Annotated in this window: 107 protein-coding genes, 3 tRNA genes and 1 pseudogene (1 of these 111 running past the window's edge); 41 read left to right on the forward strand and 70 right to left on the reverse strand. The window is 58.8% G+C overall.

Annotated features, from left to right (window positions below; translation table 11 throughout):
- The 5 genes and pseudogenes from ABRP93_RS02080 to ABRP93_RS02100 form a co-directional block, all read left to right on the forward strand.
- Window positions 1-295: pseudogene (locus ABRP93_RS02080) on the forward strand (integrase core domain-containing protein); the annotation flags it as partial.
- Between the two features lie 492 nt (window positions 296-787).
- Entirely contained in the window at window positions 788-1624 is an 837-nt protein-coding gene (locus ABRP93_RS02085; RefSeq protein WP_349886706.1) for a DUF368 domain-containing protein, read from the forward strand.
- Window positions 1624-2511: an ABC transporter substrate-binding protein gene (locus tag ABRP93_RS02090; protein WP_349886707.1), complete on the forward strand. Its 888-nt coding sequence runs from the start codon at window positions 1624-1626 to the stop codon at window positions 2509-2511. The genes ABRP93_RS02085 and ABRP93_RS02090 overlap by 1 nt, the downstream gene beginning before the upstream one ends.
- A complete protein-coding gene (locus ABRP93_RS02095) occupies window positions 2504-3457 on the forward strand; it encodes an amino acid ABC transporter permease (RefSeq protein WP_023026500.1) in 954 nt (317 codons plus the stop codon). Before ABRP93_RS02090 ends, ABRP93_RS02095 begins: the two co-directional genes overlap by 8 nt.
- Window positions 3457-4221 carry an amino acid ABC transporter ATP-binding protein gene (locus ABRP93_RS02100; protein WP_349886708.1) on the forward strand — a complete coding sequence of 255 codons (765 nt, stop codon included), beginning with the start codon at window positions 3457-3459 and terminating at the stop codon, window positions 4219-4221. The genes ABRP93_RS02095 and ABRP93_RS02100 overlap by 1 nt, the downstream gene beginning before the upstream one ends.
- 28 nt (window positions 4222-4249) lie before the next feature.
- Here ABRP93_RS02100 and ABRP93_RS02105 read toward each other — a convergent pair whose 3' ends face one another.
- Genes ABRP93_RS02105 through ABRP93_RS02140 form a run of 8 tightly spaced genes read right to left on the reverse strand, consistent with a single transcriptional unit; the run spans window position 4250 to window position 11478 of the window.
- Window positions 4250-4996: a TSUP family transporter gene (locus tag ABRP93_RS02105; protein WP_349863064.1), complete on the reverse strand. Its 747-nt coding sequence runs from the start codon at window positions 4994-4996 to the stop codon at window positions 4250-4252.
- On the reverse strand, window positions 4993-5466 hold the full coding sequence (coaD, locus tag ABRP93_RS02110; RefSeq protein WP_005280301.1) for a pantetheine-phosphate adenylyltransferase: 474 nt from the start codon (window positions 5464-5466) through the stop codon (window positions 4993-4995). Before coaD ends, ABRP93_RS02105 begins: the two co-directional genes overlap by 4 nt.
- A 15-nt stretch (window positions 5467-5481) precedes the next feature.
- Window positions 5482-6075 (reverse strand): 16S rRNA (guanine(966)-N(2))-methyltransferase RsmD, encoded by a 594-nt coding sequence (rsmD, locus tag ABRP93_RS02115; protein ID WP_023026493.1) that lies wholly within the window; start codon window positions 6073-6075, stop codon window positions 5482-5484.
- A complete protein-coding gene (locus ABRP93_RS02120) occupies window positions 6076-6288 on the reverse strand; it encodes an acyl-CoA carboxylase biotin carboxyl carrier protein subunit (protein WP_023026491.1) in 213 nt (70 codons plus the stop codon).
- Between the two features lie 19 nt (window positions 6289-6307).
- Window positions 6308-8434, reverse strand: a complete 2127-nt coding sequence (locus tag ABRP93_RS02125; protein ID WP_349886709.1) for an ATP-dependent DNA helicase RecG — start codon at window positions 8432-8434, stop codon at window positions 6308-6310.
- Window positions 8435-8436: 2 nt separating this feature from the next.
- Window positions 8437-9789: a DAK2 domain-containing protein gene (locus ABRP93_RS02130; RefSeq protein ID WP_349886711.1), complete on the reverse strand. Its 1353-nt coding sequence runs from the start codon at window positions 9787-9789 to the stop codon at window positions 8437-8439.
- Window positions 9790-9799: 10 nt separating this feature from the next.
- A complete protein-coding gene (locus ABRP93_RS02135; protein WP_349886712.1) occupies window positions 9800-10438 on the reverse strand; it encodes a uracil-DNA glycosylase in 639 nt (212 codons plus the stop codon).
- Window positions 10439-10440: 2 nt separating this feature from the next.
- Window positions 10441-11478, reverse strand: coding sequence for a thiamine-phosphate kinase (locus ABRP93_RS02140; protein ID WP_349886713.1), 1038 nt, complete (start codon window positions 11476-11478; stop codon window positions 10441-10443).
- Between ABRP93_RS02140 and ABRP93_RS02145 the strand changes: the two genes are divergently transcribed.
- The gene (locus tag ABRP93_RS02145; protein WP_349886714.1) at window positions 11426-12325 is read left to right on the forward strand and encodes a DUF3515 domain-containing protein; all 900 of its coding nucleotides are present in this window, start codon (window positions 11426-11428) and stop codon (window positions 12323-12325) included. The two genes, ABRP93_RS02140 and ABRP93_RS02145, sit on opposite strands and share 53 nt — an antisense overlap.
- A gap of 14 nt (window positions 12326-12339) precedes the next feature.
- Here ABRP93_RS02145 and ABRP93_RS02150 read toward each other — a convergent pair whose 3' ends face one another.
- Window positions 12340-13407: a D-alanine--D-alanine ligase family protein gene (locus tag ABRP93_RS02150; RefSeq protein WP_349886715.1), complete on the reverse strand. Its 1068-nt coding sequence runs from the start codon at window positions 13405-13407 to the stop codon at window positions 12340-12342.
- Window positions 13408-13429: 22 nt separating this feature from the next.
- Complete coding sequence (locus ABRP93_RS02155) at window positions 13430-14428, reverse strand: NAD(P)H-dependent glycerol-3-phosphate dehydrogenase (protein WP_023026477.1); 999 nt, start codon at window positions 14426-14428, stop codon at window positions 13430-13432.
- A 149-nt stretch (window positions 14429-14577) separates the two neighbouring features.
- On the opposite strand from ABRP93_RS02155, the gene ABRP93_RS02160 reads away from it, so the two are divergent.
- Window positions 14578-15576, forward strand: coding sequence for an NUDIX hydrolase (locus ABRP93_RS02160; RefSeq protein WP_349886716.1), 999 nt, complete (start codon window positions 14578-14580; stop codon window positions 15574-15576).
- Window positions 15577-15604: 28 nt separating this feature from the next.
- Here the strand turns inward: ABRP93_RS02160 and ABRP93_RS02165 are convergent, their stop codons facing one another.
- The 3 genes from ABRP93_RS02165 to leuC form a co-directional block, all read right to left on the reverse strand.
- Window positions 15605-16393 carry a hypothetical protein gene (locus ABRP93_RS02165; protein ID WP_349886717.1) on the reverse strand — a complete coding sequence of 263 codons (789 nt, stop codon included), beginning with the start codon at window positions 16391-16393 and terminating at the stop codon, window positions 15605-15607.
- Between the two features lie 136 nt (window positions 16394-16529).
- Window positions 16530-17120 carry a 3-isopropylmalate dehydratase small subunit gene (gene leuD / locus ABRP93_RS02170; protein WP_349886718.1) on the reverse strand — a complete coding sequence of 197 codons (591 nt, stop codon included), beginning with the start codon at window positions 17118-17120 and terminating at the stop codon, window positions 16530-16532.
- A 22-nt stretch (window positions 17121-17142) separates the two neighbouring features.
- Window positions 17143-18564 (reverse strand): 3-isopropylmalate dehydratase large subunit, encoded by a 1422-nt coding sequence (gene leuC / locus ABRP93_RS02175; RefSeq protein WP_023031099.1) that lies wholly within the window; start codon window positions 18562-18564, stop codon window positions 17143-17145.
- Window positions 18565-18616: 52 nt separating this feature from the next.
- Between leuC and ABRP93_RS02180 the strand changes: the two genes are divergently transcribed.
- The 4 genes from ABRP93_RS02180 to ABRP93_RS02195 all read left to right on the forward strand — a co-directional run bounded on the left by ABRP93_RS02180 (window position 18617) and on the right by ABRP93_RS02195 (window position 24900).
- Entirely contained in the window at window positions 18617-19300 is a 684-nt protein-coding gene (locus tag ABRP93_RS02180; protein ID WP_349886720.1) for an IclR family transcriptional regulator, read from the forward strand.
- 214 nt (window positions 19301-19514) lie between these two features.
- Window positions 19515-19808 carry a hypothetical protein gene (locus ABRP93_RS02185; RefSeq protein WP_349886721.1) on the forward strand — a complete coding sequence of 98 codons (294 nt, stop codon included), beginning with the start codon at window positions 19515-19517 and terminating at the stop codon, window positions 19806-19808.
- A gap of 233 nt (window positions 19809-20041) precedes the next feature.
- A complete protein-coding gene (locus ABRP93_RS02190) occupies window positions 20042-22714 on the forward strand; it encodes a YhgE/Pip family protein (protein WP_349886722.1) in 2673 nt (890 codons plus the stop codon).
- Window positions 22711-24900, forward strand: a complete 2190-nt coding sequence (locus ABRP93_RS02195) for a YhgE/Pip domain-containing protein (RefSeq protein WP_023026461.1) — start codon at window positions 22711-22713, stop codon at window positions 24898-24900. Before ABRP93_RS02190 ends, ABRP93_RS02195 begins: the two co-directional genes overlap by 4 nt.
- A gap of 335 nt (window positions 24901-25235) precedes the next feature.
- Here the strand turns inward: ABRP93_RS02195 and ABRP93_RS02200 are convergent.
- The 4 genes from ABRP93_RS02200 to gltX form a co-directional block, all read right to left on the reverse strand.
- Window positions 25236-25308, reverse strand: a tRNA-Glu gene (locus ABRP93_RS02200).
- Between the two features lie 225 nt (window positions 25309-25533).
- A tRNA-Glu gene (locus ABRP93_RS02205) sits at window positions 25534-25606 on the reverse strand.
- 38 nt (window positions 25607-25644) lie between these two features.
- A tRNA-Gln gene (locus tag ABRP93_RS02210) sits at window positions 25645-25716 on the reverse strand.
- 227 nt (window positions 25717-25943) lie between these two features.
- On the reverse strand, window positions 25944-27437 hold the full coding sequence (gene gltX / locus ABRP93_RS02215) for a glutamate--tRNA ligase (protein WP_349886790.1): 1494 nt from the start codon (window positions 27435-27437) through the stop codon (window positions 25944-25946).
- Between the two features lie 233 nt (window positions 27438-27670).
- On the opposite strand from gltX, the gene ABRP93_RS02220 reads away from it, so the two are divergent.
- From ABRP93_RS02220 to ABRP93_RS02250, 7 genes are read left to right on the forward strand one after another with little or no spacing between them, the layout of a single operon-like run.
- Window positions 27671-30133, forward strand: a complete 2463-nt coding sequence (locus tag ABRP93_RS02220; RefSeq protein WP_349886723.1) for a choice-of-anchor M domain-containing protein — start codon at window positions 27671-27673, stop codon at window positions 30131-30133.
- Between the two features lie 56 nt (window positions 30134-30189).
- Window positions 30190-31782, forward strand: a complete 1593-nt coding sequence (locus tag ABRP93_RS02225) for a choice-of-anchor M domain-containing protein (RefSeq protein ID WP_349886724.1) — start codon at window positions 30190-30192, stop codon at window positions 31780-31782.
- A complete protein-coding gene (locus tag ABRP93_RS02230; protein ID WP_349886725.1) occupies window positions 31782-33287 on the forward strand; it encodes an anchored repeat ABC transporter, substrate-binding protein in 1506 nt (501 codons plus the stop codon). Before ABRP93_RS02225 ends, ABRP93_RS02230 begins: the two co-directional genes overlap by 1 nt.
- Window positions 33280-34170, forward strand: a complete 891-nt coding sequence (locus tag ABRP93_RS02235; RefSeq protein WP_349886726.1) for a choice-of-anchor M domain-containing protein — start codon at window positions 33280-33282, stop codon at window positions 34168-34170. Before ABRP93_RS02230 ends, ABRP93_RS02235 begins: the two co-directional genes overlap by 8 nt.
- Window positions 34157-34891 carry an anchored repeat-type ABC transporter ATP-binding subunit gene (locus tag ABRP93_RS02240; protein ID WP_349886728.1) on the forward strand — a complete coding sequence of 245 codons (735 nt, stop codon included), beginning with the start codon at window positions 34157-34159 and terminating at the stop codon, window positions 34889-34891. Before ABRP93_RS02235 ends, ABRP93_RS02240 begins: the two co-directional genes overlap by 14 nt.
- Window positions 34888-35808, forward strand: a complete 921-nt coding sequence (locus tag ABRP93_RS02245; RefSeq protein WP_349886729.1) for an anchored repeat-type ABC transporter permease subunit — start codon at window positions 34888-34890, stop codon at window positions 35806-35808. Before ABRP93_RS02240 ends, ABRP93_RS02245 begins: the two co-directional genes overlap by 4 nt.
- On the forward strand, window positions 35805-37352 hold the full coding sequence (locus ABRP93_RS02250) for a choice-of-anchor M domain-containing protein (RefSeq protein ID WP_349886730.1): 1548 nt from the start codon (window positions 35805-35807) through the stop codon (window positions 37350-37352). Before ABRP93_RS02245 ends, ABRP93_RS02250 begins: the two co-directional genes overlap by 4 nt.
- A gap of 24 nt (window positions 37353-37376) precedes the next feature.
- On the opposite strand, the gene ABRP93_RS02255 is transcribed toward ABRP93_RS02250, so the two are convergent.
- Window positions 37377-38483, reverse strand: coding sequence for a CE1 family esterase (locus ABRP93_RS02255; protein WP_349886731.1), 1107 nt, complete (start codon window positions 38481-38483; stop codon window positions 37377-37379).
- A 109-nt stretch (window positions 38484-38592) separates the two neighbouring features.
- On the opposite strand from ABRP93_RS02255, the gene ABRP93_RS02260 reads away from it, so the two are divergent.
- The gene (locus tag ABRP93_RS02260; RefSeq protein WP_349886733.1) at window positions 38593-39696 is read left to right on the forward strand and encodes an isochorismate synthase; all 1104 of its coding nucleotides are present in this window, start codon (window positions 38593-38595) and stop codon (window positions 39694-39696) included.
- A 10-nt stretch (window positions 39697-39706) separates the two neighbouring features.
- Here ABRP93_RS02260 and ABRP93_RS02265 read toward each other — a convergent pair whose 3' ends face one another.
- From ABRP93_RS02265 to ABRP93_RS02305, 9 genes are all read right to left on the reverse strand, one after another.
- Complete coding sequence (locus ABRP93_RS02265) at window positions 39707-40279, reverse strand: class I SAM-dependent methyltransferase (protein WP_502879269.1); 573 nt, start codon at window positions 40277-40279, stop codon at window positions 39707-39709.
- A gap of 52 nt (window positions 40280-40331) precedes the next feature.
- On the reverse strand, window positions 40332-41144 hold the full coding sequence (locus tag ABRP93_RS02270) for a fumarylacetoacetate hydrolase family protein (RefSeq protein ID WP_284782948.1): 813 nt from the start codon (window positions 41142-41144) through the stop codon (window positions 40332-40334).
- A 115-nt stretch (window positions 41145-41259) separates the two neighbouring features.
- Complete coding sequence (locus ABRP93_RS02275) at window positions 41260-42279, reverse strand: 3-isopropylmalate dehydrogenase (RefSeq protein ID WP_349886735.1); 1020 nt, start codon at window positions 42277-42279, stop codon at window positions 41260-41262.
- Window positions 42280-42411: 132 nt separating this feature from the next.
- Window positions 42412-43998, reverse strand: a complete 1587-nt coding sequence (serA, locus tag ABRP93_RS02280) for a phosphoglycerate dehydrogenase (protein WP_349886736.1) — start codon at window positions 43996-43998, stop codon at window positions 42412-42414.
- 64 nt (window positions 43999-44062) lie between these two features.
- Window positions 44063-44974, reverse strand: coding sequence for a hypothetical protein (locus tag ABRP93_RS02285; protein WP_023026406.1), 912 nt, complete (start codon window positions 44972-44974; stop codon window positions 44063-44065).
- The gene (locus tag ABRP93_RS02290; RefSeq protein ID WP_349886737.1) at window positions 44958-46748 is read right to left on the reverse strand and encodes a GmrSD restriction endonuclease domain-containing protein; all 1791 of its coding nucleotides are present in this window, start codon (window positions 46746-46748) and stop codon (window positions 44958-44960) included. The genes ABRP93_RS02285 and ABRP93_RS02290 overlap by 17 nt, the downstream gene beginning before the upstream one ends.
- Window positions 46749-46875: 127 nt before the next feature.
- A complete protein-coding gene (gene ilvC / locus ABRP93_RS02295) occupies window positions 46876-47889 on the reverse strand; it encodes a ketol-acid reductoisomerase (RefSeq protein ID WP_349886739.1) in 1014 nt (337 codons plus the stop codon).
- 102 nt (window positions 47890-47991) lie between these two features.
- Window positions 47992-48507, reverse strand: coding sequence for an acetolactate synthase small subunit (gene ilvN / locus ABRP93_RS02300; RefSeq protein ID WP_023026400.1), 516 nt, complete (start codon window positions 48505-48507; stop codon window positions 47992-47994).
- A 3-nt stretch (window positions 48508-48510) separates the two neighbouring features.
- Window positions 48511-50361 carry an acetolactate synthase large subunit gene (locus ABRP93_RS02305; RefSeq protein ID WP_349886740.1) on the reverse strand — a complete coding sequence of 617 codons (1851 nt, stop codon included), beginning with the start codon at window positions 50359-50361 and terminating at the stop codon, window positions 48511-48513.
- Between the two features lie 302 nt (window positions 50362-50663).
- Here ABRP93_RS02305 and ABRP93_RS02310 point away from each other — a divergent pair, with 302 nt between their 5' ends.
- The 3 genes from ABRP93_RS02310 to ABRP93_RS02320 all read left to right on the forward strand — a co-directional run bounded on the left by ABRP93_RS02310 (window position 50664) and on the right by ABRP93_RS02320 (window position 54460).
- Complete coding sequence (locus ABRP93_RS02310) at window positions 50664-51206, forward strand: PH domain-containing protein (protein WP_284782927.1); 543 nt, start codon at window positions 50664-50666, stop codon at window positions 51204-51206.
- A gap of 51 nt (window positions 51207-51257) precedes the next feature.
- Window positions 51258-53111 (forward strand): dihydroxy-acid dehydratase, encoded by a 1854-nt coding sequence (ilvD, locus tag ABRP93_RS02315; RefSeq protein ID WP_349886741.1) that lies wholly within the window; start codon window positions 51258-51260, stop codon window positions 53109-53111.
- Between the two features lie 77 nt (window positions 53112-53188).
- Window positions 53189-54460: a glycosyltransferase 87 family protein gene (locus ABRP93_RS02320; RefSeq protein ID WP_349886742.1), complete on the forward strand. Its 1272-nt coding sequence runs from the start codon at window positions 53189-53191 to the stop codon at window positions 54458-54460.
- On the opposite strand, the gene ABRP93_RS02325 is transcribed toward ABRP93_RS02320, so the two are convergent.
- From ABRP93_RS02325 to ABRP93_RS02335, 3 genes are all read right to left on the reverse strand, one after another.
- Window positions 54435-54752: a transcriptional regulator gene (locus ABRP93_RS02325; RefSeq protein ID WP_023026394.1), complete on the reverse strand. Its 318-nt coding sequence runs from the start codon at window positions 54750-54752 to the stop codon at window positions 54435-54437. The genes ABRP93_RS02320 and ABRP93_RS02325 overlap by 26 nt on opposite strands.
- Window positions 54742-55197: a cb-type cytochrome C oxidase subunit IV gene (locus tag ABRP93_RS02330; protein WP_349863135.1), complete on the reverse strand. Its 456-nt coding sequence runs from the start codon at window positions 55195-55197 to the stop codon at window positions 54742-54744. Before ABRP93_RS02330 ends, ABRP93_RS02325 begins: the two co-directional genes overlap by 11 nt.
- Window positions 55198-55343: 146 nt before the next feature.
- Complete coding sequence (locus ABRP93_RS02335; protein ID WP_349886743.1) at window positions 55344-56234, reverse strand: DoxX family protein; 891 nt, start codon at window positions 56232-56234, stop codon at window positions 55344-55346.
- Window positions 56235-56428: 194 nt separating this feature from the next.
- Here ABRP93_RS02335 and ABRP93_RS02340 point away from each other — a divergent pair, with 194 nt between their 5' ends.
- Window positions 56429-57526 carry a glutathione S-transferase family protein gene (locus tag ABRP93_RS02340; protein WP_349863138.1) on the forward strand — a complete coding sequence of 366 codons (1098 nt, stop codon included), beginning with the start codon at window positions 56429-56431 and terminating at the stop codon, window positions 57524-57526.
- Here ABRP93_RS02340 and ABRP93_RS02345 read toward each other — a convergent pair.
- Window positions 57495-58367 carry an ArgP/LysG family DNA-binding transcriptional regulator gene (locus ABRP93_RS02345; protein WP_349886745.1) on the reverse strand — a complete coding sequence of 291 codons (873 nt, stop codon included), beginning with the start codon at window positions 58365-58367 and terminating at the stop codon, window positions 57495-57497. The two genes, ABRP93_RS02340 and ABRP93_RS02345, sit on opposite strands and share 32 nt — an antisense overlap.
- A 69-nt stretch (window positions 58368-58436) precedes the next feature.
- On the opposite strand from ABRP93_RS02345, the gene ABRP93_RS02350 reads away from it, so the two are divergent.
- Window positions 58437-59162, forward strand: a complete 726-nt coding sequence (locus ABRP93_RS02350; RefSeq protein ID WP_349867211.1) for a LysE/ArgO family amino acid transporter — start codon at window positions 58437-58439, stop codon at window positions 59160-59162.
- 100 nt (window positions 59163-59262) lie between these two features.
- Here the strand turns inward: ABRP93_RS02350 and ABRP93_RS02355 are convergent, their stop codons facing one another.
- The 3 genes from ABRP93_RS02355 to gatB form a co-directional block, all read right to left on the reverse strand.
- Window positions 59263-60693, reverse strand: coding sequence for a YkvI family membrane protein (locus tag ABRP93_RS02355; RefSeq protein ID WP_349867208.1), 1431 nt, complete (start codon window positions 60691-60693; stop codon window positions 59263-59265).
- A gap of 203 nt (window positions 60694-60896) precedes the next feature.
- Window positions 60897-61949: an NAD(P)-dependent alcohol dehydrogenase gene (locus tag ABRP93_RS02360; RefSeq protein ID WP_349886747.1), complete on the reverse strand. Its 1053-nt coding sequence runs from the start codon at window positions 61947-61949 to the stop codon at window positions 60897-60899.
- A 126-nt stretch (window positions 61950-62075) separates the two neighbouring features.
- The gene (gene gatB, locus ABRP93_RS02365) at window positions 62076-63581 is read right to left on the reverse strand and encodes an Asp-tRNA(Asn)/Glu-tRNA(Gln) amidotransferase subunit GatB (RefSeq protein WP_349886748.1); all 1506 of its coding nucleotides are present in this window, start codon (window positions 63579-63581) and stop codon (window positions 62076-62078) included.
- A 57-nt stretch (window positions 63582-63638) separates the two neighbouring features.
- On the opposite strand from gatB, the gene ABRP93_RS02370 reads away from it, so the two are divergent.
- Window positions 63639-64424, forward strand: coding sequence for a DUF4261 domain-containing protein (locus tag ABRP93_RS02370; protein WP_239267707.1), 786 nt, complete (start codon window positions 63639-63641; stop codon window positions 64422-64424).
- Here ABRP93_RS02370 and ABRP93_RS02375 read toward each other — a convergent pair.
- From ABRP93_RS02375 to ABRP93_RS02385, 3 genes are all read right to left on the reverse strand, one after another.
- Window positions 64421-65386, reverse strand: coding sequence for a bile acid:sodium symporter family protein (locus tag ABRP93_RS02375; RefSeq protein WP_239267709.1), 966 nt, complete (start codon window positions 65384-65386; stop codon window positions 64421-64423). The two genes, ABRP93_RS02370 and ABRP93_RS02375, sit on opposite strands and share 4 nt — an antisense overlap.
- Before the next feature lie 73 nt (window positions 65387-65459).
- Window positions 65460-66491, reverse strand: a complete 1032-nt coding sequence (locus ABRP93_RS02380) for an ATP-dependent 6-phosphofructokinase (protein WP_239267711.1) — start codon at window positions 66489-66491, stop codon at window positions 65460-65462.
- Between the two features lie 24 nt (window positions 66492-66515).
- Entirely contained in the window at window positions 66516-67892 is a 1377-nt protein-coding gene (locus ABRP93_RS02385) for a DHA2 family efflux MFS transporter permease subunit (protein ID WP_349886750.1), read from the reverse strand.
- A 47-nt stretch (window positions 67893-67939) separates the two neighbouring features.
- On the opposite strand from ABRP93_RS02385, the gene ABRP93_RS02390 reads away from it, so the two are divergent.
- Window positions 67940-68263 (forward strand): membrane protein, encoded by a 324-nt coding sequence (locus tag ABRP93_RS02390; RefSeq protein WP_005282483.1) that lies wholly within the window; start codon window positions 67940-67942, stop codon window positions 68261-68263.
- A gap of 77 nt (window positions 68264-68340) precedes the next feature.
- Here ABRP93_RS02390 and ABRP93_RS02395 read toward each other — a convergent pair whose 3' ends face one another.
- From ABRP93_RS02395 to gatC, 3 genes are all read right to left on the reverse strand, one after another.
- Window positions 68341-68856, reverse strand: coding sequence for an META domain-containing protein (locus tag ABRP93_RS02395; RefSeq protein ID WP_349886752.1), 516 nt, complete (start codon window positions 68854-68856; stop codon window positions 68341-68343).
- Window positions 68857-68960: 104 nt separating this feature from the next.
- Entirely contained in the window at window positions 68961-70448 is a 1488-nt protein-coding gene (gene gatA, locus ABRP93_RS02400; protein WP_349886753.1) for an Asp-tRNA(Asn)/Glu-tRNA(Gln) amidotransferase subunit GatA, read from the reverse strand.
- Window positions 70449-70745 carry an Asp-tRNA(Asn)/Glu-tRNA(Gln) amidotransferase subunit GatC gene (gene gatC, locus ABRP93_RS02405; protein ID WP_005280231.1) on the reverse strand — a complete coding sequence of 99 codons (297 nt, stop codon included), beginning with the start codon at window positions 70743-70745 and terminating at the stop codon, window positions 70449-70451.
- Window positions 70746-70952: 207 nt separating this feature from the next.
- Here gatC and ABRP93_RS02410 point away from each other — a divergent pair, with 207 nt between their 5' ends.
- Window positions 70953-71615: an ACT domain-containing protein gene (locus ABRP93_RS02410; RefSeq protein WP_349867191.1), complete on the forward strand. Its 663-nt coding sequence runs from the start codon at window positions 70953-70955 to the stop codon at window positions 71613-71615.
- A gap of 16 nt (window positions 71616-71631) precedes the next feature.
- On the opposite strand, the gene ligA is transcribed toward ABRP93_RS02410, so the two are convergent.
- The gene (gene ligA, locus ABRP93_RS02415) at window positions 71632-73701 is read right to left on the reverse strand and encodes an NAD-dependent DNA ligase LigA (RefSeq protein WP_502879644.1); all 2070 of its coding nucleotides are present in this window, start codon (window positions 73699-73701) and stop codon (window positions 71632-71634) included.
- A 45-nt stretch (window positions 73702-73746) separates the two neighbouring features.
- Here ligA and ABRP93_RS02420 point away from each other — a divergent pair, with 45 nt between their 5' ends.
- The 5 genes from ABRP93_RS02420 (at window position 73747) to ABRP93_RS02440 (ending at window position 77456) form a co-directional block, all read left to right on the forward strand.
- Window positions 73747-74418: a 3'-5' exonuclease gene (locus tag ABRP93_RS02420; RefSeq protein WP_349886756.1), complete on the forward strand. Its 672-nt coding sequence runs from the start codon at window positions 73747-73749 to the stop codon at window positions 74416-74418.
- 46 nt (window positions 74419-74464) lie between these two features.
- On the forward strand, window positions 74465-74962 hold the full coding sequence (locus ABRP93_RS02425; RefSeq protein WP_023031063.1) for an ArsR/SmtB family transcription factor: 498 nt from the start codon (window positions 74465-74467) through the stop codon (window positions 74960-74962).
- Window positions 74962-75951 (forward strand): serine hydrolase domain-containing protein, encoded by a 990-nt coding sequence (locus tag ABRP93_RS02430; protein WP_023031062.1) that lies wholly within the window; start codon window positions 74962-74964, stop codon window positions 75949-75951. The genes ABRP93_RS02425 and ABRP93_RS02430 overlap by 1 nt, the downstream gene beginning before the upstream one ends.
- Window positions 75952-75960: 9 nt before the next feature.
- On the forward strand, window positions 75961-76221 hold the full coding sequence (locus ABRP93_RS02435; RefSeq protein ID WP_023031061.1) for a hypothetical protein: 261 nt from the start codon (window positions 75961-75963) through the stop codon (window positions 76219-76221).
- Window positions 76222-76325: 104 nt separating this feature from the next.
- On the forward strand, window positions 76326-77456 hold the full coding sequence (locus ABRP93_RS02440; protein WP_349886759.1) for a DUF8462 domain-containing protein: 1131 nt from the start codon (window positions 76326-76328) through the stop codon (window positions 77454-77456).
- Here ABRP93_RS02440 and ABRP93_RS02445 read toward each other — a convergent pair.
- Both ABRP93_RS02445 and mnmA read right to left on the reverse strand, forming a co-directional pair.
- Window positions 77453-78373: a uroporphyrinogen decarboxylase/cobalamine-independent methonine synthase family protein gene (locus tag ABRP93_RS02445; RefSeq protein ID WP_349886761.1), complete on the reverse strand. Its 921-nt coding sequence runs from the start codon at window positions 78371-78373 to the stop codon at window positions 77453-77455. The genes ABRP93_RS02440 and ABRP93_RS02445 overlap by 4 nt on opposite strands.
- Window positions 78374-79459: a tRNA 2-thiouridine(34) synthase MnmA gene (gene mnmA, locus ABRP93_RS02450; RefSeq protein WP_349886762.1), complete on the reverse strand. Its 1086-nt coding sequence runs from the start codon at window positions 79457-79459 to the stop codon at window positions 78374-78376.
- 96 nt (window positions 79460-79555) lie between these two features.
- Between mnmA and ABRP93_RS02455 the strand changes: the two genes are divergently transcribed.
- Window positions 79556-80392: a spermidine synthase gene (locus ABRP93_RS02455; RefSeq protein ID WP_023026374.1), complete on the forward strand. Its 837-nt coding sequence runs from the start codon at window positions 79556-79558 to the stop codon at window positions 80390-80392.
- Here ABRP93_RS02455 and ABRP93_RS02460 read toward each other — a convergent pair.
- Complete coding sequence (locus ABRP93_RS02460; protein ID WP_349886764.1) at window positions 80373-81536, reverse strand: glycoside hydrolase family 25 protein; 1164 nt, start codon at window positions 81534-81536, stop codon at window positions 80373-80375. The two genes, ABRP93_RS02455 and ABRP93_RS02460, sit on opposite strands and share 20 nt — an antisense overlap.
- Window positions 81537-81742: 206 nt before the next feature.
- Between ABRP93_RS02460 and ABRP93_RS02465 the strand changes: the two genes are divergently transcribed.
- Complete coding sequence (locus ABRP93_RS02465) at window positions 81743-82921, forward strand: HNH endonuclease signature motif containing protein (protein WP_023026372.1); 1179 nt, start codon at window positions 81743-81745, stop codon at window positions 82919-82921.
- Here ABRP93_RS02465 and ABRP93_RS02470 read toward each other — a convergent pair.
- From ABRP93_RS02470 to rho, 25 genes are all read right to left on the reverse strand, one after another.
- A complete protein-coding gene (locus ABRP93_RS02470; protein WP_349886765.1) occupies window positions 82918-84033 on the reverse strand; it encodes a cysteine desulfurase family protein in 1116 nt (371 codons plus the stop codon). The genes ABRP93_RS02465 and ABRP93_RS02470 overlap by 4 nt on opposite strands.
- Window positions 84033-84974, reverse strand: a complete 942-nt coding sequence (locus ABRP93_RS02475) for an electron transfer flavoprotein subunit alpha/FixB family protein (protein WP_349886766.1) — start codon at window positions 84972-84974, stop codon at window positions 84033-84035. Before ABRP93_RS02475 ends, ABRP93_RS02470 begins: the two co-directional genes overlap by 1 nt.
- Before the next feature lie 8 nt (window positions 84975-84982).
- Window positions 84983-85765 (reverse strand): electron transfer flavoprotein subunit beta/FixA family protein, encoded by a 783-nt coding sequence (locus ABRP93_RS02480; protein WP_023026369.1) that lies wholly within the window; start codon window positions 85763-85765, stop codon window positions 84983-84985.
- Window positions 85766-85791: 26 nt separating this feature from the next.
- Window positions 85792-86925, reverse strand: a complete 1134-nt coding sequence (locus tag ABRP93_RS02485; protein WP_349886768.1) for a THUMP-like domain-containing protein — start codon at window positions 86923-86925, stop codon at window positions 85792-85794.
- On the reverse strand, window positions 86922-87749 hold the full coding sequence (locus ABRP93_RS02490) for an NUDIX hydrolase (RefSeq protein ID WP_349886769.1): 828 nt from the start codon (window positions 87747-87749) through the stop codon (window positions 86922-86924). The genes ABRP93_RS02485 and ABRP93_RS02490 overlap by 4 nt, the downstream gene beginning before the upstream one ends.
- On the reverse strand, window positions 87749-88567 hold the full coding sequence (locus ABRP93_RS02495; RefSeq protein WP_349886770.1) for an ABC transporter ATP-binding protein: 819 nt from the start codon (window positions 88565-88567) through the stop codon (window positions 87749-87751). Before ABRP93_RS02495 ends, ABRP93_RS02490 begins: the two co-directional genes overlap by 1 nt.
- Before the next feature lie 50 nt (window positions 88568-88617).
- On the reverse strand, window positions 88618-89535 hold the full coding sequence (locus ABRP93_RS02500; protein WP_349886772.1) for a tetratricopeptide repeat protein: 918 nt from the start codon (window positions 89533-89535) through the stop codon (window positions 88618-88620).
- Window positions 89535-89843, reverse strand: a complete 309-nt coding sequence (locus ABRP93_RS02505) for a thiamine-binding protein (RefSeq protein WP_349886773.1) — start codon at window positions 89841-89843, stop codon at window positions 89535-89537. The genes ABRP93_RS02500 and ABRP93_RS02505 overlap by 1 nt, the downstream gene beginning before the upstream one ends.
- Before the next feature lie 10 nt (window positions 89844-89853).
- Window positions 89854-90138, reverse strand: coding sequence for an Rv1322 family protein (locus ABRP93_RS02510; RefSeq protein ID WP_237791990.1), 285 nt, complete (start codon window positions 90136-90138; stop codon window positions 89854-89856).
- A complete protein-coding gene (nucS, locus tag ABRP93_RS02515) occupies window positions 90138-90830 on the reverse strand; it encodes an endonuclease NucS (protein ID WP_349886775.1) in 693 nt (230 codons plus the stop codon). The genes ABRP93_RS02510 and nucS overlap by 1 nt, the downstream gene beginning before the upstream one ends.
- Window positions 90831-90851: 21 nt before the next feature.
- Window positions 90852-91331, reverse strand: coding sequence for a DUF2550 domain-containing protein (locus ABRP93_RS02520; RefSeq protein ID WP_349886776.1), 480 nt, complete (start codon window positions 91329-91331; stop codon window positions 90852-90854).
- Between the two features lie 183 nt (window positions 91332-91514).
- Complete coding sequence (locus ABRP93_RS02525) at window positions 91515-91889, reverse strand: F0F1 ATP synthase subunit epsilon (RefSeq protein ID WP_023026361.1); 375 nt, start codon at window positions 91887-91889, stop codon at window positions 91515-91517.
- 10 nt (window positions 91890-91899) lie between these two features.
- Window positions 91900-93345 carry a F0F1 ATP synthase subunit beta gene (gene atpD, locus ABRP93_RS02530; RefSeq protein WP_005280201.1) on the reverse strand — a complete coding sequence of 482 codons (1446 nt, stop codon included), beginning with the start codon at window positions 93343-93345 and terminating at the stop codon, window positions 91900-91902.
- A 3-nt stretch (window positions 93346-93348) separates the two neighbouring features.
- Window positions 93349-94338, reverse strand: coding sequence for a F0F1 ATP synthase subunit gamma (locus tag ABRP93_RS02535; protein WP_023026360.1), 990 nt, complete (start codon window positions 94336-94338; stop codon window positions 93349-93351).
- Window positions 94339-94388: 50 nt separating this feature from the next.
- Window positions 94389-96029 (reverse strand): F0F1 ATP synthase subunit alpha, encoded by a 1641-nt coding sequence (atpA, locus tag ABRP93_RS02540; protein WP_023026359.1) that lies wholly within the window; start codon window positions 96027-96029, stop codon window positions 94389-94391.
- A 60-nt stretch (window positions 96030-96089) separates the two neighbouring features.
- Window positions 96090-96905: a F0F1 ATP synthase subunit delta gene (locus tag ABRP93_RS02545; RefSeq protein ID WP_023026358.1), complete on the reverse strand. Its 816-nt coding sequence runs from the start codon at window positions 96903-96905 to the stop codon at window positions 96090-96092.
- 6 nt (window positions 96906-96911) lie between these two features.
- On the reverse strand, window positions 96912-97481 hold the full coding sequence (locus ABRP93_RS02550) for a F0F1 ATP synthase subunit B (RefSeq protein WP_349867160.1): 570 nt from the start codon (window positions 97479-97481) through the stop codon (window positions 96912-96914).
- A 43-nt stretch (window positions 97482-97524) separates the two neighbouring features.
- Entirely contained in the window at window positions 97525-97764 is a 240-nt protein-coding gene (locus ABRP93_RS02555; RefSeq protein WP_005280196.1) for an ATP synthase F0 subunit C, read from the reverse strand.
- A 104-nt stretch (window positions 97765-97868) separates the two neighbouring features.
- Window positions 97869-98669 (reverse strand): F0F1 ATP synthase subunit A, encoded by an 801-nt coding sequence (gene atpB, locus ABRP93_RS02560; RefSeq protein WP_349867157.1) that lies wholly within the window; start codon window positions 98667-98669, stop codon window positions 97869-97871.
- 441 nt (window positions 98670-99110) lie between these two features.
- Complete coding sequence (locus ABRP93_RS02565; protein WP_023026355.1) at window positions 99111-99542, reverse strand: Cg1360 family ATP-synthase-associated protein; 432 nt, start codon at window positions 99540-99542, stop codon at window positions 99111-99113.
- A 10-nt stretch (window positions 99543-99552) separates the two neighbouring features.
- Entirely contained in the window at window positions 99553-100728 is a 1176-nt protein-coding gene (locus ABRP93_RS02570) for an MraY family glycosyltransferase (RefSeq protein WP_023026354.1), read from the reverse strand.
- A gap of 14 nt (window positions 100729-100742) precedes the next feature.
- Window positions 100743-101411: an L-threonylcarbamoyladenylate synthase gene (locus tag ABRP93_RS02575; protein ID WP_349867153.1), complete on the reverse strand. Its 669-nt coding sequence runs from the start codon at window positions 101409-101411 to the stop codon at window positions 100743-100745.
- 32 nt (window positions 101412-101443) lie between these two features.
- Window positions 101444-102277, reverse strand: a complete 834-nt coding sequence (prmC, locus tag ABRP93_RS02580) for a peptide chain release factor N(5)-glutamine methyltransferase (RefSeq protein ID WP_349867151.1) — start codon at window positions 102275-102277, stop codon at window positions 101444-101446.
- A 9-nt stretch (window positions 102278-102286) separates the two neighbouring features.
- Window positions 102287-103363 (reverse strand): peptide chain release factor 1, encoded by a 1077-nt coding sequence (gene prfA, locus ABRP93_RS02585; RefSeq protein WP_349886778.1) that lies wholly within the window; start codon window positions 103361-103363, stop codon window positions 102287-102289.
- The gene (gene rho, locus ABRP93_RS02590) at window positions 103356-105224 is read right to left on the reverse strand and encodes a transcription termination factor Rho (RefSeq protein WP_349867145.1); all 1869 of its coding nucleotides are present in this window, start codon (window positions 105222-105224) and stop codon (window positions 103356-103358) included. Before rho ends, prfA begins: the two co-directional genes overlap by 8 nt.
- Before the next feature lie 375 nt (window positions 105225-105599).
- On the opposite strand from rho, the gene ABRP93_RS02595 reads away from it, so the two are divergent.
- The 5 genes from ABRP93_RS02595 (at window position 105600) to mobA (ending at window position 110845) form a co-directional block, all read left to right on the forward strand.
- Window positions 105600-107387 carry a long-chain fatty-acid--CoA ligase gene (locus tag ABRP93_RS02595; protein ID WP_349886780.1) on the forward strand — a complete coding sequence of 596 codons (1788 nt, stop codon included), beginning with the start codon at window positions 105600-105602 and terminating at the stop codon, window positions 107385-107387.
- 61 nt (window positions 107388-107448) lie between these two features.
- On the forward strand, window positions 107449-108564 hold the full coding sequence (moaA, locus tag ABRP93_RS02600; RefSeq protein ID WP_349867875.1) for a GTP 3',8-cyclase MoaA: 1116 nt from the start codon (window positions 107449-107451) through the stop codon (window positions 108562-108564).
- An 11-nt stretch (window positions 108565-108575) separates the two neighbouring features.
- A complete protein-coding gene (locus tag ABRP93_RS02605) occupies window positions 108576-109775 on the forward strand; it encodes a molybdopterin molybdotransferase MoeA (RefSeq protein WP_349886782.1) in 1200 nt (399 codons plus the stop codon).
- Between the two features lie 15 nt (window positions 109776-109790).
- A complete protein-coding gene (gene moaC / locus ABRP93_RS02610) occupies window positions 109791-110270 on the forward strand; it encodes a cyclic pyranopterin monophosphate synthase MoaC (protein WP_023026346.1) in 480 nt (159 codons plus the stop codon).
- On the forward strand, window positions 110270-110845 hold the full coding sequence (gene mobA / locus ABRP93_RS02615; RefSeq protein ID WP_349886783.1) for a molybdenum cofactor guanylyltransferase: 576 nt from the start codon (window positions 110270-110272) through the stop codon (window positions 110843-110845). Before moaC ends, mobA begins: the two co-directional genes overlap by 1 nt.
- Window positions 110846-110897: 52 nt before the next feature.
- Here mobA and ABRP93_RS02620 read toward each other — a convergent pair whose 3' ends face one another.
- Window positions 110898-111377: a molybdopterin-binding protein gene (locus ABRP93_RS02620; protein ID WP_023026344.1), complete on the reverse strand. Its 480-nt coding sequence runs from the start codon at window positions 111375-111377 to the stop codon at window positions 110898-110900.
- A gap of 228 nt (window positions 111378-111605) precedes the next feature.
- Here ABRP93_RS02620 and ABRP93_RS02625 point away from each other — a divergent pair, with 228 nt between their 5' ends.
- The gene (locus ABRP93_RS02625; protein ID WP_349886785.1) at window positions 111606-112931 is read left to right on the forward strand and encodes a nitrate/nitrite transporter; all 1326 of its coding nucleotides are present in this window, start codon (window positions 111606-111608) and stop codon (window positions 112929-112931) included.
- Between the two features lie 19 nt (window positions 112932-112950).
- Window positions 112951-115343 carry the 5' portion of a nitrate reductase subunit alpha gene (locus tag ABRP93_RS02630; protein WP_349886786.1) on the forward strand. It continues 1345 nt past the right edge of the window, so only the first 2393 of its 3738 coding nucleotides appear in the window; it begins with the start codon at window positions 112951-112953; its stop codon lies beyond the right edge, outside the window.

Raw genomic sequence — 115343 nt, forward strand, 5'->3', positions numbered from 1 at the left:
GCTCCTGACGGGCTGGTGTTTCACGCCGACCGGGGAACCCAATTCACCAGTGAGAAGCTCTGGGAGGTGTGCCGCAATCTAGGTGTTGCTCAGTCTGTGGGGCGTACTGGGGTGTGTTTCGATAATGCGATGGCTGAGTCGTTCTGGTCGACGCTTAAGACTTAAGTTCTACGACCGGAAGCGCTGGCCAACCCGCGATGCTGCGCGTCAGGCCGTTGCCTACTGGATTGAAGCCGTCTACAACCGTCGGCGCCGGCATTCCGCTCTCGGGATGGTCAGCCCCGTCGATTTCGAGAACCACACCAGCCTAACCACCAGCAGAAAAGAAATCGCTGCCTAACCACTAGGTAGCTCCACTACGTGTCCACGATTTGCGGGCAACCCCACTTACATTACGTTAGTTGGTGTGAGTTCGAGTCTCACCAGGGGCACATTTCAACCCCGCTTCCTTCCGGATAAATATCCACGGAGGAAGCGGGGTTTCGTCATGCCACCTTGTTTATCTTGCTGCTGCCTCGATTGTGCGTATATCCTTCCACGAATTGCATATTTACACAACGCTCGAGAAGCATAGCCGTTGCAAAATAACACGTTCTTACCTCGAGACTTTAAGCACAAGCCCATCTCATATAAGGTAGATAACCGTTAAAGTAATGAAAGATATGCAGACTTAAACCACCGCGGGCGATGGTACACCACGCCGTTCGGTCTTGAGCCACGAGTTTTTGGCACCCCGAGTGGCCCGTCAACCGCAGTCATGTCTTATACCCAGGTAGATTTTTAATTTATGCACTATATTTTGAACGCCATTCGTGGCGCCCTCATCGGTATGGCCGAGCTGGTTCCCGGCATTTCCGGCGGAACCGTCGCCCTCATCGTGGGGATTTATGAGCGCGCCGTCCGCAATGCCAATGACCTCATCTCCGGCAACTTCAAAAAGGTCGAGTGGTCCTTTCTGGCCTCCGTCGCCGTCGGCATGCTGATCGCCGTCTTCGGTTTTTCTACGCTCCTGTCTAACTTCGTCGACAACAACGTCTCTGCCTCCAGCGCCCTCTTTTTAGGCATGGTGGTCATTTCCATCATCGTTCCGCTATCCATGTTGTCTAAGGCGGAGCGCACCGCCCCCTCCTCCATCATCGCGTTTATCGCTGCTGCCGTCCTGATTTTCATCGTCACGGGCTTTACCTCCGAGCCGCAAGATGACCCGAGCCTCATCATGGTCTTCTTTGCCGCGGCGATTGCTGTATGCGCGCTAATCCTGCCGGGCATTTCCGGCTCGCTCATCTTGCTGACCATGGGGCTATACCAGCCGATCATCGGCGCGGTATCGGACCGCGAGTTAGGCACCATGGGCGTTTTTGCGCTGGGTGCCCTGTGTGGTCTCGCCGCCTTCATCAAATTGCTCAACTATTTGCTGAGCACCCACCGCGCGCCCACCCTGGCCGCCATGGCGGGCTTCATGCTGGGATCCCTGCGCGCCCTATGGCCGTGGGGTGCAGACCAGGACGCCTCTTCGGGCGCCATCATTGGGTACTTCATCCTCGGTGCCATTATCGTGTCCATCTTCATCTACGTCGACCGCAGAAACGCGCAAGCCATCGAGGAAAGGACGGCGGAGTATTAATGCCCTGGGCGATTAATCATCGACCACTAACGGCCGCCGTGGTGGCGTGCGTACTCCCCTTGAGCGCGTGCGTGGTCAACGAGGAGGATTCGACTCCAGAGGGGTGGGAGGAGCCAGAAACCAGCGAGGTTCCAGAGATCGCCGCGATGTACCACGACGATGACGGTGTGCTCACGGCAGGTACAAACCCGCCCTATGCCCCATTTCAGCTCAAGGACTCCCATGGCAATCTGCAAGGCGTAGAGCTCGACCTCGCCCGCGCCGTAGCCGGGGTGCTGGGCCTGAAATTCCAGGCCCAGGAGCAAGACTTCTCCATGATCTTGCCGGCTGTGCAATCCGGTCAGATAGACATGGGCGCCTCCGGGTTTACGGATACGGCCGACCGCCGCGATGAGTTCGACTTCGTGGACCACCTCTATGCGGGCATCCAGTGGGCAGAGCTTGTCGATGGCCCCAATAAGGTCGACCCCCAAAACCCTTGCGGTCTGACCGTCGCCGTGCAGCGCACCACCGTGTCCGAGACCGACGATGTGCGCCCCAAGCAAGAAGCCTGCGATGGCGATCTCACCGTCTTGTCCTATGACACCGGGGATAATGCCGCGCTCGCCGTCCTTATGGGCCGCGCCGATGCCCTGTCCGCGGATTCGCCGGTGACCGCTTGGGCGGTCAATCGCTCCGAGGGAAAGATGCGAGCTGTAGGCGATATGTTCCAGGCCTCCCCTTACGGGTTCGCGGTTCCAAAGGACTCGGACTTGGCCAAAGCCTCAGCCGCTGCCCTCCAGCACCTCATCGATACCGGTGAGTACGCGGAGATCTTGGCCCGCTGGGGAATTGAAGATGGATTAATAGACCAGGCGATGATTAATGAAAGGCCCATCAATGGTTAACGAGCACAAAGAGGCAGCCGGCCCCACGGCACAGCAAGAGGCACCCGCCAAGATCGAAGCCCGGCCCCTGCGCCACCCTTGGCGGTGGCTCTGCGCGGCCGTGCTACTTATTCTTGGTCTGTGGTTTGTCATTGCCTCCGCGCGCAATGAGGCCTTCGGGTGGGACACGTACTTCCAGTATCTCTTTGATCAGCGCATCGCCATCGCCTCCCTGCACACGATTGCGATCACCATCTTGTCCATGATCATTGGTGTGGTAGGCGGCGCCATCCTCGCAGTGATGCGCATGTCGCCCAACCCTATCCTGCGCGCCATTTCCTGGATCTTTCTGTGGATCTTTCGCGGCACCCCGATTTATGTCCAGCTGGTCTTCTGGGGCTTGCTTTCTGCGATTTACCAGTCCATCAACTTGGGCTTTACAGAGATCTCCCTGCAAAGCGTGTTGACCAATGCCTTCTTCTTGGCTGTCATGGGCTTGGGCCTCAATGAGGCCGCCTATATGGCAGAAATCGTGCGATCGGGCATTTCCTCGGTGCCAGAAGGCCAAAAAGAAGCATCAAAGGCCCTCGGCATGTCTTGGTGGATGACCATGCGGCGCACCGTGTTGCCGCAGGCGATGCGCATTATCATCCCGCCGACAGGCAATGAGTTCATTTCCTTGCTCAAGACCTCGTCACTGGTGGTTGCCATTCCCTATACCCACGAGATCTTCGGCCGCGCTACGGACATTTCCGCAGCCCTCTTCCAGCCCATTCCGCTCTTGATGGTCGCTGCCTCGTGGTACTTGGTCATTACTTCCCTGCTCATGGTGGGCCAGTACTTCCTCGAGCGCCACTTTGAGCGCGGCGCCACCCGCGAGCTCACCGGGCGCCAACTTGCCGCGCTTGCCGATGCCGAAGGTACTATCCCCCGCAACGTCTCCGTAATCCAGGAGGGTAAAAACTAATGACTATTCCCATGATCTCCGCGCAAAATGTGCACAAATCCTTCGGTCAATTCGAGGTGCTCAAGGGCATCGACTTAGAGGTCCAGCCCGGCGAGGTTGCCTGCCTATTGGGCCCATCTGGTTCCGGTAAGTCAACCTTCCTGCGCTGCGTTAACCACCTGGATAAGGCCACGGCAGGCCGCCTTTATGTCGATGGTGAACTCATTGGCTACCGCGAAAAGAACGGAATTCTGTACGAAATTAGCGAGAAGCAAGCTGCGCAGCAGCGCTCCGATATCGGCATGGTTTTCCAATCTTTCAACCTCTTTCCCCACCGCACGGTGATTGAAAACATCATTGAAGCACCGATGCAGGTCAAGAAGGTGCCGGAGGATAAGGCGCGGAAGCGTGCCATGGAGCTGTTGGACGAGGTGGGACTTGCTTCCAAGGCCGATAACTTCCCGGTTCAGCTGTCCGGGGGCCAGCAGCAGCGCGTTGCCATCGCCCGCGCCGTGGCGATGGAGCCCAAGCTCATGCTTTTCGATGAACCCACCTCCGCCCTCGATCCCGAGCTCGTTGGCGAGGTTCTCCGCGTCATGAAGGATCTCGCCGCCCAGGGTATGACCATGCTCGTGGTCACCCACGAGATGGGCTTTGCGCGCGAGGTCGCCGATAGAATCTTCTTCATGGACGGCGGAGTAGTCCTTGAATCCGGTACCCCGGCTGAAGTGCTCGACAATCCACAGCAGCCGCGCACCAAAGAGTTCTTGTCCTCGCTTCTTTAGGTAAACCTCGTGCGGTGCCAGCCGCGCCCTAGGCACCGTAGGTGACGATGCCGCGAATCAGTGCGCTGAGAGCGCCGAGGCTAGCGACCGATAGCGACAGTGCGCGCGCGATATCCCTGGACACCACGTGCGCGATGCGCGATCCCAGCCAGATGCCGATGAACATGCCTGCAACGCCTGCGGGCCAAATGATCCAGGGCAAGCCATCAAATGTCGCGGCGCCGAGTGCGGTCTTGGTGATAACGGAAAAGATTCCGCCCACCACAAAAATCGGTTGCAAGGTCGCCGTGTACATGGCTTGCGGCCATTTGGCCGCCTGGGCGTAGACGGTAATGACCGGGCCGGCCACTCCCGCCAGAGTATTGGTAAATCCGCCAAGAATGCCCGCGGAGATGGCGGGTCCCTTGCCTTCCATCGGCGGGATGAATCTGCCGCCGTAGGTCACCACTGCCAAGGCGATAAGAAGCGCTGCACCCACCACTATCAATAGTCCTGCGGTATCGATCTTGCTAATCAACGCTGCCGCTGCGAGAGAACCGATAATCATCACTGGCGCGATGAGTCCAAACATTCTCCAGCTCACATTGCGGCGGACAGTAACCGTGGTGAGCAGCGCATTGACCGCCGCCAAGACATTGATCACGAGGATGCCTTCTACCGGGCCCATGACCAGCATGAGAATGGGGCCGCCAATAAGGCCAAGCCCCATGCCGGAGACGCGTTGCAGGGTGGATCCCGCGACAACGACGGCAAAAATAATCAGCGCCAATATCATCGGCGGTATTTTTCCTTCACCGCTTGTACTACCGGATCAGGAAGCATGCCGGTGACCTCGCCGCCAAATTGCGCGACCTGCTTGCACAGGGAAGAGCTGATGTAGCCGTACTTTTCATCGGTTAGCAAAAAGACCGTATCGATGCCAGACAAGCGCCGGTTCATCTGCGCCATCGGCAGCTCGTATTCATAGTCCAGGGAAGAACGCAGTCCCTTGACCAAAACGTCTACGCCGTGCTGCGAGGTATAGTCCACGAGCAGGCCGGACCAATAGTCCACGTTAATGCGCGAATCCACGCTTTGGCGGATGAGATCCATGCGCTCGTGCACGCTAAATAACCCGGAAGGCTTTTCTGGGTTGCCAGTAACAAGCACCGTAACCTCATCAAACATCTGGCTGGCGCGCTCAAAAATATTGACGTGGCCAAGAGTGATGGGGTCAAAAGACCCAGGACATACGGCTGTGGTCATAAAATATCGCTTTCTCTAGTTATCTAAGGTGTCATCGGCATCGTCGGTGCCGGGACGGGTATAGACTGCCATATCCATGCGCGCGATGCCGAAGGTACGCTTCTTTAATTTCTGCCCCGTCGGCACAAACCCTTCTGGCCATTCGGTCTCGGGCGATTCGACGTGGCGTTCAATGACCACCATCGCGCTATCTGTAAGCACTGGCTCTATTGCGGCGATGAGCCCGGCGACATCGTCAAACGCATAAGGCGGATCCGCTAAAACAAGATCGAAGTAGCCGCGCGGGGCACTGGCCAGGTACGTAGATACCTTCCTTTCCTCCACGCGGGCACCAGGATGTTTCACCACGCCAATGTTGTGCTTGATGATGGACACCGCCGCAGGGTTCGATTCCACCAGCACCGCCTCTTCTGCCCCACGGCTTAATGCTTCCAACCCCAAGGCACCGGAACCAGCGAATAGGTCAAGCACCTTGGACCCCTGGAACCCCCAGCGGGCATTCAACGAAGAAAACAGGCCTTCCCTCGCGCGATCGGCGGTCGGGCGCGTACCCTCCGCCGGAACCTTGATGGTCCGCCCCCGCGCTTCGCCTGCAATAATCCGCGTCATTTACGCTTCTCCAATCTCCATAATTAAGTCTCCGCCAATAACATCGCTAAAATCTGCCACCGCTATGCGAGTAATCGTCCCCGGGCCTGGGGACACGACGGGCGATTCCAGCTTCGTCGCCTCAACGGTAGCTAGCTCTTGACCAGTGCTGATCTTCTCGCCTACATCGACATGGCAGCGAACGATGCCCGCGAAGGGGGCGTAGATTTTCATACCTATAGCCTATCCCCTCTTAATTTTTCTCCAAGTATTCCTGCTCGCTTTGACTCAAATTCCGCGTCAACTCTTCGGCCAACTGGGGATTGCGCTGGACCATGGCATACGCATCCGCGTGAGTGCGCTCAACGATATCTTGGTCATCGGCAAGGTTGAGCAACCGCAGCGTCCGGTGCGTACCAGATTGCACCGCACCCAGGATATCGCCCTCGTGGCGTTGCCGAAGGTCTAATTCCGCAAGGTCAAACCCAGACGAGGTCTGGGCAATCTGGGTAATGCGCCGATACGAGGCCGAGTTATCCTCCGCTTTCGTATGCATCAGGCAAATGGACGCGTTGCCACCGCGGCCTACGCGCCCGCGCAATTGGTGTAGCTGGGAGACGCCGAAATTCTCCGCCTCGCGGATGAGCATGACCGTGGCGTTGGGAACATCGACGCCCACCTCGATGACCGTGGTGGATACCAAGATATCGATCTCGCCCCGGGCAAATGAGGTCATGACCTCATCCTTATTCGGCATCTTGCCGTGCAAGATATCTACCCTCAGCCCCTTAAACGGGCCAGCAGCAAGCTGTTCCGCCAGTTCAAGCACGCCGCCCTCGCCTTCGATGCGCGGGCAGACGATATAAGCCTGGTGGCCATGCGCCACTTCCTCGCGGATGCGCTCGAGCGCCCGCGCCACCCATATGGGCCGCCACTCCGCCACCACTGCGGATTGAATCGGCTTTCTCCCGCCGGGCAGCTCAGCGAGCGTCGATACCGCGAGATCACCGAAAATCGTCATGGCGATGGTGCGTGGGATGGGGGTTGCCGTCATGACCAAAACGTGGGGGCTTATCCCCTCGCGCGTCTTAGAGCGCAGGCTATCGCGTTGCTCTACGCCAAAGCGGTGCTGCTCATCCACGATCACCAACCCCAAATCGAAGAACTCGACCGATTCTTGAATGATGGCATGCGTGCCGATGACGATATTAGCCTCACCCGAGACGATATCCAGGAGGGCTTGGCGCTTCTCGGCGGTCCGCATGGAGCCGGTTAAGAGCACAACCTTGACGCCTTCTGGCACCGACGTGCCAATAGAGGCCGCGTGCTGGGAAGCCAAAACCTCGGTGGGAGCAAGCAGCGCCGCCTGGCTCCCAGCATCGACGGTCTGCAGCATGGCGCAGGTGGCGATCATCGTTTTCCCCGAGCCCACCTCGCCCTGCAACAAGCGCATCATGGGTAAGGAACCAGACAGGTCATCATCGATCTCAGTGATGACCCGTCGCTGGCCTCGTGTGAGCTCAAAAGGCAGGTGGGTCAATAACTCTTCGCGGAAGCCGCCCAAAATGGCGGGCATCGTCGGCGCCGTGTGCGCGTGCGCATCGCGCTGGCGCAGCGCCATGACCAGGCCAATAGAAAGCGCCTCGTTGTACTTGAGGCGCTGGATCGCGCGCTGCGGGCCAGCCGCGCCGGGCTCATGGATTTCGCGCACCGCTTGGTCCAGGCTGATAATCATCTGCTGGTCTAATGGTTCCCTAATGGTTGGGGTATGCGCGAGCACGTAGTGGATGGCCCCCATGAGGTACCACGAGGTGATCTTTGCTGTAGCGGGATATACCGGTATCCATTCCCGTTCGAGCAATAATTTATCGAGTCGGCCGAATTGGGATAGGTTGCGCAGGGACCCAGTTGCCTTTTGGGGCTTCTTCTTTCCCGCCGCTGGCGCCTGGTAGGCGGCGAGTTCCCCGTCTGGGCGTCCGAAGGCATCGATTTCTACGAAATCCGGTTGTTGTAGCTGGGGCTGCTGGCGAAAATATTTCAATTTTCCACTCATCATCACCCGCTGCCCGCGATGGAGCATGCGCAAGACGTACATGGCATTAAAAAACGTGGCGATGATATGGCCATCGAGTTGGACGTTGATGATGGTCGTCTTGCCCGTATCGCGGGTCGTTATTCCCGTTACGGTTCCGGTGACGGTGACGATATCGCCCTCGGCGGCATCGCCAAGCCCCACGTCTTGATTGTGGCGAATGTAATCGCGCGGATAGTGCGCTAAGAGTTCCCCGCAGGTCTTATATCCCAGCGCTTTGGTGATCTTCGTGGCGTCTTTTTTATCCAGTACATCAGTCAAAGGTCGGTCATCCTGCCAGCCAAGCATCGCTATTCCACCCCAATCTCAGTGGGAATATCCGGCACCTGCAGGGCCACAACGTCGATGCCAAGCTCTGCCGCCAATTCTTCCTGCGAGATAGTAAGCTGGCTAATGACCGTGACCTGCTCCCCGCCTGCGGCGAGCAGCTGGCGGCACATCTTAGCGATGGCTTCTTCAGATTCTTCCGCTGGGTGCGCCACCCGCATCGACTGCGCCGCATCGCGCATGGATTCTACTACCGCGGCGGTATCCGCATTATCCGGCTCATAGACGGAGATGGCGGCAAGCCCCGCCGCAAGCGAAGAAATGTCCACGGTATGCGCTGCAGTTGCGTGTTCTTCTAGCCCGCTGGATAAGACGATGTCCTCGCCAGCCGCGTGGATGGTTTCTCCTGGTTCGACCACCGTAACTCCAGCGGACTGCACCAGCTCGGCCACGGGGCCGGCGGGCACTGCGGCATAGACGGTGCGCGTATGACCGGCGCCAGTGTCTCCGCGCGGGGCCGAGGTTTCCGGAAGTGCCTCAAGCCGCAAGTTACTGACCGATCCTGCGGCAAAGGCGGTTTCGATGACCTCACCGGCCTGGGTGGAATGGATATGGATGGAGGCGCTATCCTCTCCTGCCTGCGCGATGACCAGGCTCGTGCCCAAGGGGGCAATCTTCTCCTTCAGTACCGCGCTATCGCCTTCGAAAAAGAAGACCACCTCGAGTTCAGTGACGGTCTCTTCCATGGATTCGGCTGCGTGGCTGGTAGTGCCCTCGATTTCTGCAAGGAGGGCTTCTAAAAGGATGACTAAACCGGCACCGCCTGCATCCACGACCCCGGCTGCACGCAGTTCTGGCAGCTGCGAGGGTGTTTCCGCAAGGGCTTTCTGGGCTGCCGAAATCGTCTCCGCTACGACGCCGTGAAAACTAGATTCGGGTTGCCGCGCGGTGTGCTCCGCCTTTTCTGCCGCACACCGCAATACGGTAATGACCGTTCCTTCCACCGGCTCCGCAATGGCTCGGTCCACGAGCTCTACCGCATGCATAAGCGAAGCTGCAAAGATGGCGCCATCGATGGTGGAATCCACGGTGGCCTCCGCGACCCCGCGCAAGACCTGCGAGAGGACCATTCCGGAATTTCCCCGCGCCCCGCGCACGGCCCCCATGGCTAGCGCGGCCGCAACGTCGCCGTCGCCTTTTTCCACCTCGGCGACGGCGGCTTCCATGGTGTGCGCCATATTCGAGCCGGTATCTGAATCCGGCACCGGAAACACGTTGAGCGCATTGATTGCGGCGCGCCGATGGGAAAGCTCGCCTACGGCGCGGTGCGCCCAATTGCGCAATCCGTGAGCGTCCAGCGTGCTGGGGTATGACATGCGCAATAGTTTACAAGTTCCACGCTATCTCTCGCGCACCTTGGTCGCGCAAATGGGCGTTTGCCCGGGAAAATGGGCGGGAACCAAAGAACCCGCGGCTGGCCGAAAGCGGCGACGGGTGCGGGGAGGTAATGCAGGGCACATCGGGGAGGAAGCGCTCGCAGGTTTGGGCATCGCGACCCCATAAAATGGCCACCATCGGGGTGCGGTTAAGGGCGCGGATGGCGGCCTCGGTCACCTCTTCCCAGCCAATGCGCCGGTGGGAGCCCGCCTGCCCCGGCGCCACAGTCAGCACCCTGTTGAGGAGCAATACTCCCTGGTCAGCCCAGGCGCTCAGATCGCCGTCTTCGCGCCCGCGAACGCCCACATCGTCATACAGCTCGCGGTAAATATTGACCAAGGAGCGCGGGGGTTTGACCCCAGGCTTGGTGGAAAAGGCCATCCCCATTGCGTGGCCTGGGGTAGGATAGGGGTCTTGGCCAACGATGAGCACGCGGACATCGTCAAGCGGCATCTGCAATGCCCTACATACGTCTTCAGCCGGCGGCAGGTAGTCCTGGTTGTCCAGCGCCTGAGAAATCCGTGGCCACTGGCGCTCCAGCACCGGCGCGAGAACCGGTTCCCACGAGGGGTGATAGGTCGGGTGCATATCTAAAATCCTGCCCACCCTTCTGCATAACGGGGACGTGTGCCATCTACTGTAACGCCGCTTCCGCGCGAGACGGTGCCGATTTCCCGGAAACCTGAAGGCGCCTGCTTTGTGGTGGTTCCGATCAGCGTATGGTCCTCGCCGCCGGCAAGGACCCACTGCCACGGATCGTAATCGAGGACGGCAGCAGCGGCGTGCAGGAGTGGATCGGGCTGGATGGCATCGGCGTCCAAATCGATGTGTACCCCGGAGCGCTGCGCCATGGTTCCACAGTCTTGGATGAGGCCATCGGAATTATCGGTCATGGCCGTGACCTCAGCGGCGCGGGCTATAACGCCGCGGCCGGGGCTGAGCCACGGGGCACATTGGGCATCAATAAGCGGGTATAAATCCGCATGCTCTGCCGGCAGATCGCGGCCAAAGCACTGCAGTAGGGACAAGCCCGCCGCGGCGTGGCCAATCTCGCCGTGGGCCACGACCTTCTGTCCCGCACGCGCCGCATCAAGGGTCAAAGCTGCCCGGCTGCCGCCCAAAAAGCCAATGGCGGTGATGTTGATGACCAGCAGGTCTGATTTCGTAATATCCCCGCCCACCAGCTCAGCGTTGTAAAAAGAGCAATGCTCGGCGATGCCCTTGGCCACGCCCCTGACAAAACTCACCGGCGTGTCGCTCGGTGCAGCGATAGCTAAAAGGGCCGCCACTGGGCGCGCACCCATGGCTTCGATATCGGCGAAGTTGCGCAGGATGGCCTTTTTGCCAATTTCGCGCGGAGTGGACCATTCCCGCAGGAAGTGCCGGCCATCTACCATCAGATCAGTAGAGGCCACCGTGCGTGAATTAGGTGGTGCCGCGAAAAGCACAGCAGCGTCATCGCCATTCAAACTACTGGGAGCGGCCGCGGTGATTTCTCGAATCACCGCCTGCTCCCCCACGTCCGCGAGAGTCTGACTTAAGTTCACCGGCATCCTTTCGATAAAATGAGCCCCTATGACATCCCAATTTAACCGCACCGCGATCTTCATTTCACTTGGGTTGTCCATAGTGATGGTTCTAGCGGTCCTTTTCGGCGCGAAATACGTATTCACAAACACGGCCAAGGCCCCCGTGGCGGTCTCCCCGGTGGATTCCCCCGAGGCCAACTCGCAGGCGTGCACGGACTTTGTGCATGCGCTTCCCGATGAAGCCATGGGTCAACCGCGCGCCGATGTTGCGGAACCCGTTCCCGCCGGCGTTGCCGCCTGGGCCGCCAATTCCCAGGAAAAGGTAACGGCGCGCTGTGGTGTTGCCATGCCCTTCCAGTACACCGATTACTCCACCACGCAAGATATCAATGGTGAGCAGTGGTTCAAGGTCAAGGACGCAACATCTGGCTCTAACCTTTCTACCTGGTATTCGACCCAGCGCTTTCCCGTCGTGGCGGTAACGACCTTTAATGACGAAGAGCCGAAGGACCTCAACGAAGCCGTTTCTACCCTGGAGAATAAGCCAGCGGAGACCCACCCTGCCCCATTGCGCGATCTGAAACCGGCCAAAAATGACCGCTGCGCCGCGGTGGAGAAGGCGCTACCGGATGAGATTGCGGATGGCTACCACCGCCGCGATGTAGACGACAAGGACACCTACGTGTGGAGCTCTGAGGGGCACGAGGACATCGTCGCGCGCTGTGGCATCGCCCAGCCGGAAAATTACGAGGCAGGCGTGCAGCTCCAACAGGTCAACGATATCGCCTGGTTTGAGGACACTACCTTGGCGCAAGGCACGACTGCGGGAACTTGGTTTGCGCTAGGCCGCGAGAATTACCTGGCGTTACATGCCCCGCAGGATTCCGCGCAGGCAGCATTGGTGGCCCTAAGCGATATCACCGCGAAGCACATTCCAGAAAGGTAATGCCAGCCCCTGACTTACGCGGTGCGTGCTTGGGCGCGGGCGATGAGCACCTCAAGCAGCGTGGGATAATCCACGCTAGAGGCCGCCAGCACCTGCGGGTACATGGAAATCGGGGTAAATCCCGGCAGGGTATTGACCTCATTGATATACAGGCCTTCTTCGGTGACAAAGAAATCCACCCGGGAAAGGCCGGCGCAGTTGAGCGCCTTAAAGGCCTGAATCGCCATATCGCGCAATTGCGCCGTGAGCTCTTCCGGGAAAGGCGCGGGAATCTGGGCCGTGACCACGTTATCTAGGTACTTAGTCTCGAATCCGTAGAAGCCCTCATCGGAGTCATCGATGCCCTTGAGCAGGGCCGGCACCGAAGCAATAAGCTCGCCATCCGGGTATTGCAGCACGCCGACCTCTACCTCACGGCCGACGATTTCTGGCTCTACCAAAATCTTGTCATCGTCTTCCAAGGCAATGCGCACGGCTTCTGGGAAATCTGCCCAGTCGCTCACCTTGGATACCCCAATCGAAGAGCCCCCGCGGGCAGGTTTGACGAAAACCGGTAGACCGAGGCTGTCTTTTTCCTCCGCGGTTAATTCCGTGCGTCCTTGGACGATAACCTCGGGTGCCACCGGCAGGCCCGCTGCAGAAAGAATCTTCTTGGTAAATTCCTTATCCATTCCTACCGAGGAGGCCAATACGCCAGGGCCCACATAGGGGATGCCGGAAAGCTCAAAAAGCCCCTGCATGGTGCCGTCTTCACCATAGGGACCGTGAAGAATGGGGAAAATAACGTCGACCTGGGCATACAACGATCCATCATTAATCGCGCGGATTTCACCCTTGCGCGAAGGATCGGCAGACAGCGCCAATTCCGTGCCGCGCTTGACCTCTGGCATGACGCCATCGACGATTTCTAGCCCCTCGGTATCACCGGGTGTCCACGTACCCTCGCGCGTAATGCCAATGGGCACTACCTCGAATTTTTCCGGATCGAGGTGCTTCATGATCGCGCCTGCGGATACGCAGGACACGGAGTGCTCAGTACTGCGGCCACCGTAAAGGACGGCCACGCGGGTCTTTTCAGTCATAGGCGATGATTTTACCTTTCTGCTACTCCGACTTCTTGGAGCGACCCATAAGGGCGATAATCATATCGTCTACCGCCATGCCTTGATGGCACACTCCGTAGACGGCTTCCGTAATGGGCATCTCTACACCAGCCTGCTGGGCCAGGCGGAAGATGGAATCCGAAGAAAACACACCTTCTGCCACCTGGCCATTGGTGGCCGCCTTCGCTTCTTCTAGGCTGCCGCCTTGACCGAGGCGATAACCGAAGGTTCTGTTGCGCGAGAGCGTAGAGTTACACGTAGCCACCAAATCGCCCAAACCTGCCAAGCCGGAAAAGGTGAAAGGCTCCGCGCCCAATGCCATGCCAAGGCGCGTAATTTCCGCCAGGCCGCGGGTAATCATCGTAGCCATGGTGTTATTGCCCAGCCCCTTGCCTGAGGCCATGCCGCAGGCCAAGGCGATGACGTTTTTGCAAGCACCACCGATTTCGGCGCCGATGACATCGGTATTTGTGTAGGGCCGCAAGTAGGGCGCTGCGATGGCCGCCTGCACCGCCTTGGCACGCTCTTCGTCGGTGCAGGCGATGACCGTGGCCGCAACCTGCCCCTGCGCCACTTCTTTAGCCAAGTTGGGCCCAGAAAGTACCGCCACGCGCTGGGGATCCACGCCCGCCGCATCCACGATGACTTCGCTCATGCGCTTTAGCGTGCTGGTCTCTACGCCCTTGGAAATGGAGACCAGGGTGGAATCTTCAGGCAGTGCGGGCGCCCACCGCTCCACGTTGGCGCGCAAGGACTGCGATGGCACGCCGAAGACCACGATATCCGCGCCGGAGAGCGCCTCTGCCTCGTCGTGTGTGGCGCGCAGTGCCGCAGGTAGGTGAATATCCGGCAAATAATCCGGGTTGATGTGCGTTCTATTAATCGCGTCCGCCAATTCGGTCCGTCGCGCCCACAGGGTGACATCATTTCCTGCATCCGCAAATACTTTGGCCAGGGTGGTACCCCAGGAACCAGCACCCATCACCGCTACATTTACCATGGCTTCCTCCAAACGTTTTCCTATTATTTCCACCTTAAGGCATTTATCATTCTGGGCGTGGCAAGGATGCGGCAGGGATCTCCCCCGTGGAACAATGACCATGAGGTTAACGCCAATTTTTCACTTACCGAAGGAAGGCACAAAGAGCTATGCCGAGTGCGAAGAAGATGCACGAGACCGATAAAGATAAAAAGTCCGAAAAATTCATTTCCGGCCGGCACCAAGAAATTCCGGTGGAGCCCGCTAAGGAATTTCCCCGCACTACCCTTGCCGCCGGCGCCGTCGTCTGGCGCAGCGACCCTGCGAACCCAGAAATCGCACTCATCCATCGCCCGCATTATGACGATTGGTCCCTGCCCAAGGGAAAGGTGGACCCAGGCGAATCGCTGCCTACTACCGCGGCGCGGGAAATCGAGGAAGAAACCGGCTTTCACGTGCGCCTTGGCAAGTTGATTGGCAAGGTTACCTACCCTGTACAGGGGCGCACCAAGGTGGTCTATTACTGGGCGGCGTTCTACCTCAACGGCACATATACGCCCAACGATGAGACCGACGAGCTGCGTTGGGTGCCCATTGACCAAGCACAGCAGCTTTTGTCTTATGACGTTGACACCGACGTCGTCGCCAAGGCGCAAAAGCGGCTGCAGCTCGCCCCCACAACGCGCGTATTGTACGTTCGCCACGCCCACGCCCATGACCGTAAGAAGTGGGAGGGCGATGACAACCTGCGACCTTTGGATAAGAAGGGCCGCCGCCAAGCGGAAATGCTCGTGCCTATGCTGGCCGCATACCACCCCACCGCGATCTATTCCGCTCGCCCTCACCGGTGCCAGCAAACCGCCGCGCCGCTTGCCGATGAGCTGGGTAAAGACATTGCCATTAATAAGGACTTTGGCGACGAGGTGTGGGAAAAGAACCCGGCGGCCGCCAAAAAGGCTTTCCGTCGTGTTGTAAACGACGGCGGGGTGCCTGTCATTATCAGCCAGGGACAAACCATCCCCGGCATCATTGAGGACTTAGCGCCGCAATTCCTCAAGAAGCCGCAGGAGGAATTGAAGTTTAAAAAGGCCTCGGTGTGGGTTTTGTCCTTCAATAACGGTGAATTAACTGGCGCCGATTATCTTCCCAGCCCCCTGCCGGTGCGCTAGTCAGACCGGGACGCACGAGCCCCTGCCCCTAGCCGTGCATGCCGAGGTTGCGGCGCACAAAGAGGGTGGGGGTCAAGGCCATGAGTCCCGGCAACACGACGACGCCCACCACGGTTGAGCCCAGCGCCATGTAGAGGATGATGAGCGCGATTCCGACCAGCAAGGTGGTACCGACGTCCCTCTTTGCGATCTCCGCGGAAAACTTAAAGCAGTCCCCTAGGCCTAGGTCAGGGCGTACTGCCTTGACGGCGGGGACCCACCACCAGAAGAACAGGGCGAAAAGTCCGGGAATTACCAGCAGGACTAAGCCGATGCCGATGACCACGCTGGTAACGAGGTAGGCCAGCATGATGCCACCCATGCCCTTGAACGTGAAGAAATCCCTGAATGTTAAATCCTGGCCATTGACCTGCTTATTAGCGGCTTGGTACCAGATTGCATTTGCCCACAGATAGACAATTAACAGGGCTATTACCGCGAGGGCGAGTAACACCACGCCCAGGACGCCGAGGGAACCGTCCAAGGCTGCTCCCTCGGTCGCCGCCTCGATGGAAAGGGAACCGCCACCGGCGGCAAAGACGATGGCAATGATGAGGTATGCGACGAAAAGAACGACCATTTGCACCAGCGGGGCAAAAAGCCACGGTACCCAATTGCGGCCGAAATAGCGGAAACTATCGCCAATAATGCTGACGGTATCAGTATCGCCTGGGCCGGGCGACTCACGAAAATATCCCGGTTGCCCACCTGAGTAGGGCTGTTGGGAGTGGTGGTTGTAGCCATCATGGTCGCGTGATCCGGAATAAGGCGAAGTCATACCGCAGAGAATAATAGATAAACCCAGCTGCACGCTTGCAAAGTTAGTATTGTTATTTGACCGTTACCCCACCACTGCCCCGGATCATGGCGACGGTGGTGTGCGCCCCGCCAAAGCGTGAGGCGCACCTGCTGGATTAGTCCGCGTGAACCGCAGGTTTGAAGCTGGCGCGGGAGTGCTCGAAGCTCGTGATCGCTTCTTCATTGCGCAGGGTGATGCCGATGTCATCGAGGCCTTCCATCAGGCGCCAGCGCGTATAGTCATCAATATCGAATGAGTAGGTGTTTTCACCAACCTGAACGGTGCGCGCCTCCAGATCGACCGTGACTTGGGTTTCCCCTGCCTCCAACTGCTTCCAAATAAGCTCGATGTCCTCTTGTTCCATCAGCCCTGTTAGCAGACCAGACTTTCCCGAGTTGCCACGGAAGATATCCGCAAAACGCGAGGAGAACACTGCTTTGAAGCCGTATTCGCGCAGGGCCCATACTGCGTGCTCGCGAGAGGAACCGGTGCCAAAGTCGCGCCCTGCAAAGAGAACAGAGCCGTCCTTGAACTGCTCTTTGTTAAGTACGAAGGTGGAATCAGAGCGCCAGTTGGAAAACAGGCCCTCCGCAAAGCCCGTACGCTTGACCGATTTGAGATAGCGCGCGGGAATGATTTGGTCCGTATCCACGTTGGATGCCCGAAGCGGGACTCCGGTGCCGGTATGAGTGATAAATTTCTCCATTATTTCAACCTTTCTCGCGTGCTTATTTCAGGTCAGCCGGGCTGGACAGGTATCCGGTGACGGCGGTAGCGGCAGCAACCTGTGGGGAAACGAGGTGGGTTCTCCCGCCAGGGCCCTGCCGGCCTTCAAAGTTACGATTGGACGTGGATGCAGACCGCTCCCCTGGTTTCAGTTGATCAGGGTTCATGCCCAGACACATGGAGCATCCCGCCGTGCGCCACTCTGCACCGAACTCCTGGAAGATTTGGTCTAGGCCTTCCTTTTCCGCATCGGCTTTAACCACCGCGGAGGAAGGAACCACGATCATGCGCGTATTGGCATCGATGGTGCGGCCCTTGACCACCTCGGCGGCGGCGCGCAGATCCTCGATGCGGGCATTGGTGCACGATCCCACGAAGACGGTATCGATCTTGATATCGCGCAGTGGGGTTCCTGGTTGCAGGTCCATGTACTCCAAGGCCTTTTTCACGGTGGCCTTGGAATTGTCATCGCCGCAATCTTCTGGATCCGGCACGGTTTCGCCCAGCGGCAGGCCTTGGCCCGGGTTCGTTCCCCACGTCACAAATGGTGTCAACGCTGATCCGTCGATTTCTACGACGCGATCGAATTCGGCGCCATCGTCAGTAGGCAGCGTCTTCCAGTACTCCACCGCGGCATCCCAGTCGGCGCCCTTAGGAGCGAACTCGCGACCCTTGACGTACTCAAACGTCGTTTCATCGGGCGCAACCATACCGGCACGAGCGCCGGCCTCAATGGACATATTGCAGATGGTCATGCGGGCTTCCATGGACATCTTTCGGATGGCTTCACCGCGGTATTCGATGATGTAGCCTTGGCCGCCACCGGTGCCGATCTTGGCGATGATCGCCAGGATGAGGTCCTTTGCGGAGACGCCTTCCTGCAATTCGCCGGTGACTTCGACGGCCATCGTCTTAAATGGCTTCAAAGATAGCGTCTGGGTAGCCATGACGTGCTCTACCTCTGAGGTGCCGATGCCCATGGCGATGGAGCCGAACGCACCGTGGGTCGAGGTATGCGAATCGCCGCACACAATAGTCATGCCGGGCTGAGTAATGCCCAGTTGTGGGCCAACGGTGTGCACGATTCCTTGCTGCTCATCACCCATCGAGTGCAACCGCACGCCAAATTCTTCGCAGTTCTTGCGCAAGGTAGAAACTTGGGTGCGCGATATCTCATCTTTAATCTCTAAGAGGTTGCCGGATTTAATGCCTTCCGTTGGCACGTTGTGATCCTCGGTTGCCAGGTGCAATTCCGGGTGCCGCATTGTGCGGCCTTGCAGGCGCAGCCCATCGAAGGCCTGCGGACTGGTAACTTCGTGCAAAAGTTGAAAGTCAATATAGATAAGGTCTGGTGCGCCCGCGTCGCCCTGCTGGACAACGTGGTCACGCCATACTTTTTCTGCCAAGGTCAGCTGCTGGTTCATAAACATCACTCCACACTTGAAATCTCATAATTTGGGACGTAGATTTCATTATATGGGAGAGTATAGCGCAGTTTCCGGCATTAAGGTACTAGATCGTGCAATGGCCATCATGATGGCCGCCGCAAACCATCCATCGACCCTTAATGAGTTATGTGAAACCACGGGACTACCTCGGGCAACGACGCACCGACTAGCCACCGCGTTAGAAGCACACCGTATCCTCGTGCGCACCCCTGAAGGAAAGTGGAAGGCAGGTCCAGCACTCCCCGGCAACCGCGATCACATCTTAGAAGTCGCAGGCCCCATCATGGATCAGCTCCTCAACCGCACCGGTGAGTCCATTCAGCTCTATGAGTTCACGGGAATCACCCGCACCTGCATTGCCACTCGCGAACCCAAATCCGGCCTACACAACGTGGTTCCGGTGGGGCGACAGCTACCACTAACCTCTGGTTCTGCAGCACGCATCATCGCCGGCTACGTGGATTTCCCCCTTGACGCCGCGCAATTCAGCACCGCCGAGGTGGAAGCTGCCCGCCGCCAAGGCTACGCAGAATCCATCGAGGAACGCGAAGCTGGCCTAGCTTCCATTTCCGCCCCCGTCTTTGATTCTTCTGGCGTTTTTCGCGCAGCGCTGTCTATCTCAGGCTCCGCTGAGCGCTTCCGCCCCTCGCCCGCCAAGAAATACGCCCACCTTCTTACCTCCGCCGCCCAAGAACTTTCAGAGCTGCTCTAGCTTCCCCAACGCCTAACCAATGCCCTGGACCTCCCACCGGCCCAGGGCATTGTCACGTCTCACCCCTGCATACCCCACCCCATCGTGGCCTATTGAAGAAATATCGAAAATCTCCCGCACGCTATTGAAACCGAACTGAAAACATGATTTAATGACAACAGAGTGAAAACGAGAAGGTCACTCCCCGACCAAGACACGGAAAGGATTCATGATTATGACTCACGCAACCCACACTGAACACGAGCACGCCCACGGCGAAGGCTGCGGCCACGTTGCTTTCCCACACAAGGACCACACCGACTTCGTCCACGATGGCCACATCCACCGCGAGCACGAAGGCCACTGGGACGAATGCGAGACCAACGAGCACATTGAGGCTGAACCCCACGGCGACCACACCCACGGTGAGGGCTGCGGCCACGTTGCTGTCCCGCACGGCGACCACGTTGACTACATCCACGACGGTCACCGCCACGCCGCTCACGGTGACCACTACGACGAGCACTAAGCCTCGCCGGCAAGCGCCCTGCAGCGCCCGAGCGTCGCGATAATCCACCGCTTTGGTGCATGGATTATGGCGGCGCTTTTCTACGTATTAGCCCAGCGTGAATTAACCTTTTATTAACCTTAGCCGCAGTCGTTCGCGGAGCACGGTGGCTAAGAGGTAACCAAGCTGTCAATTTCGCGGAATCTGCCCGCTTGACTATTAGTTAACACCGTTTCGGTGCTACGGTCTTTCGAGTGATTACTAGTTGGAAGCTTTTTCTCCAAGACTTCGTCCGCCTGTGGCGGACGCCGCAAGTCTGGGTGATTCTCATTGGTTTGATGATTACCCCTGCCTTATATTCTTGGGTCAATGTCTCCGGTTTTTGGGATCCCTATGGCAATACCGAACACCTCAAGGTAGCCGTGGTGAACGAGGACAAGGGTGCCTCGTTAGATCTCACCGGCGATATTGACGTCGGCGGGCAAATGATGGAAAAGCTGCACAACAATGACAGGCTCGGCTGGCAGTTTATGGACCGCGGCGAAGCTGAACACGCCGTAAAATCTGGCGACGTTTTTGCCTCCATCATCGTGCCGGAAGATTTTTCTTCTGACTTTGTCAGCCTGTTCCAAGGCACTTATTCTCAGCCCACCTTGGAGTACCAGGTAAATGAGAAAATCAATGCCATTGCGCCAAAGGTCACCGACTCTGGTTCTTCTACCCTCGAAACCACGATTAGCGCGACCTTTAATGAAAACGTCGCGAAATCGGTTTCCACCGAGCTGAGAAACTCTGGCGGCGACCTCAGCGATAGGATCAATAGCACCGCGGGCAATACCGCGAATTCGTTCTCAGAGACCGCCGATACCGTGGCCAATTCGCGCAATTCCCTGGCGGATGTCAACGCCACTATCGACGATGCGCGCCCCACTATCGCACAGGCGCGCACGTCGCTAGGCTCCGTGCAGACCACGATTGATGACGCGCAGCAGGCCTTAAACCAGGTCACCTCCTTGACCGACGAGGTGCAAAAGGAAGTAACTTCCTTCGCCGACGATGCAACAGCTGCTTATATCCAAGGCACGACTGCGGTTGCCGATGGCACCGCGAACGCCAATGCCAATATCGGTTCTGTCACCGGTCGGTTAACCGGCGCTCTCAACCGCGTCGATGCCGCCACCGACGGCGCCCAAGGCATCCTCGGCCAGGCGGATAAAGCCATCGACCAATTAGCCGGTGTCGCTTCCTTGCCAGCACTTCCGCCAGAGGTCTCCCAGCAGATCAACCAGTCGGTCTCTGATCTGCGCGACCGCAACAATCAAAACCGGGCGGTGTTAGGAGAGCTGGATTCCCTTAACAGCGATACCAATGCCACCCTTGATTCGCTGAATAAAACCTCGGAATTGCTCAATTCCATGGCGTCCCAGGCCCGCGATGATTCCCACGGACTGCGCGATGACGTGGCCAACGGCCTGCCTAAGCTCAATTCTGCGCTGTCTGATGTCTCAGCTACCGCCGGACGCCTATCTGCCTCGCTCAACAGCCAAAAGGCTCTGGTTGGGCAAACGGACGGGCTTCTCGGGGGCGTCGACGAGCAGCTAACCCACGCCCAAGAAGTGGTAAAGCGCTTCTCGGTTGATCTGGATCGCGTCGAAGAAGGCCTTCGCTCCGCGCGCACCGATGTTATTGCCTTAAGCAACACGGCCAATAACAACACCGTGCTGAAGTCCGTCAACGGTCTTGATACGGACCACGTGTCTTCCTTCCTCTCCTCGCCTGCAGAGATGGAAAGCCATGCGGTCTTCCCCGTCACGCACTACGGCTCCGGCATGTCCTCGCTGTTTATCAACCTCACGCTGTGGATCGGCGCGTTTATGCTCCTAATCATTTTCCGCGCCGAGGTTGACCCACAGGGCCGCCGGGATCTGACCATCACTAAGGCGTACTTCTCGCGCTTCTTGCTGCTCGGCTTTTTCGCCATTGCCCAGGCGCTGATCGTTTCCATCGGTAACTTGGTCATCGGCGTTGAGCACGTCAGCGCCACCGCTTATGTCCTTACCTCCGTATTCATCAGCCTGTGCTACCTCAGCATTACCTATGGCCTAGTCTCGACATTCGGTCACGTGGGCCGCGGCATAGCGGTGGTCTTTGCCTTCATTCAGATTCCCGGCGCATCGGGCTTGTACCCCATCGAGATGACGCCGGACTTCTTCCGCGCCGTCCACCCCTTCTTGCCCTTTACCTACGGCATCGACGCGATGCGCGAGACGGTGGGCGGGTTCTACGGCACCCATTACATCCGCGATATCGCCGCGCTGACCGGAATGGCGGTTGTTGCCTACCTCATGGGCACACTCTTAAGGCGCAGCCTGTCCAACGTCACCATGCTGGTCAATGACGAGCTGGCCAAGGGCGGGCTCGTTATCAACGAGCAGGTCCACCTGATTGGCAGCCGCTACCGCTTCACCGATCTTCTGTATGCCTCCGCAGACCGCGAGGGATACCAAAAGAGCTTGGATACCAAGTGGATGACCGCGCGGAAGAATTATTCGCAGCTGATGAAGCTGACCATTGCCATCGGGGTGGCCTTGGTGCTCGCGCTCGTGATTTGCTCCCGGTTCATGCCGGACCAGAAAGCGATCCTTTTCGGCATTGCATGCCTCGTGGCGCTGATTGCGGTCGCGGTCATTTGTTCGCTGGAATACGTTAAACAAAGCATCGCGCACGATAACCGCTTGGCGGATCTCAGCGATGAAGAAATTCAGCAGCACCTAGAGCATCAACGCCAAAACCCCAATCAGTATCGGCTAGAAGATGTCCAGTCAGATAAACACCCCGAAATATCTTCCACCCCACAATCGCAGGGCGATACTACAGATAAGCCCGCCGACGACGGCGAAGAATCCGGAAAGGGAGATAAGTCATGAACAATATCCTGACCATTCTCCGCGATGACCTTAAGGCCATCCGTGGCAACGTAATGACCGCCGTCATCATTTTCGGCCTCGCCATTATCCCGCTGCTTTTTACCACTTTTAACGTGCTCGCCAGCTGGGATCCATTTGCCAACACCAAACAGCTCAAAATCGCCGTCGCCAGTGAGGATGAGGGCCACCAAAGCGACCTCGCTTCGCTTAAGCTCAACTTAGGCGATGAGGTTTTATCCCAGCTCAGTCGCAACGACGAAATCAACTGGGTCCTCACCAACAGCGATGATGCCGTAGAAGGCACCAAATCCGGTGAGTACTACGCCGGCATCGTCTTGCCCAAGGATTTTAGCTCCAACCTCCTCACCTTCTATGTGGAAGGAACCGAGCCGAGCAAGCTCAACCTCTACACCAACGAGAAGAAGAACGCGCTGTCGACCACGATTACCCAACGCAGTGCTACCGGTGTGATCCAGAAGATCGATGAGTCATTTACCCGCGTCGTATCCAATGTGGGCCTAGGCGTCATTTCCTCGCTAGACCAGTACCTTGATGAGGGTGATACCCAGGCTGCGCTCAATAACGTGCACAACCGAGTCAATACCGTACAGTCGCGCCTCGATGCGGCCTCTGGCACGGTCATGGCGCTGAGCAACCTGGTAGATTCCACCATTCCGCTCACCCAGGCGGCCAATAACATCCTGAATGAGGCGGGAAACCAAGCCTCCAGCACGACCAATGACAACGGCGATTCCCCCATCGATATCCTAAAGTCCACGCTGGATGAATCCACTGGTTCATTGGATGCTTCCCTTGCCGCAACGACGCAGAGCTACGAGGTACTATCCTCACAAATCGAGGAATTGCTGAACAACGCCAGCGCCACCTCCGCGCAAACCGCCCAGACCTTCCGCACTGCCGCAGACCGCGTGGGACAGCAAACCGCCGCGTTCCAAGGCGTCAAAGACAGCATCCAGAAGGAAGCCGATAAGGTCGACCTTCCAGGCCCTGTAGCGGCAGGATATAAGGCTATGATGGGGCAGCTGGATGCCAGCATTGCCCAGAGCAATGCGCTGCACGATTCTTTGACTTCTACAGCCGATAACATCGAAAGTGGCGGGGATTCCCAGGACTCCAAGCAGCAAACGCAAGATGCGATCGCCAGCGCCAAGCAGGCCGTCGAAAACGCCCGCAACTCCTATAACTCTAATCTGAAGCCACAGCTAGCGGCTCTGGGAGATAGTGTAGGTACGGTTGCTAGCGATGTTGATGCGGTCAAGCGCGATATCGCGGGCATCCGCAATACCGTCTCTGACGACAACGATGCACTCGTGCGGGTGCGCGATCTAACCGCAAGTCTATCCGGCACATTGCAGCAGCAGGCAGGCCGCTTTGGCGAACTCAGCCAAAAGATCGATGAAATCCGCGACGGCGGTGACCTCAGCCAGCTCGCCGGTCTCATTGGCGATGACCCCGAGCTTCTGGCCTCCCGCATCGCCTCGCCGGTCAATGTGGACCGCCAGCCCATCTACGATGTTGCTGCTTTCGGTGTTGGAATGACGCCGTTCTATCTCACGCTTTCGCTGTGGGTGGGCGCCCTGCTCGCCTGTGTGCTGGTGCACACCAACGCTGAGCGCAAGTACCTGAAGAAGAACGAAGGCCTCGACAAGAAGGACCACTTCACTAGGAACCAAGCCTTCTTGGGCCGCTTCCTTACGTTCGGGCTCATCGGTATCGCCCAAGCAACCCTTGTCGTCCTCAGCCTGATCTTCTTTGTGGAGATCAAGCCCGAGCACCCATTCATGATGCTCTTTGCCTCGTGGATAATCTCACTGGTGTTTATGTTGATAATATATTCACTGGTTATCACATTCGATAGCGCGGGTAAGGCCCTCGCAGTCCTGCTTTTGGTTATCCAAGTCTCCGGTTCCGGCGGCGCCTATCCCCTGCCGCTGCTTCCGGAATGGTTCCAAAATGTCAGCCCGTGGCTGCCGGCTACCTACGGCATCGACGCGTTCCGCAGCGCCATCGCCGGCATTTACGAAGCCGATATCCTCCACGAGCTCGGCATGCTCCTCCTCTTCGCCATCCCAGCGCTCATCCTCGGCCTGTTCTTGCGCCCGGCCATGGATAACTACCACAAGCGCCTCCAGAAGGCGATTAAGAAGACGAAGGTCATGGCTTAGCTTCCACCTTCGAACAACGCCCAGTGCAGCCTGAGAGGCTCGCTGGGCGTTCTTTCTTGCAGTGGTCGAGCCACCACCCTCCCTTGGCGCTCACGGAGGCCCACAACCCACCCCAGCTCTCGCATAGCCAGTGAGCGCGAAGGGCGGGCTCTGGGGCCATAGCAGGCGCTTTCCGATGCCTCCCTCGCTCACCGCACCCCCACAACGCGATGCTCCATGTGGTGCAGAGAGAGCCGTTTAAACGCCACTTAATCTACTTCTCTAGCCCCCTGGAGACGCGAGAAAAAATGGCAAAAGAAAAGGCTGCGAGCGGTGAACCTCGCAGCCAAAATATGTACCCCGTACGGGATTTGAACCCGTGTTACCGGCGTGAGAGGCCGGCGTCCTAGGCCGCTAGACGAACGGGGCTCGTTCGCACGTAGCATGCAAATCAAAAGCAGTGCTGCTTTCTCACTTGCTTGCTGCGGACTCGTTAAACAGTAAACGATGGGTAAACACAATACAAATCAGCAGATAGTAAGGGACTTCGCGCCGGTAAATCCCCCAGTTCAGACCCACTTTGGTCCCGATTGAGCCGCGGGCGCATATGAAAAATTCCTCCAACCGTGGTGGCTGGAGGAATCATTTTACTTGTACCCCGTACGGGATTTGAACCCGTGTTACCGGCGTGAGAGGCCGGCGTCCTAGGCCTCTAGACGAACGGGGCATAGAACTAGTGAGCCTGCTTTAAAAGCATTTTCACTGCTGGCCTACCAGGACTCGAACCTAGAATGGCGGTACCAGAAACCGCTGTGTTGCCAATTACACCATAGGCCATTTGCTCACTCGCTTGGAACCGCATCCTTATCGGCTGCACTCCCTTGCTCGCTGCAACGTGTTATAACTATAATGATCGTTATCCAATGCGCCAAATCGCCAGCGCAACCGGCATTTTTAGGCGTTTTTCTTGAGCTAAACTAAAGCGGCAGATGACATCTGTGTAGTTCGATGTTCATCCGCCGCTTTAGCGGGCTGCGCCCACCATGCTTCTGGTGGTGCCAGCCTTACTCGGCCGCAGGAACGTACGGAGTTACCTCGCGGGCAGCACGCAGGCGCGCCAAGGTGGACTCCTTGCCCAAAAGCTCCATGGACTCAAACAGCGGTGGCGAAACCTGGGCACCAGAAATGGCTACGCGCAGCGCACCGTAGGCCTTGCGCGGCTTTAGCTCTAGGTCCTCAATGAGCGCCTTGGATAGCGCGGCTTCAATAGCATCGGTCTTCCACTCCTCTACCGCTTCAAGGGTGTCAATGCCCACCTCGAGGGGTTGGACGGCATCTTCCTTCAGGTTCTTCTTGGCCGCCTTTTCGTCCAAGGTGAGCTCTGCATCGGGCGTGATAAGGAAGCTGAGTAGCCCATAGGAATCGGCAAGCGTCTTAATGCGCGTTTGCACCAGGTCCGCAGCGAAGGCGAATTTCTCGCCATCATAATCGGCCGGGAAGTCGGTGTACTCCGTCAGGTAATTGCGCAGGCGGAAGGCAAATTCCTCAGGATCGAGAAGTCGAATGTGGTCGGCGTTGATGGCCTCGAGCTTCTTCTGGTCAAAGCGGGCCGGGTTACCCAGAACGTCGTTTACATCGAAGCTTTCAATCAGCTCATCCATGCTGAAGATGTCCTGATCCGCGGACAGGGACCAACCCAACAGCGACAGGTAGTTGAGCATGCCCTCGGGGATGATGCCGTTATCGCGGTGATTGAAGAGGTTGGACTGCGGGTCGCGCTTGGACAACTTCTTCTTCCCCTCGCCCATCACGAAGGGAAGGTGACCAAACTCCGGAGTAAATTCCGCGATGCCGATTTCCTTCAGCACGTCATACATTGCCAGCTGGCGCGGGGTGGATGAGAGAAGATCCTCGCCGCGCAGTACGTGGGTAATGCGCATCAGCGCGTCATCTACCGGGTTTACCAGGGTGTAGAGCGGAGCTCCGTTGGAGCGCGCCACCACGTAATCAGGCTGAGTTTCAGACTTGAAGGACATCTCGCCGCGCACGAGGTCGGTCCAGGCCCAATCCTTGTCCGGCATGCGCAGGCGCCAGACAGGTTTGCGGCCTTCAGCCTCAAAGGCCTCGATCTGTTCCTGCGTCAGGTCACGGTCGTAGTTGTCATAGCCCAATTTAGGATCGCGCCCGACTGCCTTGTGCCGCTCTTCTACTTCCTCCGCGGTGGAGTAGGCGGGGTAGACGTGCCCGGCATCGATAAGCTTATTGAGCACGTCTTTATAAATGTCCATGCGCTGGGACTGCCGGTACGGTTCATGCGGGCCGCCCACATTGACGCCCTCATCCCAGCCCAATCCGAGCCAGGTCAAGGAATCAATGATGGCCTGGTAGGACTCTTCCGAGTCGCGGGCAGCATCAGTATCTTCGATTCGGAAAATCAACTTTCCGCCGGTGTGGCGGGCGTAGGCCCAGTTAAATAGGGCGGTGCGCACCATGCCGACGTGCGGGGTACCAGTGGGAGAAGGGCAAAATCTAACGCGAACTTCAGTCATGGCCACCATCGTAGTGGAGCCGCGGGACACAGTCCGCACCAGCCCAAACCAGCGCCTCAATCTACTACCCAAAAGTGCGTCTTCATTTACTTTCTTACACACAAAAAGGGGTAGATGATAACGAGTTTCATTATAAACCCACAGGTAAACGGGAACGGTTTTCAATCGATTATTCAGTATTGGGAATCATTTTCTATAGTTTCGAGGTGAACTACTGACAACTGCAGAAAGGTAACGCGCTGGTGGCATCTCCTCGTATCCGCTTCATAGCCACGCTCAGCACGATCGCGCTGATCACCCCGGCTACCGCCTACGCCGGCCCAGACGATGGCAAACACATCGCAACCCAAACCCACGTCGACTCCCCCAAGAGCTTTTGGGAAGAAGACAACTTCCTGCTGAAATCCGAATTTTCCGGCCAAACTCCGCTTATCGATGACACCGTTGCTTGGATAGGCAAAGGCTATACCCGCGAAGACGAGGACGGTAAGCGCCACCAGAACTTTATGTATTCCCTGCCTGAAAACGGCACGCAGGACTACATCGGTGACCCAGGCACCACCTACTACACGGCTCCCTACCAGGCCTCCGCCAACCAAGAACCCATCTGGATCGGTTTCGGCGCAGACACTGGGCTTCCCGTGAAAGATTTCCGCGATAACATCGCCTTCCTCGACCTTTTAAGCGTGGATGGCCCGGGCGACGTGGAGCTTTTTACCAACAAGGACGATGAAGACGGCGCCGAGCTCCATCGCATGCTGGGCTCCTTCCAAGACTCACCGCACTCCACATACCTCAATGCCGGTACCCACACTCATAACGCCACTCTCTTTACCAAGCCCGGCCGTTATCGCTTGACCTATCGCACCACCGCGCGCACGGCGGATGGGCAGCTCGTGGCCAGTAAGCCGCAGACCACCAGCTATCAAGTGGGCGGGCAAAAGCCAAAGGATGAAAAGACCCCCAGTCTCAAGGAGCGCTTCGATAGCGCCTCCTCCGGCGATGCCGCCGCCGCCGGATACAGCCTGAGCATGGACAAAAAGCAGAATCCGGAAAAAGACGGTGACGATAAGCTCACCACCATTTCCTTTGATGCGGAAAATAAAGCATCCGGCACGCTTACGCTGCTTATCGATGGCTACTTCCTCACCGATCTGCCCGTCGCCGACGGCCACGCCGAGTGGGATGAGTACATGGGCCCAACATCGTCCAATATCCAGGCCGTCTTTACTCCAGAAGGCGATGCGCCGCGCTGGATTTCGGAGCAGGTGGAGTTTACCCCAGGCTCTCCCGCCCACACCGATTCTTCCGCTGAAGCGGAGGCTTGGGAAGAAAGCTCCAATCCGCGTGAACTGGCCCCCACCGAAGAGGTAACGCTGCAAGAAACCGGCTACACGGTGCGGATGCGCCAGCACGGTAAAGGCGGGACCAAAATCATCATCGACATGGATGATAATAACTTCAGCGGCGTGATGACCGGTGGTCTCTATGACGACAAGAACGACGCGGAACCCACGGCGCCAGTGGAAGCCCCAATTACCAACGGGCACGGAGAGGCTACTTTTACCAATGGCGAGTACTTTGAGAACAAGATTGCCAAAGTAAACGTCTTCCCGCACTCCACGGTCAAGGCCGGCCACGGTAGCACGGTGCTAGCCGAGCCCTTCGAATTCGGTGAAAACTACGAAGCAGAAGGCGAGCTTTCTACCAGCGCGGACGGGAACGCCGCTACTCCAGGCGAAAATCCTGGGGCTGGCGATTCACTTGCGCCCGGCGATACGCCGGCACCAGATCAACCGCCACAGGACGAGGAGGCTCAACGCTGCAGCGAAAAGCAGGTACTTGACCGCGGGCACGTCGATATCAAGGCGCTGCCTACTGACGACGGTTTCCGCACTGTCCTGCGCGATGACACAGGCCAAGTAGATAAGGAGTCGGTAGACCGCTCGCTGGATGACGTGGTGCTCGGCGTGCACAAAAACGCGCTTACTCCCCGCGGCCAGCAGCTGGGTGATAAAAAGTTCGATTTCCTTGGCAATATCGGAGACCGCTTCTACCACCTGCCGCAGACGCAGAACCAAGCCATCATCTGGCCGGGGTATAACACCGAAAAATTGGATTATTCCAAGATGAAAGATGGCACGGTCAATTTGAACCTCAAGCCCACGCACACGCCAGAGGGCGCTGAGTGGGGCGCATACATCGATAAGGCCAGGGGTGTCGGCTATGACGTCCTTGCCAATTCCGCCGAAAACGATCACACGATCGAGACCACTTTCGCATCGCACAAGCATACCCATTGGGCTTTTACCAAGCCGGGCATCTACACGTTTGAGGCAACCTATACGGCAACTACCACCGATGGCAAAGAACTTGCATCCAAACCACAGACGTTGACCTTTGCCATTGGTGATGAGGCGGTGAAGTCCTGTTCTACGCCAGCGCCATCCGATGCCCCATCGGAAAAGCCTTCCGAGAAGCCATCCGAGAAACCTTCGGACTCGGCAAAGCCGTCCAAGCCATCGAAACCGTCTAAGCCTTCCAAGCCATCCGAGCCATCTAAGCCGTCGGCTCCAGCAGGGTCCTCGTTTAATCCTTGGGCCCTGGTCTTGCCCGCGGTCCTTGGCATCACTTTCAAGGCCTTCTACAACTTCTTCCGCGACAACCAAGACCTCATTCGTGAGCGCTTTGGCTGGCGCATCTAACTACTAATCCGCAGCAAATGGGAACCCACCCCAGGCGCTTTAAAGGAAGCTCAACCATGGATACCAACACCATTTCGCGCACCAGAGCCCACCGGCCTGGCAGCCGCATCATCGCGGCGGTGATTACCGCCCTTATCGCGTTTTTCGTTCCGGCCTCACCGGCCTTTGCCTTCGAGGATGTCTTTGATTCCGGCCATATCGATGCGTTCTACGTCACTGCGCCGGACGGCCAGCTGCACCTATCCATGCAGGAAGATGTCACAGGTTCACACGTCGAGCGCCCTGGCGATGACGTACTGCTCCAAGTCGTAGAATCGGCATGGTCCGATGCCACCGAGGGCGTTCCCGAGATTGGCGAATCGACCTACTTCCTGCCCCAAACCCAGGACCCGAATATCATCTGGCCAGGCTGGGATACTCAGCCGGCGCGCGATGGTGGCTTTACTAGTGTTGACTTCGAGTTCACCAACATCTCTGGGCCGGGCTCGGTCTATGTCTTTGAAACCTCAGGGTTCGGCAACGTCGGCGCCGTGACCAATTCCGGTTCGATGGAGCTCACCAGCGGCGAGGTGATTAACCAGCCACAGCCTGCACACCGCCACGTCAACTGGGCTTTCAGCGAGGCCGGTACGTATGAGATGACCGTCCAAGCCTCCTCCAACGGCCAAACCAGTAACGCGGTGACCTATACCTGGCAGGTGGGCGAAGGCGGCGATGCCACCTCCACTCACCGCTCCGCGGGCGGCAACGGCGCTGCAGACAACTCCGGTAATGAAGCCGGACATGGCAATTCCGAGAGTGGACAGGGCGGCAGCGCCGCAAGCGATGGTCAGTCCTCGGATCCAGAGTGCCGGCCGGGTATTATCCCGCAGATTAAAGACGATACGGTTTCGCCGCCGCAGTGGCGCGATGCCGATGGCGCGACTTTTTACCTCTCCGATAATTCCAGCGTCGAACTGCCAGAAGATGTTGGTCCCGTATCGGCCGGCCAAGCGTGGATGATCGGTTCTACGCAGGTCGATGGCGTGCCATGGCTCGGTGCAAATACCCAGAGCCCTTCCATGCGCGAGCACATTCCGGGTGACGTCACCTGGGAGCTCGTTGATATGAAGGGCCCTGGCGCCATGATGGTCTACAGCCAGGGTGGCCTGGGCAAGATCGTCGGTGATGAATGGTTCCGCGGCGCAAACGGCGCCGTTGAAGGCAGCTACAATATCGCGCCCAATACCCACGTGCACCCTAACTGGGTCTTCGAAAAGCAGGGCACCTACGACGTCACCATCCGCCAAGTGGCCCAAACCTCCGCCGACAAGCAGGTAGCCGGCCAGGCAACGCTGCACTTCGTCGTGGGCGGCGGCAAGCCAGATGGTGCCTTCGATAATGGCCACTTTGACCTGGGCGCGGAAGTAAACCCGGAGGGCGGCGACTGCGGTGTTGGCGCCGCAGCCGGCGCGGGCTCTAATGGCTCCGGCGCTGGCCAGGATGCCGCTAGCGGTTCCGGTGCGAACGCATCCGGAAAGGGCGGCAACGCGGCTCTCGCCAATACTGGGACCCCCACCATGCCGCTCAGTATCGGCGTGCTCGGTCTGGGCATGCTGTTCCTTGGCCTGGGCATCGCACGGCTCGCTGTCGCGAGGGCAAAGAATTAATGCCAGTGCCCCACTACCGTTTCGTACCGCGCGGGCTGCAGGCCGTCGGGGCGCTCTTGAGCGTCTCCCTCCTTGCGACAGGATGCACGACCTCGGCAGCGGTGGATACCTCGGATCGCTTCAGCGTGGTGGCGACGACGCCGATTTTGGCGGATATGGCGCGCCACGTCGCTGGCGAGGATGCCTCGGTCACCGGACTCATCCCCAGTGGAAAGGACCCGCACACCTTTGAGCCGACGCTGCGCACGGTGCGCAATGTGGCCAATGCGGATCTTGCCTTGAGCAATGGGTACCTCCTGGAACCGCAGTCCCTGATAGATACCTTGCACGAGTCCACGAATGCACCCGTGGTGGAAGTCGCTGACTCGGCCTCCACCCGGGGAGCGACCCTCGTGCCGCTGGTAGAAGATGTCTCCCTGGACGCCATCTGGTTGGGCCTGCGCATCAGCGGCGCCGAACAGCGCAACTCCGGCGTCGACTTCCGCATGGTCTCTGCCGAGGGCCCTGGCGATGTCGCTGCCTACGTGGTCTCCACCTTCGGTACGCCGGAAGTGCTATTTAATAGCGCCGATGGCATCGAAGCTGGCGATGACGCGGTCACCCTCCCTGCTAATGCGCACACGCACGTCTCGTGGGGCTTTTCGGAACCGGGCATCTATAAGCTCGGCTTTCAGGCAGATGGCACGGAGGTAGAGCACCTAACTGTCGCGGTTGGCGTGAACCCGCCGGAAGATATGGATGTCATTGATTCCGGCCACGTGGATATCGCCGCTGATGTAGCAGAGAGATCTATTGATCTGCGCGATCAAGACCAGCATTTTGACCCCGCGCATACCGCGGTGGCGGTCCCCTCCTCGGTCCTGCAGCCCATTCCACCGGATCCTGCTTATCGCTTTTTGGGCACGCCCGGCGCGGATACGTACCTGCTCCCCCAGGCGGTCTTGGGCAAACATATCCACGGCGAGGTGGACCCACACTTATGGCACAACGTGGACAATGCCATTGCCTATGTCGATGTCATCGCTGAAGAAATGGCGAATGCGGATCCGTCGCACGGCGCCGATTACCGCGCCCGCGCCGAGTCTTATATCGCGGAATTGCGCGAGCTGGACGAGTATGTGGACCGCGCGATTTCGTCAATCCCGCAGAGTAATCGGCACTTGGTCACCACCCACCACGGCTATGCCTACTTAGAGCAAGGCTACGGCCTTTCCGTGGCCGGGTTCGTAACCCCCAATCCCGCCATTGAGCCCTCGCCCCGCGAGGTCATTGCCCTGCGCCGGACGCTGGAGAACCTGCACCTTCCTGCTGTCTTTGTGGAACCGGTGGAGCAAGCCAGCGCTAGCACGCTGAAGGAGGCCGCCGCGCAGCAAAACGTGGAGCTGTGCCCCATTTATGGCGACACGCTTGATGATGCCGTGCCTACTTATATCGACCTCATGAAATTCAATGCTGACTCGTTGCAGCGTTGCCTACATCCTTCGAATGGAGATAACCATGCTTAACCTTGCCTCTCGTACCGTTACCCGCGCGGCCACTCGCACGGCGGCCTGCATCGTCACTGCGGGCCTCGCCGTATCCGCAACGCCTGCCTGGGCCGGCGACCTCGCGCAGGTGGTCGGCGCGAATGAGACCGTTGCGCCAGAGGGCGAAGAAAAGGTCATCGATGCCGGCCACGTTGATATCGGCACTCTGCTCAACGGGTCTGATGCCGAGCTATTGGCCCGGGATGATGCGGGCGAATCCCCGGTGTGGCGTCACCTCGATGACCTGGTATTTTCGGTAGGCGATGCGGCCCAGCAAACGCTGCCGGATACCGAGGACTTCAGCTTCGTCGGAGCCCAATCCGGCGAGGATGTTTGGGTTGTCCCGCAGACTGAGCAGGTCGGCGTTCCGTGGCTGGGGTGGAATACCCAGGCGCCTTCGCTTGTCGATAACGCCGATCGCGGCGTCACCATGGAATTCCTCGGCCACTCCGGCCCAGGAGATTTTTCCCTCTTTTTGCAAAACGGCGGCTTTGAGGCACCCCAGCTGCTGTGGTCTACGGCAGAAAAAAGCGAGTCTGAGTTCTGGGTAGATCTCAATACGCACACCCACGCCAACTGGACTTTTACTGAGCCGGGCACCCACCAGGTGGGCATCCGGATTAAGGGTGAAACCACAAACGGCGAGGAGTTTAGTACCGACGGCGTGCTGACCTTCGCTGTGGGCGACGGCGCAGATACCCAGGCCGCCCAGGATACGGAGTGGAACCCAGCAGAGGCCACGACCGAGGATTCTTCCCTTCCGGTCTGGGTTTATGTTTTGGTCGGCGGCGGAATCATCGTGCTGGTCGCTGGTGTTACCGTGCTCGTGAAATCCCGCAAGCGGGGCGATGGCCATGCCTAAGCCGTGCATTCAGGTGCGCGGATTGCAGGTAGCACTATCTGGCCGCACCGTTATTGAAGATGCCAATCTCGAAGTAGGCACCGGTGAATTCATTGGGCTCTTAGGCCCCAATGGTGCCGGCAAAACCACGCTGATGCGCGCCATTTTGGGTCTTATACCCTCCTCTGGCACATGCACCGTCACCGGATCTGTGGGCTATGTTCCGCAACGCCACGAGGTGGAATGGGGCTTTCCCATCAACGTGTACCGCACCGTACTCAGCGGGCGCACCGGGCTCATCGGATGGTTTAAGCGCCCTGGGAAAAAGGATCACGCAGCCGCCGCGGAGGCGCTGCGCTTGGTACATATGGAGGAATTTGCCTCCCGTCCCATCGAGGAGCTTTCCGGGGGCCAGCGCCAGCGCGTATTGATTGCCCGCGCCCTGGCTATTCAGCCGGAGGTCTTACTACTCGATGAACCTTTTACCGGGCTCGATGCCCCAAATACCGAGGCCTTATTAGAGCTTTTCGCCGTGCTTGCGGCGCAAGGAAAATCCATCGTGATGTCTACCCATAACCTGTCGGAGGCGGCGCACACGTGCAAGCGCCTGGTGCTTTTTAATCGGACGGTTATTGCAGATGGTCCCGCCGATGAGCTTTTGGCCAAGAAGGATCCGTGGACCCGCGCGTTTGGCGTCAGTGCCTCTTCCCCGTTGCTCGCTGCGATTGGAGTAGCTGCATGATTGATATCTCATTTATCGATTTCTTGCGGGATTTGACCAATCCCCACCTCGATTTCCTCGCTCGGGCGGTGGGCATTTCGCTCATCGCCGCCATCGTGTGCGGGGTCATCGGCTGTTATGTGGTGCTGCGTGGCATGGCCTTTATTGGCGATGCCGTCTCGCACGCCGTGTTCCCTGGCCTGGCCATCGCCTTTGCGCTGCAGACTTCGGTGTTGCTGGGCGGGGCGGTTGCCGGCGCGGTCGTCGCGGTGCTCATCGCTGCGTTTTCGCAACGCAACCACGTGCGCGCGGATTCCATCATCGGCATATTTTTTGCCGCCGCCTTTGCTTTGGGCATGGTGATTATTTCGCGCACGGATGGCTATAGCGCATCGCTGACCAGCTTCCTCTTCGGATCGCTCACCGGCGTTTCGCGTTCAGATATCACCGTCGCCGCAAGCGTCTGCCTGGTGGTCCTGGCAGTGGTCGTGGCCTTTGGTCCGCAGCTGAACGCCACCTGCTTGGACCGGGAGACCGCCCGCGCCATGGGCCTGCCGGTCTTCGCCCTGGATATCATCCTCTACCTGTGCGTGACCGCCGCGGTGGTCATTTCCGTGAGCACCATCGGCAATATCTTGGTCCTCGCCCTGCTGATTACCCCGGCCGCCACGGCGCGCCTGCTCACGGCCAACCTGACCACGATGATGTTCCTCTCCGCCATCATCGGCGCAGTGTGCAGCTTCTTTGGCATCTATTTGGCGTGGGCCATCGATCTTCCCGCGGGCGCAACCATCGTGCTCACCCTCACGTTCCTCTTCCTCATTGTCTGGGCCCTGCATCCCTTCCTACGCTCTCGCCGCAAGCCAGGCCACTCTTCTCTTCGCGTGCCAGCGAACGCTTCCGAGAACACCCCACGAAAGGAAACCATCGAATCATGAAACCCTTGTGCCGTACCGCTCTTGCCCTAGGCACCGCCGGATTCCTCAGCGTGGGAACCCTCACCGGTGTGGGCCTGCCCTCTTCCGCTCTAACCACCGCGCATGCCGCAGAGACCTGCAGCGCTGAGGACTTTATCCGCATTACCGAAGGCCACCAAGACATGGCGTTGAAAGATGATGGCGGGGATATCGACTTTGTGGTCAAAGATGACCACGCACGCAAGGAATACCAGTCGGAAGAATTCGCGGTCGAGGTAGCGGATAAGAACAAGCAGCGTATTTCTGCTCTCGATATCCCATCCTTGCCCGAGGAAGGATGGGTGCTGCCGCAAACCCAGATTGAGGATGTTCCGTGGTTGGGCTTTAATACCCAAGAACTCTCCGAGGAATACCTTGGCTCGAAGCAGACCGCGACTCTCAGCATGGCCATCGCGTCCGGGCCCGAAGATGGGCGCATTGTGGCCTTCCAAAATGAGGGCATCGGCGAGCTTAAGGTGCGGATGGATACCGAGGACGGGACCGCCTGGGATTATCCCGGCAGATCCCACGCTCACCCCGCCTTCGCTTTTACCAAGCCGGGCACCTACGCCGTCAGCTTTACCTTTGAGCTTCCCGATGGCTCCCGCCACCACCTGCACGCGGGATTCCTCGTCGGCGATGATGCGGATGCAGCAGAGCTGTGCGGTGTCGACTACGAAGAATCCGACGATGCCGAGGCCAGTGCCCCTTCGGGCGGAACCTCCCGCCCAGAACAGCTGGCCAAGGATATTAAAGGCGTAGATAAGGCCATCGCGGGCCTGGATAAGGAGCTGGAAAATACCCTGAAGGAAGGCCAAAAATTCCTCGAGGGCGATAACAAGAAGGACAAAGACGCCAAGGATAAATCCGGCGATAAGCCGTCTAAGCAGGGCCAGTCCGGAGGCTCGAAAGAAGCCAAGAAATCTGGTTCGAAGCAGGGATCTAACCAAGGCTCCAAGTCTGGGTCGAAGTCCGGATCCACCAAGGGCACTGCTCGCGGTTCTGGCCAGAGCAAGACCAACCAAGCCCACGGTTCTGGGGCCGGCTCTGGTGCTGCGTCGCGCAATTCGGGTGGGGGTTCGTCGAAGGGATCATCGGCAAGCAGCGGCTCTCGCTCCGGTTCTAAGGCCGCGCAATCCAAATCCGGCGGAAGTTCTGGCCAGAAATCTGCGGGCAAGGCTACCCCACAGTCAAAGAGCAGCAAGTCTAAGGACAGCAAATCTAAGGGCGCTAAGTCTGAGAACCGCAGCTCGGCGCCGGCACCCAACGCGTCTGCGGGTGGCAAGGACCACAACAATGAGGCGCTTTCCGGTGCCGCTTACACCGCCTCACTGACCAAGAGCAGCTTTTGGGCGGGCATTTTGGCGGGCCTCGGTGCATTCGCACTGGTGCTAGGGATTGGCCTTTTGGTCTATGTCCAATTCTTCCGCAAGAAGAAGCTAGCCGGCGAACAACCTGAGGAGCCAGAACAGCCAGTGCCGCCGCAGGCCGATGATGCCACGACGCAGATCCCGCGCATCGACTAGAAGCCCAAAAAGTACCGCCTAGGGCTACACGCGTGTCTTGGTAGATAGGAAGTCCCACACAACATTCGGGGTATCCGGCTGCCAAAACCACGTGTGTTCGGCAGGCACCTTGACCAATTCCACGTCCTTTTGGCAACCGTTGAAGTTCAGGCGCTCGGCTCCTCCAATATCCGCCTGGGATTGGAAGGTCATATCGCAGCGATTGCGGTTGAGATACCCTCCCAAGACGGTGCGCACAGGTAGATAACCAGCTTCGTGCCGGTCACCGCCTTCATAGGTCATCATCTGGTCGCGGGTGCCGTGCATGATAAGTGTATGCATTGGCGCATCCCCGCAATTGGTTTCAACGGGGTTATAAAAAGCTCCGGAGACCATGGCAACCGCAGCAAACGTATCTTGCGCGTGACAGCCCAATACGGAGGTAAAGCCCCCGCCATTGGACATTCCCATGGCGTAGACGCGATTGCGATCCACGTGATAGTCCGCATCTACAGCATCCAAGATGCGCTTGATAAAGCGGATATCTTCACCGTCATGAGTTTTGGCATATGGCGCTGCTTCCCAAGCGCGTTCGTAGCCCTCCGGGTAAATGATGATGGCCTCATCGGTGGCTGACGTATTTCCCATTCGGGCGTAACTGGAGAAGTTTTCCGGGGAATCTCCCCAACCGCCAAATCCAAAAAGCACCGGGGATGGTTTCTCGGGCGAATAATTATCGGGGATACGCACCAGGTAGCGGCGCTGTTTTCCTTCGTGTTCCATCTCGAGCGATTCCATAGTTCCCGGTGCAATAGCCGGATCAGGATTAATACTGTGATCAGCAGAAGGTGCAGGTGGAGCCGGCTCCGAATTACCCGGAAGCGGAGGCTCACCGTCAGTAGACGGGTGCGCCTCAGCATCACGAGGCGTCGATTCAGTGACACCTTCAGGGAGCAGATGCGAGCCGTCTGGTTCTGGAATCACGGGCTCGCCGGAGTGGTGGTCTTGTTCTGGCACAGGCGCCGGGTGCGTCGGTTCTACCGGTGATCCGGCACCTTCTTGTTCCTGCGCCATTGCCGGCACGCTTAAGGCTGCGCCTGCCACTAGGAGCGCGGACAAGAGATAGGTAAATCGAAGAAAAACTTTAGTCACATTAGCCACTTAAGTAACAATAGTTACATCGGTTGTGCCCGCGGGTGCCCACACGCTTGGCGGAGGGCAATTTCTACCAACTTTTAATGAGGCACTAAGCTAGATCCCCATGCACGAAGACAGACCAAGCACCGCCCCCGATTTTTTGCTCTCCCGGGCAACGGGGTCTGTCCGTACCCAAGGTGCGCGGGACACCTTTACCAATGCCGAGGCTGCGGTTGACGCCCTGCACCGAGGCGAGGCCGAGATGGTCGTTGGCGCCATCCCCTTTGATTCCGATACCCCCGCCGCCCTGACCGTGCCAGAATCAATCATCCGGGAAGACGGCCCGCTAGAGCCACATGCGTTCTACCGCAATCAAACGCTCAAGTCCCGCGTCGTGGGCTTTGATCCAGAACCCGAAGAGCACCTACGCCGCGTGGAGGCGGCCATCGGCACCATCGAAACCTCGAAGCTAGAAAAGGTGGTTTTAGCCCGCGCGGTCGATATCGAATTTACCTCCCCCATCGATCCGCGGCTGGTGGCCGCGCGCCTTATCGATCTCTCCGTCAACCGCGATGGCTTCATTGCGGATCTCTCCCCTGCGGGCCGCCCAGGGGCCATGCTGGTCGGTTCTTCGCCAGAGGTGCTGATCAAGCGCCAAGGCTCGACCGTGTCTGCATTCCCGCTCGCCGGCTCTACCCCGCGCCGGGCCAATAAAGCGGCGGACCACATTGCCAGCCAAGACCTCTTGCACTCAGCCAAGGATCTGCTCGAGCATTCCTTTGTGGTAGATCACCTGCGCAAGGTGCTAGAACCACTGTGCAGCAGCCTCGATATCCCCGATACCCCGCAGCTCATACACACCAATGAAATGTGGCACTTGGGCACGCCGGTTACCGGTACCTTGCGGGATAAAGACCTCACCGCCCTGGAATTGGCAGAAGTTGTCCACCCCACCCCCGCAATCTGTGGCACGCCGACGGAAGCGGCGCAGGCGCTTATTGAGACCGCAGAGACCGACCGCGGCTTCTATGCCGGCACCGTCGGCTGGTGCGATAGCTCCGGCGACGGTGAATACATGGTAGCTATCCGTTGCGCGGAAGTTGCCGGCGATGGCCTCTCCGCCCGCGCCTGGGCCGGCGGCGGCGTAGTGGGTGCCTCCAATGCCCAAGCGGAGCTGGAAGAAACCACCGCCAAGCTCCAGACGATCTTACGGGCGCTGAGCCTTTAAGCGGTGCGACTTAGAGCCGCTTCGCCACGAGGATTACATCGCTGGTGTGGTGGGCTCCCGCGCCGCCAGAAACACGGCGCGGCGATCGCCGAAAGGTCTGCACCGTCAATTCGGTCAGGTTTTCCGCCAGCCATTCCGGCATGGCAATCTCTTCTGACTGCATGTCATGGTGAACATAGAGTAAGGTTCCGCCCTTGGCGACGAGCTTTTCCAGCAGTGCTACTTCCCGTGCGGTGGCACGGACACTGCCGTAATGCACGGTGACTAAATCAAATGGGGCGTGGCTGAATTCATCAAAGGTGGCAACCTCGGCGGGCACTCCCCGCGCCTTGGTCCGAGCCACGGCCGTCGGGGCAAAGTCGATGCCGAGCACCTGCCAGCCACGCTCGTGCAGCCACTGGGCATCGGCGCCTTCCCCGCAGCCGATATCGAGCGCGGTACCGACTGGAAGGTCGCTGGCATAGTCCACCAGCGTGGCATTCGGACTCCCCGACCACACCTGCGCAGCAGACCGATAGCGCTCCTCCATTTCCTGTGCGCTGGGCGCAGACCCGTGGTGGCCTTGATGCGAATGCTCCGGCACGCCGTTCTCCTTCTACCAGTACCTCGCCAGCGGCAGCTGCTTTTGGGTGAACCTACTGCGCCCTAGAGATGGTATTGCGCAAAGTGCCAACCCCTGGAATCTCAATTTCAATGGTATCGCCTGGCACCATCGGGGCGGTTCCGGCGGGCGAGCCGGTAGTGATGACATCGCCAGGCAGCAAAGTATATGCGGCAGAAATCTCTTCCAAGATGCCGCCCATCTTGACGATCATCTGATCCGTATTGGAATCCTGCTTCTGCTCACGGGAACCATCGTGGGTCAGGTACGCATTGATCTTCTGATCATCAAGATCCAAGCTATCCAGGTCCGTTTCAATCCACGGACCCAAGGGGCAGAAGGTATCAATGCCCTTGGCGCGCGCCCACTGACCATCCTTGAACTGCAGGTCACGGGAGGAGACGTCGTTGCAGATGGTATAGCCGAGCACGTGGTCTTTCCAGTTCTCAGCCTTGATATTCTTCGATGGCTTGGAAATAACCACGGCCAGCTCGCCCTCAAATTCCACGTTGGTGGCATAATCCGGAATCTTGATGGCCTCATTAGGGCCGATGACCGCAGTCGAGGGCTTCAAGAAGATGGTTGGCGGCAGTTTATCGGAGGACTTCTTAAATACCTCCGCCACGTGGTCGGCATAGTTGCGGCCGAGCGCCACTACCTTGGTGGGCAGGGTCGGCGCCAAGAGCCGCACCTCGCCCAGCTTCCATTCCCGGCCGGTGGGCTCCGGCGGGGTAAACGGGGTGCCGGAGATCTCTTTAGCTACAAGCTCCTCCATCGGGGCGTCTTGTGGCCCGTCAATGATGGCAAAGCAAATTCCTTCTGGGTGTGCAATTCGTCCTAAACGCATAACGGCCATCCTACTAAAAGGTAGCCTTTACATGTGTGCAAAGTTTGCGGTGTTAATTTGCAAAGATTATTCAGTTCGCTGCCAACACCGCATTCACACAAAGGACTCCTCGCGCTTAAGCTTGCAGGCTCGCCGCGATGCGGTCTCCTACCTCGACGGTCTTGATTGGGGCATCGCCGCGCTTGGCGATGTCCTCCGCCACCGCCTTTTCCACCTTCTGTGCATTGGCTTCATCACCCAACTGCCGCAAAAGCATCGCCGCCGACAAGATAGCCGCAGTCGGATCCGCGATGCCTTGTCCAGCAATATCGGGTGCCGAACCGTGCACTGGCTCAAACATGGAGGGGTTCTCGCCCGAGGCATCAATATTGCCCGAAGCAGCCAACCCAATTCCGCCGGTAATAGCGCCTGCTAAGTCCGTTAAGATGTCCCCAAAGAGGTTATCGGTCACGATGACATCGTAACGGGCAGGATCCGTCACCATGTAGATGGTCGCGGCATCGATGTGGTTGTAGTCCACCTCCACCTCCGGATATTCCCTCGCAACTTCTTCTACCGTGCGGTGCCACAAATCGCCGGCGTTAACGAGCACATTGGTCTTGTGCACTAGGGTCAGGTGCTTGCGGCGCTGCGATGCCCGCTCGAAAGCATCGCGCACCACGCGCTCTACCCCGAAGCGGGTATTTTGCGAAACCTCGCTGGCTACCTCGTGCGGCGTTCCTTCCCGCAGCGTGCCACCATTGCCGCAGTACAGGCCCTCGGTGCCTTCACGCACCACGACGAAGTCAATCTCGCCAGGGTTAGCCAACGGCGAGTGGGCCGTGGGATACAAAATGGAAGGGCGCAGGTTCACGTGGTGATCGAGCGCAAAACGCATCTTCAATAGCAGGCCGCGCTCCAAAACGCCTGGAGGAACCTCGCCTGGCGCGCCGATGGCACCCAGCAAAATGGCATCGTGCTCGCGCAAGCTGGCTAAGTCTGCGTCCGTTAAAAGCTCGCCATTGCGCAGGTATCGCCGCGCGCCCAAGTCATAGTCGGTAGTTTCAATATCGCTGCGCACCGCGCGCAACACCTTCAGGGCTTCCGCCGTTACTTCCGGCCCAATACCGTCGCCGCCAATAACCGCTAATTTCATTGGATAGGATTCCTTTCTCACATAGTGGATTAGGCATTAGCCTACCAAAGAAAACCCGCCCATCGCAGTAAGTCTGCGCGATGGGCGGGCATGAGTACGCGGTTAGGCTAATCGTCCTAGCCTGCGGTGAGGTTATTCATCCATATCGAATTGCTGGCACGTAGCGCCAAGGGCGGAGTTGATCTCCTCGATGAGAGAATCTGGCACCTCGGACTCCACGCGCAAAATGAGCACGGCATCGGATTCCTGCTTTCCCTGCGTCAGGGCTGCAGCGATGATGTTGATACCCGCCGCACCCAGCTTGGTACCCACGGTACCCAGCGCGCCTGGGGCATCGGCATAACGGAAGAACAGGTTGCGGCCCTCGGCCCGCATATCCACGCCGCGGCCATTGATGCGCACAAACTTTTCGGTGCCATCGATGCCAATGAGAGCACCGGTGAGCGAGGAGGTCACGCCTTCCGCGCTAATGACCTTGACCTGCAAGGAAGAACGGTGCCCCCTGGATTCTGGGTTGGTGGATACCGAAACTTCGACCCCACGGCTCTCAGCAATCTGCATCGCGTTGACGAAGGTAACCGGCTCCGAGGTCACACCGCTAAACAGGCCGCGGACGGCGGAAAGGCCCAGCACGTCCACATCCTCAGTGGACAGCTCGCCGCAGGCTTCGATCTCCACGGCGACGGGAGCCTGATCAAGCAGGCGCCCGGCGGTAAGGCCCAGCTTGCGGGCGAGGTCGAGCCAACCGGCAACCTCTTCGCCCACCGTGCCGCCGGAGACGTTGACCGCATCGGGAACAAACTCGCCGGCCAGAGCCTTGAGCACAGATGCGGCGACATCGGTACCCGCGCGATCCTGTGCCTCCACGGTGGACGCGCCCAGGTGCGGCGACACCGTGACCTGCGGCAGCTTAAACAACGGGGAATCCGTGCACGGCTCCGTGGAGTAGACGTCAAAGCCCGCACCGCGGTGGTGGCCGGAAGTAATAGAATCCGCCAAGGCCTGCTCATCTACGAGGCCGCCGCGGGCGGCGTTGATCAGAATCTGGCCTTCCTTTGCCTTGGCCAAAAGCTCCGCATCGAACATTCCGGCAGTCTCGGGCGTCTTGGGCAGGTGAATGGTGACAAAGTCTGCCTGCGCCATCAGCTCTTCAAGCTCGACCAATTCCACGCCAAGCGCTGCCGCACGCGCCGGATTGGCATAAGGATCGTAGGCAATAATCTTCGTTTCAAAGGCGCTCAACCGCTGTGCAAAAAGCTGACCGATGTGGCCGAAGCCGACGATACCAATAGTCTTGCCGTAGACCTCCACGCCCTTGAAGGAAGAGCGCTTCCACTCGCCCTCGCGCAAGGACTGATCCGCCGCTGGAATCTGGCGGGCAGTGGCCAAAAGCAAGGCAATCGCCTGCTCGCACGCAGAGTGGATATTGGAGGTAGGAGCGTTGACCACCATGACGCCTTTGTTGGTGGCGGTGTCAATATCCACGTTATCGAGTCCCACGCCCGCGCGACCCACAATCTTAAGCTTGGGCGCGGCTTCTAGAACTTCAGCGTCGACTGTGGTGGCAGAGCGCACGAGCAGCGCATCTGCTTCTGGAACCGCAGCAAGCAATTCCTCGCGGTTCGGGCCATCTACCCAGCGCACCTCGACAGAATCCCCCAAAGCCGTCACTGTGGATTGGGCCAATTTATCGGCGATAAGAACTACCGGCTTCGACATATCATCCTTCGTTTCAATTCGTTGTGCATTACGCGAAAATCACCGCGTGTGAAGGAAGTGTAGTTCAGTTTGGGGTGCCCTGCCTTATTTTTTCCTTAAATTCTTTCACTTGACCGAATTCCGGGCCCAAAGCAATCAGTGAACCCTCGTCCAGCCCCGCCACCATGGCCATACTCCGCTTATCTTCCAGCGGATCTGCCGTCGGCATCACCAATACCGAGCCACCATAGGCCGCGGCCGTAATGACATTGGCTACCGGACTATCCGCCGTGGCCACAATATTGGGTGCCATCTGGCCATCGCGCCGCGACTGTGCCGGAACGGGCGATAACTTTTTACCATCGTCGTCGGGCTCACCCTCATAAGGAATCCAGGCAGGGCGCAACTCAACGTAAGGTGTTTTATCCAGCCGCGCGATGTCCTTGACCATTTGTTTCGGCGAGGCGACCACCTTGGACTCATATTGGAATGCCGTGAAATCTCCCAACGCTTCGTGCGTTCCCGGGTCCTTGATGACAGTGAAATCACCGCTGGATTGTGTCCATGGAATATCGCCAATGATGACGAGTCGTTTTACTTCCAAGTCACCTACCAGGTTGAGGATGTCACCGCGGCGCGAGCGATCGTATTCCACGGCCGGCAGGTGCTGGTTAATAGCCAACGTCGCCGCGCGCAGTTCGGATTTAGCATCGGGTGCAAAGAGCACCATCGAGTCAGAATCCTCGAAAAAAGTCCGCGCAGCGTCAATGCCGCTAGGATCATCGATGATTTCAAACTTGCCAGCGAATTTGGGATCGATAAGGCGGTTTTGATTCTCTGACTTGGCGCGCTCAAGCTCAACGTCGGACTCGGAGAGATCCGACAGCCCACGCTTTACCAGTTTGGGCTCCTGCAAGGCATCGCCGCAGCCGACAAGTACAAGGGAGGCTGCGATAACCGCTGCAGCCGCCCGGAATCTCTTAGCGGCCAAATGCATGTGGCCCCTCTTCACCGCCGGCCAGGTTTGCTTCATCGACATCTCGAATGACGGGAATGCCCAAGGTTTCTTCCACCAGGTTCACAAAACGATGGCGCCGATCCGCCAAGAATTCCTGAATCTTCGATTCCCTTAAGTTAGCGACATCGAGGTCGTGCGACGCCAAGACGGCATCAAATTCCTCGTCTTCCATGATGGACTTGGATTGCACGCGTGGCAGGTAGCGATTCGGTGCGAATCCATCGAGGACGACCTCTGTGCGTTTGCCCATCGGAGTAAAGTTCATGACCGACTGCGCCAAGACCGAATCCACCCCGTGGCGCTGGCACCAATTCAGTGGGAATACTGGGAAAAATCCAGGCTTGAGCTCTTCAAAGGTATGGCGAGTAAACTCGCTGCCCGTCCGCCAGTCCTTCGCGCCACGAGCCATGAGTAAGGCGTAGATTCCGTGCCAAACGCCATCGTTTTCATCGACCGAGAGCAGGCGGGATTCCCGGAATCCTGCATCTGCGACCGTTTTGGGAACGTCATCGGTGGCCCCGGCCACCCACTCGGTCACTTCATCCACGTCGCGGGCGGCGCGCAGCGGCACCGCGGAAGAGCCATAGAGCTCACCAAAGACGCCACACCAGAACCACTGGTCGATGCGATCCCATGCCTGCTGGCTAGAAAGCGCCCCGGACCGCTTTGCTAGGCGCGCGATGATGACCGCCAGCGGCACGATCTGTTCCGTATAAGGAACCTGATCCAGGCTTAAAATGCGGCGCTGCGCCAAGAATTCGGCGACCTCGTGGAAGGTGATGCGCAGGTCGTGCGCGGCCGCCTTGTACTCGGATAGGGACAGCTTCAAAATATCTTCGCGCTGGCCGCCGGCATTGCCTTTCTCCCCTGTGACCAAGAGGGATACTGCGGAGAGGAATTCATTGCGCCCGATGCCATCGAGCGCGGGTGAATCCCGCAGGTCCTTTTCCACCTGCTGCCAATCGTTAGCAAGGTGGAAGGTCGGGTCTTCGGAAGCAAAGACGGCCGTTAAGAGATCGAAGACATCCATCTGCAGGCCGGCGGAGTTCGCCTGGGCAAAGATAGAACCGATTCCCGAGCGCTCCGTTTCACGGGATAGCCGGATCATCGGGATGTCGTAGCCGGCCAAAGGTCGCACGATGCGGTTATTAAACGCTGCAAGCTCGGCGCTATACTGCTCGTGAGTGGCGGCAAGCTCGAAAAGCATGCTGATGCCTTCCTCACTCAATAGCGAGGCCACAGGAATGCACATATTATCCAGCCCATCCTGGCGGCAGGTAATAGCCCCATCAATATCGGGGCCGAAGTGCGAGCAGATCTCGCCGTTCTGGTCGACGGCGAAAATGGCGTCATCGGCAAGCAAGTCCCCACTGACCGCGGCACGAACGTCAATGAAAAAGCGGCGGTGGACCTTCTTTTTCCGGAAATCGGTGGTCTTGACAAAACCCTCGCCGTTAAAGCAGTGGTACAGGGAGGTAAGGCGCTGTTGACCGTCCAGAAGGAGCAATCCGGGCTCGACGCCAACCTCGGGCGCGCCCGCCAAAACCCGCGGGCGGAAACGCATTTTTTCATTTCGGGTATCCAGGGCCATCAGCGCTCCGATGGGGTAACCACGCAGGACCGTAACGATAAGTGAGCGGATGCGGTCATCATCCCAGGCGTAGCTGCGCTGGAAATCCGGAAGCTGGATATCGCCCCGGTCGATCCGCGAAAAAAGATCCTTGAGATCATAGCTTGGCGTCGTAAAACCCATAGGGCCAATACTACCCGCAACACCTCTGCGGTACCTCACGGACTTAAGTGCTGGGATAGCACGTAGCCAAACCGCAAAAGCGGCCCGCCGGGAACTTCCCGCGGGCCGCACTGGCTTCAGCTATTGCCTAGGAAGTAGCGTCCAAAGGATTCTTTACCCAGCTCATGAGATCGCGCAGCTTGGTGCCGGTCTTTTCGATCTCGTGCTGTGCAAATTCCTCGCGCAGGTCTTCCAGTTCCTTGTTGCCGCCTTCGACGTTGGCGAGCAGCCGCTTGGTGAAGGTGCCGTCCTGGATATCGGACAGGACATCCTTCATGCGCTGCTTGGTATCAGCGTTGATGATGCGCGGGCCGGAGATGTAGCCACCGAACTCGGCGGTATCAGAAACCGAGTAGTTCATGTTGGCAATGCCGCCCTCGAACATCAGGTCCACGATGAGCTTCATCTCGTGCAGGACCTCGAAATAAGCCATCTCTGGCTCGTAGCCGGCCTCGGTGAGGACCTCAAAGCCATTGCGGATGAGGAACTCGACGCCACCACACAGGACGGCCTGCTCACCAAAGAGGTCGGTGACCGTCTCTGCCTCGAAGGTGGTGGGGATAACGCCGGCGCGGGCGCCACCGATCGCAGCGGCATAGGACAAGGTCAGGTCATGGCCCTCGTTCTTCGGGTCCTGCTCGGTGGCAATCAAGCAAGGAACGCCCTTGCCGTCAACGAACTGGCGGCGGACCAAGTGGCCCGGACCCTTTGGCGCGACCATACCGACGGTGACGGACGCAGCCGGCTCAATCAGCTTGAAGTGGATATTCAGTCCGTGACCGAATAGCAGTGCATTGCCGTCTTCCAGGTTCGGGGCAATGTGCTCTTCAAAGATCTCCTTCTGGGAGGTATCCGGCGCCAAGAGCATAACGACGTCGGCCCACTTGGATGCCTCCGCGACGGACTTGACTTCGAAGCCAGCCTCTTCCGCCTTGGCTGCGGACTTAGAGCCCTCGCGCAGACCGATAACAACCTCAACGCCGGAATCGCGCAGGTTCTGGGAGTGGGCGTGACCCTGGGAGCCGTAGCCGATAACAGCTACCTTGCGGCCCTGGATGATCGACAGGTCAGCATCGTCGTCGTAGTAGGTATCAATAGCCATTTCAAATCCTCAATTCTTTGGTAGGAGAAGCTGTAATGAAGCGTCCTAACGCAGAGTATATACCACTGCGCGGGACAATGTGTTCACATCGTGAGATTTTATTTACTTTTTGGGAGCTGTCGCCTTCGGGCCGCGCCCCAAGGCTACGTGGCCCGATTGCACGAGTTCACGAATCCCGAAAGGCTCGAGAACTTCAAGCAGCGCCGCGAGCTTGCCCGGCGTACCGGTAGCCTCCACGACGACCGATTCCTTTGCCACGTCCACCACGCGGGCGCGGAAGATATTTACCGCATCCACCACCTGCGCGCGGTTGGAATTATCGGCCGATACCTTCACCAGCATGATGGCGCGAGCAACGGTGGAATCTTCTTTAAGTTCCACGACCTTGATAACCGGAATGAGCTTATTGAGCTGTTTTGTTACCTGCTCAATGATCACCTCAGAGGCATCCACAACGATGGTCAGCCGGTTAATTCCGGGGGTTTCCGTGTGCGCGGAGACCAAGGACACCAGGCTGTAGCCACGGCGGCTAAACATTCCCACCACGCGGGCGATGATGCTTTCTACATCCTCAACTAATACCGATAAGGTATGCCGAGTTACCTCGTTTTGCGTCATGGTTTATGCCTCCTGGATGGTTTCGTCAATCTCAGCCGGGGTTTCCGCGGCGGATTCAGCTTCATCAAAAAGCGGGCGCAGGCCGCGGGCGTATTGGATTTCCTCATTGGAGGCACCTCCACCGATCATCGGCCACACCTGCGCATCTTGGCCGACGATGAAGTCAATGACAACTGGCTTATCGTTAATTGCCTGCGCGCGCTTAATGGCCGGAACGACTTCTTCTTCGCTCGTGACCCGGATGGCTTCACAACCGAGTGCCTCGGCCAAACGGACGAAGTCCGGGGTGAAGGCGTTTTCTTCGCGCAGCTTGGTGTGCGAATAGTGCTGGTCATAAAACAGCGTCTGCCATTGCCGGACCATTCCAAGGTTTCCGTTATTAATGACGGCAACCTTAAACGGGAAGCCTTCCACGGCGGCGGTGGTAAGTTCCTGGTTGGTCATTTGGAAGCAGCCATCACCATCGATGGCCCAGACTTCCTTTTCTGGACGCGCTGCCTTTGCACCCAAGGCAGCGGGAACGGCATAGCCCATGGTTCCAGCACCACCGGAGTTGATCCACGAACGCGGGTGTTCAAAATCCAAGAACTGCGCGGACCACATCTGGTGCTGGCCCACGCCCGCACAGTAGATAGCTTCCGGCCCCACGGTCTCACTGAGCTTTTCCAAGACGAATTGCGGGTTCAGCAGGCCATCATCGGTGGGCTCATAACCGCGCGGGAAACGCTGCTGCATGCCGCGCAGGTAATCATGCCACTGTTTCACCTCGGCGGCCGGCTGTACATCCTTCTTGCGGTACTCCTTACTCAACGCGGTCAAGCACTTTTTGGCATCGCCGACGATGGGGACCGTAACTTCCCGGATCTTGCCAATCTCAGCTGGGTCAATATCGGCGTGGACGACCTTCGCCTTGGGTGCGAATGTTGAGGTATCGCCGGTCACGCGATCATCGAAGCGGGCACCGATGGCAATGATGAGATCGGCGCGCTGCATCGCCGCGACGGCCGGGACCGTGCCGTGCATGCCCGGCATTCCCAGGTGCAGCGGGTGGGAGTCCGGAAAGGTCCCCAGCGCCATCAAGGTGGTAACCACAGGGATATTCGTGAGTTCCGCAAACTCCAGCAACTCTTGGGAGGCATTAGCTTTAACGACTCCGCCGCCGACGTAGAGCACGGGCTTTTCCGCTTGCGACATCAATTCCACGGCCTGGGCCACCTGCCGGTGGTGTGGCTTGGTGACTGGCTTGTATCCCTGCAGGTCAAGCGTTTCCGGGAAGCGATAATCTACAAAGCCGTTTTGCACGTCCTTCGGGATATCCACGAGCACCGGACCGGGGCGGCCGGTGGAAGCCAAGTGGAAGGCAGCCGAAATTGCAGAAGGGATCTCGGCGGGATCCGTCACGATGTAGTTGTGCTTGGTAATGGGCATGGTGACACCGCGGATATCGGCCTCTTGGAAGGCATCGGTGCCCAAAAGGTTGCTGCCCACCTGGCCGGTGATGGCGACGATGGGAACGGAGTCCAGGTTGGCATCGGCAAGCGCGGTAACCAGGTTGGTCGCACCAGGACCGGAGGTAGCGATGCACACGCCCACCTTTCCGGAAGCCTGCGCATAGCCCTCGGCGGCGTGGCCGGCGCCTTGTTCATGGCGGGTTAGCACATGGCGAAGCTTCGTTGAACCATGCAGTGCATCGTAGAGCGGAAGCACGGCACCGCCGGGAATACCGAATACGAGATCGGTGCCCAGATCTTCCAGCGTGCGGACAATAGCATGAGCCCCACTCATTCGCTCCGCAGACGCAGCAGAAGTTGCAGCGGCCGCGGAAGCAGGCGTGGGCGAGGATGTCGTTACCACGGTGTATGTGCTCCTTGGGTTGGTCTGTCATGGAAACTGATCATCGAAAACGCCCTAGTTACAACTAAAGCCCCCGCGGGCCGGTGGTCTGCGGGGGCGAAAGCGTCGACGTTCAGGAAACGCCGCGGTCACCGCCGCGCTCGCACCACCTGAAGTCGAATAATGATCATATTTCCAACTATATACCGATAGAATTATATCTGGAAGCAGTTACCCCCTTTTGGGAAAACTTTCTCATACGTTGAAACACGGCGAAAAAATGGTTCGCTTCCCCACCGCATGGTCAATTAGGCTGGCACACTATGACCCCACCAGCACAGGACAAACAACCTCGTCAGTCCACCACCCAGGCAGAGGTCTTCACCCCTTCCCGCGACCACATCTTGGGCATTTTAATTTTGTCCACGATCGCCTTATTGAGCATTGGATGGGCGCCCAAATACCTAGGGTGGTTGCTCATTATCCCCGTTATCGGCCTCTGGTGGGTCATCAAGGCCCGCACGCGGGTCTCTGAGAAAGGCATCTCCATTTCTTATGCATTCCGGAAAAACGTTTCCATCGCATGGGATGATTTCGCCGGAATTGGCTTCCAGCGCGCCCGGGCCTTCGCGCAGACTAAAAATGGTGCGAAACATAACCTGCCTGGCGTAACCTTCAACTCACTGCCCCGCTTGGCACAAGCATCCCGCGGGCGCATTCCCGATGCCCTCACCCAGGGCCGCGAGGCAGCCGACGACAAGGTCGTCATCGTGCACCGCGACGGGCAGCAGATCCTCTTAAGTAAAGAGGAATACGCTGCATACCTAGAAAAGCACCCCGAGCTTAAGGATTCGGCAGAAAACTAAATCTACTTTCTCCCCTATTTGACCAATCTATAAGGAATAGTGACTTAATCCATGTTCCCACTGCGCTCTAAAGTAACTACCGCCGGACGCCAAGCCTCCGGGGCGCGTGCCTTGTGGCGCGCTACCGGCACCAAGGAAAACGACTTTGGCAAGCCCATCGTCGCCATCGCCAACTCTTATACGCAATTCGTCCCCGGCCACGTGCACCTGAAAAACGTCGGGGATATCGTCGCCGACGCCGTTCGCGAAGCCGGTGGCGTACCCAAGGAGTTCAATACCATTGCCGTGGATGACGGCATTGCCATGGGCCACAGCGACATGCTGTACTCTTTGCCCTCGCGCGAAATCATCTCCGATTCCATCGAATACATGGCCAATGCGCATACTGCCGATGCCCTCGTATGCATCTCCAACTGCGATAAGATCACTCCGGGCATGCTCAATGCCGCAATGCGGTTGAACATCCCCACAATCTTTGTCTCGGGCGGACCTATGGAAGCCGGCAAGGCCGTCGTGGTCGATGGCGTTGCCCATGCACCGACTGACCTGATTACCGCTATCACCGCGTCCGCGAATGATAGCGTTTCCGATTCTGGCCTGGCCCAGGTGGAAGAATCAGCCTGCCCCACCTGCGGTTCCTGTTCCGGCATGTTTACCGCCAACTCCATGAACTGCTTGACTGAGGCGCTCGGTTTGGCGCTTCCGGGCAACGGCACCACGCTGGCCACCCACAGCGCGCGACGTGACCTCTTTGAAAAGGCCGGCTCCACCATCGTGGATATGTGCCGGCGCTACTACGGCGAAGAAGACGAGTCCGTCCTGCCGCGCAATATCGCCACCAAGGAAGCCTTCACCAATGCCATGGCCCTCGATATGGCCATGGGCGGATCCACCAACACCATCCTGCACACCCTTGCCGCAGCGCAGGAGGGCGAAGTGGACTTCACGCTGGATGATATTAATGACATTTCCTACCGCGTCCCCTGCCTGTCCAAGGTCGCGCCCAACGGCACCTACCACATCGAGGATGTGCACCGCGCCGGCGGCATTCCGGCTATCTTGGGCGAGCTGCGCCGCGCGGGCCACCTCAATCTCAAGGTGCACACCGCCCTCTATGACAATGCGGAGCAGTGGCTCGATGATTGGGATATCCGCAACCCTCGCGTGACGGATCAGGCCCGCGAGCTCTACTACGCCGCTCCAGGCGGCGTGCGCACCACGGAGCCTTTCTCCCAGTCCAACCGGTGGGATGAACTGGATACCGACGCAGTCAATGGCTGCATTCACGATGCTGACCACGCCTTTTCTTCCGACGGCGGACTGGTGGTCCTGCGCGGCAACTTGGCGCCGGACGGGGCCATCGTCAAGGCCGCCGGCGTTGAAGAAGAACTGTGGACCTTCTCTGGCCCAGCCCGCGTGGTGGAATCCCAAGAGCAAGCCGTGTCCATCATCTTGAATAAAGAAGTCCAACCTGGCGATGTGGTCGTCATTCGCTACGAGGGCCCGTCCGGTGGCCCCGGCATGCAGGAAATGCTCCACCCGACGTCCTTCCTCAAGGGCGCCGGACTGGGCAAGGCCTGCGCCTTGATTACCGACGGCCGCTTCTCCGGCGGCACCTCCGGCCTCTCCATTGGCCACATTTCTCCTGAGGCCGCCCACCAGGGACTCATCGGGCTCATCGAGAACGGCGATACCATTTCCATCAATATCCACGAACGCGAGCTCACACTCGACGTGGACGAAGATGTTCTGGAGCGCCGCCGCGCCGCGCAAGAACAACGCGAAAAGCCGTGGACGCCGGTGGACCGCAACCGCCCGATTACCAAGGCTCTGCGCGCCTATGCCGCGATGGCGACCTCCGCGGATCGCGGCGCGGTGCGCGTGGTAGACGGCTTTGTGAACTAGCACAATTGACTGCTAAATCGCTGTGACTCCGGTGGGGTGCGACCTCCGTATCAGAAAATCCTATAACTTGTACTGCGATGAAACTCGCTCGTATCCCGTTATTCCGATATATCGTGGCCCTGCTGGGGTTCCTTTTCGGCGCCTGGAAGGTCGTTGAAGACACCCGCATCACAGACTTCCCCATCGATATGGTGGTCTACCGCGAGGGAGTCAAGGCCTTTCTCGAGCACCGCTCCGTCTATAGCGCGCCGATGCCCGCCGGCGATATTCAGCTGCCCTTCATTTATCCGCCCTTTGGCGCCTTAGCGATGGTGCCGTTGACGGCCTTTGACGCCATCGACCACACCCTGGCCGACAATATCATGGTTATCCTTTCGGATCTATTTGTGCTCGTGTGCCTCTACTTCGTTTTCAGGGCGGTGCTCAAAAAGCCAGAATTCCTCTTGCCCGTAACCGCCGTTACCTGGGCCATTGTCTTGCACTTTGAGCCGGTCGACCTCAATAACAACTATGCCCAAATCAATATAGTGGTCATGGCGCTTGTTATCTTCGACCTCGTTCCGCGCAAGCGATTCCTGCCGCAGGGAATCCTCGTCGGCGTGGCGGCCGCCATCAAGATAACCCCTCTGGCGATGCTGCTCTACTTCCTTGTGCGCAAGGAATGGAAGCAGATTGCCACCGCGCTGCTCTCCGCCGTAGTGGCCACGCTTCTTGCTGCAGCCTTCCGCTGGGACCCGTTCGTTGAGTTTTTTAGCTTCAAACTCCTCGAAATGGGCTCCGGCAGCGACTTCGGCGTGGGAACCGAGTATCAGTCAAATAGCTCCATCAAAGGCGCCATTCAGCGCGTGTACCCATCCGCTGAATCCATGGAAGCGAATGGCCTGACGATCGGCCTCGCGTGGCTCGCGGCCTCCGTTATCGTCGTCGTCCTTGCGGCCTGGCTCATTAAGCGCTTGTGCAGGGAGCATTTGCTTGTCGATGCCCAATTGGTCACCGCCCTCACCGTCCTGCTCATCTCCCCTGTATCTTGGTCCCATCACTGGGTCTGGCTCACGCTCGTTATTCCGGTGTTCATCTACCGCGCGTGGAGCTGGCTTTCTACCGGATGGGCTGCCCGCAGCCTCTTGGCCGTCCTCATCGCCTGGTCAGTCCTGCTATTGACCGTTCCGCCGAAGTGGTGGTGGGGCGATCAAGTCGATGTCCATGCCATGAATCACGTCCAAAAGTTCTGGGTGGATGACTTTGTCTGGCTTACCGTGCTTACCGTCGCGCTGTACGCGGCCGCGTTCTGTGCGGCCCAGCGTGCTCACGCCACAAGCAACGCTACTCCTGCTCCGCTAGCGACTTAAGCGCGGCGAGGTGGGCATCGAATGCGGACTTGCCGGTAGCAGTGAGCATCACCCACACGGTGTCCTTATCGCGGGAAGATCCGTACTCGCGGAATCGGCTGACATAGCCTTCCTTTTCCAAGGCGGTTAATTGTTTGGATAAGGTGGCGGCCGATTGCCCCACCTCTTCCCGCAGCGCCGCGAAGCGCATTTCGCGGCGCACCGTCCCTTCAACCGCACCCCGCGCGTTCAAAACTGCGCAGATTTTGAAGCGATTGAGCGGATAGATAACGGGATCAATATCACTGAGCACTACGGCCCTCTCCTTGCCGCGCTGCAAGGTCCAAGGCACGAGATTGCAGCACCCACACCATTGCCACTGCCCACAAGACCACGAAGATAACCATTGCCCACGTGTGCTCACGCAGCATGTTCGTAATAAACATCGGGATAAGGATTATTGCCATCCCCGCATAGTATTTCTTATCGGCCTTGGGCTGGGTATACGGATCCTGGCGATAGCTGGTCCGCACCTTATTTTGGTAATGAAGCAGCGCCCACACAATGAATCCTATAAGGACAAAGTAGAAAATGAGAAACGCGACGGGGTGCATGACCTCCGCGAATACGGTCATTCCCACGTAGAACGCTGCCAAAGCGATCACTAGGAGGATATTTTGCACAAGCCGCTTACGCTCAGCGCCTTGATCCTGCAGGCTGTCATTAAATTCAAGCGACTTCTTTAGCTCATCTTCCATCTTCTACCACCATCTCCAAAATCCAGATTCCATACTTTCCTTTATGGCAATTCTTTCACTTTCCAAAGTGAAAAGCAAGGGTGGAAAGAAAATCCCCACCGCATTGACTGCGGCGGGGATCCACTCAAGCGGTAGCGAATAACAGGCTAAGCGATGGGGTTTACGGCCGCGCCAAAGAACCACACGGCAACCAAGATGGCGATACCAACCACCACAAAGACCCACGACGTACCCAGTGGGCGCCGCGCCCAAGAGCGGCCAAAGTCCAAGGAAATGAAACCAGGACCGGTAAATTGCAGGCCAATCGCGATAACGAAAAGCACCAGGGATAGCCATACCGAGTCCGGCCAATCAAAGACCTGCAGACCAGCACCCGATTCCGCCAGCTCGTGCAAGGCGGTGAAACCGGTAACGACCAAGCCGAGCATGGCCGCAAGCGGGCTAATCAGGCCCAAAAGGAGGAACGCGCCCGCGATGAGCTGAACGGTTGGTACAGCAAGGGCAAACGAATCGGCCCAAGCGTACTGGGAGTAATCGCTTTCCAAGCCGGAGACACCTGTGTCATCGCCCAGCGAGAAGAACGTGGCCACGCCAGCGATGATGAGGTAGGCGCTCATAGCCAAGCGGACGAAGAAGAGGCCAAAATCAATGGTGCCGCGGCGGCCATAGCGCTTGTAGCCTTCCCTGTCCTCTTGCTCCTGCTGCAGCTGACGCTCTTGTTCCGCCTGCTCCTCTGGGGTCAGGGCAGCATCTTCATCCGCGAAGCCTTCGGTCTGCGCCGGTGCTGCGGGATCCAATACCGCGGTATCCTCACCCGTGGATTGTTGGCTCCCCTGCTGTGCAGCCCCATTGGCATCAGGATTGGGCATAACTTCCGTTTCCGCTGCCTCTTTCTTGCGCGGCCGAATTTCTTGCGGTTCGGCGCGCCCTGCGCGCGCAAAGACATCGGGGTTATCCCGTTGCACAGAATCGTAGGCAGGGACGTTGAGATCCTCGTCTAAGGGATTAGCTTTATCCGGTTGCTGCTTATCGCTCATAAGACCAATTTAAGACACTTGCCTGCAGTTTTGCGGTACCGTTAACGGCGCGCCGCAATTGTTCCCCGCACCTCCCTTCCCCTGACTTGCAACTTGTTGTAACATCAACATTGTCATGTAGTTGACATATAAACATTAATTGCCAGCGGGACACTTCCCCGCCTTATTAATCCACCAAAATTGGGAGTGAATCGATGACTTCACACGACTCCGATTGGGCAGGAGATGCCCGCAATGCTTCACCAGACGGCGAGTTTATTCGCGATACCACCTATATCGAAGACCGCATTTCACCTGCGGTATCCGAGGTAACCTCACAAGACGATGGCACTTTTTATTGGCCGATGGAGGCTGGCCGCTACCGCTTAGTCGCCGCCCGCGCGTGCCCGTGGGCGCACCGCGCGGTCATCGCCCGCCGCTTATTAGGTTTAGAAGATTCCATTTCCCTAGCCCTCGCCGGGCCCGTGCACGATGCGCGGTCCTGGACATTCGATTTAGATGAGGGCGAGGTAGATCCGGTTTTGGGCTACAAGCGCCTGCAGGAAGCCTACTTCGAGCGCTTTCCGGACTATCCCCGCGGGATTACCGTGCCAGCCTTGGTAGAAGAATCTACGGGCCGGGTGGTGACCAATGATTATCCCTCTATGGTGCGCGATTTTATTGAGCAGTGGACGGACTTCCAGGCAGGAGGCGCCCCCGATCTCTTCCCAGAGCAGCACCGCGAGGAAATGGAAGAACTCAATGAGTACATCTTCCACGGCATTAATAATGGCGTGTACCGCTGCGGTTTTGCCGGTTCGCAAGAAGCCTACGAAGAGGCCTATGACCAGCTGTGGGAGGCGCTCGATTGGGCCGAGGAGCGCCTGGGCACCCAGCGCTATATGGTCGGCGATCACATTACCGAGACCGATATCCGCCTATTTGCCACCCTCATACGCTTCGACCCGGTGTATTACTCGCACTTCAAGTGCTCGCGCCACAAGATTCAGGAACTGCCCAACCTGCGCGGCTACCTGCAAGAACTATTCCAGCTACCGGGTTTTGGTGATACCACCGATTTCACTGAGATAAAGCAGCACTACTTTGCCACGCACACCGAGATCAACCCCACCCGCATCGTCCCGGTAGGACCGGATATGTCCTGGTTAGCAGAGCCGCACGACCGCGATCGCTTTGGCGGCCAGCCCTTTGCCCCTGGCGTGCAACTGCCAGGTCCCATTCCCTCCGGCGAGGAAGTAAAGAATCCAGAAGACTTCCAGCTTAAGCTCTTCCCAGCGCCGCAGCCGCGTTAATCACAGACCGTGTCAGATCGCTTAAGACCTCGGATTCTAGGCGCCAGCGCTGCCAGTAGAGGTCAATGTCGAGCTGGTGGTCATCGAGAAGCAGCAGCTCTTGCGATTCTACCAGCGGCTGGGCCTGGGCCTGCGGCAAAAGTCCCCATCCCAGGCCCACGCGCACGGCCTCCAGGTAGCCTTCCGAAGAGGGAATCTGCGAAACCCGCGCGCGCACGACGTGGGAGTCAATAAAGCGCTCCCGCATAGCATCATCGAGCACCTGGTCATTAGGACCATAGCCCACCAGCGGCATCGTCTCCCAGGTAAACCGCCCTGAATGAAAGCCCTCCGCGATATGCCGGGCGGCAACGGCGAAATAGCGCATGGTCCCCAAGAACGTGGAATCGCACCCGGATACCGGCGAATGCTCCCTCGTTACCGCACCCAAGACATCGCCGCGCCGCAGCATAGCTAGGGTGCGCGCCTCATCCTCGATGCGGATGCGCAGCGCAACGTCGCCCCGCTGCGCGGTATCGCTTAACACTTGCGTAAACCATGTAGCCAGCGAATCGGAGTTGATGGCCACCGACAGGGGCACGCGCGCTAGGCGCTGGCCCAACCGGGCATCGGTTTCCGCCTGCACCAACGCCATACGCCGGGCTGCTTGCACCAAGATCTCCCCGGCCTCCGTCGCCCCCACCGGATTCGCTCTCCGTACTAAAACGCGACCGGTGCTCGCCTCCAATGCCTTGATGCGCTGGCTTACCGCAGACGGAGAAATTCCCAGGACCGAAGCGGCAACCTCAAAGCTCCCTTCTTCCACGATGGCCAGCAAGGTTTCCAAATGTACGGGGTTCATGAAGCTATTCTAAACCATATGAAGATGGATTAACTGGACTTATTTACGGCTTGGACTCACACTAGAGGCATGTCCATCGTGCTAGCTGGTTTTGTGCTTGGTTTATCCCTCATTGTGGCCGTCGGCCCCCAAAATGCGATGCTGTTGAAATACGGCATCCGCCGCGATCACATCGGGCTCATCATCGTGGTGTGCGCGCTTTCCGATGTCATCCTTATCACCTCCGGCACCGCCGGTGTCGGCTACTTGGTGGAGCGCTTTCCCACTGCGCTTGAGGTACTTAAGTACATCGGCGCGGCCTACCTCGCGTTTTTTACCTTCACTTGCTTCCGCGATGCCTTCAAAACCAAGGGCGAGGCCATCGACGTGGAATCCACTTCTCCCAATGCCACCGAGGAAGTTGCGACCTTTGACGGCGACGGGGACTCCTCGGGTGGGGCTGGCACCGGCCATGGCTCTGTAGCCACCGCTACCACCACCCAGCGCCAAGAGATAAAGCGCTCGCCCTCTTGGGTCAAGCCGCTCCTTACCGCGCTCGCACTGACCTGGCTCAATCCTGGCGCCTATGTCGATGTTTTGGTCATGCTCGGGGGCATCGCCAACCAGTATGGCAACCCTGGACGGTGGCTTTTCGCCGGCGGCGCCATCGCCGCCAGCTTTACCTGGTTCCCCGTCATTGGCTTTGGCGCAGCCCGCTTCTCCCACGTCCTCTCCCGCCCCGAGGTATGGCGCTGGATTAACGTTGGCATCGGCGTCATCATGATTGGCCTGACCCTCAAACTCCTCCTGCTTTAATCCCCGGCCCAAGCGGTTTAGGGGCATCGGCAAGCACAAGGCATAGAAAATCCCTCCCCGGGAAATCCTGGGGAGGGATCCTTACTGCTCTAAGGCGAGATTACTTCTGGGAATTTTCCGCATCGGAAGGCTCATCGTCTTCCTCTGGGTCACCGATAGCACCGGTTTCTTCTATCCACTGTTCAATCTCTTCCGGCGAGCGGTCGTGCTCTACGCCTTCGCGCTCGACGTAGTAAGTGTGATCGTCCTGGTTTTCCTTCTCAAATTCTTCCTTATCAAAGTCCACGTCGTCATCACCGTCGAGCTTCTCCGTCACCTCGGTCACGAGCTCTTCATAGAGGGCCTCGCTATCCATATTGGAATCCTCGAGGTGTTGGCCAATCTCATCGTCGTAACGCTCTGCGTCATAATCCTTATTCGGATTCAGCTTGAGGTGCATCAGCGAACGCACGCGCTCGCGGCGCAGTGCCTCGTCCTGAATCTTGGACTGGCTGCGGAACCACGCGAATACCAAGACGGCCACCATCGCAATGCCCATGTAGCCAATGACCGGGTAGACGTACTGCATCAAGGTCTTGAAGCCGAAGAAGGAGACGCCGAAACCTGCGAGACAGCCTGCGACAAAGATAACGCGGAACTTGGCCTCGTTACCTGCGGAGAGGCGCTTACCCAATGCGTAGAACATACCAATGGCGGTATTGAAAATCATCAGGTAAATAATGATGGCCATGATTGCGCCCAAGACGGGGTTGACGCTATCGACCAAGGACAGCATCGGGATATCGGAGCCCTCGATCTCCTGGGCGTTCATCAGCAGCGAGAAGCCTGCCAGGCCCATCATGACGGAGTAGACGATGCCGCCTACGACGCCGCCCCAACCGGCCTCACGGGGGCTAATGTTATCGCCGCCGATAACCAGCGACATCGAAACCGCCAGCATCAAAGCTAGGCCGTTGTAGTTCAGTGCGGAGACCAACCAGTTGCCAATCGGGGTATCGATTTGGCTGGAGGCTTCCATTGCCGCGCCGATATCATCCGGCATATTGAACATGGTGTAGATGGCCACACCAATGACGGCGATGATGATGGACGGGGTGAGCATACCGATGACCTTGGACACCTTATCGACGTCCATCATGCCGACGGCAATCACGAGCCCCAACATCAGCGTCGAGCCGATCCAAGCTTGCCAGCCAAATTGCTGCTCCATATTGGAACCGGCACCGGCCAGCATCACGAAGCCGATGGCAAAGAGCGTGATGATAACGGCGACGTCCAATAGTTTGGACACGATAGGGTGGGTGACTTTGCGGAAAACCGTGTTGTGCTCCGTGGCGTGGAAATAGCTGCCCAATTGCAAGAACACGGTGCCCGCCAGCGTCATAATGGCCGCTGCGACCACGATGCCGGCAATACCCCAGGTGCCGAAGGCGGTGAAATATTGCACGACCTCTTGGCCCGTAGCAAAGCCTGCGCCTACCAGCAGGCCCACGAAGGACATGGCCATGGCGAGAATATTTTTATAAGACACAGTTGCCTAACTTTTGTAGCGGATAATTTTCACACACCAGTGCGCGCGTCCCAAGCCCCCTCCTTATCCCCCCGACACGTGCGGGGAGGCGCGGCGCAGGAGTGTGCTCCTGTGCACATGGTACGTAAGCTAATAACGAAATCCTACTTGCACGTGCGTGAAATACAATACATCATCTTTTGGTGATGAAGTAGCTTACATACTTAATTCGCGAAAGTTTCCGTATCGATGACGAAACGGAACTTCACATCGCCGGCGACAACCCGCTCATAGGCTGCGTCAACGTCATCAACGCCCACCTTTTCGATGACCGCGCCGATGCCGTGTTCTGCACAAAAGTCCAGCATCTCTTGGGTTTCGGCAATGCCGCCAATATTGTTTCCGGTCAATACCTTGCCGCCACCGACGAGGTTGCCCATCGTGATTCCCAGTTCCTCTGGGGACAGGCCGACCACGGACATGATTCCCCGCGGCTTCAACAGCTGCAGGTAGTCATTGAGGGAATAGGAGGCGGAAATGGTAGACAAAATCAGATCGAACTCGCCCTTGTGGTTGGCAAAGAAATCGGGGTCCTCACCCGTTGCCAGCACCCGCTTCGCGCCGAGCTCATAGGCTTCTTGTTCCTTGCGCAGGGACCGGGAAATGACGGTGACCTCAGCCCCCTTGGCGGCGGCGATCTGCACGCCCATGTGGCCCAATCCGCCAAGGCCAACGATGGCTACCTTATCGCCCTCCTTGACCTGCCACCGGGCCAAGGGCGAGTAGGTGGTAATACCAGCGCACAAGAGCGGGGCGGCGACATCAAAGTCGAGGCCTTCTGGAATCGTCAACACAAAATTCTCATTGACCACGACCTTTTGCGCATAGCCACCCTGGGTAATGGTTCCATCAACGTCTTCAGAGTTATAGGTTCCCACCGAGCCGTTCAGGCAGTTTTGCTCTTGCCCATTGCGGCACTGCTCGCAGACCCCGCAGGAATTGACCAAGCAGCCCACACCCACGCGGTCGCCCGCCTTAAACTTGGTGACCTTGTCCCCCACTGCTTCCACCACGCCGGCGATCTCGTGACCCACCGTCAGCGGGAAGTGGGCCTCGCCCCACTCATTGCGAATGGTGTGAATATCCGAGTGGCAAATTCCGGCCGCCTTGATATCGATGACGACGTCATCCTCGCGCGGATCGCGCCGTTCGATTTCTACGGTGCGAAAGGGTGCATCTGGGCTCGTTTTTTGCAGAACTTTAGATTTAATTGGCATGTCACATAGTCTACGCTTTACCGCCCTGACCTGCCCAAATGAAAATTATGGTCAATTTAAAACCGAAAAAGCCAGCCTCCGACCCCTTTAGGACCGGGGACGAAGACTGGCTCGATCAGTGGCGTATTAGCTCAACTTCTCCGCGATCAGCTTATTAACCTGACCCGGATCCGCCTTGCCCTGCGTCGCCTTCATCACGGCACCGACGATCGCGCCGGTGACCTTCTTATTGCCGGCGCGGTACTTCTCCACGATGTCCGGGTTGGCGGCCAAGGCATCATCCACAGCCTTTTCGATGGCACCGTCATCGCGCACGACCTCGAGGCCGCGCTTGGCGACGACCTCGTCAACGTCGCCCTCGCCCGCCAGCACGCCATCGACGGCTTGGCGCGCTAGCTTGGTGGTCAGTTTGCCTTCCTTGACCAAGGCGATGACGCGGGCAATGTGGGCTGGGGTGATATCCAGTTCGGCCAGGGTCTTGTCCTGCTCATTGGCCTTACCTGCAAGATAAGACACCCACCAGGAACGAGCCTCGTCCGGCTTCGCGCCGGCTTCGACCGTCTCCACGATGAGGTCCAGCGCGCCCGCGTTGACTAGGTCGCGCATCTCTTCGTCCTTAATGCCCCATTCCTTTTGGATGCGGGCGCGGCGGACCCACGGCAGCTCCGGAAGGGTTGCGCGCAGCTCTTCTACCCACTCGCGCGGGGCGATAACCGGCGGCAAATCCGGGTCGTTGAAGTAGCGGTAGTCCTCCGCGGTCTCCTTCGGGCGGCCCTTGGAGGTAGATCCGTCGGTTTCTTGGTAGTGGCGGGTCTCCTGCTCGATACTGCCGCCTTCTTCCAAGACCTGTGCCTGGCGCTGCATCTCAAAGCGCACCGCTTGTTCAACCGAGCGCATGGAGTTGATGTTCTTCGTCTCGGTACGGGTACCGAATTCTTCTTGGCCGATTGGGCGCAAGGAAAGGTTGGAGTCCACGCGCATGGAACCTTGGTCCATGCGGGCATCGGAAACGCCCAATGCTGCAACGAGCTCGCGCAGCGCCGAGACATAGGCCTTAGCCACCTCGGGGGCGCGCTCGCCGGCACCGATGATGGGCTTGGTAACGATCTCAATAAGCGGAATGCCCGCGCGGTTGCAGTCCACCAGGGATGCGGTGGCGCCGTGAATGCGGCCATCGGCGCCACCCAGGTGGGTCAGCTTACCGGTGTCTTCTTCCATGTGGGCGCGCTCGATTTCCACGCGCCATTCCGTGCCGTCCTCCAGCACGACGTCGAGGTAGCCGTCATAGGCAATCGGCTCATCGTACTGGGAAATCTGGTAGTTCTTTGGCTGGTCCGGGTAGAAGTAATTCTTGCGGGCAAAGCGCGAGGATTCGGCGATGGAGCAATTAAGCGCCAGTCCAATCTTGATTGCACCCTCCACACCCTTGGAATTAACCACGGGAAGAGCCCCGGGAAGGCCCAGCGATACCGGATCGGTATTGGAGTTAGGGGCTGCGCTGAAGTTCGTGGCGGAGGTGGAAAACATCTTGGTTTCCGTATCCAGCTCCACGTGGACTTCCATGCCCATTACCGGTTCATACTTGTCGAGGACCTCGTCGAAGTCCATCAGGTCATACATCGCAGCAGTCATGCGTGCCATCTTAATACGTCCGTGCACTCTCGCGCGCTAGCCCCTAGGGTGACTGTCATGACGACTCCACATACCGTAGACACGTCGCTTGTCGATGCCCCACTCATCAACATCGCGGTCTTTTCCACCGCCCCTACTACCGATGAGATCAAAGACGCCGTCAGCGGCATCTTTTCTGCGCGCGTCGGCGAAATCACTCCCGGCAAGAACCCAGGCAGCCTTGTAGTTCCTATCGATGGCGCGTTTCTCTTGCATTACCAGACCATTGATTCTGCACCCACCCCAGATAGTTACGGCCTCCACCCCATTTTGAGCGCCGATGCCTGCGACCTCAACACTGCGGGATCCCAGGTGCTCGTCTCGGTCCTTCCTGATAACAAGGAACACGACCTTTCCCATCAATTTCGCGAGCCGCGCCGCGAGCACCTCGATCTGCTGTCCCAGGCGACGTCCGCCGTAGCCCAGCACCCCAATTGCCTCATCATCCACAACCCGCGCGGGAACGTCTCCATCTCCCCGGCGATGTTTAATGACGCCGTGCGCAATAACCTCGCACCCATGCACATTGCACCGGTGTGGATTACCCAATCGGGCGGCGAGCTCCGCGGCTACTCCATGGGCCTAGTCCAAGCGGGTCACCCGGAAATCCAGGCACGCACCAGCTCGATGGATCCCACGGACCTCTATTACAAGCTGGCAAATATCGCCGACCACATCCTGCAAGGCGCCACCGTCAAAGGCGGCGATACCTTAGCCTTCGAGGAAGGCCAACCCCCGCTCACCATTACGGAAGAGCCCTGGTTCGTAGACCAGGACTTCCCCGCTGTCACCATTAATTTTTAGCTGACTGCACCCTTGCGGGCATCGCTAAAGCGGCACAGCGCTGCCAAAATCGCGCCGGACAGGTTGTGCCACACGGAAAAGACGGCGCCGGGCAAGGCGGCCAGTGGGCTCATGTAGGAAGAGGCAAGGCTGGTAGCTAGCCCGGAATTTTGCATTCCCACCTCCACGGCCATGGTGCGGCGCACCGGAACCGGCTGGCGGGTAAAAAGGCCCGCGAGATAGCCCAGCCCATAGCCGCACGCATTGTGAATAACCACGGCGGCAAAGACCAGCGCACCGGCGGTGGCTATATTGTCCTGCGCGCCGCCGACCACGATGCACACGATCAAGGCAATCGCGGTAACGGAAATCCACGGCAAAGCCGCCTGAATCTTTGCCACGAGCCGGGGAAGCAGCATGCCGATGACGATGCCCGCGATGACCGGAACGAGGACCACCTTCACGATGGACCACGCCATCGATGCCGCGGAGACCGGCATGTATTCGCCCGCCAACCACAAGGTCAATAGCGGGGTGAGGATGGGCGCCAAAAGCGTAGAGATAGAGGTCATGGTCACTGAAAGCGCGACATCGCCGCGCGCTAAGTAGGACACCACGTTAGAGCTCGTGCCGCCCGGGGCGCAGCCGACCAAAATCACGCCAGCCGCAACCGCCTCTGGCAGATCCATTACTGCCACCACGGCGAGCGCGATAAGCGGCATAATGACGAACTGCGCCACCACGCCGAGCACCACCGGGAGCGGCCGGCGCGCCACGAGTGCAAAATCTACGGGCTTGAGGGTAAGCCCCATGCCGAACATGACGATGCCCAGCAACGGCGTTACCTGTGGGGCAAAGGATGCCGCGGTGCCAGGGGCGATATAGCCAATAATGCCGCCGATGATTACGAGTATGGGAAAACCCAGCGCCGCGATGAGCGCTTGCCGTTCTTCCTGTTTTTCTGTAGCGCTATCGGTACTCATATACAAAAGAGTACCCTCCCACCATGTGAGAGGACGATCTTAATATTCGAGACGACGGGGAGCTAAAAAGGCTTTAGCCGAAGAGCGCTTGCGCATTGCGGTAGCGGGCATCGGGCACCGTCTTCAGTGTGCCCACGGCCTCTTCTAGTCGCACGAGGTCGATGTCTTCGCCGTGCAGGGCAACACACATTCCCGAATCCCCGTTGTGCGCCGCGCGGGCGGCGTGCACACCGTAGCGGGTTGCTAGGACGCGGTCATACGCAGTGGGCGTGCCGCCGCGCTGGATGTGCCCCAAGACGGTAGTGCGCACGTCATAGCCGGTGCGCTTATTGATTTCATCCCCAATGACCTGGCCAATCCCGTTGAAGGTTTGGTGGCCAAATTGGTCGACGCCGCCGGGTTCGAACTCCATGGTGCCCTCCTTCGGCAGGGCGCCTTCGGCCACGCAAATGATGCCGTACTTCTCGCCCATCTGGAAGCGGCGTTCCATCGCCTTGGTGATTTCCGCGATATCGAAGGGCTCTTCTGGGATCACCGTGTAGTGTGCGCCGCCGGCCATGCCGGCATGCAGAGCAATCCAGCCTACGTGGCGGCCCATGACCTCCACGATGAGGATGCGGTTGTGCGACTCCGCCGTCGTGTGCAGGCGGTCGATCGCATCAGTTGCCACCGATACCGCAGTATCAAAGCCGAAGGTATAGTCCGTGGCATTGACGTCATTATCAATGGTCTTCGGCACGCCCACGACGGGGATGCCATTATCGTTAAGCCACTTAGCGCCCTTGAGCGTGCCTTCGCCACCGATGGCAACGAGGGCATCGACCTCGGCCTCGCGCATATTCGTCTTGATCTGCTCCAAGCCGGCCTTGAATTTATCGGGGTGCAACCGGCCGGTGCCCAAAATGGTGCCGCCACGCAAGAGAATCCGGTCGATGCTGGCATCGTCGTAGAGATCGCGCCGACGGTCTTCTAAAAGGCCAACCCACCCGTCTTCGTAGCCCACGACGGTATCGCCAAATTCGTTGGATGCGGTTCGCACAACCGCACGGATTACAGCATTCAGGCCGGGGCAATCGCCACCGGAAGTCAGTACAGCTAGACGCATGATCCCCAATTTAGCGCAGGATTTTTATCCATGCAGCGTGTCCACGTAGCGCAGCGAGGAGATAAGTCCCACCACCAGCGCGATAACAATCGCGAGAATCGAATTGATGATCGCCGTGGTCGGATTACCCGTTTGCATTACGGCGGAAACTAGGGCCACGCCTACCACGCATCCCACCTGGCGGGAGGTGTTATACGCCCCCGACGCCGCGCCCATGTGGTGAGGTGAAATATCGCGCAGCGTCGTTGCCGCGTTGGAGCCCCAGATAAAGGACTGGCCGATTCCTAGAACGGCGATGGGCAGGGACAACCACCACGGGTTGGCGTCGGCATGCATGACCCACCAGGCCAAACACAGCGAGGCGATCATAAGGCTAAATCCCACCAGCCCCATCAGGCGCGGATTCACCACGTCCGTGAGGATGCCGGCGATGGGTGACATCAGCATGGAGACCAGCGCCATGGGAGCCACGATGATGCCGGCCTCACCGGCGGATAGCCCCTTGACCGATTGCAGCCACAACATCACCGGCAGCATGACCGAAGCCGCCATAAAGCCCATGGTTAATATGCCCACGGAGCCGGCCGCATAGTTGCGGTTGTGGAAGAGCTCCACCGGAAAGAGAGGCGTGGAACCGCGGTCCTGCGCGCTAACCTGCAAGCGCACGAACGCGATGCTTGCGACTATGCCGATGGCAAGCACCACCAGCACCCGCCAGTCCCAATCCAGCTCTGGGCCTTGTTGAATGCCAAAGACGATGGACCCTAGCGCAATGAGCGAGACTATGGCCGAGGGCATATCGATGTCCTGGGCCGTGGTCGGCAGCTTCGGTATCCACAGCAGAGCCAGCGCGATGGCGGCGATAACAAATGGAATATGCACCCAGAAGGCCGCCTGCCAACCAAAAGAAGCCACGAGGAACCCGCCGAGCAGCGGCCCAGCCAAGGATGCCACCGAGCCAATAATCCCCCATACCCCCAGCGCGCGCCCACGCCGCTCGCGGGCGAAGACCCGGTTAATAACGGACATCGTCTGTGGCATCTCCAGCGAGGCTCCCAGGCCCTGCACGATGCGCGCGACGATGAGCACTTCTATCGACGGCGCCAGCGCACACGCTACTGCGCCGATCCCAAACAGCGCCACGCCGATGCAGAACAGGGCGCGCTGACCGAGGACATCGCCAAGCCGCCCCGTAAAAAGCAGCGGCACTACGACGGCGAGCAAAAAGGCGGCCGAAACCCACATGATTTCATTGACCGTGGCGCCCAAATCCGCCTGAATCTCCGGCAAGGCGATGGCTACCATCGATTGGTCCAACAGGGATACAAAGAAACCGAGGGATAGGGCAAACATGGCGAGCCATGCTTGGCGCTCCGATGGCAGGTTAGTCTCCACAGTCATGGCAGGAATTCTAGCGGGGCACACAAATCAGGCCTAGACTGGCCACCATGTCCATGATTGATATCAAGAAACCGCAAGACGTATCCACCGCCACCACCGTTACCCTCGGCCTTATCGGTGGTTGGGTCACCGCCCGCGAGACCGGCATTCGCCCGCTCGGCGGCGTCATCCTCGGCGCAGCTGGCCTGTGGGCCGGCCGTTCCTGGGCAAAGAAGACCAACCCAGCCACGACCGCTGGCTTGTCCGCCCTGTACGTCGGCGCGTTCGGTGCCTCTCACCCATTGGCAAAGAAGATTGGTTCCTGGCCAGCAGTCCTCGCCGTGACGGCCGCCTCCGCAGGCGCTGCCTACGCGCTTTCCGATGCCAAGTAGTCCACCCCGCCACATACACAACAGCACCATGGTCCCCCGCCAAGGAGGATCATGGTGCTGAATGGTTTTGTGAGTATTTACTCCACAACGTTGAAGACAACGGCGTTGTCCTCAGCGCCCAGTGCGGCCTGGCCGTCAGGCAGAGCATAGAAGGAAGGCTCGGACTCGAGGACGTCACGCAGGGAATCAGAAAGTGCCTGGGTGTGGTCATCGCACGCCACCTTGGTGGAGACGAAGTCACCTACGTGAATGGTGCCATCCTTATCCACATCGTAGGAGGTGGTGTAGGTATTGCAGCCATCATCGAGAACCAGGGACTGATCCTTGTCGAACTGCACGGTGAACTGGCCGTCTTCCTTGGCGGAGTGCAGCTCACCGGTGATGGTCTGGCCCTCGATGTTGGGCACCAGCTTGTCAGCGTCTGCCGGCAGGGATTCCACCAAGTCGCTCTTGGCGGTGGTCTCTGCCACCTCGGTGCCGGGCTCAGCCGGTGCCGGGTTTGCTGCGGGTTCCTCAGCGTGTGCTACGCCCATGGTCATGAGCGCAGCTGCGGAGACGGACATCGTCGCGGTTGCAATCTTTTTCAAAGTCATACCCAATAATTTACCCCTGTCGGATGGGTATCCAACAGGGGTGTAAACGAATCGTTATCTAATCCGCAGCTATTTCACAGTGACAACGATTTTAGATAGCGCGGCTAGCTTTGGCGCTTAGCTTCATAGGCTGCACCCACCTTGTACAGGCGGTCATCCTGGAAAGCCGGTGCCATGATCTGCAAACCGGTAGGCAAGTTGGTATCGGCGGCCAGGCCGGAAGGCACGGACATGCCGCACAGGCCAGCCAGGTTTAGCGGCAAGGTGCACAGGTCGAAGTTGTACATCGCCATGGGGTCTTCGGCCTTCTCCCCCAGCTTGAACGCGGTGGTTGGGGTGGTAGGCGAGACTAGTACGTCAGCCTGCTCAAAGGCGCGGGCAAAGTCCTGGGCCACGAGGGTACGCACGCGCTGCGCCTGCAGGTAGTAGGCATCGTAGTAGCCCACGGACAGCGCATACGTGCCCAGCATGATGCGGCGCTTGACCTCGGGGCCGAAGCCCTCTGCGCGCGACTGGGACATGACCTGCTCCGCGGAATGGGATCCGTCATCGCCAGCGCGCAGGCCGTAGCGCATGCCATCGAAGCGGGCTAGGTTGGACGAGACCTCACACGGCATGATCAGGTAGTAGGCGGCCAATGCCTCATCGAAGTGCGGGCAGTCCACCTCGACGATTTCCGCGCCCTGCTCGCGCAGCTGTTCCACGGCGGCGTGGTAGTTCTCCATCACGCCGTCCTGCCAGCCATCGCGCTCGAATTGCTTGATGAGGCCAACCTTGACGCCGCTCAGATCACCCTTCGCGCCCTCGCGGGCGGCCTCCACCACGGGGGCTACAGGCTTGTCCACAGACGTGGCATCGAAGGCATCGTGGCCAGCAATAACCTCGTGCAAGAGCGCGGTATCCAGAACGGTACGGCCACAGGGACCCGCCTGGTCCAGCGAGGACGCGGCTGCAATCAGGCCGTAGCGAGATACCGTGCCGTAGGTGGGCTTTACGCCCACGGTATTGGTCAGCGCCGCCGGCTGGCGGATGGAACCGCCGGTATCGGTACCAATACCCAACGGAGCTTGTCCCGAAGCGAGCGCCGCTGCGGTACCGCCGCCGGAACCGCCCGGGGTGCGCTCGGTGTCATACGGGTTGTGAACCGGGCCAAAGGCAGAGTTCTCATTGGACGAACCCATCGCAAACTCATCCAGGTTCGTCTTGCCCAAGATCGGGATGCCGGCCTCGCGCAGGCGCTTGGTCACCGTCGCGTCATACGGAGACATGTAGCCTTCGAGCATCTTGGATGCGGCGGTGGTGGGGGCATCGGTAGTAACCAGCAGGTCTTTTAGGGCCAGCGGCACACCGGCCAATGCCGATGCGGGCTTTTCGCCGGCGTCGAGGGCCTTATCCACGACATCGGCAGCCGCCAATGCTTCCTCCTGCCCCACGTGCAGGAAGGAGTTGAGTTCCGGGTTAGTTTCTGCGATGCGATCCAAAAAGGCCTGCGTAACCTCGCGGGAGGTCACCTCGCGCGCGTGAATCTTGTCCGCCAGCTCGGCGGCGGTCAAAGAGGTCAGCCCCTCCGCAGGTACGACAACGTTGGTCATTTACTCTCCTCCCAAAATCTGCGGCACGACGAATCGCTCATCTTCCACGGCCGGCGCTTGGTCCAAGGCCTGCTCGGCGGTAAGGGTGCGCACGATGACGTCTTCGCGCATCGGTGCATCCACGGAGTGCGGGTGGCTCATCGGTTCCACGCCTTCAGTGTCCACGTTCCTTACTGCGGAAACGGAATCAACAATTTCATCAATCTGGCTTGCGAATTGGGCTAGCTCTTCATCGCTTAATGCCAGGCGGGAAAGCTTGGCAAGGTGGGCTACCTCATCACGCGAAATCTCAGACACGCGAACTCCATCCTTTTTCCATAATCGACGCGCAGGTGAAAATCATTTTCCCGCGCGTACTATGTAAATTGCTGAGGCTCCATGATACTGCACCAACCCGCGCGGTTGCCGAGTCACCCCGAATTATTGCCCCTTGAACGGCGCACTGTGACCCAGGTATCGTTATTGGGACTATAAGCTTATAAGCTACTGAAAGCGTGCGACTTAATGTCTTACCTAATCCGTGTCCTGCTTCCCGATACCCCTGGTAGTTTGGGCCAGCTTTCGGAGGCCTTCGGGCTGGTTGACGGCAATATCCAATCCGTTGACATCGTAGAATCCTTCCCGGATGGCACCGTCATGGATGACATCGTCATTGAGCTTCCCACAGACGCGATGGCCGATGCCCTCATTACCGCCGCCGCCTCTGTTCATGGCGTGGAAGTAGATTCCATTCGGCCCTTCAGCGGCCGCGTGGACCGGCGCGGGCAGATCGAATTATTAGCGCGCGTTGCCGCCAATGCCTCCAATGTCACGGCAGCGATGGAGGAAGTCGTCGCGGCTATTCCGAAGGCTGCGACCTCCACGTGGGCCATCGTCATTGACAATAATGAGCCCATTCACCGCGTCGCCTCCTCGAACGCGGCCCCTGCCGATGACGATACGATTCCGGTCGATCTCAACATCGACAGCGCGCGCACCTTGCATCCCGATAAGGACGAATGGGTGCCAGAAAGCTGGGCGCTGCTCGATTCCGCCCTAGCCGCCGCTCCCCTGGGAGATACCGGGATGGTCATCGCCATGGGCCGCACCGGCGGGCCGGAATACCTGGCCTCTGAGGTCGAGCACCTCGGCCACATCGGCACGATTTTGGGTGCTTTCCTCAAATAAGCCCGGCGCGGCGCGCCTATACCTCCCCGGTGTCCAAGAGCGTGTGGAATTGCTCCTCGTTCAAGATAGGCACGCCAAGGTCGCGGGCTTTATCCTTCTTGGAGCCGGCATTGGCCCCGGCGACGAGGTAGGAGGTTTTCTTCGATACGGAGCCGGTTGCCTTTCCGCCGCGGCTTATGATGGCTTCCTTGGCGGAATCGCGCGTGAAGTCTTCGAGGCTGCCGGTGACAACGATGGTCAGGCCCTCTAGGGTCTGTTCTTTCCTGTCCTCTGCGGCTACCTCCATGGCTAGGCCAGCCTCCGCCCATTTCTCAACGATGGTGCGGTGCCAGTCCACCTCGAACCAGGCGTGGAAGGATTCCGCGATGACCGCGCCCACGCCGTCTACCTCTGCAAGATCCTCGGTTTTGGCCGCGCGCAGCTTTTCCATGGAGCCATAGCGCGCTGCCAAGGCGCGGGCGGCAATGGGGCCGACGTGGCGAATAGATAGCGAGACCAGCACGCGCCAGAAATCGCGGTCTTTGACCTCTTCTAAGTTCTGCAGCAGGTTCTTGCCCGCGGTATTGACCTTGGCGTTGCCCTCTTTTTTGCTACGTTTATCCTTCGTATCGCGCTTGGCCGTATAGACATCGGAAGCAAGCAGCTTTTCTTCCGTTAGTTCAAAGAGCTCGGATTCATCGGTGAGGATGCCGTTTTCGATGAGATCCATAGCTCCCTTCTCCCCCAGCGCCTCGATGTCGAGGCCCTTGCGGGAGGCGAGGTATTCCAGGCGCGCGGAAAGTTGGGCTGGGCAGGATTGGGTATTGGGGCATCGCCAGTCAGCATCGCCGTCCTTTTGCGGGGCGAGCGTCGTGCCGCAGGCTGGGCACTGCGTGGGAAAGGACCATTCGTATTCGCTGCCATCGCGCTGTTCGCGCACGGGGCCTAGTACCTCAGGAATGATTTCCCCGGCCTTGCGGATAATAATGGTATCTCCGATGAGCACGCCCTTGCGCTTGACCTCAGACTGGTTGTGCAGGGTGGCCATGGATACCGTGGAGCCGGAGACAAAGACCGGTTGCATGATGGCAAAGGGGGTAACGCGCCCCGTACGCCCCACGCCGACCTCGATGTTTTTCAGCTTCGTCGTGACCTCTTCCGGCGGGTACTTATAGGCAATGGCCCAGCGCGGTGCGCGGGAGGTCGCCCCGAGCTGGCGCTGTGAGCCCAAGTCGTCCACCTTGACCACGAGCCCATCCATTTCAAAAATCGCATCGTGGCGGTGTTCGGCCCAATAAGATACTTCCTCTTGTACTTCTGCGGCGGAGTGGACCTGCTTTGTATAGGGCGAGACGGGCAAGCCCCATGCAGCGATGGCCTTATAGGCATCGTGCTGGGAGGAGGGGGAAAATCCCTCGCGCGCGCCTAGGCCGTGACACACCATGCGCAGGCGGCGTTTTTTCACCTCGGCGGGATCCTTCATGCGTAGTCCGCCGGCCGCAGCGTTGCGGGGATTGGCAAACCGCGCCTTGCCGTCCGCCGCGCGCTCCTCATTGATCTCTTCGAAATCTTCGGGGCGCATATAGACCTCGCCGCGGATTTCAATAAGTTCCGGGACTGGGTACTCATCAGTGCCCGTAAGTTCGTGCGGGATATCAGAAATGACCCGCGCATTGGCGGTAATCTCCTCGCCCACGGTGCCATCACCACGGGTAGCGGCCGTGTCCAAACGCCCGTTGCGGTAGACCAAGTCGATGGAGAGGCCATCGATCTTCAGCTCCGTTAGGTAGGTCTTGGCGGGCGTCCTATCCAGCCAGTCCTGCATCTCACCGGCGCTAAAGACGTTATCGAGGCTCATCATGCGCTCGAGGTGTTCAATGTCCTCACCGGCGTTCGGCGCAGCACCTACCTGCTGGGTGGGCGAATCCGGAACCGCCAGCTCCGGGTGCTGCTTTTCTAGGTCCACCAGGCGCTGGAAAAGCGCATCAAAGTCGGCATCGGGAATCGCGGGTTCACCGTTGTAATACAGGTTGCGGTGGCGGCGCACTTCCTGCGCCAAGTCGTTCCATTCACGTTGCACATCAGCTGGATTAGTCACAGTATCCAAGTCTAGCGATCCCCCATGTCCGGGCTAGCTACTAAGGTATGGACCATGAACTTCGACGCCTCCCGCATGCTCGCCTTCGACCTTGAGACCACCTCCGCCAACCCCAAAGACGCTCGCATCGTTACCTCAGCCCTAGTCCGAATTGACGGCCGCGATGTCCAGAAGGTGGAGCACCTTGCGGATCCTGGCATCGAGATCCCCCAAGCCGCAACCGACGTGCATGGGATCACAACGGAAAAGGCCCAGGCAGAAGGCCGCCCGCACGAGGCGGTCCTCAAGGACACGGTTAATGCCATCAAGGCAGCGTGGGAGGACGGCCTGACGCTCATCGTCTATAACGCGGCCTTCGACCTCACCGTGCTGCGGAGTCTCACCGGCGATTTCACGGTCACAGGCCCGGTCTTCGATCCGTACGTCATTGATCGCGTGAGCGATAAGTGGCGCAAGGGAAAGCGCACCCTCGGCGCGGTGTGCGAGCACTACGGCGTGGAATTGGGCAATGCGCACGAGGCCACTGCCGATGCCCTCGCTGCCGCCCGCGTGGCCTGGAAGCAGGTGCGCCAGCACTACCCCAACTTGGCCCAGATGGACGCCAACGAGCTCATGGAGTTCCAAGCAGTCAAGTGGTACGAGGACCGAATCGCGTTTAAGAAGTATCTGGAGGGCAAGGGTCGCGATGCCTCCGATGTCTCCACCGCATGGCCCATGATTTCCTAATCCCCTTGCCTTTGCCATATTTCTAGCATTCTGGAATTCTAGAAATATGAACATCGTTGAATCACGCCTTCATGATCTCGAGGAACGCGTCGCCAAACTCGAAGGCCAATCGAGCGCCCCACCGCAGCCTCCCTCGGAGGAGTCGACCTACTGGCTTGTCGATGCCCTAACTCCCTCCACTCAGCTTCCCGATGGATCGGTAATCTTCGGCGGCAACATTGCTCTCGGCAAGCGTACCTACGCCTATCAGTGGCAGCGTCCCACCACGGCAATAACTGACCAGGACTGGTCAGAAAATATCGAACGCCTCGCCGCACTTGACCATCCCGTACGTGGCGAAATTCTTCGACGCCTCCTCGCGGCACCTGCTACCGCCGCGGAGCTAGTGGACGAGGATATTGTCTCTTCCACCGGCACGGCCTATCACCACCTCAGCGCTCTAACCAGCGCAGGTTGGACCACGAAGACAAGTGGCGAGTACTCTATTCGCCCCGCCCGCGTTATCCCTTTGCTCGCCATTATCACCGCTAGCGAGGACCACTAATGCGCAGACTCGCCCTCAGTATCGTCACCGCCATCGCTATCGCTTCCGTGCTCCTACTGGCTGGTCTTCGGCGCCTCACGCTCGCCCCAACAGATACAGGAGATGCAGCCCTTGCCTCCTCACTGCGAGAACACGCGAAGCCGGGTTTTCATCACCTCACCGCTTTTACACTCCGCGACGGTATCGCCACCTTTGCGGGTGTAGGCAGCAACGAGCACACAGAAGTCGAGATTGGTTCTGTCACTAAAATGTTCACCGGCGAACTCACCCACCAGCTTGTAGAAGAAGGCACACTGCGACTCGATAGCACCGTTGGCAAGTTTCTAGACGTAGACAACGCGCCCGTAGCGGATATAACGATTAAGGAACTACTCGATCACACCTCTGGCCTACCTCCCACAGCAGACGGGAATTTCTTCGGTTTCCTGTGGTCCGCAGTGGCCGGTACGAACCCATATGAGGGCGAAAGCACTCAAGATATCGTCGATGCTGCCGCCGCAGCAGAGCTCAGCAACCGCGGGGAGGAATCCTATTCCAACCTCGGATACGCCCTGCTCGGGCACGTAATAGAAACCGCGGCAGACACGCCTTATGAGAGGTTACTGAAACAGCGAATATTCGAGCCAGCCGGATTAACGGAGACCTACCTTATGACCCCCGGCGCCGTGCCTGCCGATGCCCCGCGCGGCCGCACCGCCACTGGGCGGCAGGCCCAGCCTTGGGAAATGGACGGTTCGGCGCCTGCAGGGGCGATCCGCTCAACTGCAAGCGATATGGCTAAGTTCGCAGAGTGGTTTATGGCACACGGCGATCCCGCATACGGATGGCAGAAGAACGATAACGGCACCGGCTTCTGGCATAACGGCGGAACCTACGGCTATTCCACCATGCTCATCATCGACCCAAAGACAAAGCGAGCCGCATTTGCAAACAACGATTCGCTCACCGGTACCGAAGAACTTGGCCACACACTCTTCGCTGAGCTTTAAGGAAACACCATGCCTACGACCATTATCCTCGCCGTTTTCATCGCCTCCGAACTCTGGGCCGCATGGAAAGCTTTAAAGAAACCCGGCTCGACGGCATCCCGCGTCTTTTCGGCGGCACTGACCGCCGTCGTCATCATCTTCTTAGGCCACGCCTTGCCCTGGTACACCTCCGTGCATTTTTACTGGTGGTATGCACTGGTTGGCTCCTTCGCCCTCCATGCGGGAGCCATGACGTGGGGTGCCACCAGCCCTGCTGCGGGCCGCACCTAACCTTGCTGGCAACAAGCAAGGCGCCCACACAAGAGTGAAAAGTCTCCCAAATCTCCGGTTGCTAAAAAGTCTCCCAAATCTCCGGTTGGACTACGATGGAGACTATGTCCTTTCACGAGAACCCCTTCCGCCCCACATTTGGCGTCCCACCGCTGTTTTGGGTCGGCCGCACCGCGGTCCTCGATACCTTTCGCGCAGCGCTCGATGCCCAACCTGGACACCCCGGTCGCTCACTCGTCATTAGCGGCGCCCGTGGTATTGGCAAGACGGTCCTCCTCAACGAGTTGGAAGACATCGCCGCCACCCGCGGATGGATTACGCTGCGCGCCTCCGGCCGCAGCGCCATGGTGGAAGAGCTCGTCGAGACCACCATCCCCCGCATCATGGACACGCTTGCGCCGGCAGATAAGCACAAAGTCAACCGCATCGGAATCGGCGGCCTTGGCTCCATAGGAATCGAACACAACACGAATGAAGCCTATAAGCCCACCTTAAATACCCGGCTACGCGAATTACTCGCCCAACTCAAGGGTGCAGGTGTGCTCCTTACCATCGATGAAGTCCAAGATGCCGATGCCCAAGAATTGGCCTCCTTGGCCGTTACTTACCAAGACTTAGTGCGCGATGAACTCGATGTCGCCATCGTCGTAGCCGGCCTGCCACAGGGCATTAACCGGCTGCTAGAGCTGCCCGGAGTAACCTTTCTGCGCCGCGCGCAAAAGTTTGTGCTGGGCCCGCTGTCACCCGCCAACGCTACCGTTGCATTTAAGGAAACCGCCGCACACTCGGGCCTCGACTTCAGTGCAGATGCAGTCTCCGCCGCCGTGGAGCTATCTCGAGGATATCCCTACCTGGTTCAGCTCGTCGGATCACTAGCGTGGGCCCACGCACAGCGCTCTGGCGCGACCCGCATAGAAGAAAACACTGTCCAAGCCATCTCGGCCGAGGCGATATCCGTCCTAGGCACACAAGTGCACCAGCCCGCCACCCTCACGCTCCCACCCGCACAGCGCCGCTTCCTTGAAGCCATGAGTGCTGTCATGGACAACGACACTGCAGAAATTCAAGCTATCGCCGCACACCACGACCGCACGGTGCGGTCCCTATCGGCCACGCGCCAGCGGCTTATCGATGCCGATCTCATCGAACCCACCGGCCACGGCCAGCTTAGATTCGTCATTCCCTACATGGAGGCCTATTTCACGGCCACCGATAGCTTGGGTCGAGTGGATTAAAGGTCACCGGCGTCCCGGACAAGGATGGACGAGGTCTCCGTCACCGAACACAGGGTTCGGGCAGAGGCCTGCACGGGATATACATCAAAGCGATCGACCAAAAGTTCGCGTGGCATGCCGATGCGGTCGAGATGCTTGGCCAGCGCGATGGCCTCGGCACGGGCATCCGATCCGGAAATCCCCACACCAATGCGATGGCCATCGCTCAGGTGCTCTCCCAAGCCATCGAAATGCTCAGGGGTATCGAGGCGATAACGAGGGCTATGGAAATCGACGAGCAAGGTCGTTGCGGCACCAGCAATGGACCACAACGGCGGGGCATGCAGGTAGTCCGCGTCAAAGCCGAGCAGAGTTTCTAGCGCTACCTCGTCAGCCACGGCGGGGATAGAATCAAAATCCGTGGTACCTGGGATGCGTCCAGCCACGATATCCGCAAGCAAAGGTTCATCAAGCTGCACCACAACTTCGCCGTGGAAGCGGCGTGCCACATCATCTGCATGCGCCCGCAGCCCATGAAGAAGGGCTTCAGAAAGCTCGGCGAAGGCACCGCGGTCACTAAGAACTCGGTGGCCATCGGCAAGCTCAATGCTGGCTGCCAGCGACCACGGCCCTAGCGCCTGGACTTTAACGCAGGGCACGCTTTCTCCCCACACCTGCTGTACCTCGTCGAGGTCACGCTCGAGGCGATCCCACGTGCGACGAGTCAATAGCTGCGGCCGCGCCGTCATGCGCCACGAACGAGGCCCGCGGTCGATGGTGATGGCCTCGAGCATACTGGCGGTGCGCCCTACCGAATCGGAGCCCAAGCCGCGTTCCGGCAGCTGCGGGATGGCGGGAAGCTCGGTCTCGCCCATGATGATGTCCGCTGCCTCCGACATGGACGTGCCGGGCATGGGCCCGAGTGCGAATCCGGTCATTTACACGGTCTCGCAAATGGTGCCGGAACCAATGACGATATCGCCGAGGTCATCTGGGGACGGCAGGTACAGCACCGCCGCCTGTCCACGGGCAACGCCAGACAGTGGCTCCTTGAGCTCTAGGCGCATCGAATCCGCGGCGCGGTCCACGTGGGCGATGCACGGCACGACGGAACCGTGCGCGCGGACCTGCACCTCGCACTCGAAGTCGCCATCCATGCCAGGGTGCAGGTACTTCAGGCGATCGGCCCGAATGGCGGTAACCGCCAGGTCCTCGCGCGCGCCGACGGTCACCGTGCCCGTTGCAGCATCGATATCGGTGACGTAGCGCGGGCGGCCATCGGCAGCCGGGGCCTTGATGTCCAGGCCCTTGCGCTGGCCGATGGTGTAGTTCCACGCGCCATCATGTTCCTTAAGCTCCGTGCCCTCTTGGTCCACAATCATGCCGGGGCGAAGGCCGATGCGCGATCCAAGGAACTGCTGGGGATTGCCGTCCGGGATGAAGCAGATGTCATAAGAATCCGGCTTTTTCGCGGTGGAAAAACCGTGCGCTGCGGCCTCTTCGCGGATCTGCGGCTTGGGGGTATCACCGATGGGGAAAAAGCAGTGCTCCAACTCCTCGGCGGAAATGACGCCGAGCACATAAGACTGGTCCTTATTCTCATCCTTGGAGCGGCGCATATAGCCGTCATCATCAAGGGTGGCGTAGTGGCCGGTCGCAATGGCATCGAAGCCTAGAGCCATGCCCTTTTGCAGCAGCGCGCGGAACTTAATCTTCTCATTGCAGCGCAAGCAGGGATTCGGGGTTTCACCGCGGGCATAGGAATCCACGAAGTCCGTGATGACCTCTTCCTTGAATTCCTCCGAAAAGTCCCAGACATAAAACGGAATGCCCAGCTTATCGCAAATGCGGCGGGCATCGGCGGAATCCTCCAACGAACAGCAGCCGCGGGCCTTTTCGCGCGTTTGCTGCGCGTCCTTATGCAGCGCCAGGTGCACGCCGACGACATCGTGGCCAGCCTCCACCGCGCGGGCGGCGGCGACAGATGAGTCCACGCCGCCAGACATTGCTACCAATACTCGCATTGCATTCCCCTTTAAATACCTCGACTACAGGCCCGAAAGTGTACTCCCTTGCCCCAACGCAGCTTAAATCGATTCCATTCCCTAAGCTTGAATCCCATGGGTAGAAAGCGAGCTGCGAACAGGTCAGACATCACCGGGACCTACGAGATATCCACCGGCACCGCCGAGGTTGTGCCAGATGAATTCCGTGACGGAGCCTATATCCTTAACGTCAATGGCGTTCCTAGCAGCCATATCGTGCTGGGCGAGCCTCAGGAACTCGATTTCGAGTACATGCGCTGGATCGCAGCGGCGGTGGAGCAGCTTAATACGGTCTCCCCTAATAAGCTGCGCGTTACCCACCTCGGCGGGGCCGGCTGCTCACTGCCGCGCTACTTCGCCGACCTTTGGCCGGACAGCCGCCATACGGTGGTTGAGCTCGATGCCAAGCTGGGCGAATTAGTCCGCGAGCTTTTCGATGTCCCCCGTTCCCCCACCGTCAAAATCCGCCCCGGCGATGCCCGAAAGGAAACCGAAGGTTTTCTGCCCGCTAGCCGCGATATCATTATCCGCGATGTCTTCGCTGGGGACACCACACCGAAAAATCTAACGACGGTGGAGTTTTTCCAAGCGGCCAAATCATCCCTTTCTGCCGGCGGCCTCTACGTGGCGAACTGCGGCGATCACTCGGACCTTCAGTTGGCGAAGGAAGAATTGGCCGGGCTTTCTGAAGTCTTCGATCACCTCGCCGTAATCGCTGACCCGCCAATGCTCAAGGGGCGCCGGTATGGAAACATCATCTTGCTGGCCTCAGATACGCAACTGCCAGCTGAGGGCTCGGTACAAGCCGCTCAACTGGCAAAGGCACTCTTAGGCGGAGCCGTTCCCGCACACTTTAAGGATGAAAGCTGGACCCGGAAATTCTTTGCGGGAGCTACTTCAGCACACGATTGAGCAAGTCAGCTACTTGATCGGCATCGAAGTCCGGCACATCGGCACCGGCCTTCTTCGCCGCATCCTTAGCTTCTTCGACCTGAGATCCGGAGACCTCGCCCTTGTCGACGCCATTGACATGGCCCGCGTTGTCTAGCAGTAGCGCCAAGTCGCCGACGCTGAAGTCACCGACCGCCATCTTGCCCAATTGCTTGAGAGGTAGAGCGTCCTCGTCTTCCAAGGTCTTCACAAAGGCCGCCAAGCCCTCAGCAGCTCGGGAATCAAGGCCGGCGTCTTTGGCGGCATCGGCAAACTGGGGCGTTGCAATGAGGCCAGCCACAAGAGCGAATATTGCACCAATCAACGGCGTGCTATCGGAGCTCAAATCCAGGCTGTCATCAAGTACAAGGCTATCGAGCGCCCCGCCGATATCGACGTAATTGCCGCCGCTAAAGGACTCTAGCTGCTGCTTTGAACCATTAAATAGGTTTAAATCCACATCGGTAGGAATACCAGCGACCTTGCCTGATCCAGAGCGCTGCCAGAAGGACAGGTCCTTCCACCCACCCACTGGATCCGGCGCCTCATCCTGGTATGCCGCCAACCACAGTGGCATATTGGAGAACTTCTGGGAGTTATTCATCTCGCCCATCCAGAAGTACTTGTAGGTATAAATCATTGGAGTGCGGTCGGTCAGGCGCTTGAGCTCGGAGGTAAATTCCTCGATCCAGCTCTCCAGCTGGGAGGCAGACTTGCCCTCGGAGACCTCGATATCAAGCACCGGCGGCAACGTCTGATTCGGCGCCAACGCGATCTGCGCTGCGAAGTTAGCAGCCTGCGTCTTGGCATCGCCAGCCGGGCGCGCATAGTGGTATGCGCCAGTCTTTAGGCCGTGCGCATTGGCCGCCTGAATATCTTTAACGTAGTGCGGGTTAATCCAGTCCCCACCTTCGGTTGCCTTAACAAAGGCGAAGGACTGGCCGTCAGATTTCACCTTATTCCAGTCAATAGGCATGCCACCGGGGTGCTGGTGGGCAGCAATATCGACACCTTTTGGTGCGCTCGTTCCCAATGCTGCCTGCGCGGCAGCGGTCCCGCTCACCGTGACTGCAACTGCAGCGATAACCGCGATGATGCTCTTGCGGAGTGCCCTCATAGTTGTCATGCGCGAGAGTCTAACAACTATTCACACTAACCACATTTACAACACGCGCACCATGCGAGTGATTTTTTCACTTCTTTGTCTAGTTCCGTTGAAAATGTACTATTTAGAACATATTTTCGCTTTTCGGCTTGCACGGGTCTAGCGGGTAACTTATGGTGAACGTATGAAAATTAGAAACTTAGTGCGAAATTCGGGGGATAATCGCCATGGAACCCTACTACCTCATCACTGATCCACATGATGATCTCGCGGTCAGTGCCACCTGTAATAGAAAATCCGACTACCTACTCTGGAAAGAAATTAGACCAACCCTAGAAGACGATTTCGATATTTCGTGCCATACTTTGGCGGCTCGCACCGGCTTAAGCGAACGGCGAACGAGGGATATCACCATGGCCCTCTACCGTTTGGAGGAATTGCCGCGCACCAAACTGCTACAGGAAACCTACTACTTCCTCGATTTCTCTCGGCTTATCACCATTGATGCGGTCTTAAGCAAACTTGGTGAGGTAGACAGCGGCGTCCTCCAGCGTATAGACGCCGAATTGGAAAAGTACTTAACCCCCACAAAGCCGGGCCAAAGCTTTCCATCGAATGCTGCCCTTCGCCGAAAGCTCAATGGGCTTATCACAATGGAATCTTCGGACACCGGCGGAGACAAAGACTCCGAGGAAGGGGACGCACGAAATGACTCCTATTTCATCTATCCCACCGCGGGCGGAAGAGCAGGGTTAAACGTAGAGTTCGATGAAGATGCGCTCATCCTCATTGACGAGGTTGTTCAGCGTACGGCGGAAGAACACGGAATCAGTAAGGCCGATGCCCTGGCCCAGCTGATCCTCGGAAACATCGAAGATAAAACTCAGGTACATCTATATATGTACCGCGCCAGCGACGTAAATGCGGCTCCAGGTTTTATCCAGGGCTATGGGTGGATTCACCCAGATACTGCAGACCGTCTAACCCCGTCCACTACTCGCGATATGGACCAGGCGGCAACAAGGGTCAGCCCGTCCTACTCCACGCCGCCACTCATCGGTGCTTATGTGGAGGGTCGCGATGGTGTGTGCCGCTGGCCCGGGTGCAACCGCCCGGCCTTCAGGTGCCAAAAAGACCACCGGATCGATTTCTCAGACGGAGGAAAGACGGCGGCTGGAAATTTGGCCTCGCTGTGCCAGCACCACCACAATGTAAAGACGGATAAAAGCGCCTTTTACATCATGGATCCGCACAGCGGGGACATTGTCTGGCTCTTCCAGGACGGGCGGTGGGAATACGATGAACCGCAGGGCCCGCTAGCGGCGAAGAATAAGAACTGGGCGCTAACCGTGGCCCAGGCAATCGCCGCGCGGCGGAGTGCTGCCAAAGAAAGGGCTGATACTTAAACCGTGCGGGCCCGGGCGATGACGTCCGGCAAGTGCGCGAGCACGTAATCCACATCGTCTTCGGAAGTAAGGCGCCCCAAGGTGAACCGGAGGGACCCGATTCCTTCTTCCTCGCTGACACCCATTGCGGAAAGAACATGGGACATGCGGTTGACGCCTGCGCTGCAGGCACTGCCAGTAGATGCCTCAATCTGCAACGAGTCCAGCAACATGATGAGGCTATCGCCATCGGTACCGGGAAAAGAAACATGCAAGTGCGACGGCAAGCATGGCTCGGTGGAATTCACTACAACGTTATCAATAGAAGAGAGGATCCCATCCCGCAACTTGTTCCGGAGTGCAGCGATGCGCTCGTCCTCGGCAGCGCTTTCTGCGATGGATTCCTCCAATGCTGCAGCGAGCGCGGAGGCGCTAGCTACGTCTACCGTGCCTGGGCGAAGTCCGCGTTCTTGCCCGCCGCCGAAAGAAATCGGTTGCGGCGCAGGGGTGCGCTTGGCCAAAAGCACGCCAATACCGCGCGGGCCACCAAATTTGTGGGCGCTGGCGGCAAGCGTTGTGATGCCCAATTCCGCAAAATTGATGGGCAGCTTGCCCGCTACCTGCACCGCATCCACATGAAGGGGAATACCGGATTGTTGCGCGAGGGAGGCTAGCTCCTCGATGGGCTGGACCGCGCCGGTTTCGTTATTGGCCCACATGCAGGTGGCAAGATCTGCAGGTTTCGCGAAAGCGCCCCCATCGCTGATATGCCCGCTGCGGTCCACGGGGAGCAGATCCACGGTGGCGTCGGCTTGGGCAAGCTTGCTCACAGTATCGCGCACCGCTGGGTGCTCAATATCCGTCGAGATGATGCGGTTGGTATCTCCCGCCGCATAAAGACCTTGGATAGCGATATTGTCTGCCTCGGTGCCAGAGGAGGTAAAGACAACCTCGATAGGTTCGCATCCAAGGAGGGAGGCGACTTTCTCGCGGGCATCGTCAAGCACGGAGCGGGCCCTGCGGCCAGAGGCGTACTGCGCACTAGAGTTGAGCGATCCGGAGGCGGCAACCCATGCGTCGATGGCGGATTGGCGCATCGGCTGGGTTGCTGCGTAGTCGAAATAGTGCGGCATTACTGGCGCGCCTTCAATTCCTCGGTCAAAGCTGGGGCGATTTCGTGCAGGTCACCGACGACACCGAGATCCGCAATCTGAAAGAACGGCTCATCCTGGTCCTGGTTAATCACCACAATGGTGCCGGAGGTCTGCATGCCCGAGGTGTGCTGAATGGCACCGGAGATGCCCAAGCCAATGTAGAGATCTGGCGACACGGTCACGCCTGTCTGGCCCACCTGGTGGGTGGCATCGTAGAAGCCTTCATCGACGGCGTCGCGGGTGGCACCGACGGCGCCACCGAGGGCATCGGCAAGCGGCTCTACGACCTCGCCGAACTTATCGCCGACGCCGCGGCCGCCGGAAACCACAACCTTGGCTGCGGTGAGCTCGGGACGGGCGGACTTTTCGGCGGGAGTAAAGGAATTAACCTTGACATCCTTTTCGGTTGCCGCAGGCAGTGGCATTGGGGCCGCTTGAGTTTCCACCTGCTGGGGCTCCGCCACAACGGAACCGGGCTGCAGGGTATATATCGGGCAGCTACCAGAGGCCTGCGATGTGGTCTCGTAGGTGCCACCAAAAATGGTCATGGTTGCAGAGCCATCCGCCTCAATGGAATCCACATTGACGAGCGCCCCGGAAGCTAGACGAGCGGACAAGCGGCCCGCAATCTCGTTATTCGTCGGGCTGGCGGCCAGGACAATGGGCGCTGGATTGGCTGCGCCCAGGGCATGCAAAGCATCAACCTCAGGAATCACCAGGCGCTGGTCATAATCCTCCGCCGTTGCCTGCACCACCTGGGCGGCACCGAGGGCGGCTAGCTCGGCATCGAAGGCATCTGCCTGCTTGCCGACGACCACCGCAGACACCGTACCCAATTCGCGTGCGGCGGTAATGAGCTCACCGGTAACGGGGAGAATGCTGTCTGCATCGTGTTCAACAAGTACGTAAACGTGAGACATTTCTACTCCTAAATCAAGTTCTTTGCAGCTAGGAAGTCAGCAATCTTCTTCGCAGCATCCTGTGGCTGCGGCTCCGAGATAACCTCGCCTGCCGTGCGCGGCGGGCGCTTGGAAGAAGAAGTGACCGTCGTGGTCGGCGCAATGGCATCAATACCCAAGTCCGCCACGCTCAGAGTGGTAATCTCTGCCTTCTTTGCGGCCATAAGCCCCTTAAAGTTAGGGAAGCGCGGTTTATCAGCCTTATCGGTGACGGAAATAATCGCAGGAAGGGCCGCCTCGAGCTCCCAGGTTCCGCGGGCGTCTTCGCGGCTGCCTTTTACCGCGCTGCCCTGAAGCTCCACCTTGTGCAGCTCAGTCAATGCGGGCAATTGGCGGTATTCAGCGAGCAGTCCGGCAATCGTTCCGGTCGAGGCATCGGAAGCCTCATTGCCCAATGTGATCAGTTGGACATCCTCTAGCGTGTTAATCGCTGCGTTCAGGGTCCACGCGGTAGACAGTGCATCGGCGCCGGCCAGTGCGTCGTCGGATACGAGGACCGCATCATCTGCACCCATCGCAAGGGCCTTGCGGAGGGCTTCATCTGCTTGAGCGGGGCCCATGGTTAAAGCGACAACACGGTAATTTTCATCCGGATTATCATCGCGCAGGCGTAGCGCCTGTTCCACGGAGTATTCATTAATCTCATCAATGATGTTGTCCACGGAGGTGCGATCCAGGGTGTGGTCATCCTCCAGAGATTTGGTGGACCACGTATCCGGTACATGCTTGACCAGAGCCACAATCGTTGGCATTGGGGGCACTCACCTTTCCGATAGATTTATGTTGCGTAATTCTCTTCGGACGATAATACTCGGGGTTGGCAAAGCAACGCGATACCCTGTGAGCCAATTCGCGTAATGATGACCGCGAAAGGCCGCGTTCCCTTCAATTTCATCTGCTTTCTTAGCTGGTCAGGGTCCACATCTACGCCGCGCACAAGGATTTCTAAGCTGCCTGCATCATAAGATTTTAGTACCGATTTTAGGCGCTTTAAGGGGACCTTTTCTATGAATGGAAATCCCGACATTCCCTGTGGAATGCGCTCCCCCGTCAGGTACGCAATCCGCGGATCGATCTGCCACAATCCCTCGCGCGCCGCATAATGCTGCACGAGGCCCGCGCGCACTACTGCCCCGTCGGGGTCAATGAGATACGTGCCGATCTCGCCAGCCTCTGGCAGGTTGTGCTCTTCATCCGTGAGAACATCAATTGACTTGCCCTGAATCATCACCGCGTGCCTGCCCGTTCCGAGGCCAGGTGTGTAAAGGCACGCCTCCTTAACCGCTCCATTGACGCTGCTGACGGTGACCAATCCGTCCCAGTCACTAAACTCAAGGCCGGGTGCGCACTTGATGGCCACGTGTGCGTCCCGGTGCGCGGCGATCAGGTCCGGTAGCGGTGGCAGCAAATCCTCCGGACGGGAGATGCGACGCCCCGCCTTCCTACGGGCGGGATCGGCGATAATGACGTCCGCCGTGGTGGTCGTAGTGAGTGCATCTGCTTGAAAGAAAACGTTAGAAGCCAAATTGTGCCGGGCCATGGCAAGGCGCGAAGCATCGATATCGGAGCCGAAGTAGTCAAGGCTCGTTCCATAGCCTTCGGTACCGATGGAGCACGTGACATCGTGCACGGTGCGCATTCCCCGCTGCCGCAAGAACTCGGACCGATAGCGCGCAACCGACAGCGGGGTGGCTTGCTGGGCGGAATCGGTATCCATAAGCCAGGTCTCAGGCAGTTTTCCTCCCCGCCGGGCAGTAAGTAGCTCCATGGCACAGCGCGCATAATCGCCGTAGGCCGCTTTCAGCTTTTTTAGCTCCTTCAACTGCGAAGCCTTGCTCAGATCCAAGTCCAAGCTAGCCAGTTCGGCGTTATGTTCACTTAAGAAACGGACTTCATCGAGGTTAAAACTCATATGCGCTCTGTAGGGGTGGTGGCGAAATATTCCGCGTACTGCGGGTCATCGCGGGGATCGCCGATGACGGGGCGAAGGTCGGACGAGGAGGCATCATCAAGCACCTCCTGGACGGTGGAGTACTTGCATAACCGTTGCATTTGCGCCCATGTAGGAACTACGAGGCGGACGAGGCCTGCCCGCCAGCCCTCTAGGATGAGCTGCGGCGAAAACCACCCAGCATCATCGGCCTCATGCGTGTCCCCATCCGGTTCTTGCCCGCTAGGTAGCAGGCCGACGAAGAAAAAAGTATCGAACCAATGGTTTTTGCTTTGCCCCACCCACCGGGCCCATGGAAGAAGCATATCGGCATCAACGCGCATCCCGTTATTGCTAAGGAACTCGGTAAAGGAGATGGTGTGGTCTTCTAAGAGCCTACGCTCGCGGTGATACCGGCGCGCATTAGAAATCGTGCCGTCATCCCGGATCGCAAACAGCGTACCGGATTCCTCAAAGAGCTCGCGGGCCGCGGCAAAGACGAGGGCGTGGGCCTTGTACTTGGTCACGCCCATCCGCCGCGCCATAGACACGACAGACTTTCCGGCCCACAAATCACCGGAATCCCACGAACGCGGTGGGAAATCGCGCGGGTCTACCCCACCGCCGGGGAATACGGCATGGCCTGGGTAGTTGCGCATGGTGCTCACGCGTTCTTGCACCCAGACCTCGAGCCCGTCGGGGCCATCGCGAAGCAAGAGCACGTTCGCCGCCATGCGTCCGCCGTTAAACCCGGTGGTATCGCTAGCGTCGATCGCATCGAGCTGGTCATGAATCTGGTTGGTCATTAAGAAATCCGGCGGGCAAAGTATCGCTGCCCAATGCGATCTACTTGGATGGGCTGGTGGAAGGCCTGAGACAAGTTCTCCGAGGTCAGCACGGAGTTAATGAGCCCCTTTGCTACCACTTCTCCTTCATCCAGAAGCATCGCGTGGGTAAAGCCATACGGGATTTCTTCCACGTGGTGGGTGATCATGACGATGGCCGGGGCATCCGGATCCATCGCGAGATCGCCCAAGTATCCCACGAGATCTTCGCGCCCGCCGAGGTCCATGCTAGCAGAAGGCTCATCCAGGATGAGCAGCTCCGGATTGGACATCAAAGCGCGGGCGAGTATGACGCGCTTCTTCTCGCCTTCCGAAAGCGTGGTCCACGTACGGTCCTTTAGGTGGCTGGCGCCAACCTGGGTCAAGATGTCATCGGCGCGGGAAAAGTCCATGTCTTGATACTCTTCGCGCCACCGACCCAAGACCGCGTAACCTGCGGAAATGACGAGGTCATAGACCCGCTCATCCGCGGGAATGCGCGATTGCACGGCGGCGGAGGAAAGACCAATCAGCGCGCGCAGATCACGCATATCGGTCTTGCCAATTTGCTCGCCCATCAAAAAGGCCGTGCCCTTGGAGGGAAATTCCTCCGCGGCCGCCATGCGCACCAGGGAGGTCTTTCCGGCACCGTTCGGCCCGATGATGACCCAGCGTTCATCGAGCTCGACCTGCCAGTCCACGGGCCCTACCAAGTTCTTGCCACCGCGGCGAAGCTCCACGCCACGGAAGTCGATGAGCCAGTCTTGATCAGTTGGGGTTACGTCGTTCACGCCTTCCATTGTGACTGATCTATTCACCGCCCGCAGTAATTGACACAGCTCCGCCGACTTTAATACAGCGCGCTTGCCAGCTTCGTGCGCGCTTCAAGAACGCGCGGATCATTGCCGGCAAAGAGGCCGAAGAGCTCGAGCAAGCGTTCCCTGAGCTGCGCCTTCTCATCGCCGGCGGTAACCTTCATGGTTTCAATGAGGCGGTCAAAGGCCTTTTCAGGGGCACCTGCAACGACTTCGGCATCGGCGGCACGCATTTGCTTATCGATGTTCCCCTTATCCCCATCCGCAGCAGCAATCGGGTCCTCGGTTTGGTTGGCCGGGTCCAGCCGCTTGAGAAGCTTCGTTGTGTCCCGCGCCTGCTTAATCTGGGTATTATCCGGTTCCGCTTCCAAGATGGACTCATAGACCTTAATCGCGCCATCAAAATCGCCGGAGTTCAGGAAGGATTCTGCCTCCTGCAGGCGAGGGTCGTCCTCTTCTTCCTCCTCCGCTGCGGCCGGTGCAGACTCGAGCCCCTTAAGCTGCGGTCCGACGTTTTCTACCAAGCTATCCAGCCACTGCTTGAGGGCCTCCTTCGGCTGGGCTCCCTCGAAATTGGTCAGCGGTTGGCCTGCGCCAATGGCTATCACGGTAGGTAGGTTCTTCACGCCGAAAGCCTGCGCAACCTGTGGGGTGGCATCCGCATCCACGTAGCCTACGAGGAAGCTAAGGTTTCCCGCCGCAGCTAGTTCCTGCAGGTCCTGCTTTAGCTGGTCGGACTGGGTAGAGCGCGGGGTGCCGACAAGGACGACGACCGGCACCTCAGTGGAGCGGCGCACCACCTCAGTCTCAAAATTCGCCTCGGTGACGGTAAAAAATGGCTGGACTCCGTTAAACTGCGGCTGCTCTTGCGCCTGCTGGCGGGCTTCCGCACGCGCCTTGACCTGGCTGAGATCGAGGGCGCCGCCTACATAAGCATTATTCGCAGAAGTCATTAATCCTCCTTAGCTAAACGACGATTCACGGCGTCTACTTTATCTTTCAACTGATTCGTCACGCCTTCGCGGATATCGGCCTTAATAACCAACGAGGTGCGCGGCGATACCGCACGCACCGCTTCGGTGGCCTTCTTAATCGTGCCGAAAATCTCGTCCCACTCGCCTTCTACAAGGGTAAACATGGCGTTGGTTTCATTAGGCAGGCCGGATTCCCGCACTACGCGGACCGCCTCCGCCACGGCATCGGCCATCTCGCCGGAGTCATTATCCACCACTGCGGGTGCTACTGAAAATGCAACAATCATGCCCGCAAGTCTACCTTCGCTCCCAACAGTGCCGGTGCCAATGGCGGCGGTCATCGCCTTGCCTTCCGGTATCGCGCGGCCAGGCGACGATGTGGGCAACCCCAGGCGGAATATTCTGGTTACACCCCGGGCAAATATAGAATTTTTGCGCCCGCGCGGAACCGATGTGCCGCATGATGTACGGTTCCCCGTGCGTCCAGCTGGGGCCCTCGACCGTCTGCGAGCCAAAGAAGGTGGAGCCATCCTTGGGCAGCGGCCGGAATTCCTGCGGTTTTCGCCTATTTCGCCGTGGCATTAAAACAACCGCAATTCTTTCGACTCGAGCCCGCGCAGCTCTTGGTAATCCAAGACCACGCAGCGGATGCCGCGGTCTTCGGCAAGCGTTCGAGCTTGCGGCTTAATCTCTTGCGCCGCAAAGATGCCAGATACCGGCGCGATTAGTTCATCGCGGTTCAATAGCTCAAGGTAGCGGGTCAATTGCTCTACTCCGTCGATCCCGCCGCGGCGCTTGACCTCCACAGCAACATTCCGGTTATCGGCATCTTTAGCCATAATGTCTACTGGGCCAATGGCTGTGGGGTACTCGCGGCGCACGAGGGTGAAATTGGAGCCCAGGGTGTCGATCTTTTCGGCCAAAAGCTCCTGTAGGTGTGCTTCCACGCCGTCCTTTACCAGGCCTGGGTCTTCGCCCATCTCGTAGGAGATATCCTCGTGGATTTCCGCGACAGTGATGCGCAATTGCTCACCCTTCGGGTTTTCCACTAGCCACAAGACCTCGCCGGTGTCATTGCCATCCACGTCCTCGATGACGGATTCACTCACCGTACACGGCGGCGTCATCCAATTGAGGGGTTTATACGCGCGGTCATCGGCATGCACCGATACCGAGCCGTCTGCTTTGACGATGAGCAGGCGGTCCGCCAAGGGCAGGTGGGCGTCGAGCCGTCCCACGTAATCAACTGAACAACGGGCGATTACTAAGCGCATGGCTACTACCCTAGCCTGTTGCTATTGGCGCTTGGACTGCCGGGTGGCTCGCTCCCGTAACTGCTTGTAATCAAAGCGCTGTTGCCGCTTGGACGGCGCCGCCTCTACCCAAGCCTCGAAGGCCATGATCCCGCGGGCATCGGAAGCCAGCTCGTATTCCGCATCCCCGGTGCTAAAGTGCACCACCTCGGTGGCATCAGACATAAAAGAAGCCTCGTCATCATCCAAAGAACGAGAGTTCAAAATGCTGATGTCGAGGCGGTTAAACCACAAGTTATAGCGCGGGAACACGGAGCGCAGCTTGAAGTATTCAACAACTTCTCCGGTATAGCGCAGCACGCCATGGCGCCAAGAAAAGCTATCCTTCGCCGGCATTGAGCGCAGCAACACCGCGGTGCCGCGCGAGCGCAGGGTAAAAAATCGTAGGGCCGCCAGCAGGACTACCAGCAGTACCACCAACGCTAAGGCCCACAGGACCACCGAGATAACCGTTGAATTCATGGGCTCCACACGCCATCCTTGGTTAGTGAAAGAACAATTATTTGGATTGTAGCGCCTGATTCCGCCTCCGCGCCAATAAGAAAAGGCAAAGAAAACGTGAAAAAGCGCACCGGATAAATTCCAGTGCGCTTTTCTGAGAGCAGGAAGGGCGGCTATTGCTGCCCTCTCCTACCAATCCAAGGTTTATTCAGCCTTTGCTGCGCGGCGAAGTGCACGCAATGCAGCCTCACCGCGGGACTTGGTGAGCTCATGAGCCGAAGAGGAATCCTCTTCCGCCTTGGCCTCATCCACCTCATCGGACCAGATGGCCCAATCAGCGAGGACGGTAATCTTGTCCTGGGTAACGGAGAGGAAGCCACCCTGGACGGCGGCAACGCGCCGCGCGCCATCGACTGGGTGGATGGTCACTACGCCATTGTCGATCAATTGACCGATCACAGGCTCGTGACCGGGAAGCACGCCGATCTCACCCTCGGTGGTCTCAGCCGTCACTATGGAGGCCTGACCAGACCACAATGAGCGCTCGACGGAAACCAATTCGGCGGTGATGTCAGCCATGTGCCTCTCCCTACTTCTCGTTCAACTTCTTGTATGCAGCTTCGACGTCGTCCAAGCCACCCAAGCCGTTGAAGGCCTGCTCTGGGTAGTGGTCAAACTCACCGTTGCAGATGCGCTCGAAGGCATCGATGGTGTCCTGCAGCGGCACGTAGGAGCCCTCCAGACCGGTGAACTTCTGCGCGACGAAGAAGTTCTGACCCAAGAAGCGCTCGATACGGCGGGCACGCTGCACGGTCACCTTGTCTTCTTCAGACAGCTCGTCCATACCAAGGATGGCGATGATATCCTGCAGTTCCTTGTTCTTCTGCAGAATACCGATGACGCGCTGCGCTACCTCGTAGTGCTTCTCGCCCACGATGCCTGGCTCGAGGATACGAGAGGTAGAGGTCAGCGGGTTCACTGCTGGGTAAATACCCTTGGAAGCAATGGCACGGTCCAGCTCGGTCGTCGCATCCAAGTGGGCGAAGGTCGTGGCTGGGGCCGGGTCGGTGTAGTCATCGGCAGGCACGTAAACGGCCTGCAGAGAGGTAATGGAACGACCCTTGGTGGAGGTAATGCGCTCCTGCAACACACCCATCTCATCAGCCAAGGTTGGCTGGTAACCCACGGCGGAAGGCATGCGACCCAGCAGGGTGGATACCTCAGAGCCGGCCTGGGTGAAACGGAAGATGTTGTCAATGAACAGCAGCACGTCCTGGTTCTGCACATCGCGGAAGTACTCCGCCATGGTCAAGCCGGACAGGGCCACGCGCATACGAACTCCTGGTGGCTCGTCCATCTGGCCGAAGACAAGTGCGGTATCTTGCAGAACGCCCATCTCTTCCATTTCCAGGAAGAGGTCGGTGCCCTCACGGGTGCGCTCGCCGACGCCGGCGAAAACCGACGTACCGGAGAACTCGCGGGCAATACGGGTAATCATTTCCTGAATCAGGACGGTCTTACCCACACCTGCACCACCGAAGAGGCCAATCTTGCCGCCCTTAACGTAAGGGGTCAGCAGGTCAATGACCTTAATACCGGTTTCGAGGATCTCGGTCTTGCCCTCGAGCTGGTCGAACGCTGGTGGCTCGCGGTGGATGCCCCACTGCTCACCATCGCGGCCGAGGCCCGGCTCGTCGAGGCAGTCACCGAGGGCGTTAAAAACGTGGCCCTTGACGACGTCGCCGACGGGAACGGAGATAGGCTCTCCGGAGTCGACTACCTCGGCGCCACGGACAAGGCCATCGGTAGGTGCCATGGACACGGTACGAACGAGGTTGTCACCGAGGTGCTGAGCGACCTCAAGGGTGACGGTCTTTGCCACAGCTTCGAGCTTAATCTCGACGTGGAGTGCGTTGTACAGGGCCGGAAGTGCCTCGCGTGGGAATTCCACGTCCACCACCGGACCGATGACGCGCACGACACGACCGGCGACTGCCGAAGACTGTGCATTCTGCTCTTGCAGAGCTGTAGTCATAATCTAGTCACTTTCTGCGCTGTCAGATAGCGCGCCAGCGCCACCGACGATCTCTGAAATTTCCTGGGTAATCTGTGCCTGACGGGCCTGGTTGGCCACACGAGATAGGTCATTGGCAATCTCGGTTGCGTTGTCAGTAGCAGATTTCATAGCTGTACGGCGTGCAGCGGACTCGGAAGCCGAAGCCTCCAAGAACATAGCAAACAGGATACGCGAGACGTACTGCGGAAGCAGCGCTTCCATCAGGGTATCCGCGTCCGGCTCGAATTCGAAGTCCGCGGAAATGTTTTCCGTCGGCTCCGGATCCTCCAGTGCGGAGTCACCCATCTCGTACTCCTCGCCCTGCACTACCGGCTCAACAGGCAATAGCTGCTGCGCACGCGCGGTTTGAGTCAGCATGGACTCAAACTCGGTGTAGACCACATGCACCTGGTCAAAGCCGGTAACACCTGCGCCTTCACCTTCCGCATGCAGGCCCTCGCGGCCCTTGGTAGTGCCCTTAGAACCAGCAACGAAGCCATCGATCATGTGGCGACGCACATCGTGGGTGCCCTCCCAGGTTGGATCCTGAGAGAAACCATCCCAGCTGCCCGCTACCGCTTCCTCGCGGAAGTTGTAGTGGCCGATGCCCTTGCTGCCGGTGACGTAGCGAACTACCTCGTAGCCCTTGCTTTCGAGGAGGGCCTTGAGCTGGGCTGCCTTCTTGAAGACGTTGTTGTTGTAGCCACCGCACATGCCTCGGTCAGAGGTGATTACGAGAATCGCGGCGACGTTGCCGTCTTCACGCTCGCGCAGCATAGGGTGCTCTAGCGTCGACGCTGCAGCCAACCTGTTCATGACATTGGTCAGCTCAGTCGCATACGGCTGAGAGGCTTCCACCCGAGCCTGCGCTTTGGTAATGCGCGAGGTAGCAATGAGCTCCTGGGCTTTAGTGATCTTCTTAGTCGAGTTCACGGACCGAATGCGGTCGCGTAATTCGCGAAGATTAGCCATCGTTTCTCCTCCCTTCTTTCATATAGACGGTTAATTACGAGAGCTGAACTCTACTTAGCCGTCTTCCGGGAGACGTTGAGCTCGGTGCTTTTCACGTCATTTTCATCCAAAGGATCCACAGGCGCTTCGGTGCCCAAGTTGTGGCCCTCAGAGGTACGGAACGTAGGAGCGAACTCCTTGGCCGCAGCCTCGAGTGCTTCCTTGGACTCATCGCTCAGCGCCTTGCCGCCGGCAATCTGCTCAAAGACCTCTGGAGTATTGGCGTTGAGGTACTCGTGCACCTCGGCCTCGAAGCGGCGAACGTCTTCGACGGGAACGACGTCGAAGATGCCTGCCTCGGCGAGGTAAATGGATACCATCTGGTATTCCACCGGCTGCGGCGAGGATTCGGACTGCTTCAGCAGCTCGACCAGGCGGGAGCCGCGCTCCAGCTGCGCCTTGGACGCAGAGTCAAGGTCGGAGGCGAAAGCTGCGAATGCCTGCAGGTCACGGTATGCAGCCAGGTCGAGACGGAGGTTACCCGCAACCTTCTTCATACCCTTGGTCTGGGCCGCACCACCAACACGGGAGACGGACACACCGACGTTAATAGCCGGGCGAACACCCTGGTTGAAGAGGTCGGACTCCAAGAAGACCTGACCGTCAGTAATGGAAATGACGTTGGTCGGAATAAAGGCACTGACGTCATTAGCCTTGGTTTCGATGATGGGCAGTGCGGTCATAGAACCGGCACCCATGTCATCGGAAAGCTTGGCAGCGCGCTCCAGCAAGCGGGAGTGCAGGTAGAAGACGTCGCCTGGGTAGGCCTCGCGTCCCGGCGGGCGGCGCAGCAACAGCGAAATTGCGCGGTACGCCTCAGCCTGCTTGGTCAGGTCATCGTAGATAACCAGGACGTGGTTGCCCTGGTACATCCACTGCTGGCCCAATGCAGCACCGGAGAACGGTGCCAGCCACTTGTAGCCGGCGGAATCAGAAGCTGGGGCCGCCACGATGGTGGTGTAATCCAGCGCGCCGTGCTCCTCAAGGGTACGGCGCACGCTGGCGATGGTCGAGCCCTTCTGACCGATGGCGACGTAAATACAACGGACCTGCTTGTCCTTGTCGCCAGACTCCCAGTTAGCCTTCTGGTTCAAAATGGTATCGATGGTCACCGCGGTCTTACCGGTCTTACGGTCACCAATGATCAGCTGACGCTGACCACGGCCAATCGGGGTCATCGCATCGATAGCTTTGATGCCGGTCTGCATTGGCTCTTCAACCGGCTGGCGCTGCAGCACCGAAGGTGCCTGCAACTCGAGGACGCGCTCCTCTTCGCTTTCGATTGGGCCCAAGCCGTCGATGGGCTGGCCCAGTGGGTTAATAACGCGGCCGAGGAAGTCCTCGCCCACGGGGATGGAAAGGACCTCGCCGGTCCTCTTAACCTCGTCGCCCTCCTTGAGGGACTCGTAGTTACCCAGCACCACGACACCAATGGAATTGGTGTCAAGGTTCTGTGCGACGCCAATTACGCCGCCGGGGAACTCGAGCAGCTCATTCGCCATAACGGATGGCAGGCCAGAAACCTGCGCAATACCGTCAGCTGCCGAAATGACCACGCCGACCTCCTCACGGGAGGCCTCCGCGGAGTAGCTCGAGGTGTAGTTCGCAATCGCACTACGGATCTCGTCGGAGGAGATCGTCAGCTCCGCCATGTTCTTCCTGCTCTCGGTAGTATCTTCCAGCACTTACTTAAATCGTTTCTGTCGTTTCGGCTACACCATCTGGGCGCGGAAGCGGGCAATCTTGCCTGCCGTCGAACCGTCGATGATTTCATCGCCGACGCGGATGCGCATGCCACCGAGGAGGCTGGTGTCAACCTCAGAGTGAATGGACATCGCACGACCATAAATTTTGCCCAGCTTCTCAGCGAGTACTGCCTGCTGGCCTTCATTCAATTCACCCGCAGCGACCACGCGTGCGATGGTGCGATCCTGCAGGGCTGCTGCAGTATCGGCCAATCCCGCTACGTCATCAATGGGGTTCTGCTCTGGGCGGCTAATGGCCTGCAGCGCGAGCGCTTCAGTAAACATCGTCACCTTCCCGTAGAGCACGTTTGCCAGCAATCCGCGCTTGCGTGCGGATTCAGCAGTTCGATCGGAAAGCAGCTGGGTAAGCTCGCCCTCGCGGTCCAGAATCTGCGCCAAGCGGAAAAGCTCGTCTTCGACCTGGCCCAACTGGCCCTGCGCCTCGGCGGCGCGCAGCAATGCGCGGCGACCCAAGGATACAAGCCCGTTGACGAAGTCCTTTGGCGAAGACCACTGGTTCGCCGCAGCTTCCTGCAAGATGCTCAAAGCACCGGCAGAAACCTTGGAGCCAAAGAGATTCTCGGCCAAGGACTTGCGTGCTTCGGCCGGGGCCGCAACGTCAATGAAGGACACACGCAATTCGCGGTCCCCATCGAGAACGTCGACGACCTCAAAAATGTCCAGGCCCGCTTGGACTGCACTAGCGACGTTCTTATCGCCAGCGAGGATTTCATCCACACGGGATTGTGAGTTCGCGAGTGCTTCGCGGCTAGCTGCCTTCATAGTTGCCTACTTTCCGGCCGGTGCCACAGAGTCGAGCTCGGACAAAAATCCATCGATGGTAGAGGACTTCTTGGAGGCGTCAGATAGCTCGCCGCCCAGAATCTTTTCTGCCAAGTTGATGGAGTTCTGCCCCATTTCGGAACGCAGCTCAGTAACAACCTGCGAACGAGAAGCTTCCAACTGCTTTTCGCCATTGGCGACGATGCGGCGGGATTCCTCTTCCGCTTGGCTCTTCGCATCAGCCTCGATCTGCTTGCCGCGCTCGCGCGCCTGCTCGCGGATCTCGGCTGCCTCTGCGCGGGCATCAGCCAGCTGAGCATTGTACTTTTCTAGAGCAGCTTTAGCCTCGGCCTGTTGAGCCTCAGCGCGCTTCATGCCGCCCTCAATCCGGTCTTCACGCTCTTCGAGCAACTTGGTGTAACGAGGAAGTACGAACTTCCAGAACAACCAGAGAATTACGATGAAGCACAGCAAAGACCAGAAAATGTCATAGTTCTTGGGCAGAAGAACGGAGAAGCTACCCGAACCTGGGTTCTCCTCGCCCTCTGCTGCAAGCAAATAAACGACGTTATTCATAGGTCTCCCGTCTTAAAAGTTTCGGTTTGGAAAACTCGTACTTTTAGAACAGGAAGCCGGCGACAAGGCCGATAAGGGCCAAGGCCTCGGTGAAGGCGATACCCAGGAACATGGTGGTACGCAGCTGACCGGCCATCTCCGGCTGGCGAGCCATAGCCTCAACGGTCTTGCCGGCGACGATGCCGATACCGATACCAGGGCCAATAGCAGCCAGGCCGTAGCCGATGGTGCCGAAGCCTTCGAACGTCGTAGCAGCATCCTGTGCCAGAATGATTTCGTTCATGGTGAAAGTCGTTCCCTTTCGTAAAAATCTTCAGTCCGAACCGGACCGAATGTCAGTGTTGTGTAATTAGGTGGATTACTCGGTCGCGCTCGTCGACCTCGTCCTTAGTGCGAATCAGCGTGCAAGGACAACTCAATGTACACCGCCGTCAACAGGGCGAAGATGTACGCCTGCAAGAAGATGACCAAGATCTCGAACAGGCTCATAGCCAAGCCCAAGACCACGGTTAGCCCAGACAGGACGGTCCAACCATTTAGCTGCCAGAAGAAGAAGTTCGTAGCAGAGAAGAGAAGAACCAGGATGATGTGTCCAGCAAGGAAGTTCGCCATGAGACGAATTGCAAGGGTAACCGGTCGCAGAATGAACGTAGAGAAGAACTCAATCGGTACCACCAAAACGTGCAATAACGGTGGCAAGTTCGGAATCACTACTGAGGAGCGAATGAACTTACCAAAGCCATAGCGCTTGGCACCGGCGTAAATCATGACGATGTACGAAACGGCTGCCAAAACAATTGGCATACCAATACGACCGTTGGGCGAGACGTTAAGCCCCGGAATAACGGTCGCGACGTTCATAAACAGAACCGCGAAGAAGATGCTAGCGATAATTGGCAGGAATCGCTTTCCCTCCTTCTTACCCAAAATGTCCTCGGCGATATGGACGCGGACGAAATCGACCGCATTCTCGCCAACATTCTGAATGCCAGAAGGAACCAACTTAGGGTTCTTAAAGGCAGCCCAGAAAAGGATCACCACAATTAGCGTCATCAAAATGCGAATCAGCATCAGGCGATCAAGCGCGAACCATCCATTGGCGAAGTCGCCAAAAAACAGATGGTCGGCATCAATTTGCCCCGGGAAGAATTCTTCACCTAGATCGGGCGTATGGAAGTGCCCTTTCATAGCCAATGTTGTAACGCTCAGCGTTCTCTCCCGTGTTCGGGCCACACAGCCAATTGCTGGCTTCTGTGGTGCGATGGACGTCTCAAACTCTCTGCCTTGAACACGGACTCCGTCGCACATCAGCGTGAACAAGACAGGGATTTACCGTTGCAGGATTTAAGCGCAACACTTAACCCCGCGGTAACCCGTTGCAAATCGTATCAGCTGGATCAACAGTTTTTGCACGTGGGGGCCCCATAGGCCACACCCGATAGCGCCATTTCCACCTTTTGCCATACAAAACCGCGCTATTCCTGCCCAATTCACAAACGTGCAGTTGATCACACCCTCGGACCAACACACCCCCTCGGGGGTGGACTACTTCCATTAATGCCAGCATGCGGGCACAAAAAGGCCGCCGAGCAATCCCAATGCGCGACGGCTTAACTCTTTTTGCCCTACTCAGGACACGTAGGTAATCCTGGAGGTGACCACGGCCCAGACCTCAGAGCCTAAGGTAACGATGAGTGCTACGACGACGGTAAGAAATAGCGCCCACGTGTCATAAAAATCCATGTCCCGAATAATGGCTAGGACGCCAATCAAGACGATCAGCTTGATTAGCCAACCGCCCAATACCACCGCGATGGTGGTGGAGGGCGTCGAGTGGGCGGTAAAGAGCACCGAGAGCGCGGTAAACAAGACAAAGCCACCGCCGAGGGCAGCGCCGACGATAACGCCCCAGAGCCCGGCGACACCCTGTGCCCCACCCCAGACGGCGAGAGAAATGATGGTAAAGATGCCGAGGGCGGTAGACCCTTTCTTTACGGCACGCTGCAGCGGCAGGCGCGGGTCATCGAAATTAGCATTTTCCGTTGTGTCACTCACGGACATTCACCCTACCTCACGCGCTCGGTGAGTCACGTACTACGCAGTCATCCGACGACCTGAGACCAATCTTGCCCTGCCGCAGTGGAATCAGCGTCGCACCAAAGGCAACTAACAGCGCCATGATGGACAGGCCGATCGCCACTGGGGCTGGCACGATGGAAAACGACACCGCTCCAAAGGCCACCGCGGAAACCCAGAGGTACAACACCAGCACGGTGCGCCGGTGCGTATGCCCCAGAGACAAAAGGCGGTGGTGGATATGCGCCTTATCCGCAGAAAATGGCGAGCGCCCCTGTGATAGGCGGCGAATTACTGCCCAGACAAGGTCTAAGACTGGAATAAACACCGCAGCGATCACCACGAGGATAGGTGACATAAGCGCCACCATGTCCACGGTGCCGTAGAGGGACATGTTGATCTTGCCGGACGCGGAGGTGGAGGCCGCGGCGAGCAAGAGCCCGATAAGCATAGAGCCGGAATCGCCCATGAAAATTCGGGAGGGTTCAAAGTTATGGGGCAAAAAGCCTGCACACATTCCCACCAAAGCGGCGCTGATAATAGCAGGTGGATACGCCGATACCGCTCCGCCTTGGTCATGCAGGACGGTCAGCGAGAATATTAGAATAGCGCCGCCCGCGATGAGCCCAAGGCCTGCGGCTAGGCCATCGAGGCCGTCAACGAAGTTGATGGCGTTGATGAGAAGGACCGTGAAGAAAGCGGTAAGGAGGGTGCTTTGAATCTGGTCGAGCACTACCGTGGTGCCGCCACCGAAGGGGATAAAGAGCAGCGTCCACGTCAGACCCAGACCACTCATAAGGGCGGCGGCAAAGAGCTGCCCAAAAAGCTTGATGAGGGCCCCGAGTTCCAAGTAGTCATCGGCAATACCCAAAAGCACGATGGCCAGCGCCGCCCACAACACCGCACTCATCTCTGGAGTCACCGGCATAAACCCGCGAGTCAAGGCTGGAAGCTGGGCGGCGAGGAATATCGCCGCGCCAAAACCGGTAAACATGGCGAGCCCACCCATGCGGGGCGTCGGCTGGGAGTGGGAATCGCGCAGGCGGATTTCTGCCACCCGGCCCGTGCGGACCAAAAAGGATCGCACCACTCCGGTGGTCAGGTAGGTAAATGTCGCTGCAACGAGGATGACCAAGGCCAACTCGCGCAGCGGTACGCCAGTGCCGCTCACGCGAAATGCTCCTTCTATCCTTGGGGCCGGGTGCGCAACGAGTCAGCAGAGACGCCGAGGACCTCGCCAATCTCCTCCGCGGATAATGCACCTTCGCGCAGCAGGAATGGATGGTCACCGGAAAGGTCGATGATGGTGGAGGGCTTGCCGATGGCCGTCTCTCCCCCGTCCAAATACACGGTGACGGCCTTGCCCAATTGGCCCTTGGCCATTTGCGCCGTGGTTGGTGGTTGGTGTCCAGAGATATTCGCAGAAGAAACCGCCATCGGCCCCACCTCGCGCAGCAGCTCGATGGCAATCGGGTGAAGGGGCATCCGCAGCATGACGGTACCGCGGGTATCTCCCAAGTTCCACGGCAGGGACGGCGCCTGCGGCACCACGATGGATAGTCCGCCTGGCCAAAAGGCTTCGACGAGGTCACGGGTGGAATCGGGGTACGAGGCGACGAGGCCGCGAACGGTGTTCCAGGAGCCGACGAGCACGGGAACCGGCATATCCGGCCCACGCTGCTTGGTGGCAAGCAGATTAGCTACCGCGTCATTGTCGAAGGCATCGCAGCCCAAACCGTACAGCGTATCGGTGGGCATGACCACAAGCCGCCCAGACTTGGCGGCCTTGGTGGCGATGCTCACGCCTTCCTCACGCTCGGCGTCATCGGCGCAATTATAAATTTTTCCTTGCATCAATAGTCCCCTTCTTGCCCGACGGTGATGCCTTAGTCTACCGCGCGCCGCGCGGTAATAAAGCGCGGCGTGCCTGTTAGGTCCCTAAGCGGCGCGATATGGGAAAAGCCACCGTGGTCACGCACCGCATCGCGCACTGCATCGCCAGTCGTATCGTCGTGTTCAATCGCCATGACCCCACCAGGCCGCAAAAGCCTGGCGATGGTGGGAATCAACCCGCGGATTACTCCCATGCCGTCATCGCCACCGAAGACGGCCACGTGCGGATCGTGATACACCTCCGGTTGCAAGTTCGGATCTTCCGGTACATAAGGCGGGTTGCTCACTATGAGATCGACCGTGCCATTCCAGTCCGCCAGAGTCTGACTGTCGGTCGCGTCCGCTTGCACCACCTCTACCCGAGTGCCGTGGGCATTGGCGCGGGTGAATTCGAGGGCGGCATCGGAAAGCTCGACCGCCCTCACTTCCGCCTGCGGTACGTAATGCTGCAGGTAGAGCGCCAGCGCGCCCGAACCTGAGCACAAATCCACCATGCGCCGGCCTGGTGCGTGGTGGACCGCCCAGTCCGCCATCACCTCCGTTTCCGGGCGCGGAATGAACACGCCTGGGCCCACCTTTAGATCTAGGGGCCCAAACCACGCCGTGCCCAGCACGTATTGCAGCGGCTCGCGCTGTTCCCGCCTGCGCAAAAGCGCCTCGAAGGCAACCTGGAAGCCGGGCATGGGTGGCTCATGCAGCGGAATATCCAAATGCCCGCAGTGAATGAGGTGCGAGATGAGGATGCGCGTATCCCATTCGGGGCTTCCTACTCCAGCAACGCGAAGGCGCTGCACCCCATGGCGCAGCGCCTCACCGTACGAATCCATCGACCGCTCTTATCCCTCAGCCTCAAGGCGCTCGGCGCGCTCCTGGTCCTGCAGGGCCTTGATGAGATCCTGCATATCGCCGTTCAACACGGAATCCAGGTTATTGGCCTTGTAGCCAATGCGGTGATCCGTAATGCGGTTTTCCGGCCAGTTATAGGTGCGCACGCGCTCGGAGCGATCCATGGTGCGCACCTGGGAGGCGCGCTGCTCGCCAGCCTCGGCCTCGCGAGCATCGCGTTCCATCTGGTCCAGGCGAGCCTGCAGCACCTGCAGGGCACGGGCCTTGTTCTGGATCTGCGAACGTTCCTTCTGGCAGGTAACAATCAACCCCGTGGGCAGATGGGTAATGCGCACCGCCGAGTCGGTGGTGTTCACGCCCTGGCCGCCCTTACCGGAGGAACGGTACACGTCGACGCGGATATCCTTGTCATCGATATTGACCGATTCGACCTCTTCGGGCTCCGGGTACACCAGCACACCGGCGGCAGAAGTCTGAATGCGCCCCTGCGATTCCGTAACCGGCACGCGCTGCACGCGGTGCACGCCGCCTTCGAATTTGAAGACGGACCATGCGCCATCGCGCGTCGGAGACTTAGCGCGGAAGGAGATAGTCATGTCCTTCACGCCGCCCAAGTCGGATTCGTTAAGGCCCAAGACCTCCCACTTAAAGTCGATCTTATCGGCAAAACGCTCGTACATGCGGGCCAAGTCGCCGGCAAAGAGCGCGGCCTCTTCGCCGCCGGCACCGGCCTTGATCTCCATGATGATGTCTTCCGAGTCCTGCTCATCGCGCGGGGCGAGCAGGTCAGCCAACTTTTCTTCCAGCTCTTCCACAGACTCGGCTAGGCGGTCCGCTTCTTCCTGGAAGTCATGGTCTTCATAAGCCATCTCCTTGGCGTCCGCGAGATCCTCGCGCGCCTGGGTCAGCTCATCGTTGACCATGATGATGGGGCGCAACTCCGCGTACCGCTTGGACAGCTTGCGAAAAGCCTGCTGATCGCCGGCGACTTCTGGGTCGCCCATCTGCATTTCAATGCCCTGGTATTCCGACACAATGTCATCAACCATGGAAACTTGATTAGACATAGTCTTCCTCGTCCTTATCCGCTGCCATCGGTGCAGAAGAAGCTACCTGCATGAGGAACTCGCCATTCGAGCGGGTCTTCTTAAGCTGCTTGATCAACAGGTCAATTGCCTGGTGGGAATCCAGAGCCGACAGGATGCGGCGCAGTTTGGTCATGATGCGCGCCTCTTCAGGCACTAGCAGGAGCTCGTCCTTGCGGGTACCGGAGGGGTTGACGTCCACAGCCGGGAATACGCGGCGCTCCGAGATCCCGCGGTCCAGCTTCAGCTCTGCGTTACCCGTCCCCTTGAATTCTTCGAAGATGACGGTATCGCCGGTAGAACCGGTCTCCACCATCGCGGTGGCGATGATGGTCAGCGAACCGCCCTCTTCGATATTGCGGGCAGCGCCCAAGAAGCGCTTTGGTGGGTAGAGCGCATTGGAATCCACACCACCAGACAAGATGCGGCCCGATGCCGGGGAGGAGTTGTTGTACGCGCGGCCCAAGCGGGTGATGGAATCCAGCAGCACCACGACATCCTTGCCCTGCTCCACCAAGCGCTTTGCGCGCTCGATGGCCAGCTCGGAGACAGAGGTGTGCTCTGATGGCGGGCGGTCAAAGGTCGAAGAAATGACCTCGCCCTTCACGGAACGCTGCATGTCCGTGACCTCTTCAGGGCGCTCATCCACCAGCACCACCATGAGGTAGCACTCGGGGTTATTGGTAGCAATCGCATTCGCGATGTTTTGCAAGATCGTGGTCTTACCGGCCTTCGGCGGCGAGACGATGAGCGCGCGTTGACCCTTACCAATCGGCATAATCAGGTCGATGACGCGGGTGGTCAGGATCTTCGGGTCCGTTTCCAAGCGCAGGCGCTGATTGGGATACAGCGGCGTGAGCTTATTAAAGTGCGGGCGCTGCTTTGCCTCTTCGGGATCGATCCCATTGACGGTATCGACCTGCACCAACTGGTTGTACTTGCGGCGGTTGCGGCCATTGCCGTGCGTGTGGGTAGGCCCAGCCACCTTGACCTGACCGGTAATGGCATCGCCAGAGCGCAGGCCCAAACGGCGCACGATGTTCTTATTAACAAAGACATCCGCATCGCCCGCGCGGTACCCAGTGGTGCGCAGGAACGAGACGTTATTGTCTACGACATCTAAGATGCCGCCGACAGCCTGCAGCTCATCGCCCTCGCGTACCTGCAGGTCATTGCCGCCGCCGTGGTTATCATTATTGCCCCGGCCACCCCGGCGGTTCCGGCGGTTGCGACGGCCGCGGCGGTTGCCGCGGTCAAAATTATTATCGTCATTGCGATTATTGCGGTGATTATTATCGCCGTTCTTATCGCTCTGCTTGTCTCCCTGGTTATCGGAGCCATCCTGGGAGTCCTCGCGGCGGTCCTGGTGGCGATTCTGGTTCTGCTCCTGCGCATCACCCCGGTTATTCTCGCCCCGGTTATTGTCGCCCTGCTCTTGGCGCTCTTGACGGCGGGCGCGATTGCGGCGCGCGCGGCGGGCCTGCGACCGCGACTCATAGCGCTGGTCGTCGCCGTTGTCCTTGCGGTCTTTGCCGCGATTGTCCTGCTGCTCGCCGAACTTGCCGTTATCGCTCTCGCCGCGATCATCCTTCTTGGACGGCTTATCTTTCTGCTTGGCAGACGCCGCATCCTTCGCGGGTTTCTCGGCCTTTTCTGCCTTTTCTGCCTGCTCTATTTTTGCCTTCGCCTTTGCGGGAACCTGACCGGTCTTAATGGCGGTAATGAGATCCCCTTTGCGCAGGGCAGAAACGCCGCGAAGGCCGCGTTCGGCGGCCATTTTGCGCAATTCCGGCAGCTTCAGGGATGCGAGATCCTTTGCCGCGGTGTTGTCCGTATCGCTCACGGATATCCTTTCGTTGCTTGACCAGGTCCATAGTTAGGATCCGCCCTCCCCCACTTCAGGGAAGCTTGGGCGGGTGCACTGGAAGCCGATGTGTATTTTTCTTATCTTTTCGCCCTCGTGCCAAGGCGCTAAAGCGCCTTGCCGGGGCAATAAGCATGAGGCCTCTTCCGGTTACCTTAAGGGAAATCCCCCTTGTAGCCAGTACGCGGGGGCGGAAGAATTCAAGAAACGACTGTGGGCAATGTATAACGATGGGACCTGTCACTGGGCCCGATTGCATAGGATTGGGAAGATTTTCCCGCTTTCCTATCAGCCGAAGGCAATTATAGCGCATTCGCTTCGCGGTGAGTACTTGGACACCGCTACAGTGGAAGCATGCTTTCCACGATGATGGATATTCCCCTGTCTTTAACCCGTATTTTGGAATACGGCGCGTCAGTGCACGGCAATACCACTGTTACCACTTGGCACGGCGAGGGAACCGGGTCCGAGTTTGGCCCCGCAGAAAAGGTTACCTTCCGCGATATCGCTGCACGCGCAGCAGCCTTTGCCCATGTTTTACACGATGACCTTGGCATCACCGGCGATCAGCGCGTGGGTAGCTTCATGTGGAATTGCGCTGAGCACCTCGAGGTCATGTTTGGCTCTGCCTGCAAGGGCGCGGTTTTCACCCCGCTGAATAAGCAGCTAATGAATGACCAGATTCGCCACATCATCAGCCACGCCGAGGTCTCCGTCATCGTGTGCGATCCCCGGCTCGCCCCGCAGTTGGGCACGGTTTTAAACGGCGCGCCATCTGTGCATTCGGTGATTTTTACCGGTTCCCAATCGCCGCAGCGCTTTGCCCACCATTTCCCGCGCGGCATCGAGTTTTATTCCTACGAGGCGCTGCTGGATGGCCGCTCTACCATCTACGATTGGCCCGAGCTCGATGAGCGCACCGCCGCCGCATTGTGTTATTCCACCGGCACCACCGGCGCGCCGAAGGGCGTTTTATATTCCCATCGCTCGCTTTACCTCGAGGCCATGCAGCTGCGTTCCTCGGATTCGCTGTGCATTACCCACGGCGAGACCTTCCTGTGCTGCATTCCCATCTACCACGTGCTGAGCTGGGGCGTTCCCTTTACGTGTTTCATGACGGGCACCCCGCTCGTGCTTCCCGATGCCGATGTCTCCGCCCCCACCCTCGCCAAGGTCATTGCAGCCACGTCGCCGCGCGTGGCCCACGGCGTGCCCACCATCTGGATCCAGCTCTTCGTGCACTACATGCACAATCCGCCAGAGCGCATGACGCTGACGGAAATTTTCGCCGGCGGCTCCCCTGTGCCGCCGCAGCTTATCAAGATGTGGGAGGAGCATTACGGCGTCGACGTCGTGCACGTCTGGGGCATGGTGGAAACCTCAACGGTCGGCCGCGTCGCCCGCCCGCCGCAGGGAGCGTCCGGCGATACCCGCTGGGCTTATCGCATCTCCCAGGGAAAGATCGCCGCCTCGCTGCAATACCGCGTGGTCAATGACGGCCAAGTGGTATCGAAGACCGACCGCAATGCCGGTGAGCTCCAGGTGCGTGGCAACCTTGTGACCGGTTCTTATTATCATTCCCCCACCGCTGAGCCGGGTGAAGTGGCTTCCGAGTTCCGCGGCAAGCCGGTCGAGGCCGCGGAATCCAAGTTCACCGCAGATGGCTGGTTGCGCACAGGCGATGTCGGCTCCGTAACGAAGGACGGCTTCCTCACCGTGGAAGACCGCGCCCGCGATGTCATCCGCTCGGGTGGCGAGTGGATCTATTCGGTGCAGTTAGAAAACCTCATCATGGCCAATTCCGATGTGGTGGAAGCCGCGGTAATTGGCTACCCAGATAAGCAGTGGGTGGAACGCCCCCTCGCCGTGACCGTCTTGGATGAACAAGCCTCTCCCACCATCGAAACAGCCGAAAAATTGCGCCAGAGCCTGCGCAAGGAATTGCCTAGCTGGATGCTGCCGGAGTATTGGGCTTTCGTAAAGTCGATCGATAAAACCTCAGTGGGCAAGTTTGATAAGAAGGATCTGCGCACCCACTTGGCGGAAGGCGATTACAATATCATCCGCCTCAAGGGCCCAGGTGAAGCCCAGCGCCTTGACGAGATCAACGAAAGCGATTTTAACCGGGAAAACGAGGAATAATCATCAGCCAGGTTGCGTTGTAGCTTGGTGTACCTTGTTTCCCACTCTTAGACTGGCAGCAATGACTTCACCAACGCCTTCTTCTTCAGCGGTGTCCCTGCCCCTGCCCACCGTGGGCCGGACGCAGCCGCCGGAGGATTTACCTGCCGCGGCAAGCGACGGCACCCGCGCCTTGGTTGATCGCTACGGCCGCAGAGCACGCGACCTGCGTGTGTCCCTCACGGACCGCTGCAACCTGCGCTGCACGTACTGCATGCCAGCCGAAGGCTTAGAGTGGATGCCCACGCAGCAAATGCTGTCCGATGAAGAGACCATCCGGCTTATCCGCCTCGGCGTGGAAAAGCTCGGCATCCGCCAGGTGCGCTTTACCGGCGGCGAGCCGCTGCTGCGCAAATCCTTGGAAAAAATCATCGCCGCTACCAAGGAACTCACCACGGATGAAGGCATTGCGCCGTCGACGGCGCTGACTACTAATGGGTTGGGCTTGGAAAAGCGCGCCGCAAAGCTTGCCGCAGCAGGCCTCGACCGCATTAATATCTCGCTAGATACCATCGATCCACAGCGCTATGCCGCACTCACCCGGCGCGATCGGCTAGCCCACGTGCTCGAAGCCATCGCCGCCGCAGCCGATGCCGGATTGAATCCCGTCAAGATCAATGCCGTGGTCATGCCCGGCGTCAATGAAGCAGATATCGTCCCGCTGGCGGACTATGCGCTGCACCAGGGCGCCCAGCTGCGCTTTATTGAGCAGATGCCGCTCGGACCGCGGGAAAAGTGGCGCCGCGAAGACATGGTCACCGCAGATGACATCTTGCACCGGCTACAAAGCCACTTTTCCATGCGCCCGGCGCGCGAGCCGCGCGGATCAGCCCCGGCCGCTTTATGGGATGTTATCGCCCCCGATGGCACCGCCGGCAAGCTCGGCATCATCGCCTCCGTAACCCATCCCTTCTGCGGCGACTGCGACCGCACCCGGCTTACCACCGATGGTGCCGTGCGCAACTGCCTGTTTGGCAATTCCGAAACCCAGTTGCGGGATCTCATGCGCTCTGGCGCCAGCGACGAGGAATTAATGGAGGCGTGGGCCGGGGAAATGTGGACGAAGAAACCGGGCCATGGCATTGATGATGAGGGCTTTTTGCAGCCGGATCGTCCCATGTCTGCCATAGGCGGCTAATCTAATTATTTATGTCCGCATCGCGTTCCATTTCTGAGCACCTTTCCGCGGTTTTGGCGCTGGCGCCGGCACCGCGCGCAGAGTCCGTACCCGTTGGCCCCGCGCTGTGCGGACGGGTATTAGCGGAGGATGCGACCGCGCGCTTTCCCGTCCCGCCGTTTGCCAATTCCGCTATGGATGGCTTCCTCGTCCGTGTCGCAGATATTTCGGGCACGGGCCCGTGGACGCTGCCGGTCGCAGGCGATGTCCCCGCCGGTGCAACCGCTCAGGCAGTTCCCGCCGGCCAGGCCGTTCGCATCATGACCGGGGCCCCGGTGGGCGATGCCACTGGCTTAATCGTCGTCCCAGTAGAAAACACCACCGTCCCGTCTGGTCCCACGGAGTTGCCGCGCGAGGTCACCATCACCGCCGCGCCTGCAAAAACCCATATCCGCCCCGCCGGAGAAGATATACAACCCGGCACCATAGTTGCCCCTGCCGGCGCCACCGCGAACGCGGCGGTTATCGCGGCGCTTATATCCACCGGCATCTATTCCGTGCGGGCCTACCGGCGCCCGCGCATCGCGGTGATTTCTTCCGGCAATGAGCTATCCACCTATCCGGATGAACTTGCCCCAGGGCGCCTGCCGGATTCCAATGGTCCGATGCTCGCCTCCCTCGCCCACACGGAGTCCTACTCGCACATGGGCGACGATCCTGCGGAGTTATCCAGATTGCTCGATGAGCTCAGCGCATCCCACGACCTCATCATTACCTCCGGCGGGGTATCGGCCGGCGCTTTCGATGTGGTGCACGTAGTGCTGGGCACGGGCGATAATTCGTGGTTCGGGCACGTTCACCAGCGGCCCGGTGCGCCGCAGGGCATCGGCAGGTGGCGGGGTGTTCCGGTGCTTGCGCTGCCGGGCAATCCGGTGGCGGCTTTCGTCGGTTTCCAGCTCTATGCACGCCCGCTTATCGCCGCCTTATCGGGCCAGCCGCACCCGCGGGAGACCGTGCAGCTGAGTGCGAAGGTGGAGGTTTCGCTGCCATCGGCAAGCGCACGCCCCGTCATCGTTCCTGTGACCGTCAGCTTTGCGGGAAAGCCCAGGATTACTGGCGCGTTAAGCCGTGGCAGCCACCGGGTGGTCTCGCTGGCCGGTACGAATGGGTATTGCATCATTGATGGACCTGCCCCCGCCGCGGGCGAAGAGACCACCGTCTATCTGTATTAAAGAGGAGAATTTTTCATGGAGTTTACCCACCTCAATTCCGCCGGCACCGCCTACATGGTCGATGTGACCGAGAAGCAGCCGACCGTGCGCACCGCCACCGCCGAGGGCGAGGTCGCCTGTTCCCCGGAGGTCATGACCGCGCTGCGCGAGGGCACCGTGCCCAAGGGTGACGTGCTGGCGGTCGCGCGCATTGCCGGCATTTCCGCGGCGAAGAAGGTCCCAGAGCTCCTGCCGCTCGCGCACACCATCGGCGTGCATGGCTGCGCGGTGGATCTCGAGCTTGCCGATGCCCACGTGAAGATCACCGCCACCGTTCGCACCGCCGACCGCACCGGCGTGGAGATGGAGGCTCTGACCGCGGTCAACGTTGCCGCCTTGGCGCTCATTGACATGGTCAAGGGCGTCGACCGCTCTGCTTTTATTCGCCGCTGTGGCATCGTGGCGAAATCGGGCGGGCGCTCCGGCGATTGGTCCAGGACCCTCCCGGAGGCTTAATGGACGGCGCGATCATTCTGGCCGGCGGGCAATCGCGCCGCATGGGCGGGGCGGATAAGGCCCAGGTCCGCGCCTATGGCCTGCGCTTGGTGGACCGCCTGCTGCGCCAGCTTCCCTATGGCATGCCGTCTATCGTTATTTCCCCGCACTACCTCGGCCTGCCGCAGGTCTGCGAGTCGCCGCTTTTTGGTGGCCCCGTCGCCGGCATCGAGGCAGGTGCGCGCGCTTTGTCGCATTGTGACCGCCTGGCACTCTTCGCGGTGGATGCTCCCGATTCCCCGCAACTGCTCCCACACCTGAACGGAGCGTTGCATGCCGCGCCCACCGCCGGTGCCGCGATTACCCGCGCCGCGGACGGGTATTTACAACCCCTGTGTTCGCTGTGGCATACCGCTGCGCTCTTTGGGTGCCTAGGTGCGCTGGAGTCCACCCGCAATGTCTCCGTGCGCAGGCTTATCCGCGGCGCCGATTTCGTCGAGGTGGCCGGCACCGGCGCCGAGCGCGATTATGATACCCCGGCCGAATTGCAGTCTATTCCGCCACACCCCGCCCTTCGCGCTCACCGGCGCGGCTAAGGCAAGTACACGCCGCCCTCCCCGTGAGCGCGAAGGGACGGTGAGGGAGGCATTATTCGCCGCGGGAGCGGAAGACATCGGCAAGCAGCGGCGCAATAACCCCAAGGGCATCTGCGACGGCGCCGGTAGACGAGGCGCAATTGATGATGAGGCTGCCGCCGCCGTGGTCGGTCATGCCAATGATCCCGCGGGAGAGGCCCGCCTTGGGCGAGGACTCGAGCCCGCGCAGGAGCACCTGGGTCTCCAGGCCGTAGAGGCGGGCCTTGATATAGCGCTCGGTGACCTCTGGGGTCAGGTTCGCCGCCCCGATGCCGGTGCCGCCGATGACCACGACGATATCGGTGCCGGTATCCACGGCGGTGCGCAGCGCGTCGTCGACTGGCGTATAGCCCTCCGGCACGATGCTCGGTGGCGCGACATCGATGTCGTGGGTGCGCAGGATTTCTACCGCTTTCTCCCCGGCGCGGTTCGGTTTTTCCCCGGACAAAATGCGGTCCGAGCTGACGATTATCTGTGCCTTCCTTTGGGGCATAAGTCTCATTCCTTTCCCATTGTGGAGTGTGGTTAATATCACATTATTCAGTTTTCGATACCAACACACTTGGGACATGGGGCTAACCTGCGGTATCGGAATCGATCAAGAATTACGCAACATTTGTATGCCGTAATTAGATACGGATTTTACCGTTTTTATTTACCTGTTCGAGCATAGGCGCCGGTAAATTGAGGAGTTGAACGACCTACTACCTGTGAGGAAATCATGACTGCTCTTGATACCTCAGGCAAAGTCATCCAGGGTTGGGATCCAGAAGATTCCGACCACTGGGATTCCAAAATTGCCTGGCGCACGCTGTGGATCTCCACATTTGTTCTTATCATTGGCTTTGCCACCTGGTACCTCGTATCGGCAATTGCCCCACAGTTGAACCAGATCGGTTTCGACTTATCCCGCAGCCAGCTCTACTGGCTGACCGCCATCCCCGGATTGGCGTGCGGTATCTTCCGCCTCATTTTCATGTTCTTGCCGCCCATCCTTGGCACGCGCAAGCTTGTCTTCAGCTCCTCGCTGCTGTTTATCATCCCCATGCTGGGCTGGTTCTTCGCGGTGCAAGACTCCTCCACCCCTTACTGGTGGCTGCTGACCCTCGCCTTCCTGTCGGGCATCGGCGGCGGCGTATTCTCCGGCTTCATGCCCTCGACCGGATACTTCTTCCCCAAGCGCCTGTCCGGTACTGCACTGGGCATCCAGGCCGGCATCGGTAACTTCGGTATCTCCTTTATCCAGCTGGTCGCCCCATGGCTCATGGGCTTTACCCTGCTGGGCGTAGGTTTTGTTGCCCCGCAGCGCACCGGAGACGGCGAAATCTTTGTCCATAACCCCGCCATCTTCTTGGTGCCGTGGGCCATCGTCGGAGCGTTCCTCGCGTGGACCCTACTCAAAGACGTTCCCGTGAAGGCGAATTTCCGCCAGCAGATGGACATCTTTGGCAATAAGAACACCTGGATTCTTACCGTCGTCTACTTCATGACCTTCGGCGCATTTTCTGGCTTCGCCGCGCAAACCGCGCTACTTATTAACCAGATCTTCGGCGAAGGCTCCGACTTTGCCGGCACCTACGATAACCTGCCCGCCGGCGCGAGCTACGCCTTCCTTGGGCCACTTATCGGTGCGCTCGTCCGCGCCCTGTGGGGCCCGCTGTGCGATAAGTTCGGCGGCGCCATCTGGACCTTCATTGGCTGCCTGGGCATGACCATCTTTACCGTCGTGGCCACCTTCTTCCTCACCCCAGACGAGCCGGATGAGGTCTGGTGGTTCCTGGGCACCATGCTCATTTTCTTCTTCTTCACGGGCCTGGGCAATGCCGGCACGTTTAAGCAGATGCCCATGATTTTGCCCAAGCGCCAAGCAGGCGGCGTTATCGGTTGGACCGGTGCCATCGGCGCCTTCGGCCCGTTTGCCGCAGGTGTCTTGCTCTCCATGATGTCTGCACCAACGTTCTTCTGGGGCTGCGCCGTGTACTTTGCCATCACCACCGTGCTGGTGTGGATCTACTACGCCCGCCCCAACGCACCATTCCCCGGATAATTAGGAGCTTTCAACCCCCATGACTGCATACTTCGCGCCCGAAAAAGGCAACTCAAATCCACTCTTTAAGCTCGGCGCCTACCTGCGTAAAGGCGAAGCTACCGATTCCGGCCAGCAGCTTTTCTTAAAGGGCGGCCGCCAGGCAGACGTCTTCTACCGCAACCGCTGGGCCTTCGACAAGATGGTGCGCTCCACCCACGGCGTGAACTGCACCGGTTCATGCTCGTGGAAGGTTTACGTCAAAGACGGCGTCATCACCTGGGAGTCGCAGGCGGTGGATTACCCCACCACCGGCAATGATATGCCGGAATACGAGCCGCGCGGCTGCCCGCGCGGCGCCTCATTCTCCTGGTACACCTACTCTCCTACCCGCGTGCGCTACCCGTATGCACGCGGCGTGCTGGTTGATATGTTCCGCGAGGAAAAGGCAAAGCACGGCGACTCCGTCCTGGCATGGCGCGCCATCCAGGAAGACCCCGAAAAGCGCAAGGCGTATATTTCCCAGCGCGGCAAGGGCGGGCTTATCCGCATTTCTTATGAAGAGGCCATCGATATCGCCTCGGCCGCGCACGTCTACACCATCCGCAAGTACGGGCCGGACCGCATCAACGGCTTTACCGTGATCCCGGCCATGTCCCAGATCTCCTATGGTGCCGGCATGCGCTTCCTGCAGACCATCGGCGGCGTCGCGCTCTCCTTCTACGACTGGTACGCCGACCTGCCCCCGGCATCGCCGCAGACCTTCGGCGACCAGACCGATGTCCCCGAATCCGGTGACTGGTACAACTCTTCCTACCTCATGATGTGGGGCTCGAATATCCCGGTCACCCGCACCCCGGACGCCCACTTCATGGTGGAATCGCGCTACAAGGGCACCAAGGTCGTCGTGGTCTCGCCCGACTTTGCGGATAACACCAAGTTCGCCGATGAATGGGCCCGCATCGAGCCAGGCACGGATGCAGCGCTCGCCTTTGCCATGGGCCACGTCATCTTGAAGACCTTCCACGTGGACCGCCAGGAACCGTACTTCCTGAACTACATGCGCAAATACACCGACTCGCCCTTCCTGGTGTCCCTGGAAGACCACGGCGACGGCACCTACACCCCAGGCAAGTTCCTCACCGCCTCGCAGCTTGCCGATGCCACCTTGAATTCCTCCCCCAACGCCACCCACCGTGGCCTGGTGATGGAGGAAGACGGTCGCATCGTTGACCCAGGCGGCACCGTGGCAGACCGCTGGGATAACGAAAGCGCCAAGTGGAACTTGGCGCTGGACAACGCCGATCCGGTCATGTCCATCGCAGAAACCGATAGCTTTGACACCGCCGAGGTGCTCTTCCCTCGCTTTGACCTCGATACCAACCCAGAGGACGTGGGAACCGATAAGCCGATTGGCGCGGGCATCGTCCACCGCGGCGTACCTGTCCGCGAGGTCGACGGCAAGCTCGTTACCACCGTCTTCGACATCATGCTCGCCCACTACGGCGTCAACCGCGAGGACCTCCACCTGCCTGGTAGCTGGCCGAAGGACTTCCACGATTCCAGCGAAGTCGGCACCCCCGCTTGGCAGGAAGAGCTCACGGGCGTGGCCGCCGATACCGCTATCCGCATCGGCCGCGAATTCGCGCAAAACGCCGCGGATTCCAAGGGCCGTTCGCAAATCATCATGGGCGCGGGCGTCAACCACTACTTCCACGCCGATAATATCTACCGCACCTTCCTGGCGCTGACCTCCATGTGCGGTACCCAGGGCGTCAATGGCGGCGGTTGGGCACACTACGTGGGCCAGGAAAAGCTGCGTCCGGTCAATGGCTGGACCCAATGGGCCATGGCCACCGACTGGCAGCGCCCGCCGCGCCACATGATTTCCACCGGATTCTACTACTTCGCCACCGAGCAGTACCGCTACGATAATTCGCGCGCCTCCCACTTGGGATCGCCGCTGGCCAGCCACGGTTCCATCGGGGACAAGATGGTCTCCGATACCATGTCGGAATCCATGCGCCGCGGCTGGATGCCGGCCTATCCGCAATTCAACCGCAACTCGCTCTTCCTCGCCGATGAAGCCGATGAGGCCGGCATGGATATCAATGACTACGTGGTCCAAGAGCTAGAAAGCGGCCGCCTAGAGTTCTCCTATGACAACCCGTCTGCCGAGGAAAACTGGCCGCGCATCCTGCTCAACTGGCGCACCAACCTGCTCGGCTCGTCCGCCAAGGGCACCGAGTTCTTCCTGCGCCACCTCTTGGGCATCGACTCGGACGCCACTGCGGAAGAACTCGCCCCCGAAGACCGCCCGCGCAGCATCAAGTGGGTGGATAAGGCACCGGAGGGCAAGCTGGATCTGATGATGACCACGGACTTCCGCAATACCTCCACCACGCTGGTCTCGGATCTCATCTTCCCGGCCGC

It is taken from the genome of Corynebacterium sp. KPL2850 (genome assembly GCF_040225855.1).
GTDB lineage: Bacteria > Actinomycetota > Actinomycetes > Mycobacteriales > Mycobacteriaceae > Corynebacterium.

Coding starts and splice junctions, on each gene's coding strand:
- ABRP93_RS02100 (WP_349886708.1), top strand. CDS start 3,457: ATGACTATTCCCATGATCTCCGCGCAAAATGTGCACAAATCCTTCGGT.
- leuD (WP_349886718.1), bottom strand. CDS start 17,120: ATGGAGAAATTTATCACTCATACCGGCACCGGAGTCCCGCTTCGGGCA.
- ABRP93_RS02505 (WP_349886773.1), bottom strand. CDS start 89,843: ATGATTGTTGCATTTTCAGTAGCACCCGCAGTGGTGGATAATGACTCC.
- gatB (WP_349886748.1), bottom strand. CDS start 63,581: ATGACTGCTGCGATGTATGACCTGATGGACTTCGACGAGGTCCTCGAC.
- ABRP93_RS02090 (WP_349886707.1), top strand. CDS start 1,624: ATGCCCTGGGCGATTAATCATCGACCACTAACGGCCGCCGTGGTGGCG.
- ABRP93_RS02275 (WP_349886735.1), bottom strand. CDS start 42,279: ATGAAATTAGCGGTTATTGGCGGCGACGGTATTGGGCCGGAAGTAACG.
- ABRP93_RS02285 (WP_023026406.1), bottom strand. CDS start 44,974: ATGCATTTGGCCGCTAAGAGATTCCGGGCGGCTGCAGCGGTTATCGCA.
- mobA (WP_349886783.1), top strand. CDS start 110,270: ATGGACGGCGCGATCATTCTGGCCGGCGGGCAATCGCGCCGCATGGGC.
- ABRP93_RS02475 (WP_349886766.1), bottom strand. CDS start 84,974: ATGTCTCACGTTTACGTACTTGTTGAACACGATGCAGACAGCATTCTC.
- ABRP93_RS02420 (WP_349886756.1), top strand. CDS start 73,747: ATGAACTTCGACGCCTCCCGCATGCTCGCCTTCGACCTTGAGACCACC.
- ABRP93_RS02550 (WP_349867160.1), bottom strand. CDS start 97,481: ATGAATAACGTCGTTTATTTGCTTGCAGCAGAGGGCGAGGAGAACCCA.
- ABRP93_RS02460 (WP_349886764.1), bottom strand. CDS start 81,536: ATGACAACTATGAGGGCACTCCGCAAGAGCATCATCGCGGTTATCGCT.
- ABRP93_RS02410 (WP_349867191.1), top strand. CDS start 70,953: ATGTCTTACCTAATCCGTGTCCTGCTTCCCGATACCCCTGGTAGTTTG.
- ABRP93_RS02290 (WP_349886737.1), bottom strand. CDS start 46,748: ATGGGTTTTACGACGCCAAGCTATGATCTCAAGGATCTTTTTTCGCGG.
- ABRP93_RS02250 (WP_349886730.1), top strand. CDS start 35,805: ATGAAACCCTTGTGCCGTACCGCTCTTGCCCTAGGCACCGCCGGATTC.
- ABRP93_RS02545 (WP_023026358.1), bottom strand. CDS start 96,905: ATGAAGGCAGCTAGCCGCGAAGCACTCGCGAACTCACAATCCCGTGTG.
- ABRP93_RS02425 (WP_023031063.1), top strand. CDS start 74,465: ATGAACATCGTTGAATCACGCCTTCATGATCTCGAGGAACGCGTCGCC.
- ABRP93_RS02375 (WP_239267709.1), bottom strand. CDS start 65,386: ATGAGTACCGATAGCGCTACAGAAAAACAGGAAGAACGGCAAGCGCTC.
- ABRP93_RS02575 (WP_349867153.1), bottom strand. CDS start 101,411: ATGCAAGGAAAAATTTATAATTGCGCCGATGACGCCGAGCGTGAGGAA.
- ilvD (WP_349886741.1), top strand. CDS start 51,258: ATGTTCCCACTGCGCTCTAAAGTAACTACCGCCGGACGCCAAGCCTCC.
- ABRP93_RS02470 (WP_349886765.1), bottom strand. CDS start 84,033: ATGCCGCACTATTTCGACTACGCAGCAACCCAGCCGATGCGCCAATCC.
- ABRP93_RS02270 (WP_284782948.1), bottom strand. CDS start 41,144: ATGCGTTTAGGACGAATTGCACACCCAGAAGGAATTTGCTTTGCCATC.
- ABRP93_RS02155 (WP_023026477.1), bottom strand. CDS start 14,428: ATGGTAAATGTAGCGGTGATGGGTGCTGGTTCCTGGGGTACCACCCTG.
- atpA (WP_023026359.1), bottom strand. CDS start 96,029: ATGGCGGAGCTGACGATCTCCTCCGACGAGATCCGTAGTGCGATTGCG.
- ABRP93_RS02455 (WP_023026374.1), top strand. CDS start 79,556: ATGGGTAGAAAGCGAGCTGCGAACAGGTCAGACATCACCGGGACCTAC.
- ABRP93_RS02245 (WP_349886729.1), top strand. CDS start 34,888: ATGATTGATATCTCATTTATCGATTTCTTGCGGGATTTGACCAATCCC.
- prmC (WP_349867151.1), bottom strand. CDS start 102,277: ATGGATTCGTACGGTGAGGCGCTGCGCCATGGGGTGCAGCGCCTTCGC.
- ABRP93_RS02235 (WP_349886726.1), top strand. CDS start 33,280: ATGCTTAACCTTGCCTCTCGTACCGTTACCCGCGCGGCCACTCGCACG.
- ABRP93_RS02495 (WP_349886770.1), bottom strand. CDS start 88,567: ATGGAAGGCGTGAACGACGTAACCCCAACTGATCAAGACTGGCTCATC.
- atpB (WP_349867157.1), bottom strand. CDS start 98,669: ATGAAAGGGCACTTCCATACGCCCGATCTAGGTGAAGAATTCTTCCCG.
- ABRP93_RS02140 (WP_349886713.1), bottom strand. CDS start 11,478: ATGGACAACCCAAGTGAAATGAAGATCGCGGTGCGGTTAAATTGGGAT.
- coaD (WP_005280301.1), bottom strand. CDS start 5,466: ATGACCACAGCCGTATGTCCTGGGTCTTTTGACCCCATCACTCTTGGC.
- ABRP93_RS02130 (WP_349886711.1), bottom strand. CDS start 9,789: ATGTCATACCCCAGCACGCTGGACGCTCACGGATTGCGCAATTGGGCG.
- ABRP93_RS02370 (WP_239267707.1), top strand. CDS start 63,639: ATGACGACTCCACATACCGTAGACACGTCGCTTGTCGATGCCCCACTC.
- ABRP93_RS02145 (WP_349886714.1), top strand. CDS start 11,426: ATGACATCCCAATTTAACCGCACCGCGATCTTCATTTCACTTGGGTTG.
- ABRP93_RS02380 (WP_239267711.1), bottom strand. CDS start 66,491: ATGCGTCTAGCTGTACTGACTTCCGGTGGCGATTGCCCCGGCCTGAAT.
- leuC (WP_023031099.1), bottom strand. CDS start 18,564: ATGAACCAGCAGCTGACCTTGGCAGAAAAAGTATGGCGTGACCACGTT.
- ABRP93_RS02180 (WP_349886720.1), top strand. CDS start 18,617: ATGGGAGAGTATAGCGCAGTTTCCGGCATTAAGGTACTAGATCGTGCA.
- ilvN (WP_023026400.1), bottom strand. CDS start 48,507: ATGACGCAAAACGAGGTAACTCGGCATACCTTATCGGTATTAGTTGAG.
- ABRP93_RS02555 (WP_005280196.1), bottom strand. CDS start 97,764: ATGAACGAAATCATTCTGGCACAGGATGCTGCTACGACGTTCGAAGGC.
- ABRP93_RS02150 (WP_349886715.1), bottom strand. CDS start 13,407: ATGACTGAAAAGACCCGCGTGGCCGTCCTTTACGGTGGCCGCAGTACT.
- ilvC (WP_349886739.1), bottom strand. CDS start 47,889: ATGGCTATTGATACCTACTACGACGACGATGCTGACCTGTCGATCATC.
- ABRP93_RS02480 (WP_023026369.1), bottom strand. CDS start 85,765: ATGCCAACGATTGTGGCTCTGGTCAAGCATGTACCGGATACGTGGTCC.
- ABRP93_RS02490 (WP_349886769.1), bottom strand. CDS start 87,749: ATGACCAACCAGATTCATGACCAGCTCGATGCGATCGACGCTAGCGAT.
- ABRP93_RS02330 (WP_349863135.1), bottom strand. CDS start 55,197: ATGGAAGATGAGCTAAAGAAGTCGCTTGAATTTAATGACAGCCTGCAG.
- ABRP93_RS02310 (WP_284782927.1), top strand. CDS start 50,664: ATGACCCCACCAGCACAGGACAAACAACCTCGTCAGTCCACCACCCAG.
- ABRP93_RS02390 (WP_005282483.1), top strand. CDS start 67,940: ATGTCCATGATTGATATCAAGAAACCGCAAGACGTATCCACCGCCACC.
- ABRP93_RS02625 (WP_349886785.1), top strand. CDS start 111,606: ATGACTGCTCTTGATACCTCAGGCAAAGTCATCCAGGGTTGGGATCCA.
- ABRP93_RS02360 (WP_349886747.1), bottom strand. CDS start 61,949: ATGCCAATTAAATCTAAAGTTCTGCAAAAAACGAGCCCAGATGCACCC.
- ABRP93_RS02350 (WP_349867211.1), top strand. CDS start 58,437: ATGTCCATCGTGCTAGCTGGTTTTGTGCTTGGTTTATCCCTCATTGTG.
- moaC (WP_023026346.1), top strand. CDS start 109,791: ATGGAGTTTACCCACCTCAATTCCGCCGGCACCGCCTACATGGTCGAT.
- ABRP93_RS02605 (WP_349886782.1), top strand. CDS start 108,576: ATGTCCGCATCGCGTTCCATTTCTGAGCACCTTTCCGCGGTTTTGGCG.
- ABRP93_RS02120 (WP_023026491.1), bottom strand. CDS start 6,288: ATGAAAATCTACGCCCCCTTCGCGGGCATCGTTCGCTGCCATGTCGAT.
- ABRP93_RS02260 (WP_349886733.1), top strand. CDS start 38,593: ATGCACGAAGACAGACCAAGCACCGCCCCCGATTTTTTGCTCTCCCGG.
- ABRP93_RS02195 (WP_023026461.1), top strand. CDS start 22,711: ATGAACAATATCCTGACCATTCTCCGCGATGACCTTAAGGCCATCCGT.
- gltX (WP_349886790.1), bottom strand. CDS start 27,437: ATGGTGGCCATGACTGAAGTTCGCGTTAGATTTTGCCCTTCTCCCACT.
- ABRP93_RS02345 (WP_349886745.1), bottom strand. CDS start 58,367: ATGAACCCCGTACATTTGGAAACCTTGCTGGCCATCGTGGAAGAAGGG.
- ABRP93_RS02225 (WP_349886724.1), top strand. CDS start 30,190: ATGGATACCAACACCATTTCGCGCACCAGAGCCCACCGGCCTGGCAGC.
- ABRP93_RS02440 (WP_349886759.1), top strand. CDS start 76,326: ATGTCCTTTCACGAGAACCCCTTCCGCCCCACATTTGGCGTCCCACCG.
- ABRP93_RS02240 (WP_349886728.1), top strand. CDS start 34,157: ATGGCCATGCCTAAGCCGTGCATTCAGGTGCGCGGATTGCAGGTAGCA.
- ABRP93_RS02135 (WP_349886712.1), bottom strand. CDS start 10,438: ATGCACCCGACCTATCACCCCTCGTGGGAACCGGTTCTCGCGCCGGTG.
- nucS (WP_349886775.1), bottom strand. CDS start 90,830: ATGCGCTTAGTAATCGCCCGTTGTTCAGTTGATTACGTGGGACGGCTC.
- ABRP93_RS02320 (WP_349886742.1), top strand. CDS start 53,189: ATGAAACTCGCTCGTATCCCGTTATTCCGATATATCGTGGCCCTGCTG.
- ABRP93_RS02500 (WP_349886772.1), bottom strand. CDS start 89,535: ATGACTTCTGCGAATAATGCTTATGTAGGCGGCGCCCTCGATCTCAGC.
- moaA (WP_349867875.1), top strand. CDS start 107,449: ATGACTTCACCAACGCCTTCTTCTTCAGCGGTGTCCCTGCCCCTGCCC.
- ABRP93_RS02445 (WP_349886761.1), bottom strand. CDS start 78,373: ATGACCGGATTCGCACTCGGGCCCATGCCCGGCACGTCCATGTCGGAG.
- ABRP93_RS02165 (WP_349886717.1), bottom strand. CDS start 16,393: ATGACTTCGCCTTATTCCGGATCACGCGACCATGATGGCTACAACCAC.
- ABRP93_RS02340 (WP_349863138.1), top strand. CDS start 56,429: ATGACTTCACACGACTCCGATTGGGCAGGAGATGCCCGCAATGCTTCA.
- ABRP93_RS02125 (WP_349886709.1), bottom strand. CDS start 8,434: ATGCTTGGCTGGCAGGATGACCGACCTTTGACTGATGTACTGGATAAA.
- serA (WP_349886736.1), bottom strand. CDS start 43,998: ATGTCGAAGCCGGTAGTTCTTATCGCCGATAAATTGGCCCAATCCACA.
- ABRP93_RS02395 (WP_349886752.1), bottom strand. CDS start 68,856: ATGACTTTGAAAAAGATTGCAACCGCGACGATGTCCGTCTCCGCAGCT.
- ABRP93_RS02160 (WP_349886716.1), top strand. CDS start 14,578: ATGCCGAGTGCGAAGAAGATGCACGAGACCGATAAAGATAAAAAGTCC.
- atpD (WP_005280201.1), bottom strand. CDS start 93,345: ATGACTACAGCTCTGCAAGAGCAGAATGCACAGTCTTCGGCAGTCGCC.
- prfA (WP_349886778.1), bottom strand. CDS start 103,363: ATGTCTAATCAAGTTTCCATGGTTGATGACATTGTGTCGGAATACCAG.
- gatA (WP_349886753.1), bottom strand. CDS start 70,448: ATGACCAACGTTGTCGTACCTGCGGAGGGGCTGACCTCTTTGACCGCC.
- ABRP93_RS02385 (WP_349886750.1), bottom strand. CDS start 67,892: ATGACTGTGGAGACTAACCTGCCATCGGAGCGCCAAGCATGGCTCGCC.
- ABRP93_RS02435 (WP_023031061.1), top strand. CDS start 75,961: ATGCCTACGACCATTATCCTCGCCGTTTTCATCGCCTCCGAACTCTGG.
- ABRP93_RS02185 (WP_349886721.1), top strand. CDS start 19,515: ATGACTCACGCAACCCACACTGAACACGAGCACGCCCACGGCGAAGGC.
- ABRP93_RS02595 (WP_349886780.1), top strand. CDS start 105,600: ATGCTTTCCACGATGATGGATATTCCCCTGTCTTTAACCCGTATTTTG.
- ABRP93_RS02485 (WP_349886768.1), bottom strand. CDS start 86,925: ATGAGTTTTAACCTCGATGAAGTCCGTTTCTTAAGTGAACATAACGCC.
- ABRP93_RS02510 (WP_237791990.1), bottom strand. CDS start 90,138: ATGCCACGGCGAAATAGGCGAAAACCGCAGGAATTCCGGCCGCTGCCC.
- ABRP93_RS02565 (WP_023026355.1), bottom strand. CDS start 99,542: ATGTCCGTGAGTGACACAACGGAAAATGCTAATTTCGATGACCCGCGC.
- ABRP93_RS02430 (WP_023031062.1), top strand. CDS start 74,962: ATGCGCAGACTCGCCCTCAGTATCGTCACCGCCATCGCTATCGCTTCC.
- ABRP93_RS02525 (WP_023026361.1), bottom strand. CDS start 91,889: ATGGCTGACATCACCGCCGAATTGGTTTCCGTCGAGCGCTCATTGTGG.
- ABRP93_RS02520 (WP_349886776.1), bottom strand. CDS start 91,331: ATGAATTCAACGGTTATCTCGGTGGTCCTGTGGGCCTTAGCGTTGGTG.
- ABRP93_RS02335 (WP_349886743.1), bottom strand. CDS start 56,234: ATGAGCGATAAGCAGCAACCGGATAAAGCTAATCCCTTAGACGAGGAT.
- rsmD (WP_023026493.1), bottom strand. CDS start 6,075: ATGACGCGGATTATTGCAGGCGAAGCGCGGGGGCGGACCATCAAGGTT.
- ABRP93_RS02230 (WP_349886725.1), top strand. CDS start 31,782: ATGCCAGTGCCCCACTACCGTTTCGTACCGCGCGGGCTGCAGGCCGTC.
- mnmA (WP_349886762.1), bottom strand. CDS start 79,459: ATGCGAGTATTGGTAGCAATGTCTGGCGGCGTGGACTCATCTGTCGCC.
- ABRP93_RS02620 (WP_023026344.1), bottom strand. CDS start 111,377: ATGCCCCAAAGGAAGGCACAGATAATCGTCAGCTCGGACCGCATTTTG.
- ABRP93_RS02535 (WP_023026360.1), bottom strand. CDS start 94,338: ATGGCTAATCTTCGCGAATTACGCGACCGCATTCGGTCCGTGAACTCG.
- ABRP93_RS02095 (WP_023026500.1), top strand. CDS start 2,504: ATGGTTAACGAGCACAAAGAGGCAGCCGGCCCCACGGCACAGCAAGAG.
- ABRP93_RS02105 (WP_349863064.1), bottom strand. CDS start 4,996: ATGATATTGGCGCTGATTATTTTTGCCGTCGTTGTCGCGGGATCCACC.
- ABRP93_RS02465 (WP_023026372.1), top strand. CDS start 81,743: ATGGAACCCTACTACCTCATCACTGATCCACATGATGATCTCGCGGTC.
- ABRP93_RS02085 (WP_349886706.1), top strand. CDS start 788: ATGCACTATATTTTGAACGCCATTCGTGGCGCCCTCATCGGTATGGCC.